Raw genomic sequence first — 111,626 nt, 5'->3', positions numbered from 1 at the left:
CCTCAGCGTGGCAGCCACCGTGGGCAAGGGCATCGTGCAGCCGGGCGTGGTGGACACCCATGTGATCTTTGGCGCGCTCGCGGGCGCGATCACCTGGAACCTGATCACCTGGTACTACGGCATTCCCAGCAGTTCTTCGCATGCGCTGATCGGTGGCATCGTGGGCGCAGTGATCGGCAAGTCCGGCACCGATGCGCTGCTGGCCAGCGGCATCTTGAAGACGGTGCTTTTCATCTTCGTGTCGCCCCTGCTGGGTTTTCTGCTGGGCTCGCTGATGATGCTGCTCGTGGCCTGGCTGTTCCGGCGCACCTCGCCCGCGCGGGTGGATGGCTGGTTTCGCCGCCTGCAGCTGGTGTCCGCCGGGGCGTACAGCCTGGGTCACGGCGGCAACGACGCCCAAAAGACCATCGGCATCATCTGGATGCTGCTGATCGCCACCGGCTATGGCGCCGCCAGTGACGCCTCACCGCCAGGCTGGGTGATCGTGTCCTGCTACCTCGCCATCGGCTTGGGCACGATGTTTGGTGGCTGGCGCATCGTCAAGACCATGGGCCAGAAGATCACCAAGCTCAAGCCCGTGGGTGGTTTCTGCGCTGAAACGGGCGGGGCGCTGACCCTGTTCTTTGCGACGGCCCTGGGGGTACCGGTGTCGACCACCCACACCATCACTGGCGCCATCGTGGGCGTGGGTTCAGCCCAGCGCGCCAGCGCCGTGCGCTGGGGGGTGGCGGGCAACATCGTGTGGGCCTGGATTTTCACCATTCCGGCCAGTGCCTTCGTGGCCATCGTCGCCTACTGGGTCAGCCTGGGCTTGTTCTGATTTTGTTCGTCCTATACATTTGCGGCCACCCATTCCACCCGCCGCAAGGAAGGACGACCCATGGCGACGCCCGTTGACCTGCTTCAGAACGTCTCTCTTTTCAAGGACCTGTCGGCCGCTGAGCTGCAGACGATCAATGGCATCGCGCAGGTCCAGACTTTCGCCGCCGGCGACCAAGTCTTCGGGGAGGGCGATCCGGCGGATGCCCTGTACGTCATCAAATTTGGTTCGGTGCGCATCAGCCACAGCGCGCGTGACAACGAGGTGGACATCGCGCAACTGGGCTCCGGCTCGCACTTCGGTGAAATGTCCTTCGTGGACGGTGAGCCCCGGTCGGCGACGGTCGAGGTGCTCGAAAAAAGCGAGCTGGTGCGCATCGGCTTCACGGAGCTGAAAGCCCTCTTTGGCAAGCAGCCTGGGATCGCCGTCAAGGCCTACCAGTCCCTGGCGCATTTCCTGTGTCGGCGCCTGCGCGTGACGACGACCGATCTTTCCTTCGCGCGTGAGCGCAAGAGCACTCGGCATTCCTGAAAGGGCGGCACAGTCCGCTCGGGCTTCATGGCGTTTGGCCGGGGGGCTGGCTTGGCGCTAGGCCTAGGCCCCCATTCGCAGCCGATTCTTCACTGCCTTATCGCGTTATTGCGAAATCTTCTGCGCCTCTTCGATCTGGTACTCGAAGTAGCGCTGGAAGCTGAAGGCAATCGACGACATCAGCGCCGTCGCACCGATCAACAGCGAGCACACCACCGCGCCGATGGTGAGCCATTGGGTGCGTCCGGCGCTGTCGTCCGGCGCGGCCTGTGGGTTGTGCCGCGCGTTCCATTTCTCAGGCGTGGCCAGGCCATAGACGATGGCCGTCAGCGCGCACGCGGCGATGGTGAAGCCAAACAGGGGGGTGAGCACCCAGCTCCAACCGTCGTCCACGCCAAACTCCAGTGCTCGCCGGATGCCGTACAGACCCAAGGCCGTGGGGATGGGCAAGAACCAGCCCAGCGTGTCCGTCCAGCCGTGCAGGTAAAAGCGGTGCAGGCCAAACGGGCCGCCCAGGAAGGCCAGCCACGCGGCCAACGTCTTGTTTTTTCGCATGGGACCGGATTGTGCCGCAGCCCGCGCACGACCTGACCTGGCGCTGAGGTTCATGCGGCTATAATTGAGGGCTTTCCGATGTGTCGCTGGCCGGGTGGTCAGTCGCGTGTCTCAAACGTCGGGAGAAACCGGGCCTGCTTGTTGTATCTAGCGATCAGGCCAAATTGATTCCCCTTTCGAGGGGCAAGGACAAACCATGGTCGTGATTCGACTCTCCCGCGGCGGCGCCAAGGCGCGCCCCTTCTTCAACATCGTCGTGGCCGACAAGCGCAACCGTCGTGACGGCAACTTCATCGAGCGCATCGGTTTCTACAACCCGATCGCGACCGAAAAGGAAGAAAGCATCCGCGTCGCGCAAGACCGCCTGACCTACTGGCAAGGCGTGGGCGCTCAGGCTTCTCCCACCGTGGAACGCCTGATCAAGCAAGCAGCCAAGAAGGCCGCCTGAGCTTTTTCTGAATCGCCCGCCAGGCGTGGCCCCGCATCACGCTGCCCCGCGCGCGTGCCGGGCGGACCACTCTGGCGGTGAACGCAGCCCATGACCACAGGCCAACCCCTGCTCGCGCTGGAGCCCGCCGAACTGCCGGTGGATGCCATCGAGGTGGGGCGCATCCTGGATGCCTGGGGCATCAAGGGCTGGTTCAAGGTCCTGCCGTACAGCGCCTCGCCCGAGGCGCTTTTTACTTCCAAGCGCTGGTTTCTGATGCCCTCTGAGAAGGGCGCGAAGGCTTTTGACGGGGTGGTCCGTCTGGCGGTCAAGGAAGCCAAGGAGCATTCCGACTCGGTGGTGGCCACTGCCCACGAAGTGACGGATCGCTCGGCCGCCGAAGCGCTGCGCGGCTGTCGCATTTTTGTTGCCCGCTCGAGCTTTCCGACCCCCGACAAGGACGAGTACTACTGGGTGGACCTGCTGGGGCTGGACGTGGTCAATCGCGAAGGCGTGCACCTGGGGCAGGTGCGTGATTTGCAATCCACCGGTCCGCAGACCGTTCTGGTGATCGCCTATGACGGGCCTGATGGCAAGCCCGTCGAGCGCATGATTCCCTTCGTGTCGGCCTATGTGGACGGCGTGGACTTGGCTGCGCGCCGCATCTCGGTCGATTGGCAGCCCGATTACTGAGCGGGCGTGGGCGCGCGGTGAGTTCGCCGCCATAGAGCTGTTGCAAGGGTGTTGCATGCGTTTTGATGTCCTGACCCTGTTCCCCGAGCTGTTTGCCCCGCTGCTGACCAGTGGCATAACGCGCCGTGCCTACAGTGCAAATGGCGAAGGCGGTGCCATCGACGTGCAGTTGCACAATCCCCGCGACCACGCCCAAGGCAATTACCGTCGCGTGGACGACCGGCCCTTCGGTGGCGGCCCCGGCATGGTCATGATGGCCGAACCGCTGGCCCAGAGCCTGGGGGCTGCTCAGTCGGCCCGCGAAGCTGCCGGCTGTTCACGCGGGCCCGTGCTGCTGTTTTCTCCCTTGGGCCGTACCCTGAACCACTCCGAAGTCGAGCGTTGGGCGGCCAGTGAGGGCGCGGTGCTGGTCTGCGGCCGTTATGAAGGTTTGGACCAGCGCTTCATCGACACCCATGTGGACGAGCAGATCAGCCTGGGGGACTTCGTGCTGTCTGGCGGGGAAATCGCCGCCATGGCGCTGCTGGACGCCGTGGCGCGCCTGCAGCCGGGCGTGCTGGGTGACGCCGAAAGCCATGTGCAAGACAGCTTCAACCCGGCCCTGGATGGCCTGCTGGATTGTCCGCACTACACCCGCCCCGAGAAATGGGCTTCGCAGGCCACGGGCCAGGAGCTGGGCGTGCCCGAGGTGCTGCTGTCGGGCAACCACGCCCGGATCGAGCGCTGGCGTCGCGAGCAGCGCTTGGCGCTGACCGCGCGCCTGCGCCCCGACCTGTTGGAGCAGGCTCGCCGGGCGGGGCGGCTGTCAAGACAAGACGAGTCTTTTCTGTCTGGGCTGCTATAATCGCGGGCTGTCCTGATCCTCTGTTCGGCCGCTGTTTTTGCGGATTGCCTGACCCACGTCGGTAACGACACGGCAGCGCACCTGAAAACGGCCTTTAGTGCAGCGCGAACAAGATCGCAAAAGAGGAATCCATGAACCTGATCCAAACCCTCGAGCAAGAGGAAATCGCCCGCCTGACCGAAAAATCGGGCAAGACCATCCCCGCATTCGCGCCCGGCGACACGGTGATCGTCAGCGTGAACGTGGTCGAAGGCAACCGCAAGCGCGCCCAGGCCTACGAAGGCGTGGTGATCGCCAAGCGCAACCGTGGCCTGAACAGCGCCTTCACGGTGCGCAAGATCTCCAGCGGTGAAGGCGTGGAGCGTACGTTCCAGACCTACAGCCCGCTGATCGCCAGCATCGAAGTGAAGCGCCGTGGTGACGTGCGCCGCGCCAAGCTGTACTACCTGCGTGATCGCAGCGGTAAGTCGGCTCGCATCAAGGAAAAGCTGGCTTTCAAGAACACGGAAGCCGCTGCGGAGTAATCCGCTGCAGCCTGGCCCTCAAGGCCAGTTCCGCGAAAAACCGCCCTCGACCATGGTCCGCAGGGCGGTTTTCTTTTGGGGCATCATCATGCCGAGCCGGTTGGCCGCTGTGCTTCCGATCTGTGCTCGCTATCTGTGCTCCCGATCTGCCAGGCAGGCTCCAGGCTGAGGCTCTGAACCGATGAGCGCGTCCGATCCCACTCCGCTGTCCAAGATTCCGAATTTCGACCCGCGCGCCGTGCCCGTGCGTGCGGTGGACAGCCATCTACCGCCCGTACCGGCTGATCGTTTGACGGCGGAGGCTATGCGACAGCGATTCCTCGCACCGCCGGTCTGGCAGCCAGAGGTTCGCGCAGAGCCGCGCTTTGTGCAACGCCAACCCGCGTTTGCCGCCGTGCTCGTGCCCGTGGTCATGCGGCCTGAGCCCACGTTGTTGCTGACCCAGCGCACGACGCAACTGCGTAACCATTCAGGGCAGATCGCTTTTCCTGGTGGGCGGGTAGATGCCCAAGACGCGGGCGTGACCGATGCGGCCTTGCGCGAGGCGGAAGAAGAAGTGGGGTTGGCGCGGGATCAGGTCGAGGTGTTGGGGACCTTGCCAACCTACACCACGGGAACGGCCTTCGTGATCACGCCCGTGGTCGGTCTGGTGCGACCCGACTTCACTCTGATGCCCAATCCTGCCGAGGTGGCGGAGGCCTTTGAGGTGCCGCTGCGGTTTTTGCTGGACCCATCGCATCACCACAGGCATGCCCATGAGTTCGAGGGCGTCACGCGCGAATGGTTCTCGATGCCCTGGCCCGGCACCCATGAAGGCGGGCAGGGCGGCACCGAGCGCTTCATCTGGGGCGCGACGGCGGGCATGCTGCGCAATCTCTATCGGTTCATGGCGGCTTGAAGTCGGTTTTCTGATTTCGATTCAGCTCCGGCCATGCACCACCGGGTATGGCCCCGTTATCATCGTGGGCATGAGCTTTTTCTCTCTCTTGCTGGCCTTGCTGATCGAGCAGGCGCGCCCGCTTGGGCGTGGAAACGTCGTGCATGCCCGTGTGCGTGCCTGGTTGCGTTGGGTGGTGCGTAAGTTCGATATCGGCCGTTCACCCTGGTTGGCCTGGGGTATCGCGGTGCTCTTGCCTGCCGTCGCGGCCACGTGCATTTACCTCTGGCTGAAGTTTTCCCTGGGCTGGTTTGGGATTCTGTTGGCGCTGGCGTGGAACGTCGCGGTGCTGTACCTCACTCTCGGCTTTCGGCAGTTCAGTTTCCATTTCAGCGCCATCCGCGACGCTCTGGAGGCTGGCGATGAGCAAACCGCACGCCGCTTGTTGGCCGAGTGGCAGCAGATCGACGCCAGCGAGTTGCCCCCGCGCGAGATCATCCGGCACGTGCTGGAGTATTCCGTGGTGGCCGCGCATCGCCATGTGTTGGGCGTGCTGTGCTGGTTTTTGGTGGGGTCCCTGCTCGGACTCGGGCCCGCGGGCGCGGTGTTCTACCGGCTGAGCGAACTGATCACGCGGTACTGGCCACATGTCTCGCGCAAGCAGGCGCCTTGGGTCAGCGAGGGAGTGCTGGCTGTCTCTGCCCGTGCCTGGAGCTGGGTGGACTGGCTGCCTGCGCGCGCCACGGCCTTCGGCTTCGCCGTGGCCGGGCGCTTTGAGGACGCGGTGGATGCCTGGCGGCGCCACGAGGAATTCAAGCGCATGCAGCAGAAGGAAGCGCAGGAGTCCGCCCCCGGCACTGGCGTGCAGGTGCGGGTGGAGGCCCTGGCAGGGGCGCGACCGGGTGAGCAATTGGCCGACAACTCCCGCGCGCAGGACAATGACCACCTGATCATCGCCGCCTTGGCTGGCGCGCTCAACGTGCGCCTGGGGCTCTCCGAGGCGTCCCGCGCCCGCCTGGGAGAAGGGGTGGACTGGCAAGAGCCGCAGCTGGCCCATTTGCGCAGCAGCGTCGGCCTGATCTGGCGCGCAGTCGTGTTCTGGATGCTGCTGCTGGCCCTCGTGACGGTGGGCCGCTGGCTGGCCTGAAAGCAAGGGGCGGCGAACGCCGCCACGGTCACATCGCGGGAGATTCGGCCTCGCGCGCCAGGTGGTCAATCTGGCGCAGCAGCTCTGCGCTGGTGGCCGGCTTGAGCAAGGTCGCGTCGAAACGCACATCCGTCGCCCAATCCACGGGCGGCATGGGTGGCGCCGCGGAGTACAGCACCACCGGCATGTCAGGCCGCAGAGCGCGTGCCTGGGCCAGCAATCCCCAGCCATCCATGCGCGGCATCATCTGGTCGGTCAGCAGCAAGTCATAGCGCTCGGTTCGCAGCATCTGTGCCGCGTCCAGGCCATCGGCTGCCGTGTCGACTTCGAAGCCATAGCCGCCCAGCAGGTCGGTCAGCTGATCGCGATTTGCGCTCATATCGTCCGCGACCAGGACGCGGCGTCCCCGACCCTCCACCTCGCCAGCGTGGCTCTCAACAAAGATGTCACGGACTTCGCTTTCATCGGCCAGCTCCAGGGCCAGCACGAAGCTGAAGCGGCTGCCTTGACCGGGCGCGGATTCCAACTCCAGTTCCGCATCCATGCCCTTGAGCAATTGACGCACGATGGCCAGGCCCAATCCAACGCCGTCCACACCCTGCGCATTGGCGCCCCGTCCAAAGGGCTGCATCACCTTGCTGCGCTCGCTCTCCGAAATGCCGGGCCCGGTGTCGCTGACGGCGAAGCGAAGGCGCGCGCGGCCGCTTCCCTGTGTGTGCTCGACCTTGTCCAGGCATTCGATCTGAAGGCGGATGCTCCCCTGGGTCGTGAATTTGGCCGCGTTGCCCATGAGGTTGAGCAGCACTTGGCGCAAATGCCGGAAGTCGGCACGCACGGCCAAAGGCAGATCGGCCGCGATCTCGGCCTCGAAGCGGTTGTGCTGACGTTGCGCCAACAGTCGGCCTTCCTGCTCCATTTCGTTCAGCAATGCGTAGAGATAACCGGGTTGGGCGTGAATCTCCGGACCCTTGAGGTCTTGTCGCGCGAACTCCAGCAGCTCGTCGATCAGTTCCATCTGACGGCGGGCGCTGCGCTCGATGTGACGCGTCGTATCGGCTTCAAGCGCCGCCGCCGATTGCGTCATGTTGATGATGCCCGCCAGCGGCGAGCGCAGATCGTGACTGATGCGGGCCAGCAGGTTGCGTCGTGCGTCCAGGGCTTCACGCAACTCGCCCGTGCGTTGGGCGACCGCGCTTTCCAGCCGATCCAATTCACTCCTGCGCTGACTTTCCAGCGCGGCCTGGGCGCGTTGCTCTCGCCGACGGCTGCCCAGCACTTCCAGCACCATGGTGGCGGCCAGCCAGATCGCGCCGTTGAGGGTCCCGGACAAGTTCTGGGTGTACGCAGACTGCCAGACCAGACTACCCAGCAGTTCCAGTGCGGGAGGGAACTGAGGCGCCCAGGGCACGCTCTTGTCGAGATGAAAAACGTACTGCGAGAGTAACTGCACGGCCATGATGCTCATGCCCAGCCAGGCCATGAACTGATGGCGGTGGCCGTGAACGAGCACAGCAACAAAAGTCACGATCACCCACAGGCCCATGCTGCTCAGTGAAGGTGCCGCGTACCAGCCAAAGACGCGCGTGACGATGTAGAAAATCACCAGCACCCCGATCATGAGGGTCCAGATGCGCGGCAAGCGACTCAGGCCGTACAGCTGGCGCACATAGATCATGAAGCCGGTGATCGCGATCACCCCTGTGATCGCCGCGCAAACCTCGGCGTAAGGCAGCAGAGCTGGGAAATAGAACAAATAGCCGTTGGCGATGCAGACGAACAGCGCGTTGAAGAAGGCGCCCACCGACAGCGCCAGCAGCATGCTAGAGCGCAGGATCCAGCCGACCGTGAGTCCGACCGCCACCACCAGCAGCACGATCCCTTGCGACAAGCCGTCGATGATGTGCGTGTTTTGCTGCGTCTGTAGCCAAGCCGCATCGGAGTAGAGCTGGGGATTCACCAACAGCACGCTGTGGGTGCTGGAGACACGCGCCAAGACACGAACCGTTTCCCCCGCCTGCAGGTCCAGCATGAACACCGGCTGGCGCTGGGCCACGGTCCAGGTCCGCAGCGGATAGGCGCTGCCCGAGTGCTGGCTGTGCCATTGCCTGTCCGCACGCAGCACGTGCACCTGTTGGTCTTCGACGCTGGGTTTGGCCAAGTTCAGCCAGCGGCGGCAGGGTTGCGATTGCGTGTTGCGCAGGCTCAGCGCGAGCCAAACCCCAGACCGCGTGTAGCGCGGCAGGGCCTGAGGATCGAGAGGCGTGAATGCATTGGCCGGAAGCTGGGCGATCTCCTCGACCGTGCGCTGCCCCGTCCGGTCCACGTAGACCTCGACCAAGCCGCCTAGCAACTGCTGCGGCGTCTCGCATGCTTCGATCGGTGTTGCGCGGGCTGCCCAGGAGCCGATCAAGGCGGCTGCCAGTAGCAGGCAGCGTCCCAGCGAACTCGACACTCCGCGGTGCTTCATTCAGGTGAGCCTTTGCCGCGGGCCTGCTGGCGGTAATCGCTGGGAGTCATGGATTGCTGCTCACGAAACGCGGTGGCGAAATTGGCCGCGCTTTGGTAGCCGGTCAGCTCGGCGATGTCCTGGATCTCGAGGTCACTGTTCACCAGCAGGTCTTTCGCCTTCTGCAGTCGCAGTTGGCGCGCGAAGGCAAAAACCGTGCTGCCCGCCCGCTGACGGAACACCTGGGACAGCCGCTTTTCATGGGTGCCGACGGCTGCGGCGATCTCGGTCAGGCCTGGCAACTCCGACAGGTGGGCCTCGATGAATTGCATGGCCGCGCGCAGCAGTGCTTCGTCCGCATCGGTGGGTGGGTGTGCCTCCGCCGCCGCGTCGTTTTCGGATGTTGGGGTGTCGGAGTCCTCTTGCGGCGTCGGCTTGACCTTGGCACGACGCGCCAATTGCATGTGAATGCGAATGCGAGCCAGGACCTCCTGCGGTTCAAATGGCTTGGTGACGTAGTCCACTCCGCCTTGGGTCAGCCCGGCCAAGCGCTGGTCGGCTGCATGCTGCGCGGATAAGAAAATCACTGGGATGTCTTGTGTCTCGGGCGCGGCACGCAGCCGCCGCAACAAGGCCATGCCGTCCATGCCCGGCATGGAGATATCCAGCACGATCAGGTCAGGCTGCAAGGCGAGTGCGCGCAGATGACCTCGGTGTGGTTCCGCTGCCAGGGACACTTGCCAGCCCTGTTGCCGAATCAATGCCACGAGCGAGCGCAAGGCTTCAGGCTCGTCGTCGATCAGCAAGATGTGGGGCTGATCAGAAGGGGGGACGTGGGCGGCACACATGGTTCAAATGAGAGTGATTCGCCTGCAAGACAGAGGCCAAAGACCGTGGCCAACTGCATGCAAATGTAATAAGCGCCGTTTTTCCTTTTTGGCAAAGGCGATGTCCGCTGCGCCAAACGTGCCGCACGCCCAAGTCGGCGATCCTTCGTCCATCGGTTGTCCTTTGGAGAAGAGATCATCATGCTGCAGAACCTGCGAACCCTGGTGTACCAACAACAATTCGAATCCCTCGCGCTGGCCGCCAAGTGCTACTACCTGGAGGGCGGCGACCTCCAAGCCTTGCTGTTGCAAGGTTTGGCCCACGCTCACTTGGGTGAACATCAGCAAGCGCGAGAACTTCTGGTGCAGGTACAGCAACGTCGGCATGAGTTGAGTTTCGAGGCTCAGGCCGATCTGGGCGCAGCGCTGCTGCTCTTGGGAGAAACCGCGCAGGCGGACCTGCTGCTGCGCGCGGCGGTGCGCCAGATGCCGCAGCAGGTGCCCCAACAAGCCCACGCACACGCGCACCTTGCATCCCTCGCGCAGCAAAACGGCCGCACGGATGAGGCCTTGGAAGGCTATCGGCAGGCCTTCGGTCACATGCCTGGGCTGGTGATGGTTTGGTCCAACCTGGTTCGTTTGCTGTTGGACCGCCGTCTGGCCGGAGAGGCCCAGGATGTGTTGGAACATGCCCGCGCCGCTTTTGAGGCGGTGCAGGACCAGCTTGACGAGCCCGTGGCGCTGCAGCAGAAGGCGTGCTTGGATCTGCTGCAGTGGGAAATCTGGTGCTCCACGGAGCAGTTTGCCGCAGCCGAGCGTTGGTTGAACGAACGGATCGCCGACGTGGGCGAGGCGGACGTTTTTCGCCAAGCCCTCATGCGTTCGCGCCAGATCGGCGTCATGCAGCGCATTCCCGCGCGCAGCATGAGCCTGCACTGATGCACCACGGCCGCCCCCTCGATGGCGGCGGTGCTCAGTACCTGGGCGGCATGGAGAGTTCGGCATGCAGTTCACGGTAGATACGATAGCGGCTGGATGTGACGGGCGGTTCAGGTCCCACCTCACGCTGCGTCGGTTGCATGGTGCTCAGGTTTTTGTCTGCGCAAGGCGGCCCCGACTCGATGGCCGCGATAACGGCACATCCCGGTTCGTGCAGGTGCGTGCAGTTGTAGAAGCGGCATGCGCTTGCATGCGCCCGAAGGTCAGGCATCAATCCGGCGAGTTGCGCTGCGTCGATGTGGCGCAGACCGAATTCCTGAAATCCAGGTGAGTCGATCAGGGCGGTGCGCTGCGCCGTGTGCTCTGCGTCCTGGTCCACCCAATACCAGCGTGTATGGGTCGTGGTGTGCTTGCCGCTGTTGAGCGCACTCGAGATATCACCCGTTTGGGCTTGAGCCCCCGGTGCCAAGAGATTGATCAAGGTGCTCTTGCCCGCGCCAGAGGGGCCCAGCACCAAGGTGGCCCGGGCTTGGAGTCGCTGGCGCAGCGTCACAACACTGTCATGATCGACGCCGTTTTTCAGGTTCAGGGGAAGCACGGAGTAGCCCATGCGCCGGTAGGCGGCAAGCCGTTCCCAGGCACGCGCATGGGCATCGGTCAAATCGCTCTTGTTCAAGGCGATCAGGGGCGCAATGCCCGCAGCCTCCGCGGCGATCAGCGCGCGTGCAAGCTGGCTTTCCGAGAACTCTGGTTCGGCCGCGATCAGGATCAGCACCAAATCGATGTTCGCGGCGAAGCTTTTGCTGCGCAATTCATCCTGGCGGTAGAAGAGATTGCGGCGCGGCTCGATGGTTTCGACGCTGCCCTCGTCTCCGGTAGGCGACCATCGCACGCGGTCCCCCACCACGGCATCATTCTTCTTGCCGCGCGGGTGGCAGATCAGTCGCTGGCCGCCAGGCCCTTCTGGACTTTCCACCAGCAGATGGCGTCCATGACTGGCCACGACCAAGCCCAAGGAAAGATGACTGTCCTCCGCGGCGAGGCGTTTCCCCGTGCGCGCACCCCCGCGTGTCACCGTGTCACCACCGTTCAAGCCGCGCCCTGAGGGGCGGCGTTCACACCCAGCCGCGCCAATCGCTGGCTCGCGGGCGGGTGAGAGTAATAAAAGGCCACGTAGATCGGATCGGGCGTCAATGTGGAGGCGTTGTCCTCGTAGAGTTTCAGCAGGGCGCTGGCCAGATCCGCGGGCTGCGCTTGCTGGGCGGCGTAGGCGTCGGCTTCGAATTCGTGCTTGCGCGACCCGCGCGACATCAAGGGCGTGATGAAGAACGTGAAGACGGGCGAAACCAAGAGGAACAGCAACAAAGCCAGGGCGTCGTTCGACGTGCCAAGCGCCGACGAGAAGCCGCGAGCCACTTCGGGCGGCAGCGAGGACAGGGCCGCGCCGAGGGCGGGCGCCAGCAATTCCAAGCTGGGTGTGACACCCAAGCCTGCGTAAAACCACGGCTGCTGTGCCAGCCAACCCAGCAAGGCAAACCCTGCAAGGCTGATGGCGAAAAGCGTGACGATGCGCTTGAGAATGTGCTTGTGCTTGAAGTGCCCTAGCTCATGCGCCAACACGGCGTCCACCTCACCGGGGCTGAGTTTGTTCAGCAGAGTGTCGAAGAACACCACGCGTTTGGCCGTGCCAAAGCCGGTGAAGTAGGCATTGGCATGCGCGCTGCGGCGGCTGCCGTCCATCACATACAGACCTTGGGCCTGGAAGCCGCAGCGTTGCATCAAGGCCGTCACGCGGGCTTTCAACGACTCGTCTTGCAGGGGCTGGAACTTGTTGAACAGCGGCGCGATGAAGGTCGGGTAGATCCACAACAACAGCAGGTTGAAGCCCATCCAGGCACACCAAGCCCAGAGCCACCACAACGCCCCGGTGGCGCCCATGAACCAGAGCACCAAGGCCGCGATGGGCAGGCCCAGGGCCGCGCCCAGCAATGCGCCCTTGACAAGGTCACTGATCCAGAGCTTGAGGTTCATTTTGTTGAAGCCGAAGCGCTGCTCGATCACAAAGGTTTGGTAGAGCGAGAAAGGCAGTTCGATCACGCCACCCACCACGACAAAGGCCGTGATCAGCGCGAGTTGTTGACCCATGCCGGGGCCCATCCAGCTCAGCAGCGCCTGGTTCAGCGCATCCAGTCCTCCCAGCAAGGTCCAAGCCAGGAGAACGACGCTGGAGAAGGCGGTCTCCAGCAGGCCGAAACGCAGCTTGGTCACGCTGTAATCGGCCGCTTTCTGGTGCGCCTCCAGGCTGACGGCGCTCGAAAAAGCGGCAGGCACCGTGGCCCGATGGCGGGCGATGTGGCGAATCTGCCGGGTGGCGAGCCAAAACTTGGTCAACAGGCCCAGCAGGAGCGCAGTCGCGAACAGGACGGTCAGGGCAAAAGACGGGGGCAGGGGAGAAGCTTCCATGGCCGCGAAGTTTAGGGGATCGGGGACAATACAGGCATGAATGAAGTCCTGAATGCCTCGAATCCGTCCGAGACTTTGAAGAAATCGGACCAAAACCTGGTTTGGATCGATTGCGAAATGACGGGGTTGGACCCCGAGAAGGAGCGCCTGATCGAAATCGCCATCATCGTCACCGGGCCGAATTTGGAGCCGCGCATTGAGGGGCCCGTGCTGGTCATCCACCAAAGCGACGAAATCCTGGACAAAATGGACGCCTGGAACAAGGGCACGCATGGCCGCAGCGGACTCATCGAGAAGGTCAAGGCTTCCACGCTGACCGAGGAAGAGGCTGAGGAGCAGTTGCTCGCCTTCATCAAGCAATATGTGCCCAAGAGCGGTACTCCGATGTGCGGCAACACCATCAGCCAAGACCGGCGCTTCCTGGTGAAGTACATGCCCAAGTTGGAAGCCTGGTTCCACTACCGCAACCTGGACGTCAGCACGCTGAAAGAGCTGGCCAAGCGCTGGCGTCCCGAGGTCTATAGCGCCTTCAAAAAGGCGCAAAAGCACACGGCCTTGGCGGATGTGCACGAATCCATCGACGAACTCGTTCATTACCGCGCGCATTTCCTCAAGCTGGCCTGAATCCCCGGCACGCAGGCCCCGGTGCAAGACGTGCGATAATCCCACCCGCGCCTTTGAATCGAAGGCGCTGACGCACATCTCCCCATCACACACCGGACGTGGGTTCTCCTTTGGGAGGGCTCGTTGAGAAATGTCCAGCCATGCCCTTTGGCATGGAATCCCGTTTGATGGTTGATGTCTCTTAACCATTGAACGGGGCGCACCGCAACTCAGGCGGAGCGCCATGCCGCGTTTTTCGCGGCTTTCCGTGTGAGCATGACATGACCGACACTTTGAACGTGACGGGCGGCCTCGTTTCCGAGACCACGCCCGATGAATCCACCCTTTCCGAAACCATCGCGCCCAACGGCTTCGTGGAACTTGGGCTCGCGCCTGAACTGATCCAAGCCGTGGCGGACCTGGGTTATACCCAGCCCACTGCCGTGCAGCAGCGCGTCATTCCCCTCGCCCTGCCCACCGACGATGCGACTCACTTGGGCTACAACGACCTCATGGTCTCCAGCCAGACCGGCAGCGGCAAGACGGCGGCTTTCCTGCTGCCCGTGCTACACACCTTGATCCAGCAGCAGGCCGAGGCTGCCACCAAGGAGCGCGAGGACTACGAGCGCGCTTGCGCCGACGCCGCAGTGAAGGGCGAACCGGCTCCCAAGCGTCACAAGCGCAAGGACCCGACCAACCCGCGCAACTTCAAGGCCGCGGTGCCGGGTGCCCTGGTGCTGTGCCCCACGCGCGAGCTCGCGCAACAGGTCGCTCACGACGCGATCGAACTGGTCAAGCATTGCCGGGGCCTGCGCATTGCCAACGTGGTGGGCGGCATGCCGTACCAGTTGCAGATCGCCAAGCTACAGAACGCTGGACTGGTCGTGGCCACGCCAGGCCGCCTGCTGGACCTGCAGCGGTCCATGCAGATCAAGCTGGACCAGGTGCAGTTCCTGGTCGTCGACGAAGCCGATCGCATGCTGGACCTCGGTTTCTCCGATGACCTGGCCGAAATCAATGCGCTGACGGCCAACCGCCGTCAGACCATGATGTTCTCCGCGACGTTCGCGCCGCGCATCCAGCAGCTCGCGATGCGCGTGATGCACGACAACGGCTCGCAGGTCAAGAAAGTCCAGATCGCCACGCCGCATGAAAAGCACGCCAACATCAAGCAGGTGCTGCACTGGGCTGACAACTTCGCGCACAAGCGTGCCTTGCTGGACCATTGGCTGCGTGACGCGAACATCGATCAGGCCATCGTTTTCGCCAGCACTCAGGTCGAGTGCGATGGGCTCGCCGCTGATTTGCAGCAAGCCGGGTTCGCCGCGGTTGCCTTGCATGGTGCGCTCAGCCAGGGCTTGCGTAACCGACGCCTCATGGCGTTGCGCAGTGGCCAGGTGAAATTCCTGGTCGCCACTGACGTGGCCGCGCGTGGCATTGATGTGCCCACGATCACCCATGTCTTCAACTTCGGCCTGCCCATGAAGGCCGAGGATTACACCCACCGCATTGGCCGCACAGGGCGTGCAGGTCGTGACGGCATCGCCGTGACGATTGCTGAATTCCGTGATCGCCGCAAAATCGGTGACATCGAGTTCTACACCAAGCAGCCTTTCAAGCCGGAGGCCATTCCAGGCCTGGAGCCGCAGCAGCGCATGCCGTCGTTCCGCCCTGAGCGGGGTGACAGCAGGGGTGACCGAGGCGATCGCTCGGGTCGTTCCGACCGGGGCGGCGGTTTTGGCCGAGGCAGCTTCGGCAAGGGCACTGGCGCGGGTCGTCCGGAAGGCGCTCGCGGTGCAGGTGCTGGGGGGCGTCCGGAGTTCGGCAAGGCCCATGGTTTCGGTGATCGCCGTGAACGCGGTGCCAACGACAACGCCCGTGGCGGGCGGACCGAGGGAGCACGTCAAGGCTTTGCCCGCCCCATGGGGGATGCGCCACGCGGCGGCGGTGGTAGCAAGCGCCCCTTCGCGGCGCGCGCGCCGCGCTGAGCGTCGTCAGACTCTGGTCCGGCATTCTGCGCCGGGCAAAAAAAAGGGGCGCTGCATGCGCCCCTTTTTTCTATCTGCCGACAAGCTACGGCGTTGGTCTTACTCGAGCCGCAGGTAGTTGCAGGACAGGGCCCAATCGAACCAGTTGCACATGAACCCTTCCTCCTTGGCCAATACCAGACGGCGACCTGCAGGCGGCATCAGCCAGGCCCGTGCGTTTTCCGGGGGGAGTCCGTAGGTCACGCTGACACCACCGCCAGACGCGTGTCCTTGCGTTTCTCCAATCGTGGTGTATGGCAAGCGGATCTGAGACCCATCGTTGCAGCGCAAGTCCAGCACGCCGCCGGTGGTGTTGGTGTAGTTCATGGTGCCCAAGCAATCCAGCGCGGGCTCCTTGCTATCGCTCAATTCCACCGTGGCACGACGATCGGTGTACAGCACGGCTTTGCCCGTCAACAGACGGTCGCCGATCACGGCGAGCGCCAGGGTGGGGGTGGCGACGGTGCGCATGGCTTTGCCATGCATCCAGGCACAGCCGCTCATCAGGCTGCCCGCCACGATGGCAGTGATCAGTCCCAGATGTTTCGACCAGGAATGGGAAGTGCGGAGTGAGTCGTTCGAAACCATGTTGCAGCTCAGGCTTTCTGGGAGAAACGTTTCAGCAGGCGTTTCACATCTCAGCCAACTTGGCCGCAGCACCACGCTTGCCCAATTTGCGGATCGCGGCGATGTTTTGCAGTTGGCTCGCACGGGGACGGGCTTGACCTTTTTCCCAGTGATAAATGGTTTGTTGCGTCACGCCAACCAACTTGCCCATGTCCGCGGCGGACAGGTCCAGTTTCTTGCGCAGGGTCGCAAAACCTGAGGCGCGGAAACGCAGTCTTGGGTTGCCTTCATCCTCTCCCGCGGCATCACTGCTGACGGCTTTGGAGCGACCTCCGCCTTTGGCCTGCTTGGCCAACTGCCGTTGCTGGTCTTTGAGCTGCCGTTTGAGCGCGGCAAGCTCCGTGCGGTAACGGGATGAGGCTTTCTGAAGAGCCTGCAATTCGACGCGGACTTCCTTGCGCGCCAGACGGACGATTTCGGCTTTGAGCAGGGAGGCGAGCTGTGCCATGGAGGTTGGGGTGGAAGGTGGAGGATGAAAGCGTTCGGAATTTCTGGCAATGGCGCCCGAGTTTGCAAGGCAGGGGAAGCGCTGAAGCTTGGGCACTTGCGTGCAATGTGCACACATTGCGTCGCAGCAAGGCTTAGGATACACCACGAAAAACGAGGGGAGCGCACAAAAGCAAGGCTTTGGGCCTCCTTTACCGCTGCTCTGAGTCTGAAAATCCCGATTTTGTTGCGCTTTTGCGCCGACCTTGGGGGCAACTCGGCACCGACACTCTCATGGCTGCACGGTGAGGGGGCTGCGGGCTTCATACAATCCTGGCTATGGCACGTGGTATCAGGCACCCCGATCACCCGCGCGTGCCCCAAAGAATGCAATTCGTGGCGCGGGGTGTCGTAGAAAGGCGGGTATGGCGATTTATGAACTCGACGGGCATGCCCCGACGCTGGGCACCAATGCATGGGTGGCCGACAGCGCGCAGGTGATCGGGAAGGTGACGATCGAGGCCAACGCCAGCATTTGGTTTGGCACTGTTGTGCGGGGAGACACCGAGCACCTGCACATTGGCAAGGGCAGCAATGTGCAGGATGGGTCGGTGCTCCATGCCGACGCGGGCGTGCCGCTGCACATCGGCGAGGACGTGACCGTGGGCCACAAAGTGATGCTGCATGGCTGCACGGTGGGTGATGGTTCGTTGATTGGTATCGGTGCCATCGTCCTCAACCATGCCCGCATAGGTAAGAACTGCCTGGTCGGCGCGGGGGCGCTGGTCACCGAGGGCAAGCAGTTCCCCGATGGCAGCATGATTTTGGGCAGCCCGGCCAAGGCCGTGAAACAACTCAGCCCGGAGCAAATTGAGGGGCTGAAGCGCATCGCCCAGCATTACGTTGACAACGCTGCCTTGTATCGCCAGGGCTTGAAGAAAATCGCTTGAACCGCATCTGAGCTGATCGCTCCGTAGATTGACCTTTATCCCGAATTCCAGCGTGTCTGAACTCCACAAATTCTTGTTTGAGGGCTTGCCCGTGCGCGGGTCCTTGGTGCGCCTGGGCAGCGATGCCTGGGGCGAGATTCTGCGTCGCCGAGCGCAGAGCCGTTCCGCCGCGGGCGAAGGTGCTTCCGGTGCCTATCCCCTGCCGGTTCAGAACCTCTTAGGTGAAATGGCCGCTGCGGCGGTGCTGATGCAGTCCAGCATCAAATTCGATGGCGCGCTGATTTTGCAAGTCTTTGGTGACGGCCCGGTGAAACTGGCGGTGGTCGAGGTGCAGTCTGATCTGCGCTTGCGTGCCACAGCCACGGTACAGGGCGCCGTGGCGGCCGAAGCGCAGCTTTCTGACATGCTGAATGCGCACGGGCAGGGGCGTTGCGCTGTCACCCTGGACCCCAAGGGCCGCCAGCCGGGCCAGCAGCCCTATCAGGGCGTGGTCCCGCTGACGAATGCGGAGGGTCAGGGCATGCGCAACTTGTCCGAAGCCTTGCAGCACTACATGCTTCAGAGCGAGCAACTTGAGACCACGCTGGTGCTGGCGGCCGACGACCAGATGGCGGCCGGTCTATTGATTCAGCGCTTGCCCGTCCAGGGCGCGGGCAACCTGGAGGGCGAGAAGGGTGTGGAGCAGGCTGCAGAAATGCAGGAGCACTACAACCGCATTGCCACCTTGGCTGCCAGCCTGAAGCGAGACGAGCTGCTGACGCTGGATGTGGACACCATTCTGCGGCGCCTGTTCTGGGAGGAACGCCTGCAACGCTTTGAACCTCAATGGGGCGAGCAGGGCCCACGTTTCTCCTGCACATGCAGCCGAGATCGCGTGGCCGGCATGATCCGAGGGCTGGGACAGGAAGAGGTAAGGGACATCCTTGCCGAGCAGGGCGCGGTGCAGGTGGATTGTGATTTTTGCGGCGCCAGTTACCGTTTTGACGAAATCGACGCCGTCCAGTTGTTCACGCAGGCGGAAGATCAACCACCCTCGAGCTCGACCGTGCAATAGGGCCGGAAGCTCCATTCAAGAGCCCGCTGAACAAGCGGAATTCGCAGTCCGGGTCAGCGCAAGTTTCGCAAGGGCCGCTCCAGCGGCCCTTGCTCTGTTCAGGGATCTCCCGCGGAAAGAGCCGCTGCATTGCGGCGCGCAGGCGCTGCTGCCCTTGCCCATACACCACGCCATACGGTCGGCCCGTCGCATTCAGCCATGCGCGCAGGTGGGTGTCCTCGGCGCGGCGACGGGCCTGACTTGCCGAATTCGGTTCCCTGCACGGGTCCGGCCAATCGAGTCCCATCAAAAGGACACAATCCCAAGTCGAGGCGTCGGCGAGGTCCGGCGCGTCCAGGAAGGCATGTGAAGGGAAATGCCGCGCCAGAGCTTGGGCCAAGTGGCTTTTGCCAGTACCGGTGGCACCCAGCAATGCGACCCTCATGCGCGCGTTGGCACGTTGCGAGCTACTGCTCGATTTGTACGTAGATTTCGTTGGGTTTGACCATGCCCAACTCCCGACGAGCTTTTTCCTCGACCATGTCCAGTCCCTCTTGAAGGTCCTGAACTTCGGCGGCCAAACGTTCGTTCTGCTGCCGTGCCTCCGTGTTGCGCTGGGTTTGTGCTTCCAACTTTTGGGCCAAGGCGGCCACCTGGGGCACGCTGCCCCGACCGAACCAAAGCTGCGCGTGCACGATGAGCAGCAGGGCCACCAACAGCAGTGGTAGCAGACGGGAGGGGCGAGGCGGTCGTGCCATGGGGGATCGTGCCTCGCCGTGGGGTCTGGGTCTCAGCGTGTCCGCATGCCGGCTCTGAAGCAAGCCGGCTTACTTCAGGTTGTAGAAGGCCGCGCGGCCAGGGTACACCGCCACTTCGCCCAGGTCTTCCTCGATGCGCAGCAGTTGGTTGTATTTGGCCATGCGGTCGCTGCGGCTCAGCGAGCCGGTCTTGATCTGGCCCGCGTTGGTGCCGACCGCGATGTCGGCGATCGTGCTGTCCTCCGTTTCACCGCTGCGGTGACTGATGACGGCGGTATAGCCCGCGCGCTTGGCCATCTCGATGGCGGCGAACGTCTCAGACAGCGTGCCAATCTGGTTGATCTTGATCAGGATGGAGTTGGCGATGGACTTGTCGATGCCTTCCTTCAGGATCTTGGTGTTGGTCACGAAGAGGTCATCGCCCACGAGTTGCACCTTCTTGCCCAGGCGTTCGGTCAGCGTCTTCCAGCCGTCCCAATCGCCCTCAGCCATGCCATCCTCGATGCTGATGATGGGGTACTTGTCGCACCAGGTCGCCAGCATGTCCGTCCATTCGGGGGCGGAGAGCTTGAGCCCGCCTTCGCCTTCCAGCACGTACTTGCCTTCCTTGTAGAACTCGCTGGACGCGCAGTCCAGGCCCAGAGCGATCTGCGAGCCGGCTTCGTAGCCCGCCTTGGAAATCGCTTCCAGAATGAGCTGAATGGCCGCTTCATGGTTGGCCACGTTCGGCGCGAAACCGCCTTCGTCACCCACCGACGTCGGCATGCCCTTGGCATCGATGATCTTCTTGAGGGCGTGGAACACCTCGGCGCCCCAGCGCAGCGATTCACGGAAGCTGGTCGCGCCCACGGGCAGGATCATGAATTCCTGGAGGTCCAGGCTGTTGTTGGCATGCGCGCCGCCGTTGATCACGTTCATCATGGGCACGGGCATCTGCACCGCGCTCATGCCGCCAAAGTAGCGGTAGAGCGGCAGGCCAGCCTCCTCGGCTGCCGCGCGGGCCACGGCCATGCTGACGGCCAACATGGCGTTGGCGCCCAAGCGGCTCTTGTTGTCGGTGCCGTCGAGGTCAATCAGCGTTTTATCGAGGAAGGACTGCTCGGCGGCGTCCAGGCCCAGCACCGACTCGCTGATTTCTGTGTTGATGTGCTCAACGGCCTTGAGCACGCCCTTGCCCAAGTAACGGTTCTTGTCGCCATCGCGCAGTTCGATGGCTTCGCGCGAACCGGTGGAGGCTCCCGAGGGCACGGCCGCGCGGCCCATGGTGCCGCTTTCCAGCAGCACGTCGCATTCCACCGTGGGGTTGCCACGGCTGTCCAGGATTTCACGACCGACGATGTCAACGATGGCGCTCATGTTGTCTTCTCTTTGCTCGAAGTTGAAAAACAGTGGAATGACGGAATGGGGCTGTGCTTGAACCGCAAGACGGTTCCGGCGTCAGGCCACGGCCTTCAGCGCCGGGTTCGTGGCGCCGTTCTGGCCGCTGGCTTGGCGCGACAGAGCGGCCTTGACGAAGGAGTTGAACAGCGGGTGCCCATTCCAGGGTGTCGACTTGAATTCAGGGTGGAACTGCACGCCCACGAACCAGGGGTGCGTGGTCTGCGGCAACTCGACGATCTCAGTCAGGTGCTCACGCTGGGTCAGCGCCGAAATCACCAGTCCCTTGTCGCGCAGGGTGTCGAGGTAGTTGACGTTGGCCTCGTAACGATGGCGGTGGCGCTCGGTGACCACGTCACCATAGATGCTGTGCGCCAGCGTGCCCTTGACCACGTCCGAGCTCTGCGCGCCCAGGCGCATGGTGCCTCCGAGGTCGGAGTTGGCATCGCGCTTCTTGATGGTGCCGTCCGCGTCCTTCCACTCGGTGATCAGGGCGATGACAGGGTGCGGACAACCGGGCTCGAATTCCGTGCTGTTGGCGTCCTTGAGGCCCGCCACATGGCGCGCGAATTCGATGGTGGCGACCTGCATGCCGAGGCAGATACCCAGGTAGGGGACCTTGTGTTCGCGGGCGTAACGCGCCGTGCAAATCTTGCCTTCGATGCCGCGCTTGCCGAAACCGCCGGGTACAAGAATGGCATCGTACTTCGCCAACTGGCCTACCGTGTCGTCGGTGATGGTTTCCGAATCGACGTGCTCGATCTGCACCCGCACATGGTTCTTCATGCCGGCGTGGCGCAAGGCCTCGTTGACGGACTTGTAGCTGTCGGACAGGTCCACATATTTGCCGACCATGGCGATGGTGACCACGCCCTGCGGATGCTCAACCTCGCGCACCAGTGCATCCCAGCGCTTCAGGTTGGCGGGCGGCGTGTTGATGCGCAACTTGTCGCAGATCAGTCCGTCCAGACCTTGTTCATGCAAGACGCGCGGCACCTTATAGATGGTGTCCACGTCGGGCATGGAGATCACGCCCCAGTGCGGCACATTGGTGAAGAGGCTGATCTTTTCGCGCTCATCGTCGGGGATGGCGCGGTCAGCGCGACACAGCAGTGCGTCGGGCTGGATGCCGATTTCGCGCAGTTTCTGCACGGTGTGCTGGGTGGGCTTGGTCTTCAATTCACCCGCGGCGGCAATCCAGGGCACGTAGGTCAGGTGTACAAAGGCCGCGTTGTTCGGTCCCAGGCGCAGGCTGAGCTGGCGCACGGCTTCCAGGAAGGGCAGGGACTCGATGTCGCCCACGGTACCGCCCACTTCGACGATGGCAACGTCCACCGCGTCGGGTGTGCCCATGCCCGCGCCACGCTTGACGTACTCCTGAATCTCGTTGGTGACGTGCGGGATGACCTGCACGGTCTTGCCGAGGTAGTCGCCGCGGCGCTCTTTCTCAAGAACGCTCTTGTAGATCTGGCCGGTGGTGAAGTTGTTGCTGCGCTTCATCCGCGTTTCGATGAAGCGCTCGTAGTGGCCGAGGTCCAGGTCGGTTTCGGCGCCATCGTCGGTGACGAACACCTCGCCATGCTGGAAGGGCGACATGGTGCCCGGGTCCACGTTGAGGTAAGGATCGAGCTTGATGAGGGTGACTTTGAGGCCGCGCGATTCAAGGATCGCGGCGAGAGACGCGGAGGCGATGCCCTTGCCCAGGGAAGACACCACGCCGCCGGTGACGAAGACGAATTTGGTCATGTCGAGTCGAACCGTGCAAGGTTCGATGAGCAGGTAAAGCGAGATTATAGGCGTGGTGGATTGACGCTTTTTACAGGCTCGGCTTGTCGGGGTATCGCGCAGGCTTGGCTGGCGAAGGGCGCGACGGCGCTGGGGCCCACGCGCTCATGTGGTGATGGTCGGCTGCGCCGACTTCGCGCTTGGGGCAGGCAGGAGGCCACATCGATAACAACTCGCTTCGCGCTCTCAGCGCTACGCTCAAACACGTTGTCGCTAATCAGATGCACGATGCGTGACGACACTTGTCGTCACGCTGTGGCCTCCTGCCTGCCCCAAGCGCCATCCCCGAAATCGCGCGCGGGCCCCAGCGCCGTCGCGCCCTTCGCCAGCCAAGCCATACGGGGCGAAGCACATAGACCGTAGACGGGAACTGCTACATTCCCTGGCCATGAACGAGCTTGCTGGAAAACACATCGTCCTGGGCCTCTCCGGGGGCGTGGCCTGCTACAAGTCCGCGGAGTTGTGTCGGCTGCTGATCAAGGCGGGCGCGACCGTGCAGGTCATCATGACGGAGGCCGCCGCGCAGTTCATCACACTCGTGACGATGCAGGCCTTGTCCAACCGGCCGGTGTACCTGTCGCAGTGGGACGCGCGCGAGCCGAACAACATGCCGCACATCAACGCGACCCGGCAGGGCGACACGCACGCCGATGCCATCCTCGTCGCGCCGGCCAGCGCCGATTTCATCGCCCAACTGGCGCAAGGCCGCGCCAGCGAATTGCTGGGCCTGATGTGCCTGGCGCGTCCCATCGACAAGGTGCCCTTGTTGTTGGCTCCGGCCATGAACCGCGAGATGTGGGCCCATCCCGCCACCCAGCGTAACCTGGCTCAGGTGGCCCAAGACGGCGCCACGTTGCTGGGCGTGGGCAATGGCCTGCAGGCCTGCGGAGAGACCGGGGACGGCCGCATGCTGGAACCCGCGGACATCCTTGAAGACCTGATCGCTTTCTTCCAGCCCAAGCTGCTGAGCGGTCGGCGCGTGCTGGTCACGGCAGGGCCGACCTACGAGGCCATCGACCCCGTGCGTGGCATCACCAACCGCTCCAGTGGCAAGATGGGATTTGCCATTGCCAGAGCCGCGCGGGAAGCAGGTGCGGATGTGACGTTGGTTGCGGGACCGGTTCACCTGCCCACGCCGCGCGGGGTGCGTCGCGTGGACGTGCGCTCAGCGCAGGAGATGCATCAGGCCGTACAGTCCGAGGTTTCCCATGCTTCTGTTTTTGTAGCAACGGCAGCGGTCGCGGACTGGCGCCCTGCCAAGGCCTCCCCGCAGAAGATCAAGAAAGACGGGAGCGGGAAACCTCCCGCGCTGGAGTTCGTTGAGAACGACGACATTCTGGCCAGTGTGGCGCAGGCCCCGCGGGCCCGGAGTGGGGCGCTGTACTGCGTCGGTTTTGCCGCTGAGAGTGACGATCTGCTGGCCCACGCGCAAGCCAAGCGTGCCCGCAAGGAAGTGCCCCTGCTGGTGGGCAATATCGGACCGGCCACTTTCGGTCAGGACGACAACACCCTGTTGCTGGTCGACGAATCCGGCGCGCGCGAGCTGCCTCGTGCCGACAAGCACACGCTCGCGCGCCAACTCGTTGCTGAAATTGCCCAGCGTCTTAAGAAGTAGTTAATTCTTCCGTTTCTCTCCATGCACATCGACGTCAAGATCATCGACGCGCGCCTGCGCGAACAAATGCCTGCCTATGCCACGCCTGGCAGCGCCGGCCTGGACCTGCGCGCCTGCCTGGACGCACCCTTGACCCTGGCGCCGAATGCATGGCAGCTGGTGCCGACCGGCATGGCGATCCACCTGGCCGACCCTGGGTACGCCGCGCTCATCTTGCCGCGTTCGGGCCTGGGCCATAAGCACGGCATCGTGTTGGGCAACCTCGTGGGCTTGATCGACAGCGACTACCAAGGGCAGTTGATGGTCAGCGCCTGGAACCGCAGCGCCACGGCCTTCACCATCGAGCCCATGGAACGCATCGCCCAACTGGTCATCGTCCCCGTGGTGCAGGCGCACTTCCATCTCGTGGACGAGTTTGCGGCTGAAACCGAACGCGGCACGGGCGGCTACGGATCAACGGGCAAGCGCTGAGCCTTGCGCATCGCTCCCTTGCAGCGAGAAGACCGGCCAGCCTGGGAGCACCTCGCGCGAGGCTACAAGGCGTTTTACAACACGCCCACCACCGATGAGGAGTACGCCCTTGCCTGGACCCGCCTCTTGAACGAGGACGGCATCCACGGCTTGGGCGCGTACCAGGACGGCGAGTTGCGGGGGCTGGCGCATTACCTTTTCCACGCGAACACCTGGGCGACGCGTGTCTGCTATTTGCAGGATCTTTACACCGACCCCTCGGCGCGCGGCCAGGGCGTCGGCCGCGCGCTGATCGAGGCCGTGGCGGCCCAAGCCCGGGAGCGGGGCGCGGCACGCTTTTACTGGCTTACCCAGGCCCACAATGCCACCGCCCGTGCCCTGTACGACCGCCTCGCCCACCACGGAGGTTTTGTCCGCTACGACTATCCCCTTTGATGGGGGCTTGGCCCCGCTGTCACGGTGCGGAGGGGGCTCACACGGGGTGGTACTGGTAAAGCCAGGTCTCTGACAGCGTCTGGCCCGCTTGACGCAGGTAGAGCCGCATGTCCACCGGCTCTTGCCCGCTCACCGTGAGGTCGAACACGGCGCGCCAGTGCCCCGGCACGCCATTGGGCACGGCCTCGCAGAAGACGTTGCCGAAGGTGCCACGCGAGGCGCTCAGCACGGCCTCGGGCCGCACGCCCCAGGGCAACTGGCTCAGCGATCCGCCCAGAAACTCCACCACGAACTTGCGCACGCCCCGAGGGCGCGGCTTGCCCGGTTCACCACCATGGCCCAGGCGCGTGGCAACGCACTGCGCAAGTGCTTTGCGCTGTGTACCCGGTTCGTCGGCGCGCCAGTGCAGGCGGTACTTCAATTGGTAGCTACTGCCCGCCTTGCCTTCGGCTTGGGGCACCCACATGGCGACGATGTTGTCGTGAATTTCATCGTCGGTCGGGATCTCGATCAGCTGCACGCTGCCCGCGCCCCAATCGCCCAAGGGTTCGACCCACAGACTGGGTCGGCGGTCATAGGCCACGCCGTCCAGGTAGTGGTCGAAATCGCGGTCGCGTTGCAGCAGGCCGTAGCCTCGCGGCGTGCGGTCCGCGAAGGCCGAGGCCATGGTGCGCTTCGGGTTGTTCAGCGGCCGCCAGATGCGCTCGCCGTTGCCCGTCCACAGGGCCAGGCCATCCGAGTCGTGCACCTCGGGTCGCCAATCCACGGCGGTCGACTTCTCCGTCTCGGAGAACCAGTACATGGAGGTCAGCGGGGCGATGCCGAGTCTCGCCACGTCGCGGCGCAGGAAGAGCGCGCAGTCGATGTCCATCAGCACCGCGCCGTTCTTGCCCGGGTCGCGCCTCAGGTCGAAGCGGTAGGCGCCGCTGATGCTGGGTCCGTCCAGCAGGGCATACACCGTGACGGTGTTGTCCCCTGGCTTGCCTGAGGGCGGTAAGAACCAGAAATGGGTGAAGGCTGGGAATTCCTCCGGCTTGCCGGCTTGTGCCACATCCAGGGCCACGCCACGCGCGGACAGGCCGTACTGGTAGAGGTCGCCGATGGCGCGGAAGTAGGACGCACCTAGAAAAGCCACCCAGTCATTTTTTTGCCAGGGCAGTTGTTTCTGGGCCCCGGAGCCCCCGAGTCGACTTTCCTGAAAGCGGAAGCCCGCGAAGCCCGCGCCGGTCGGTAATTCACGGGCCGGGCTGTCGGCCGGCATGTCGAAGTAGGCCGGGTTGTAAAGGATTTCGCGTGCCTGGCGTCCTGCAGGGTCCAGCAGGTGCATGCGAACGGGGGTTTGAAAGTAGCGGCCGAGGTGGAAGAAGGTGACGGGGAAAGCGCCAGGTCCCTGCGCGAAAAGCGCGAATTCACTCTTGTAGCGCAGCTTGCCGTGGGCGTCGTAATCAATGCGTTCGAGCACGTTGCGCGGCAAGGGCGGCGGCGGTGCGTAGGCTTGAGCAGACAGGGTCCGTGCGCGTGCCATCAGCTCGTCAAAGGAAAACGCCTGCGCTGGCCCGTATTCCAGCTGGGTCGGCAGGGCGGCCCACGCGGAACGCGGCAGGGCGCTCCAGGCGCTGAGGGCACTGACGGCGCCAGCACCGATCAGCAGTTGGCGTCGACTCAAGGTCTCGGGGGTGTCTTGGCTCATGTCAATTGTCTCGCCAGCACGGTCCATGCTCAATGCAGCGAGTTGCCGCCGTCGCCCTGTTCGTGCAGGGGGGCGATGCGGAAAAAGCCCGTGCCCGCCGTGCCGCGCCCAATCTCTTCCTCGGTGGCTTCGCGCACGCCTTCAACCTTCAATGCGAGGCGCAGTGCGATGCCCGCCAGCGGATGGTTGCCATCGAGCACCACGTGGTCGGGGTAGATCTCGGTCACGGTGTAGAGCGCGTCACGCGGAGCGTCCGGGTTGCAGCCCGGCGGCAGGGCGTGGCCTTCAAGCGTCATGCCTTCTTCCAACTCGGCGGGGAAGAGTTCTCGCTTTTCCAGGAAGAGCAATTGGTCGTTGAAATCGCCGAAGGCTTCCTCGGGCTCCAAATGCACCGCGACGCTGGCGCCGACGCCGTGGCCTTGCAAGGCCAGCTCGATTTTTTCAAACAGGTCTTCGCCCCCGATCAGGAATTCGACGGGGTCGTCGAGCACGTCGAGTTCCTCGCCCAAGGTGTCGGTCAGGGTCCAGGTCAGCGCGACCACGCATTGCGGCGTGATGGCTTCCAGGCGCTTGTCGTTCGGATGGTCTGTGTTCATGGGGGACAATTGTCGCCCAAGCTTTTTTCACCCGCGCACACGAAAGCCTTCTCATGGATGTGAACCTGCCGCTGACTTTGCTGGGCGGCATCAGCCCCGCTGTTTTCATGCGCCGCTACTGGCAGAAAAAGCCTTTGCTTGTGCGCCGGGCGGTGCCGGGCATGCAGGCCCTGCTCACGCGCGCGCAGCTGTTTGCCCTCGCAGGACGCGAGGATGTGGAATCGCGTCTGGTGACCTTGCAAAAGCGTGGGCGTCAGGACAACTGGGGCCTGCGCCGCGGCCCCTTCTCGCGGCGCGACCTGCCCACGCTCAAGCCCGCCAAGGGTGATTTTTGGACGCTGCTGGTGCAGGGCGTGGACTTGCACGACGATACGGCGCACCAATTGATGCAGCAGTTCCGCTTCGTGCCCGATGCGCGGCTGGACGATTTGATGATCAGCTACGCCGTGGAGGGGGGGGGCGTGGGGCCGCATTTCGACAGCTACGACGTGTTCCTGTTGCAGGCCCATGGCAAGCGGCATTGGAAGATCGGCAGCCAGCAGGATTTGAAACTGAAGGCTGGCGTGCCTCTGAAGATCCTTTCCAATTTCCGTCCAGAGCAGGAGTTCGTGCTCGAACCCGGCGACATGCTGTATCTGCCCCCTCAGTACGCGCACGATGGCGTCGCCGTGGAAGGGGAGTGCATGACCTACTCCATCGGGTTTCGTTCTCCGAAGGCGGGTGGGCTCGCGCAAGAGCTGCTGCAACGCCTGGCGGAAGATGCTGCCGAGAGCATGGACCCCGCGTTCGCCGATCTGCTGTACCGCGATCCGAAGCAGCCCGCCGTGGACGCACCTGCCAGCCTGCCCAGCCCGCTGCTGCGGTATGCGCGTCAAGCCGTGGAACAAGCCCTGCGCGATCCCCAGGTCGTGGCGCGCGTGCTGGGCGAGGTCTTGAGCGAACCCAAGCCCCAGGTGTGGTTTGAACCGTCGTCGCAGCATGCCAATGGCGCGCTCGTGCCCATGTCCGCGTCGGGGATCGTGTTGGACAGGCGCACGCGCATGCTCTACGACGAGGCGCACGTCTACGTCAACGGGGAGAGCTACCTTGCTTCCGATGACGACGGCGGTCAAGACAGGGTGCTGCTGCGGCGCTTGGCCGATGAGCGACGCTTGGACGCCAAAGAGGTGCGCGCACTCAGCCGCGCGGCCCGCGAACTCCTCGCGGATTGGCGCGACGCTGGCTGGTTGCACGGCGCCGCCGCCTGAGGGATACGCGATCTAGACGTCGCGCCGCTCTCGGAACTGATGCGCGATCGTGCAATCGCACGCATCGTGCGCGGTTTTTGGGGAAACTGCTGTCATCGTGAGGCCATGGCTGCCAAGCTGCCCTGTGAATTGTTTCAAGGGTTACTACGAATTTATTTTGCATGACGGCACAAAAAATCCAGAACCGCGAATAAAATTGCGCCCCAATCCGGGTCGTGTGAGCGGGCCGGATTACCAGTGTGGTGCATGGATGGGGCGCGTCTAGGCGGCCTGCCATTTCATGTGTGCCGCACCGGGTGAAAGTTTTTTTGTTGCCGCTCTTTTATTCACTTTCTTAATTCAACCATCATGAAAAAGTCTCTTGCTCTGATCGCCGTGATTTCCGCCGTTGCCCTGGCTGCTTGCGGCAAGAAAGAGGAAGCCGCTGCTCCCGCCGCCGCTCCGGCTGCTGCTGAAGCTCCCGCTGCTGCTCCGGCCGCCGCTCCCGCTGACGCTGCCGCCGCTCCGGCTGCTGCTGCTCCCGCTGCTGCCCCGGCTGCCGCTGAGCCCGCCAAGAAGTAATCTTCGGCTCCGAGTAGGCGCTTCTAGCGCCGAAAGTCAAAAAGCCACCGCATTGCTGCGGTGGCTTTTTATTTTTCCGGTGCCCCGTTGCGCGTGGGGAACAAAGTTCGCCCTAGAAGCGGTATGTGAGTGCTGCGATGGCCATGGTGTTGCTCGTGTCGCGAACCAGGGGGCTGTCCGCCGCCTCCCCCTGCCAATCGGTCTGGCCGACCATCAGCAAGCCGGTCACCGTGGGGGAAAACAACTGGATGAAGGTCAAGGACAGACGCACGTCGCGCAAGCCGCCATGCGTCTCATACGCGTCGTAGCCGCTGGTAGCGGACTGCGCCCGCGTGACACCGAAATAGGTTCGCATATAGGCCTGATTGGCCCAATTCGCCGCGAGGCCCAGGTTCATCAAGCTGCGCTGCCCAAGCCGCGTGCCCCAGCCCAAGCCCAGCTCAGCGTGCCCGCCTTGGCGATCCTCGCCCGAGCCGTAGCGCAAGTGGGAGCGCACGCTCAGGTTGCCGCCCAGCCAGATTCCCAGGCGCTGCTGAGCAAAAACCCCCAGCTCTGCTTCGCGGTTGACGTTGCCCATGCCGTCCAGTGCCGGATCATCGCTCTCCTCGCGATCGGGGGAGACGCCGACATGCGCCCCGAGACGCAGTCCGGGCGCGGGTGATCCGGCATAACCGATGCCGTTGAGGCCATCGATGAACCAACCGTTGGCCCAGCGGTAACTGAAATAGGGCAGGGCCCGCAAGCGGTTTTGATCCGCGCCCATGTAGCGCGGGGTGCTGAGCACTGCTGCGCCGATCTGGCCCACGTCCACCCCTGGTGGGCCGTCTCCACCCCCCTCGCCAAACTGTGCCCAGGCGGAGGGTATGGCGGTTACCAGAGCCAACACTGTGAGGCATTGGGCCATCAACCAGCACCGAACACCACACGCCAGAGATCTGGCCACGTTTGACCTGTTCGTCCGTTTCACGTTCAAGCTCATCCCCGGCTCAGCGCAGATCGTCCACGATCACCTGCAGGATGTTGCGCGCTTGCTCGGAGCTCTCGGGCGTACCTTCCGCATTGAGCACGGCCACCGTGCTCTGATTGCCCTCGGACCTCACCGTGATGCGGTAGCGGCGAGGCGTCTTGTCCAGGGGTTTCGCGCCGCCAAAGGTGCGGGCCCACCAGCCCGGTTCTTCCTCGCCAACTTTCGGCGGTTGCACATAACGCACGAAATAGATGCCTTGGCTGCGGTCGCGATCTTCCACGGTGAACCCGGTGCGGTCCAGCGTCAAGCCAACCCGTCGCCAGGCGCGATCGAACGGCTCGCGCACGGTGACCACGGGCTGGCCGTTGCGCTGCTCAAGCTGCGCGGTCTTCGGCGCGGCTTGGGCCGGGTCGGTCAATCCCGCGGTTTGCCGATCCGACTGCGCATCCGTCTGCTCAGTTGGGGCGCCCAGTTTGAGCATGAGGCGACGCAGCATCTCGATTTCCATCTCCGGATCGGAGGCGCGCGGTTGCCAGATGGTCTTGCGTGGTCCATCGGGGTTGTCGCGGTTGTTTTCGCGATACACCTCTTCCAGGCCACGATGGCTGATGTAGATCTCTGTGCTGGTGCCGCCATTGGGGCCCGCGACGCGTTCAACGCGCGTGCGGTACAGGTCCAAGGTGCTGGTAGACATCAAGGCGCCGAAGATTTTGCGCATGAAGTTCTGCGGCAGCTTGGCTCGGTTTTCGGCCCACTCGGTTTCCATCAGGCCCAGCTTGGGTTCATCCAGCGTCAGCTTCAGTCCGGTTTCTTCCCAGAAACTGCGCAACTTCGGCCAAACGTCTTCCGGGGTCATGCCCGTGACCACCAGCCAACGCATTCCGCCTTGGCCCTCCAGGCGCAGGCCCGGAACACTCGGCGTCACGGTTTGCGCACGAGGGGCCTGGGCCGAGTTGGCCATGCCGCCGCCATAGTTGCTGGCGCTGACCGTGCTGCCGGGCAAGGCGTAACGGGTGTCCTGGGGCAATTGCGTCAGATCTGGGGGCACCGCCAAAGGCGTGTTTTGCACGGCCGCGCCATAGTCCACCTTGTCGCCTTCGAGTGCGGAGCAGGCGCACAACAGCAGAGACGACAGCAGCAGGAGGCCCCGCTGCAGCGCGCGGGGACGGTAAGAAGCAACGGAATTCAAAGGATTTTCCTTCTTGGGGGCAGACCGGCGGAGCCGGGCCTGCGTCACGGGACTGTGGCGTCGGGCTCGGTCAGATCATGCCGGCGACGCGCAGGGCGCCTTCCACGGCGGTCTGGCCGCTCGCTGAAAGAGGCGTAAGAGGCAGGCGCAGGGCACCGCCACAGCGGTCCATGCGCGCCAAGGCCCACTTGACGGGAATGGGGTTGGGTTCGACGAAGAGCTGGCGGTGCAGGGGCATGAGGCGGAACTGAATTTCCATCGCGCGTTTCACGTCGCCAGCGATGGCCGCCACGCAGAGCTCATGCATCAGGCGCGGCGCGACGTTGGCCGTCACGCTCACATTGCCGTGGCCGCCGCAGAGCATGAGCGCCACGGCCGTGGGATCGTCGCCCGAGTAAATCGCAAAACTCTTGTTGACCTTGGGGACCTCGCGGATCAGCCACTGCGCACGCTCAATGTTGCCCGTGGCTTCCTTGATGCCGACGATGCCGGGCACTTCGGCCAAGCGCAGCACGGTGTCATGCGCCATGTCGGCCACGGTGCGGCCTGGCACGTTGTAGAGGATCACGGGCAGATCCACCGCCTCGGCGATCTTCTTGAAGTGCTGGTATTGGCCTTCCTGGGTCGGCTTGTTGTAGTAGGGCACGACCTGCAGTTGGCAGTCGGCGCCGACGTTCTTGGCGAACTTGGCCAACTCAACCGCTTCGGCCGTCGAGTTGGCGCCGCAGCCCGCCATGATGGGCACGTGCTTCGCATGCTTGCGCGCCTGTTCGACCGAGACCCGGATGATCTCGCAGTGTTCCTCCACGCTGACCGTGGGTGATTCACCCGTGGTGCCGACCACGCCAATGCAGTCCGTGCCTTCGGCGATGTGCCAGTCGATCAGGGAACGCAGCGTGGGGTAGTCGACGCTGCCGTCGTCGTGCATCGGGGTGACGAGGGCCACGATGCTGCCAGTGATGGGGGTCATGTCGGACTGGAATGAGAGGTTGGTCGTTCTGAGGTGCCAAGCTGGCGGCCTGCCCAGGTGCGGGCAAAGGTCTATTTTACGGTCCCCAGGCCAGGGGCCCAGCTATTCCCGCACGGCCGCGACTCGTTGCACGCAGCGCGGGGGACTGTCCAGGGTCACGTCTTCGTAGGCAATCACGCGCAGCGGCACCGGGCCGTTCGCGCAGGCGGCGAGCAATTCACCCGGACGCAGCAGGAAGTCCGGGTTGGAGGGGCGTCCATATTGCTCATTGCCCAGCGCGAAGGTTTCGTAGATCAGCACACCCCCTGGAGCCACGCTCTGGACGAGGGTAGCCAAAAGCGCGCGCCAGAGGTAATTCGTCACGATCACTCCGGCGAAAGTCTGGCCGGTGAGCGGCCAAGGCGCTTGTTCGATGTCCGCCTCAATCAGCGTGGCCTCGGGCAAGGCCACGCGCGCAGCGGCCAAGGCTGAGCGGTCACGATCCACGCCCATGACCGGGTGCCCGCGCTCGTGGAAAAAGCGCAAGTGCCGCCCCGAGCCGCAGGCCACGTCGAGCACCCTGCCGCCATGCCCGCCACCTTGAGCCTCGGTGCCTGCGTGAGGCACCCAGTGTGCCCAGCGCCGCACCCATTCAGAAGGTTCTTGGGAAGCGGTCGTGGCGCCCGCCGTGATCGATGTGTTGCAAGCCAAGCTTTTCAATGGGGTTTGACCTCGTCCTTGAGCGCGGCCAGCGCGATGTTTTCCACCAGGCCTGGCGCGAGCAACTTGAGCCAGCGCCCCAACTTGCCCTGGGTCGTCATCACCACTTCACGCTGGCGCCGAGTCATGCCGCGCAGAATGAGGCGGGCGCATTCCTCCACCGACATGGCTTTGTCTTCCCGCAGTCCGCTGCTGCCCGCAGCCTCACCCCGGGCGTTGTAACCCCGATGGCGGGTGCGCGTGGCCACCACGCCGGGGTAGGCGATGGTCACGCTCACGCCGGAGGGCTTGAGTTCGGCGCGCAAGGCTTCGCAAAAGCCGCTGAGCGCAAATTTGCTCGCGCTGTAAGCGTTGCGACCGGGCACGCCGACCAAGCCTGCCAGCGAGGACACGGCAACGATGCGGCCTCGCGAGGCCAACAGATGGGGCAGGGCCGCGTGCGTGCACCACACACCGCCCCAAAAGTTGATGCGCATCACGCGCTCGTACCACCCCAGGTCTTCGGCACGCACCTCGGCAAAGAGGGCCTGCGCCGAGACACCAGCGTTGTTGACCAGGGCGTCGATCCGGCCGGTCTGCCGCACGGCTTCGGCAATGAGCGCTCGGCACTGGGCTTCGTCCGACACGTCGGTGGGCACGACCAAGGCCTGGGCGCCGTGCTGACGGCATTGCGCGGCCACGGCTTCCAGCGCGTCACGTTGGCGGGCCGCCAGCACCAGGGTCGCGCCGGCGCCGTGCGCGGCTGCCAGTTGGCGTGACAGTTCGGCGCCAATGCCGTCCGAGGCGCCTGTGATCACAAAGGTCTGCATGGTGGAACGTCTCCGGATTTTTTCTATGCGTATGCGCTGACTGGGATTTTCTCCCGTAGCGCCGAGGCGGAACGATGGCCTGGGCGCGAATGTCAGGCTCGGTGAGAGGTGCTCAGAAACAGGCCCAGACCTGGTCGGCCAGCGTCACCATGAACTCCGGCCGAAGGTAGAGCGCGAACGCCGCTGCCACCGCCGCGAGCGCGGCGGTCCAGATCAGCAGGCGTTGCAGGCGCGTCATGTCAGGCGCCTTGAGCGGCCGGGGCGCGACGCTGGATAGCGGCTTCGCGTACCGGCAGGTTGATCAGCGCGGCGAACACACCCAGCGCGATGCTGATGTACCAGACCACGTCGTAGCTGCCGGTCTTGTCGTAGAGGTAACCGCCCAGCCAGACACCGAGGAAGCTGCCGATCTGGTGGCTGAAGAAAACAAAGCCGCTGAGCATGGACAGGTGAGCCACGCCAAAAATCTGCGCGATGGCGGCATTGGTGGGTGGCACGGTGGAGAGCCACAACACACCCATGACCGCCGCGAACAGGTAGACGCTGGTGGGCGTCAGCGGCGCCAGAAGGAAAGCGATGATGGCAATGGAACGGCCAAAGTAGATGAAGGCCAGGATGTTTTTCTTGGCCAGTTTTTGGCCGAGCTGACCGGCGGTGTAAGTGCCAAAGATGTTGAACAGGCCGACCAGGGCCAGCGCGTAGCTGGCGACCTGCGGTTGCAGGCCATGGTCCTTCAGATAGCTGGGCAGGTGCACGCCGATGAAGACCACCTGGAAGCCGCAGACGAAATACCCCGCCATCAGCATCACGAAGCTCGGGTAGCCAAAGGCTTCACGCAAGGCCTGCGCGATGGTTTGATCGCGCTTCGGGGGGGCGCCCTTGGCGAAACCTGGCTCGCGCAGCAGCAGGCCCAGTGGCACGATGAGCAGCGCCACCATGGCCAGCAGCACCAGCGCCTGCTGCCAGCCGAAGCTGGCGATGAAGATGCCTTCGACCGGCACCATGAAGAACTGCCCGAAGGAGCCCGCCGCCGCGGTGATGCCCATGGCCCAGGAGCGCTTCTCTGCGGGGATGTTGCGACCAATCACACCGTAGATCACGGCGTAGGTGGTGCCGGCCTGGGCCATGCCGATGAGAATGCCAGACGACAGCGCAAACAACAGCGGCGTGCTGGCGTAAGCCATGCCCGCCAGGCCCAGTGCGTAGAGCAAGCCGCCGACGAGGATGACCTTGAGCGCGCCGAAGCGGTCGGCCAGCATGCCCGAGAAGATGCCCGCTACACCCCATGCCAGGTTCTGGATGGCGATGGCGAAGGCAAAAGTTTCACGCGTCCAGCCCTGGGCCTGCGTGACGGGCTGCAGCCAAAGCCCGAAGCCATGTCGGATGCCCATGGACAGGGTGACGATGGCGCCGCCGCAGATCAGGACCTGGGCGAGGGTAAGGGGTTTGGGAGGGGTGCTTGAGGCGGAGTTCATGGCGATGATCTGATCTGTTGTGTGCTTGATGTGCCCGATGCGCTTGTGCCGGGATCGCTGTCTCGCCTGGCACTGTAGCGTTTTTGCCGCCAGTGCGTCGCCACGCAGGCGACCTTGCGCTCGCGGGCCTGAACCCAGAAAGCGCAACGGCGTGGCATACGCCCGAGTTACGGCTGGATACGCATCCAGTTGGCACGCATCCTGCCACTACAATCGCGCGCAAAAAGCGAGCAAGCCCATGGCGACCAAACCTACCCCTGAATATTCCGAAGGTTCCATCCGCGTCCTCAAAGGGCTGGAGCCGGTGCAGCAGCGGCCGGGCATGTACACCCGCACCGACAACCCGCTGCACATCATCCAGGAAGTGCTGGACAACGCGGCCGACGAGGCCCTCGCCGGGCACGGCAAGCGCATCGCCGTCATCCTGCACGCGGACGGCTCGGTCAGCGTGGAGGACGATGGCCGTGGCATCCCGCACGGCCTGCACCCGGAAGAGAAGGTGCCCGTCATCGAGATCGTCTACACCCGCCTGCACGCGGGCGGCAAGTTCGACAAGGGCTCGGGCGGGGCCTACAGCTTCTCGGGCGGCCTGCACGGCGTGGGGGTGTCCGTGACCAATGCCCTGGCGAAGAAACTCGTCGTCACCAGCTTCCGCGAGGGCAAGGCCGCGAGCATCGGTTTCGCGGGCGGCGACGTGGTGGAAAAACTGTCGACGCGCGCGCTGCAGGCTGGCGAGCGCAAACAGGGTACGACGGTGCGCGTCTGGCCCGACGCCAAGTACTTTGAGTCCGCCGCCTTGCCCCTGGGCGAACTCACTCATTTGCTGCGCAGCAAGGCCGTGCTGATGCCGGGTGTCACCGTCACCTTGACCACCGAAAAAGGCAAGGACGGCAAGGGCACCGACACCCAGACCTGGCTCTACAAGGGCGGCCTGCGCGACTACCTGATGCAGACGCTGACGGCCGACCCGGTGATCCCGCTCTTCGAGGGCGAGGGTTACGCCGAGGACAACGACAGCTTCGCCGAGGGCGAGGGCGCGGCCTGGGCCGTGGCCTTCACCGAGGACGGCGCGCCGGTGCGCGAGAGCTACGTCAACCTGATCCCGACCAGCGCGGGCGGCACGCACGACAGCGGTCTGCGCGACGGCCTGTTCAACGCGGTCAAAAGCTTCATCGACCTGCATTCCCTGCTGCCCAAGGGCGTGAAACTGTTGCCCGAGGATGTCTTCGCACGCGCCAGTTATGTGCTGTCCGCCAAGGTGCTGGACCCGCAGTTCCAGGGCCAGATCAAGGAACGCCTGAATTCACGCGATGCCGTGCGGCTGGTCAGTAGCTTCGTGCGCCCCGCACTTGAACTGTGGCTCAACCAGCACGTCGAGTACGGCAAGAAATTGGCCGAACTGGCCATCCGCGCCGCGCAGACGCGCCAGCGCGCGGGCCAGAAGGTCGAGAAGAAAAAAGGCAGCGGCGTGGCCGTGCTGCCAGGCAAGCTGACCGACTGTGAAAGCAAGGACATCGCGCACAACGAGCTGTTCCTGGTCGAGGGCGACAGCGCGGGCGGCAGCGCCAAGATGGGCCGCGACAAGGAAAGCCAGGCCATCCTGCCCCTGCGTGGCAAGGTGCTCAACACCTGGGAAGTCGAGCGCGATCGCCTGTTCGCCAACACCGAAATCCACGACATCTCGGTCGCCATCGGCGTGGACCCGCATGGCCCGAACGACGAGCCCGACCTGAGCGGCCTGCGCTACGGCAAGATTTGCATCCTCTCCGACGCCGACGTGGACGGCTCGCACATCCAGGTGCTGCTGCTCACGCTCTTCTTCCGCCACTTCCCCAAGCTGATCGAGACCGGCCATGTCTACGTGGCGCGCCCGCCGCTGTTCCGTGTGGACATGCCCGCGCGCGGCAAGAAGCCCGCCGCCAAGGCCTACGCGCTGGACGAAGGCGAGCTGACCGCCATCCTGGACAAGGCCGCCAAGGAAGGCGTGGCCAAGGAGCGTTGCCAAATCAGCCGCTTCAAGGGCTTGGGTGAAATGAACGCCGAGCAGCTCTGGGAAACCACGCTCAATCCCGACACCCGCCGTCTGCTGCAGGTGCAGCTCGGTGGCTACGACACGCGCCAGACCGAAGGCGAGATCACCAAGCTCATGGGCAAGGGCGAGGCCGCTGCGCGCCGTGAGTTGATGGAATTGCACGGGGATGCGGTGGAGATTGATGTGTGAGATGAGCGCTTCATGGCGAACAACTGGAATATTCCAGATTGGCTGGAAAAGGAAGTAAGAGACAGAGACAAAGCATGTGTGTATTGCGGTGTCGAATTCACGCTTGCTCATCAGTCTAAAAAATCTGCGGCCAGTTGGGAGCACATCATCAATGATGAAAAAATTATCACCAGAGACAACATTGCGCTTTGTTGCGGTGGGTGCAATGCAAGCAAAGGTCAAAAGCGACTTTCTGAGTGGCTGAAATCCAAATACTGCATAGAACGTGGCATCACTACAAGTTCGGTTGCTCCAGTCATCAAGCAGGCTATTGAAAAAGGGCAGTAAGAGGAAGCATGAGCACTGAAACCATCGATCTGAACCCGGGCGAAACCGGCGACAGCATTTGGTTCGATAGCTGCGTCCAGTGCCCCCACCTCTAGCAGACCTGTCCGCCGTCAAGGGCACTGAGGGAATTCATCAAAACCGCAAAGATAAAATCAAGCGCACCATGGACAAGCAACACGTCTTGGCTCTTCTCACCGGCAGCAAGCCGCAACTGCAACAGCAGTTCGGCGTGAACCGCCTCGCCCTGTTCGGTTCCACGGCCCGGGGCACGGCGCGTGCGGACAGCGATGTGGATGTGCTGGTGGCTTTCGATGGCCCCGCCACGGCCAAACATTACTTCGGTGTGCAGTTCTATCTGGAAGATCTATTGGGTCGACCGGTCGACCTGGTGACGGACAAAGCGCTGCGACCGGAACTACGCCCACATATTGAACGGGACATGATTCATGTCTGAAGCCGCCGGCCTGGGTGCTGGCGCTCCGAGGGAATGGCGCTTTTACATCGGGGACATGATCTCCTTCGCCGAGCGGGTGCTGGCCTACACGGACGGGCTGGATCAGGAAGGTTTTGTTTCCAGCGGGCTCAACTACGACGCCACCTTGCGCAATCTGGAATTGATCGGCGAGGCCGCCACGCACATTCCAGAAGAAGTGCGCTCCGCTCACGGTGAAATCCCCTGGCGCATGATCGTCGCCACCCGCAACCGACTGATCCACGGTTATCTGGGCATAGATAACGACACGCTGTGGAGCATCATCCAAGATGAAGTTCCGGAACTGCTGTCTCTGCTGATTGCAATGAACGCCAAGCTTCGCATCTGAACCATGAGCACTGAAACCATCGATCTGAATCAAGGCGAAACCGGCGACAGCCTCTGGCTCGCCAACTACGCCCAGCGGGCCTACCTGGAATACGCGCTGTCCGTCGTCAAGGGCCGGGCCCTGCCCGACGTGAGCGACGGACAGAAGCCCGTGCAGCGCCGCATCCTCTACGCCATGGAGCGCATGGGCCTGGGCTACAGCGGCAACACGGCCGCGAAGCCCGTCAAGAGCGCGCGCGTGGTGGGCGATGTGCTGGGCCGTTTCCACCCGCACGGCGACCAGGCCGCCTACGACGCACTGGTGCGCATGGCGCAGGACTTCGCGCAGCGCTATCCGCTGATCGACGGCCAGGGCAACTTCGGCAGCCGCGACGGCGACGGCGCGGCGGCCATGCGCTACACCGAGGCGCGCCTGGCCAAGATTTCCTCCCTGCTGCTCGATGAGATCGACGAGGGCACGGTGGACTTCATGCCCAACTACGACGGTTCCACCGAGGAGCCCAAGCAGTTGCCCGCGCGCCTGCCTTTCACGCTGCTCAATGGCGCCAGCGGCATCGCCGTGGGCCTGGCGACCGAAATTCCCAGCCACAACCTGGGCGAGGTGGCCGCCGCCTGCGTGGCCCTGATCAAGACGCCTAAACTCAAGGACGAGGAACTCTTCGAACTACTGCCGGGGCCAGACTATCCGGGCGGCGGGCAGATCATCAGCGCCGAGGCCGACATCGCCGAGGCCTACCGCACCGGGCGCGGTTCGCTCAAGGTGCGCGCACGCTGGAAGATCGAGGAACTCGCGCGCGGCCAGTGGCAACTGGTTGTGACCGAGCTGCCGCCGGGCGTGAGCACGCAGAAGGTGTTGGAGGAAATCGAGGAACTGTCCAACCCCAAGGTCAAGGCCGGCAAGAAAACTGTCACGCAGGAGCAGACGCAACTGAAGGCCACGCTGCTGTCCGTGCTGGACGGTGTGCGCGACGAATCGAGCAAGGACGCGCCCGTGCGTCTGGTCTGCGAGCCCAAGACCAGCAAGATCGACCAGCAGGAACTCATCACCACGCTGTTGGCGCACACCAGCCTGGAAACCTCCGCGCCCATCAACCTGACCATGGTGGGCCTGGACGGCAAGCCGGTGCAGAAGTCCATGCGCCAAATGCTGGAGGAGTGGATCACCTTCCGCCAGCAGACCATCGCGCGGCGTTCGCAGCACCGCCTGGGCAAGGTGCAGGACCGCATCCATATCCTCGAAGGGCGGCAGACCGTGCTGCTCAACGTGGACGAGGTCATCAAGATCATCCGCAACTCGGACGAGCCCAAGCCCGCGCTGATCAAGCGCTTCCGCCTGAGCGACCGGCAGGCCGAGGACATCCTCGAAATCCGCCTGCGCCAATTGGCCAGGCTGGAAGCCATCAAGATCGAGCAGGAACTGGCGGAGCTGCGCGGCAAGGAAAAGGAACTCCAGGACATCCTGGGCAGCCCGGCCGCGCTGCGCAAGCTGATGGTCAAGGAGATCGAGGCCGATGCCAAGGCCTTCGGCGACGCGCGCCGCACCCTGATCCAAGCTGAGAAGAAGGCCGTGGCGGAGGTGAAGGTCCTCGACGAACCGGTCACCGTGGTGGTGTCGCAGAAGGGCTGGGTGCGCGCCCGCCAGGGCCATGGGCATGATCCAGCCAGCTTCGCCTTCAAGGCGGGGGACGGCCTCTATGGCACCTTCGAATGCCGCACGGTGGACATGATGCTGGCCTTCGGCAGCAACGGCCGCGTGTATTCCGTGCCGGTCTCCGCCCTGCCGGGTGCGCGTGGCGATGGCCAGCCGCTGACGACCATGGTTGAAATGGAAGCGGGCACGCAATTGGTTCACTACTACGCCGGCCCGGCCTCGGCTTGGCTGCTGCTCTCCACCTCGGGAGGGTATGGTTTCCTGGCCCAGGTGGAGCACATGGTGTCGCGTCAGAAGGGCGGCAAGGCCTTCATCAACTGCGGCAGCGACGGCACGCCCGATACCGTTTGCCGTCCCTCGATGGCGCATGCGCCCAACCCCGCCACGGGCATGGTCGCCAGCGCGACCGAGGGGGGGCTGTACAGCCCGGCGAGCCATGTGGTCTGCGTGTCCACCGGTGGACGCATCTTGAGCTTCCAAATTGGTGAACTCAAGCCGATGCCCAGTGGCGGGCGTGGACTGATGCTGATCGACCTGGACCCCAAAGACCAGTTGGCGGGCGCGGCGGCCTACACCCGAAGCGTGCGCATCGAGGGACTGGGACGTGGCGGCAAGGAGCGCGAAGAGACGCTGGAGATTCGCAGCCTCAACAACACCAAGGCGGCTCGCGGCCGCAAGGGCAAAGAGGCCGACCTGGGCTTCAAGCCCACGGCCGTCACGCGGATTGAATGAGGCGCCGCAACGGCGTTTCCAGCTGCACAGGATGGGGGATGGCCCGTGCTGCCTGAAGTTCTGATTGCGGGCGGTGGCATTGGCGGACTCGCCGCCGCGCTGGCCTGCCATCGGGCCGGCTGCGTTGTGCGTCTTTACGAGCGCACGCCAGTGTTCAGCGAAGTCGGCGCCGGTATCCAACTTGGCCCGAACGTGGTGCGCGTGCTGCATGCATGGGGTCTGCAAGCAGACTTGGCCGCGGTGGTGGCGCAGCCGGACCGCGTGGTGGCGCGACGTGCGGCGGACGGCGCCGTGTTGGCCAGCCTGCCGCTGGCTGACTTCCCGCAGCGGTATGGCGCGCCGTACTTCACCATCCATCGCGCCGATCTTCACGAACTCTTGCTCGATGTCCTGCGGCGCGAACAGGTGGACGGCCTCTGGTTGCACACCGGCCGCGCGCTGGACGCTTATGAGGCCTCGGTAGAGGCCGTGCGTGTGCGCTTCGAGGACGGGTTGGAGGTGGAGGGCGATCTGCTCATCGGTGCCGACGGCCTCTGGAGCCGCGTGCGTGCTCAGCTTTTGGGCGATGGCGCGCCGCGCGTCACCGGCCACCTGGCCTACCGGGCCCTGGTCCGGCAGTCCGATTTGCCCGCCGCCCTGCGCAGCGCCTGCGTCACGGTGTGGCTGGGGCCAGGCCTGCATGTGGTCCAGTACCCCGTGCGCGGCGGCGATGATCTCAATGTCGTCGCCATCGTCGAGGGCCCCGCGCCAGCAAACCCCGCGCAGTGGGACCATGCGGCGAACGCCGCGGACCTCCAAGCGTCTATGGCCGGGGCATGCGCGCCCTTGCGCGAGCTGGTGGCGGCGGTGCCGTCTTGGCGCTTGTGGGCCTTGAACGACCGCCCACCCGTGCAGGCGGCGGCGCAGATGGCGCAAGGCCGTGTCGCCCTGCTGGGGGATGCGGCCCACCCCATGCGCCCTTATCTGGCGCAGGGCGCGGGCATGGCCATTGAAGACGCCGACGAGCTGGGGCGCCTACTGGGTCAAGCGGGCGAACTCGGGACCCTGGTTGACATCCCTGTGCTGTTGCAGCGCTACGCGCTCAACCGCTGGCAACGCAACGCCCGCGTGCAGGCCGGTGCTGCGCGCAATGGTCGCATCTACCACCTCAGTGGCCCCGCAGCCTGGGCGCGTGATGCGGGTCTGCGATTGCTGGGCGCTCGGCTGATGGATCAGGCCTGGCTGTATGGCCGGGCCTGAGTGGCGCTGGCGGCAACTCGCTTACTTGACCGGTTCCGTCACGAAGCCGATTTTCTTCAGCCCCGCTTGCTGAGCGATGGCCATGGCCTTGGCCACGTGCTCGTAGCGCACCGCCTTGTCGCCGCTGATGTGCAGCTCGGGCACGGGGTCGCGCTGGGCCTCGGCCTGCAGCACGCCCGGCAGTTCAGCCGCCGTGATGGGGCTGCCATTCAGGTTGTATTCACCGGCCGCATCCACGGCCAGGCGCAGGGTCTCGGGCTTGATCTCCTCGCGCTGGCTGCTGGCCTGGGGCAGGCTGACCTGGATGGAATGGTTCATCACCGGCACGGTGATGATGAAGACGATGAGCAGCACCAACATGACGTCCACCAGGGGCGTCATGTTGATCTCGCCCATCACCTCGTCGCTGTCGTTGGAGCTGGAAAGGGACATGGTGGAGACGGTTCAGATGCGGGGTGCAGCGGCCAAGGTCAGGCCTTCTTCATGGAAACGACTTTTTGCTTGGCGTGGCTGTGCACGCGCGCGCCGGTCACGAAGTAGGCATGCAAGTCATGCGCGAAGCTGTTGAGCTGACCCAGCACGGCCTTGTTGCCGCGCACCAGGGCGTTGTTGCCCAGCACGGCCGGGATGGCCACGGCCAGACCAAAGGCCGTCATGATGAGGGCTTCGCCGATGGGGCCAGCCACCTGGTCGATGCTGGCCTGGCCCGAGGCGCCGATGGACAACAGCGCGTGGTAGATGCCCCAGACCGTGCCGAACAGGCCAATGAAGGGCGAGGTGGAGCCCACGGTGGCCAGCACGGCCAGGCCGCCCTGCAGCTTGGCTGTCGCATGGTCGATGCTGTTGCGCAGGCTGCGCGTGACCCAGTCGCTCACGTCCAGGCTGTCGTGCAAGGTCGCTTTGGCGTTGCGATGGTGCAGCGCGGCCTCGCGGCCCTCCTCGGCGAGGGCGCGGAAGAAGTTGTCCTGCGGCCGCTTGTCCTTGGGCAGGTTCAGGCGGTTCAGGCCCTCGGCCAGATCGGCGCTGCGCCAAAAGTCTTCGGTCAACGCAGCTTGCTTGCGGCAGCGCATCAGGTCCATGGCCTTGAGCACGATCACCACCCACGATGCGATGGACATGCCCAGCAGCAACAAGGCAACGCTGCGGGTGATCCAGTCGCCCTGGGACCAGACGTGTGACAGGCCGAATTGCGAATCCATAGACGAAAACTCCAGATGAAATGGGGAACGGGTCGAGCTTTATTGCTCGAGCACAAAATTGATGGGCACGTTGAACCACATGGCTTCCGCTTGACCGTCACGCTGACCCGGCAAGAAGCGCCAGCCACGCACGGCCGCCACGGCGGTGCGGTCCAGCCGGGGGTAACCACTGGACTTGCCGAGTTCCGCCCGCAGCACTTCCCCCTTGGTGCCGACCAGCACGCGCACCAGGACCTGGCCTTGCTCGTTCATGCGCCGGCTGATGTCAGGGTAGGCGGGGTGCTTGTTGTACAGATAGCTCGCGTCCACTGAGGGTTGTTGCGTGCGCTGGGGGGGAGGCGGAGCAGCCGACTGCTGCGCGACCACGGGGGTCTCGATGGGCGTCGCGTCGGTTTGCGGGGTGGTGGGTTGGGGTGTTTCTTGTACCAACTGGGACGGTGTGTCCTGCTGCAAGGGCGTGGGCTGCACCTGCTGGGGCGGCGGGGTGTTGGGACGGGGTTGCGGCTTGGGCGCAGATTGCGGCTGTGCTGCCACCGTGGGGGCGGGGGGCGCGACGATCTCGCTGATCAATTCGCCGTTCACCACGGTTTCGGTTGAGCCCGGCTTGGAGCCGCCTTGATGCACCAGCCAGATCGCACCTGCGTGCGCCAGCGCGACGGCCACGCCCACATGGAATCGACGATCCCTGAGGGTTTGCAGCAGTGTGTAGCGCATCGCGGGCCAACGCCCTATCCAGCGTGCGGTCAGACCCCGGACCCAGTTCATGGCCCGACCCGGCGCGCGTAGGGTCGCGCGGCCGGGATCTCGCTCACGCTCACGCGCGCCAACGCGCACGGCGCGTTGCACGGAAGCACCATCAGCGGGCATGGGAGGAACTCGAAGACCAGGGTTCACGGGCGGCTAGGAAAACGGGTGTTGACAGAGGCGGCGGGGGCGGATCCGACCATCAGAATCCAAAATCAGCAAGCAGGGAAAGAGCTTAAAGGGGTGGCGACAACCTCGACAGAAATTTTCGAAACGCGGTCGCCGACGCACATTATATGAATAGGAATTATTCTTAACAAGTTAATTCAAACCCAAGGCCTGGGCGATGTCTCTCCAGGCCACGTACTTGAAATTCTGCGCGCCGTCCGGCAAGCGTTTGTATCCGTCTTGCACGACGAAAATCCCCTGGTCATGCGCGCCCCCGAAGTTCACGGGGCTGACCTCGATGCCGTCGGTCTCGGAAGCACCATCAATGCCAGCTTGCGCGTTGATGCCGATGCGAAAGGCGCCGCGCACCCGGTAAGGGGCCTGGGCGTCGAGCACTACGTAGCTGTTGTTTCCCTGGCTGGAGGCGATGAGGTAGGCCGCTTGGCCGCTGCCGGCGCGGTAGATTGCCAAACCCTCCACATCGGCCACCAAGGTTGCGCCGGTGGCGAGGACGAGTTCGGCGGGCGTCTTCGCCTGTGCGTCGGTGGGCAGCGTCCAGATGCCTCGTTTCTCCTCACCGTAGAACAGGCGACCCGTGGCGTCATCGGCCACGCAACCCTCGGGCTGGCTGCGAGTCCTGAAGCTGCGAAGCAAATGGCCTTGGTAGTGGCCGCTGTCGTCGCGCGTGATGCGGATTTGCTCGAAACGCCCGCTCTTGTCGTTGGCAAAGGCGTGCAGGCCCCCTTCGGGCGTGCGGTGCAGGCACATGCCGTAAATGTCCTGAAGGCTGGTGTTGATGCGCGCGGCCTCGCGCGCCTGACCTTGAGCGTCGATTTCGAACACGACCAAGGCGTTGTCGTCGCGCTGCGTGGCCACGGCAAGGTCCAGAGCTGAGGCTTGCACCGACGGCGCCGTGCCCATCCCGATGCGCAGATTCTGTCGGATGTCCACGTTGTTCAGTCGACCCGACTCGATCAATTGCGTTTGCCGACCTTGCAGGTCGTAACTCAGCAGGCCTTGTTTCTTGTTGGTGCCAAACACGCGCGAGCGCGCCGCGTCCCCGGGGTGAACCCAGATGGCCGGATCGTCGGCGGCGTCTCCGCTGCGTGCCATCGGCTCGGTCTGCCCTTGAGGCAGGACGTAGGGCAGGCCCGTGACTTTCAGGGTGGCGTTCCCGGCAGCGGACGTCTTGGCCTGAATCAGACGGCGTTGTGGGATGCCCTCGCCATCGGCGGCGTAGGCCCAGACCCCGACGCCCGCTTCCTCGATGACGAGCTGGCCGAGCGTGTCGTCGCCGCGGCAGCGTTCAGCGTTGGGTGGCAGCGCCAGGCGGCGCAGTAGACGCGGTGTTCCGGCCGCGCTAGAGGTGGGAAGCAGCCACTGCTCGGCCAGGCCGTCCTTGGCGATCAGGAACAGATGATCCAGTTGTTGGGCATCGCGGTACAGGCACATCGCTTCCAACGCGAAGTCCACTGGCGCGAAGCGGTGCCTGATGTCCAGACGTCCGGTCCGCGCGTCCACGTTCAGCAACAGGGGTTGCTGAAGGTTGTTGTCAAAGACCACGGCGAGCGCGCCTTGGTCGGCGCTGCGCGCCGCTCGCACATCGAGGTGTTCGGCGCGCAGCGCCAGCTTGGCGCGCTCCTGGCCAGAAGCATCCAGCAAGCGCACCGTCCGAGTCTCGATCAGCAGCCAGCCACCACCGGCGCTTGCGGGCAAGGCGCTGGATTCCTCAGCGGCGGACAGGGCTCGCGTGACTTCCTGTGGAGGGGAGTGGGAGGGCGTTGCGGCACCGGCGTGCAGGCAGACCAGCGTCGTGGCCAGCGCCCCCCCAATGCGGGCGCGCAGGGTGGATGGAAGTGAAGTTTTTTTCTCGCGGTGACGGTGAGGTGCCATGAATCGCCAGTCCGGTGCAGAGTGATTTGAAGTTATTCAAGCCGAGAGTGGGCATCGCAAGCGTCAGCACGGTCGCGCGCCAGCTGTAGGCGGCGACCTTGCGTCACAGGACGTGCGGGCCATCCTTGGCGGCAAGGTCAGAATGCGTAGCGTGCCACGAACTGAATGCGCGGTCCGGCCTTTTCCTTCTCGACTTCGTATTCGTCGTAGTCGCGAGACTCCTGCTCCTCCTGCGTGTTGAACTTGTGGAAGACTTCCTTCTTCTCCGCGTCCAGCAGGTTGTTGCCCGACAGTCGCAGCGACAGGCTCTTGCCCACGCGTTTTTCGACAAACACTTCCAGATCGCCGCCGTAGGTCGTTGTGACCTCCTCGCCCAACACCCTGCTCTTGGCTTGGCCCTGCTTGCGGTAGCTTGCACCGAAGCTGCTTGCGAGGCTGGGCAGGTTTTGGATGAAGCCCACGTTGTAGAGGCTGTCGGCTTGGTTGTTGAAGCGGCGTGTGCCCATGAAGTCCTTCACTTCACTGTCGAGCCACGAGTAGTTGAAGAAGATACCTGTGTCGGGCAGGCCGATCACCGTCAGCGGTGTCGAGAGGTCGAACTCGATGCCGTAGACCTTGCCATCCCCCACATTTTTGGCCTTGTAGACGTAGCTCTTGGATTCGCCCGCGGCGAGCGCAGCGGATTCATCGCCTGCGTAGTCGTCATCCACCAGTTCTTCCCACGCTTCGCTGGACTCTCCCGTGTTGACCAGCTCAATCAAATCCTGCACCGAGCGATAGAAGAAATTGACGCCCACGATGCCTCGCTTGCCCAGTCGGCGCTCGAAACCCAGGTCCACCCCATGGGCGGTTTCGGGGTTGAGTTTGGGATTGCCGACGAAGTCGTTGTCACCGTATTCGCCATCCAGCAGGTCGGGCAGCAGGAAGTTGAAGTTCGGGCGGCGCACGGTCTTGCCCACCGAGAAGCTGACGCGGTTGAGTTCGTCCAAGTCGTACTTTAGGTTTAGCGAGGGCAAGGCGGTTTGGTAGTCGTTGTTGAACTTGCCCTCTTCTTCGGACTTGATCGTGGTGGTGGTCGTTTCGTAGCGCAGGCCTGCTTCCCAGGCCAGCGCCCCCGTCTTGCCGCTGAACATCAGGTAAGGATCGGCGCGGTTCTCGGTGATGGTGCTCTCGATCACCCCCGCTTTTTCGTAGTCCACAGGCCCAGGCGTGGTGTGGCCCACGTCAACCTCGTCCTCCCACTCGTATTGGCTGTATTTCGTGAGACGGTCTTTGGCCTGGTAGTCCAGTCCGAATTCCATTTCGGCGGAGCCGATGGGACGCTTGTGCGCGAGCTTGAGGCTGTTCTCTGTGTCGTGAGAGTTGAACCCTGTTTTCTCACCTTCACTCTCTTCCCATTCCCAGACGTTGCCATTGCGCGTGTAGACGTGCTCTTCCTCTCGCTCGGTGTTCTTGTCCTGGAAGCGTGCATGCTGCAGACCGATTTCTGTCTGGCCCCCAGCCATGTCGAACTTGTATTCGGCACCAATGCCCCAGTTGCGCTGGTCCACATCGGTGCGGCCGGGGACGCGGTTGTTCTCGTCCAGAGCGCCGTTGTCGTACACGACTTCGTTGGACTTCTCTTTCTGCGTGCGGTCGGTCTGCACGTAGAAACTTTCGAGCTTCAAGCGACCCGGCCCCACCTCGGCGGCGTAGGAGGCGTTGGCTGAGTAATCTTTGCCGTCGCGCGTGTCGGTCTGGTTTTCGTAGCTGTCGAAGTCGCCACCGGGCTCCTTCCAGCGGTCGCTGCGTTTTTTCTTGGGGTTGTAGCGATCCTGCACGTTCAGGCTGACCAGGATGCGGCCACCCAGCCACTCGCCGGAGCTGACCAGACCCAAGGTGGGCTGAGTCGTGCCATCGTCGTAGTGAATGCCACCCAGGCGGATGTAGCTGCCGTCGAATTCATAGGCGTCACGCAGCACGATGTTGATGGAGCCTGCCATGGCGTCGCCGCTTCGGTTGGCGCTGGGGCTGCGGATCACTTCCACGCGGTCGATCATTTCGGCTGGAATGCGGTCCAGCCAGAAGGAGCGGTCATCGGCGCCGCCAGGCACTTTCTTGCCGTTGAGCAGAACCTGCGTGTAGGCCGGAGCCAGCCCGCGCAATTGCACGGCGTCGTACTCCAGCACGTCGCTGACGAAGGTCGCGCTGGAGACGCGCTTGACCATGTCGCCTGCCGTGGATGGCTCGAAGCGCTGGAAGTACTCCTGGTCGTACGTCAGTGTGGGCGCGGTGTCCTCGGTGCGGTCGCGGTAGGCGATGTCGCCGCGCACCACCACCGATTCAAGGGTCTTCATGGAGCTGGGCTCGAGGGTCTGCTGGGCATGGACCGGCAGCGTTCCCAGGGCGATCAGAACGGCGGTGGCGACAAGCTTGGGACGGCCGGGTAAGGAGGAGCGGGTTGTCAGGGGGCGGCGAGGCATGAGCATGGTTTTCTGGAAAACAACAAACAGGTTGAGATGGAGCAAAGAAGCGGTGAAGCGGGCCGGAGGCTAGGCAGGGCGCATGGCAGTCCCGTGACAGACCCGTCCAGATTCACGGCGGTGGGCACGGGTTCACGGGGTTTTCCGGCCTGGGTGAGCTGATTGGCCTGCGTTGGCGGTGGCACGCATACGGCTAGGGCGGTGCCCATTTGCAAGACACCGGGCGCTCCAAGCCCAGGGCGAGGCTGCCTCGCGCCACGCCGGATTGAGCTGATTGAACCCCCACCCCCAGAATTCCGAGCGCGAGTCTCGAATGGCGTCTGGGTGGCTCCCTGTGGCGGTCGCGTGCTGCTCCTCACTCGGGCATCCGCTTCCAGCACAAGCAAGCCTGCGTCCGCCATGGGTTTTCGGGCGACGACTGCGGTGTCACGTCCTTGCCATCACGCTGTCATGTGCCAGACGCAAGATGCGTTGGTTTCCCATCTTCAGTTTCTTGCACTCGGAGTATTCGTTCGTGCCCTCGCGATCCCTGCCCGCTGTCTGGGCTTTGCTGGCCGTGATCCTGTGCTGCGCCGCCCTGTATGGCGGCTGGGGCGAGTGGCGGCCCGTCGAGACCTGGAAATGGATGGACATCGCCGCGGAGGGCGGTACCGCGCTCATGTCGGCGTTGTGGGCCCTGCTGATCCTGAGTAGCCGACCTGGCGGACGCGTGACCGCGCAACTGGCCGGGGGCCTGGTACTCATCATGCTGGGGGCCTGGGCCGATTGCTTGGACGAGTTTGTCCGCTTGCCAACGACCCAGTATTTGGACAACGCCATCGAAGCTTTGCTGCCCATCGGCATGCTGGTGTTGACACTGGGCTTGTACGGCTGGCGGCAGGAACAGTTCACGCTCAACGAGCACATGCAAAAGCGCGAGCGTCTGTTCCGTGACCATCGGGCGTTCGATCGTCTGACGCAGCTGGCGGGAGCTGAGTACCTGCGCCGTCAGATCGGCCTAGAGCGGGCGCGCCATCCTGGGCAGGCCACCAGCGTGGTGCTGTTGGATCTGGATGATTTCCACCGCGTCAATCACGTTCATGGCGCACGCGAGGGGGATCGCCTGCTGCAGGCCGTCGGCCATTTGTTGCTGCTGAATCTGCGGCCTCAGGACTTGTTGTGCCGTTACGCGGGTGACCGGTTTGCCATCTTGTTGCCGATGACGGACGAAACCGAGGCGCGCCAACGCGCCGCGCACCTGCGGCAGTGCGTGGGCCTGCTGGCCCACCACACGAAAGGCGGCGGGCGCGTCGAGGTGTCGGCACGGGTGGCCTCAGCGCTCGCGACGGGTGACCCCGGGCAATTGCTGGCGCGCCTCGATGCCGCCTTGGAACGACCTGACCTTGCGGCGGCGGAACGGTCGCGCGCAGGCCTGGCAGCGCTCACGGTCCCTGGGCGGGTGGGCTGACGGCCTGGTGTTCAAGGGTACCCTCATGCAAGGCGATGCCGCACCGCGATTCATCTATCAGCGGCACACCCGATACATGCCGGCGCGGCATCATGCGGCGGCGCTGCTGGCATACGCGCAAGCGCGTGATCTGCCTGATGAAGCGCTGCTGCGGGGGACAGGCCTGGTTGCGGGGGAACTGCTGCAGCTCGATACCTTGTTGAGCCCCGACGACATCGTGCGTCTGTTGGTCAATCTTGGGGATGCTTTGGCCGAGCCCGACACGGCCTTCGTGCTGGGCAGTGAGTTGTTGCCAGGGCAACATGGCGAGCTGAGTCACGCCTTGCTGCGGGCCGTTCATTTGCGCCAGGCCTTGGAGATCCTGATCGCGCACCAAGGTTTGCTCAGTCCTTTGCTGGTGCCCCATCTCCTTTTGCAGGATGGCAAGGGCACGGTGGCGGACGCGCAGGGTGGCGTGGCCGTGTTGCACTGGACTGATGCGGGGCTGCCTGCGGCCTTGAGACCCTTTGTCGTGGACCTGATGATGGCGGCTGTCAACGGCATGAGCCGCTGGCTCAGCGGAGAGCGCCTGCCGTGGCGCTTCCGCTTCAATCGCACGCAGCCCGCGCACTTGGAACAGTACAGGGTGCATCTGGGGCCGGACGTGCGTTTCAACGACTATCTGGATGCGATGTACCTGCCGCTGGAATGGCTAGAGCGACCCTGGCCGCGTGGCAGTTCTGTGGCGGTGTCCGCGGCCCTGGCCGGGGTCACGCGGGCGCAGCGCCCCCGTGGCTTGCTGTCCGCTCTGTATGACTGGCTGCATGAACGCGCCCGACTGGCCCCGACCTTGGAGCAGGCGAGCCAGGCCTTCGGGGTGAGCCCGGCCACATTCAAACGCCAACTGGCCGCGCATGGCACGCACTTCCAAGCCGAGCTGGACCAGGCGCGGGCGCACGCCATCTGGCCCTTGATCCACCAAGGCTGTGACAATGAGCAGATCGCGGCCTGGCTTGGTTTTCACGACGCCAACAACTTCCGCCGCTCTTTCAAGCGTTGGACGGGATTGCCGCCCTCGGGCTGGCGAGAGCGTTGGGGCGTTTGAGTGTGGCCCCGCAGCGCGAGGCACGCGGCCGGGTGCCCCGCGCTGAGAGAAGCTCTGCCCGGTGGTCAATAGGCCAGGCGTTCCGGCTTGACCTCTTGCAGGATCGTGGTGGCGATTTCCTCGATGCTCTTGGTCGTGGTGGAGAGCCAGCGTATGCCCGTGCGCCGCATCATGGCCTCGGCGGCCGCGACTTCGTAGCGGCAGTTCTCGAGACTGGCGTACTTGGAGTTGGGACGCCGTTCATTGCGGATTTGGGCCAGGCGTGTGGGGTCAATGGTCAGGCCGAAGAGCTTTTTCTTGAGCGGGGACAGCGCCGGGGGCAGTTGCTGGCGGTCGAAGTCTTCGGGGATCAGCGGGTAGTTGCCAACCTTCAGGCCGTACTGCATCGCGAGGTAGAGCGAAGTCGGTGTCTTGCCGCTGCGTGACACGCCCACGAGGATCACATCCGCGCTGGACAGATTGGTGTTGGACTGCCCATCGTCATGTTCCAGGCTGTAGTTGATGGCTTCGATGCGGTCGTTGTAGGCCTGGCTTTTGCTGATGTCGGAGAAGCGCCCGATGCGGTGGTTGGATGTCAGGCCCAGCTCCTGCTCCAGCGGGTGGACGAAGGCGCCGAACATGTCGAGCATCATGCTTTGCGGCGCATCCGAGCAGGCACCCGCGATGATGGCGCGCACTTCCTCGTTGACCAGGGTGGTGAAGACGATGGGCCGCTTGCCCTCGACCTCAGCGGTGTGTCGGATTTGTCGCACGGCCTGGTGGGCCTTCTCAGCGTTGTCCACGAAAGGCAGGCGAACGTGACGGAATTGGGCCTCGAACTGGGCGAGAACGGCGTTGCCAAAGGTTTCGGCGGTGATGCCGGTGCCATCGGAGATGAAGAAGACGGTGCGATTGGGCATGGTCGAGGGTGACGGGGGGGAGGAAGGGGGCAGGGCGAATCGGGGTGTCTGGCCGACTCCCTTAGAATGCCGGGCGGTCTTGAACGGCCCCCGAATTCTTCCACATGTCCCTCGCTGCAAGTTCCTGCCCGACTCGAAGAAATACAAAGGCCATTGGAACGCTGACGGTAAGCGGACATGCCCCGGTTTTTAAACTCTGGAGTATTCCACCATGTCTGAACGTTTCAGCCCGACCGCCCTGGTCGTACCGTTCGAAAACCTGAGGATGAGCGACGTCGAGGTCGTGGGCGGCAAGAACGCCTCGCTCGGCGAAATGATTTCCCAACTGCCGCAGGGCGTGCGCGTGCCCACCGGCTTCGCGACCACCGCCCACGCCTTCCGCCAGTTCCTGGCTCATGCGGGCCTTGCCGACAAGATCAGCGCCAAGCTGAAGGCGCTGGACGTGGAAGACGTGCGCGCACTTGCCGCCACGGGGGCTGAGATCCGCGCCCTGGTCGAGGCGCAGCCCTTCCCGGCCGACCTCGAAAAAGCCATCCGCGACGAGTTCGCCAAGCTCTCCGCTGGCAACCCCAAGGCCTCGTTCGCCGTGCGTTCTTCCGCCACGGCCGAGGACCTGCCCGATGCGTCCTTCGCCGGCCAGCAGGAGACCTTCCTGAACGTCACGGGCATTGACGAGGTGCTGCACAAGATGAAGGAGGTGTTCGCCTCCCTCTACAACGACCGCGCCATCAGCTACCGCGTGCACAAGGGCTTCGCCCACGATGTGGTTGCGTTGTCGGCCGGCGTGCAGCGCATGGTGCGCTCCGACCAAGGCGCGGCCGGCGTGATGTTCACCATCGACACCGAATCCGGTTTCAAGGATGTGGTGTTCATTACCTCCAGCTACGGCCTGGGCGAGACGGTGGTGCAGGGCGCCGTGAACCCCGACGAGTACTACGTCTTCAAACCCACGCTCAAGGCAGGGAAGAAGTCCGTGGTGCGCCGCAACCTCGGCTCCAAGCTGATCCAAATGGTGTTCTCGACCCCCGAGGAAAAGAAGGCCACGGGTAAGTTGGTCCAGACCATCGACGTGCCGACCGAGCAGCGCAACCGCTACTCGCTCACCGATGCCGAGGTGGAACAGCTGGCCAAGTACGCCCTGATCATCGAAGAACATTACGGCCGCCCGATGGACATCGAGTGGGGCAAGGACGGCACGGACGGCCAGCTCTACATCCTGCAGGCCCGTCCCGAGACGGTGAAGAGCCAGTCCGAGGGCAAGGTCGAGCAGCGCTACAAGCTCAAGGGTGACCAGGCCAAGAAGAGCACCGTGCTGGCCGAAGGCCGCGCCATTGGCCAGAAGATCGGCACGGGCCCGGTGCGCATCGTCCAGTCGTCCGCCGAAATGGACAAGGTGCAGCCGGGTGACGTGCTGGTCACCGACATGACGGACCCGAACTGGGAGCCGGTGATGAAGCGCGCCAGCGCCATCGTCACCAACCGCGGTGGGCGCACCTGCCACGCGGCCATCATCGCGCGCGAGCTGGGCATCCCGGCGGTCGTGGGCACGGGTGACGCGACCGAGAAGGTGAGCGACGGCACGCTGGTGACCGTGGCCTGCTCTGAAGGCGATACCGGCTACATCTACGACGGTCTGCTGGACACCGAGATCACCGAGGTCAAGCGCGGCGAAATGCCCGGCATCCCGGTGAAGATGACGATGATTGTCGGCACGCCCTCGCTGGCCTTCGAGTTCTCGCAGATACCGAACGCGGGGGTGGGCCTGGCGCGCTTGGAGTTCATCATCAACACCAACATCGGCGTGCACCCGCAAGCCATCCTCGACTATCCCAACGTCGACGCCGACCTCAAGAAGGCCGTGGAATCCGTGGCCCGTGGCCACGCCTCGCCGCGTGCCTTCTACGTGGACAAGTTGGCGGAGGGCGTGGCGACGATCGCTGCGGCCTTCTACCCCAAGCAGGTCATCGTGCGCCTGTCTGATTTCAAGAGCAATGAGTACCGCAAGCTCATCGGCGGCAGCCGCTATGAGCCCGAGGAAGAGAATCCGATGCTGGGCTTCCGTGGCGCCTCCCGCTACATCAGCGAGGACTTCGCCGAAGCCTTCGCCATGGAGTGCGCGGCCATGAAGCGTGTGCGCGATGAAATGGGCCTCACCAACGTCGAGCTGATGGTGCCCTTCGTGCGCACCATCGGTCAGGCCAAGAAGGTGATCGACCTGATGGCCAAGAACGGCCTCAAGCGCGGCGAGAACGGCCTCAAGGTCGTCATGATGTGCGAGGTTCCATCCAACGCCATCCTGGCCGACGAGTTCCTCGAGCATTTCGATGGCTTCTCCATCGGCTCCAACGACATGACCCAGCTCACCCTGGGCCTGGACCGCGATTCCGGCATGGAGCTCTTGGCCGTCGATTTCGACGAACGCGATGCCGCCGTGAAGTTCATGGTGGAGCGTGCCATCGTGGCCTGCCGCAAGCAGAACAAGTACGTCGGCATCTGCGGCCAGGGGCCCAGCGACCATCCCGACTTCGCGAAGTGGCTGATGGAGAAGGGCATCACCTCCATCTCGCTCAACCCCGACTCGGTGGTCGAGACCTGGCAGAAATTGGCCAGCTGAATCAGCGATTCCATCCCGATCAAAGCCACGCGCCCGCGTGGCTTTTTTTTGTCCATGTCGATCCCAGACAGGCTCCGTCTCCTTCAGGACAAACCCTTGTGTAGGAAAACCCCGGCTGGCGCAGAGCACCGATTCCAGCGACCATAGACAGCGTCTTGTAAGAAATATCCCCACAGATCAACGTAAATAAAGGGGTGTTTGGCGAGTTTGTTCATTCATTCGTCTCCTTGAGACGAGCCTGACACCATGTTGACTGCCTCCCTGTACATCAAGCTGATTGCTGAAATTGCGCTCATGGCCTTGCTCGGGCAGTGGGTGCTGGGCCTTCTGGCCGGTGCGCGTAAGCATCAGAATTTTTTCTACCAGGCGCTCTCCGCCATCGGACGACCTTTCGTGTGGTTGGCGCGTCAGCTGTCGCCCCGCGTTGTGCTGGACCAGCATGTTCCCTTGGTGGCGTTTCTGTTGCTGGCGTTTGTCTGGTTGGCGGTCACGCTCTACCGCATTCAGACTTGCATACAGATTGGCGTGGAGCTGTGCCGATGAGCTTGCGTCTGCCTTACCCGCTCTTGAAATGGCAGGCCATCGCCCTGCTGATGCTCAACCGCAGAGACGCCGCCTTGCGTTGTTTCGGGGCCATGCTGGCGTCGCGACCCGGCGACCGCTACGCCCTTGCGAGCCAAGCCCATGTGCTGGCTCAACAAGGACGCATGAAGGAGGCGCTTGCCGCGCAGGAGCATTTGGTCAGCAAGGTACACACTCCGCTGGCCGCCGATTGGTTCAACCTCGGCTATTTGCTGGAGGAGGTCGGCCAGCCTGAGCGCGCCGAACAGGCCCTGCGCCGCGCGCTTGAGATCGACCCCAAGATGGACCGCGCCTGGTATGGCCTGGCTTTGGTGCTGATCCAAGCCCGTCGATATGACGAAGCGGTCGCTGCCCTCAGGAAGAACACGGAGCTGCAACCCATGAGCCCCTTTGGCTGGTACCAACTGGCTCGGGTTCATGTGGATCGGCATGAGCCCGAGGAGGCGGTGAAGATCATTCGCCACCTCCATGGATTCGAACCCAAGGTCGCTGCCCAACTTGAACGCGAAACCGGATTGCGCGCGTCGCCGTCCACCTGATTCGACGTTCGTGTTCGGCAGTGCCCTGCCCGGGAGTGCTGTCCGCTTGTCGCGGGGAGCGTCGCAGTAGAGAGAGTCGCAACCAAGTTTGCAGGCCACGAGGAGACAGGGGTGGCGGTTGCAGCGCAGTTAGCAACTAGCCCGCGAGGGCGTCTTGGAGGTACATCAGCATGCAGTTGACCGAAGCGCATCGCCAGTACTGGCGTAAGAACCTCAACATCACAGCGATCCTGCTGGCGATATGGTTCGTCGTGACCTTTGTGGTCGGGTACTTTGCCCGGGACCTGAGCTTCACGTTTTTTGGCTGGCCTTTCAGTTGGTGGGTAGGGGCTCAAGGCGCCCTGGTGATCTATTGCCTGATCATCGCCTTCTATGCCAGCTACATGGGCAAGCTCGACGAAGAACACGGCGTTGCCGAGGAGAAATAACATGGCTGGAATCTTTGGTGCATCCTCGGAAGGCAAGGCCACGACGGCCGAGATCAATGCCTTTCAAAAGCAGCTGAACAAGGTCTATGGCTGGTATGTGGGCGGGTTCATCGTCTTTATCCTGGCGTTGGCGATCTTGGAACAGATGGGCCTGCCGCGCGAGTGGATCGGCTTCATCTTCCTGTTGGCCACGGTCGCCCTTTACGCCGGCATCGGCATCATGAGCCGAACGACCGACGCGGCCGAGTACTACGTGGCGGGTCGCCGCGTGCCGGCCATCTACAACGGCATGGCGACGGGCGCCGACTGGATGAGCGCGGCCTCCTTCATCGGCATGGCGGGTACGCTCTACCTGACCGGCTACGGGGGGCTGGCCTTCATCATGGGCTGGACCGGAGGCTACTGCCTGGTCGCGCTGTTCCTGGCGCCGTATCTGCGCAAGTTCGGGCAGTTCACGATTCCTGACTTCCTGGGCGCGCGCTACGAAGGGAATCTGCCGCGCTTCATCGGCATTCTGGCCGCCATTCTCTGCTCGTTCACTTATGTGGTGGCACAGATCTACGGCGTGGGCCTGATCACGGCGCGGCTGTCGGGCCTGGCGTTCGAGATCGGGATTTTCGTGGGCCTGGGCGGCATCTTGGTCTGCTCCTTCCTGGGCGGCATGCGTGCGGTGACCTGGACGCAGGTGGCGCAGTACATCATCCTGATCATCGCCTACCTGGTGCCTGTGATTTGGCTTTCAGTGAAGCAGACTGGCGTGCCCATTCCGCAGGTCGTTTACGGCTACCAGCTGCAGAAAGTCACCGAGGCGGAGACCAAGCTGATCAATGATCCGAAGGAGCAGGAGGTCATCGCCATCTTCAAGGCCAACGCCGACGCGCTGGATGCCAAGCTCAAGGACGTTCCTGCGGCCCTGGCTGCGGACCGTGCTGCCGCTGAAAAGAAGGTTGCCGACCTGAAAGCCGCGAATGCACCGGCCGCAGAGATCGCCGCGGCGGAGAAGGCTCTGGCCGCCGTGCCACCCACCGAGGCGGAAGCCATCAAGGCATGGACGGCGGCGCGCAACGCCAACCTCGCGCGGGCCAAACCCCTGGCAGGCATGCCCCGGCACGCGCAGATTTACAGTGGCAACCCGGACGGTACGCCGGCTGAGAAGGAGACGTTCGACAACTCCCGGCGCAACTTCCTCGCGCTGATCTTCTGTCTGATGGTGGGGACGGCCGCACTGCCGCACATCCTGATGCGCTACTACACCGTGCCCTCGGTGCGGGACGCGCGCAAGTCGGTGGGCTGGTCTTTGTTCTTCATCTTCCTGCTGTACTTCACAGCGCCCGCCTTGGCCGTGCTGGTCAAGTTCGAGGTCTTCAATGTGCTTGTTGGGACCCCGTTCAACCAGTTGCCTGAATGGATCTCGGCCTGGACAGCGGTGGACCCATCGCTGCTCTCGGTGGCAGACGTGAACAAAGATGGCATCTTCCAGTTGGGCGAAATGCGCATCGGCGGGGACATCATCGTGCTGGCGACGCCTGCCATCGGTGGCCTGCCTTACGTGATCTCCGGCATGGTGGCCGCGGGCGGCCTGGCGGCTGCTCTGTCCACGGCGGACGGCCTGTTGCTGACCATCGCCAACGCCTTGTCGCATGACCTGTACTACAAGATGATCGACCCCAACGCCTCGACGACGCGCCGGGTCACGATCTCCAAGGTGCTGCTGCTGGTCGTGGCCCTGGCCGCGGCCTACGTGGCTGCCCAGAAGCCGGCGGACATTCTGTTCCTGGTGTCAGCGGCCTTCTCCTTCGCGGCGGCGGCCTTCTTCCCAGCGCTGGTGCTCGGAATCTTCTGGAAGCGCGCCAATAAATGGGGTGCTTCCTTGGGCATGATCGCGGGTCTGGGCATCACCTTCTACTACATGGTGACCACCCAACCTTGGCTGCGCGGTGTGTTCGGCGTGACCAGCCCGGTGGAGCTGTGGTGGGGCATTCAGCCCATCTCGGCCGGTCTCTTTGGCGTTCCGGTGGGCATCGCGGTCATCATCATCGTGAGTCTGCTGACCGGTGCGCCCAAGCAGGAAACTCAGGAGTTGGTTGAGCACGTACGCTACCCCGAGCTGAGGCGCGTGTAAGTTGCAGTGAGTTGGCAACGCGGGATGACGCGCCGGGCCTCCGGCGCGCACCCGAGGCCCGGTCCCGCAAGGGCCGGGCTTTTTTTATGCATAGGAGACTGACGATGAGCCCAAGTTCAGGTTCCGCGCTCTTCATCGGGCTGCCGGATCAGGCCGGTGGCGGACATGCCCAGACTCCCTCGGGCAGTTTGTTCGCCAACTTGCGCCAGGAACTCGCGCGCTTCACGCCGTTTTCCGAAATGGCACCTGCGGATTTGGATTTTTTCCTCGCGCATGCGAGGCAGGCGTACTACGCGCCAGGCGAAGTGATGCTCGGACCGGACAGCGGCGTCGTGAGTGATTTGTTTTACATACGTCAGGGGGCGGTCACGGGCAAGCGCGGGTTGGCTGAACTCGAGGGTGGGGCTTTTCAATACGAAGCTGGTGATCTGTTCCCGGTCAGTGCTGTGCTTGCTGCACGCGCCGTGACCGCCACGTACACCGCGATGAGTGATGTGTTCGTGCTGTCCTTGCCAGTGGCGCGGATGCGCGCGCTGGCACAAGCCAGTCCCGCGTTTGCCGACTTCCTGAACCGTCGCGTGTTGCGCTTTCTGGACCTCTCCCGCCAAGCGCTGCAGGTGGCCTACGCTTCCCAGGCCCTGGCCGAGCAGACACTGGAGACGCCCTTGAGCGAGTTGATGCACAGCCCGCCCTTGAGTTGCCTGACGACCACGAGCTTGCGTGAGGCGCTGCAGCAAATGCATCACCACGGTGTGGGGTCCATGCTGGTGCGTGACGAGAAGAATGAGCCGCTGGGCATCCTCTCGCGTGTCGATGTGCTGGGACGCGTGACCCTGCCGGGAATCCCGTTGGAGACACCGATCGGTGCCGTCATGGTGAGCCCCGTGCATGTTCTCACTCACCAACACACGGCGGGGGACGCGGCCTTGCTCATGAGTCGGCAAGGTATCCGCCATGTGCCAGTCACGCGCGACGGTGCGCTCGCTGGCATCGTGTCGGAGCGAGATCTTTTCGCCTTGCAGCGGCTCAGCCTGCAGCAAGTGAGCGCATCGATTCGCAATGCTCGCGATCTGGACACGCTAAAGCTGGTGGCTCAGGACATCCGGCGTTTTGCCCGCAACCTGGTGAGCCAGGGTGTGCAGGCGCGCCAGCTCACGGCGTTGATCAGCCACCTCAACGATGTGCTCACCCAGCGCCTGTTGGAACTTCAAGCCGCCGTACATGGCGTGGCGCTGGATCGCCTGTGCTGGTTGGCGCTGGGGTCGGAGGGGCGCGACGAGCAGACCATCGCTACCGATCAGGACAACGCCCTGATCCTGCCGGACGGCATGAGCGTCGCGGAGCGTGACGCCGTCCTCGCGTTCGCGCGCGAGTGCAATCAGGCGCTTGATGCCTGCGGGTACCCTTTGTGCAAGGGGGGCATCATGGCTGGCAATCCGGAATGCTGCCTGAGCCTGCAGGAGTGGCGTGCGCGTTTCGCGCGCTGGATCGCGCATGGCGCGCCCGAGGACCTGCTCAACGCAAGCATTTATTTCGATTTTCGTCCGTTGGCGGGTGATGCGGAGCAGGCTCGCGCCTTGCGGACTGAGGTGGGCAAGGCGGCGCAAGGGACGCCGCGTTTCCTGAAGCAATTGGCGCTGAACGCACTGGCGCGGCAGCCGCCTCTGAACTGGGTGGGAGGCATCGCCGTGGACGAAGGTGGTTTCATTGACCTCAAGCTACAGGGTTCAGCGATTTTTGTGGATGCGGCCCGCCTTTACGCATTGGCCATGGGCCTGGATGACACAAGCACGCGTGAGCGTCTCCTGGGGAGCGGCCCCTTGCTGGGCGTTGCGGCGACTGAGTACGAAGCCTGGGTGCGCGCCTTTGAGTTCCTGCAAATGCTGCGCCTGCAGATTCAGCTCCAAGGCGGCGCGCACATGGCTCATCCCAATCGAATCGCGTTGGACAGCCTCAATGACATCGACCGCCGCATCCTCAAGGAAGCCTTTCGGGTGGCGCGCAGTCTGCAGCAGCGCATGGCGCTGGACTATGGAAGGTGAGCGCCGATGGCCGACTTGCGCGCATGGGTGGAGCATTGGTTGGGGCTTGGAGCTCGCGCTCGAGCAGGGGCTGGCGCGCATACGATTGACGAGGGGCGGTGGGTCATGCTGGACGTGGAGACCAGTGGACTCGATCCGCGGCATGATCGACTGCTCGCGGTCGCGGCGATTGCCCTGCGTGCGGACTGGGCGACGCGGCGCCTCATGATTGATCTGGGGGACAGTTTCGAGGTGGTGCTGCGGCAGGATCGATTGACCGAGGCCAAGGACAACATCCTGCTGCACGGCATCGGCGTCCAGCGTCAGCGTGAGGGCGTGGCGCCCGAGCAGGCGCTGCAGGCACTGGCCAGATTCATCGGACGATCGCCCTTGCTGGCGTTTCATGCCGCATTCGACCGGGCCCTCATCACCCGGTATGTGAAGCGGCATTTGGGTCAGGTTTATCCTAGGGGCTTGCCCAATCCCTGGCTGGACATTGAGCCCCTGTGCGCCGTGACCCATGAGCAGGTCCGGGCGCGCTCATTGGACGAATGGCTGGCGCATTTCAACATCACCTGCTCTGTGCGCCACCAAGCCGCTGCCGACACCTTGGCCGAGTGCGAGTTGCTGCTGCGCGTCTGGCCTCGGGTGGCGGCGCAATGCCGCTGTTGGTCCGACCTGGCCCGCCTGGCCAGGCAGCAGCGCTGGATCGCCAGGCCCTGAGCCATCACGCTTGGGCTATAATCGCTGGCTTTCCCCTTGCCGCACTCCGTCTTGACGCCGGGGGCGGCTGCAACCCAGCGCCTGAGCGCGCCGAGTGCTTGTATTCAGGGCCAGGTCTTCAGGGCAGGGTGTCTGCGTCGGGTGCTCGCGCGTGATGGCGCATCCACAAGGAGTCTACATGCGTCACTATGAAATCATCCTCATGATCCACCCGGATCAGAGCGAGCAGGTCCCCGCCATGCTTGAGCGTTACAAGGGCATGGTCACCACCGGCGGCGGCAAGGTCCACCGCGTGGAAGATTGGGGTCGTCGCCAGATGACTTACCTGATCAACAAGCTGGCCAAGGCCCATTACCTGTGCCTGAACATCGAGGCCGATCGCGCCGTGATGGAAGAGCTGGAGCACGCCTTCAAGTTCAGCGATGCCGTGCTGCGCCACCTGACCGTGGTCAAGAAGAAGGCCGAAACCGGGCCGTCCGCCATGATGAAGGCGGTCGAGCGCGAGGAAGCCCGCAAGGTTCAGCAAGCTGCTGAAGTGCAGGCCTGATTCCCGTACCCGGGCACGATTTTTCTGGAGTGAACCCCGACACCGCCAATCACTTGTCCCTGGTCGCCGTGATCGCTGAGCTTGCCGCTTTGCGCTACACCCCGGCCGGCATGCCCGCCCTGGACCTGCTGCTCGAACATCAGAGTCGCGTGCAGGAAGCAGGGCAAGACAGGCAAGTGGTCGCCTGCGTCAAGGCTGTGGCCTTCGGCGTGATGGCAGAGCGGCTGGCCCAACAGGCCATCGGTAGCCAGTGGAAGTTTCAAGGCTTCCTGGCCTCGCCGAGGCAGGGCAAGAGTCTGGTGTTTCACGTTCAGGAGTTTGGTGCCTGAGCATGCCGAGAGCATCCGTCCCATCTAGACCCATCAACCGATACAACAGGAAGTGCCACCATGGCCACGTTCAAGAAATTCAACAAGGACAAGCGTCCGAAGCGCAACACCCAGTCGCTGCTGTTCAAGCGCAAGCGTTTCTGCCGCTTCACTGTCGCCGGCGTCGAGGAAATCGACTACAAGGACATTGACACGCTGCGTGACTTCATCGCTGAGAACGGCAAGATCATCCCGGCACGCCTGACCGGCACCCGCGCGATCTACCAGCGTCAGCTGAACACCGCCATCAAGCGCGCGCGCTTCCTGGCTCTGCTGCCCTACACCGACCAGCACAAGATCTGAGGAGTAAGAACATGCAAATCATTCTGCTCGACAAGGTCGTCAACCTCGGCAATCTCGGTGAGATCGTCAAGGTGAAGGACGGCTATGCTCGCAATTTCCTGATCCCCGCTGGACGCGCCCGTCGCGCCACCGAGGCTGCCAAGCGCGATTTCGAAGCCCGCCGCGCCGAGCTTGAGAAAGCTGCCGCCGCCAAGCTCGCCGAGTCGCAGGCTCTGGGCGAGAAGTTGGCTGGTACCACCGTCAAGCTGACGCAAAAGGCGGGCGTGGATGGTCGCCTGTTCGGCTCCGTTACCAACTACGACATTGCCGAGGAACTGGGCAAGCAGGGTTACGCGGTCAGCAAGGCCCAAGTGCGCATGCCTGCCGGCCCGATCAAGACCGTCGGCGACAGCACCGTGAGCGTCGCGCTGCATACGGACGTGGTGGTGGAAATCACCGTCTCCGTTTACGGCGAGACGGCCTGATCTGAGCGCCTGCCCTGTGGCAGGCCAATCGCCTGACCGTTCGACCCGTGAGGGTCGGGCGGTTTTTTCTTTTCCGCTCCGTGGTTTTCCCGGGATGGGCACCTCTTATCCACAGGGGTGTCAACAGGGCTATGCACGGCGGGTTTTGACCTCTCCGCAGGCACTGCGTAGCATGTGCAGGCTCTGGAATCTTCGCCTATGTCCGCCTTCCTGACCGCTGTGAACGACGATCTGCCCTCGCAAGACAGGCAGGTTGCGGTGCTGCGTGTCCCGCCGCACAGCATTGAGGCTGAGTCCAGCGTGTTGGGTGGCTTGTTGCTGGACAACGCAGCCTGGGACCGAGTGGGCGACCTGTTGAACGAGGGGGACTTCTACCGTTACGAGCATCGATTGATCTACGCGGCCATGGCGGGCTTGATCAATGCCAGTCGTCCGGCTGACGTGATCACGGTGTTCGATCACCTTCAAAGCCAGGGCAAGGCGGAAGAGACGGGCGGGCTGGCCTATCTGAATGCGCTGGCTCAGTATGTGCCCAGCGCTGGCAACATCCGTCGTTATGCGGAGATCGTGCGCGAGCGTGCCATCCTGCGCAAGCTGGTGGCAGCGAGTGATGAGATCGCCACCACGGCCTTCAATCCCCAAGGCCGACCCGTGGCGGAGATTCTGGACGAGTCAGAGCAGAAGATTCTGAACATTGGCGAGGAAGGCTCGCGCATGAAGCGCGGCTTCATTGGCATGGACAGCCTCGTCGTGGACCTGCTGGACCGTGTGCAGGAGATGGCGGATAACCCCACGGACATCACCGGCGTGCCTTCCGGCTTCTATGACTTGGATCGCATGACCAGCGGCTTGCAGGCCGGTGACCTGATCGTGCTGGCCGCGCGTCCCAGCATGGGCAAGACCAGTCTCGCCATCAACATGGCCGAGCACATAGCCCTTCACGAAGGCCTGCCGGTGGCGGTGTTCTCGATGGAAATGGGCGCGGCACAGTTGGCGGTGCGCGTTGTCGGCTCGATCGGCCGCATCGACCAAGGGCATTTGCGCACGGGCAAACTCACCGACGAAGAGTGGCCACGCTTGACCGAGGCGATCGAGAAGCTGCGCAATATTTCGCTTCATATCGACGAGACGGCGGGCCTGACCATCAGCGAACTGCGTGCCAGCGCGCGCCGCCTGGCGCGCCAGTGCGGCAAGTTGGGTCTGATCGTGGTCGACTACCTGCAGATCATGAGCGGCTCGGGTGGGAGCGAGGACAATCGCGCCACCGAACTGGGCGAGATGTCGCGCGGCCTCAAGATGTTGGCCAAGGAACTTCAGTGTCCCGTGATTGCCTTGTCTCAGCTTTCCCGCGCCGTCGAAAGCCGTACCGACAAGCGCCCGATGATGAGCGACCTGCGTGAATCTGGCGCCATCGAGCAGGATGCGGACGTCATCATGTTCATCTACCGTGATGACTATTACAACAAGGACAGCAAGGAGCCTGGCGTGGCGGAGGTGATCATCGCCAAGCAACGTAATGGCCCCACTGGCACGGTGAAGCTGGCCTTCCTGAAGAACCTGACGCGCTTCGAAAGCCTGGCCAGCAGCTACGGCAACGGCGATTTCTGAACCTTAGACGGCATCACGTGCGATGCTGCCGGTTTCGTTTCTAACCTTCAGAGTACTTCGCTTGCAAAATCAGCCAATCTCGAGCGTTCACCGCGCGCTAGAGTGATGTGCCCGCTGTGAGGCCAGTCCTTGAACTTGTCGACCACGAAGGTCAGACCCGAGGAGCCCTCGGTCAAATAGGGCGTATCAATCTGGGCCAAGTTGCCCATGCAGATGATCTTGGTGCCCGGGCCCGCACGAGTGATCAGCGTCTTCATCTGCTTCGGGGTCAGATTCTGGGCCTCGTCGATGACGAGGTATTTGTTCATGAAGGTGCGCCCACGCATGAAGTTCATGCTCTTGATCTTGATGCGGCTGCGGATCAGGTCTGCCGTGGCGGCGCGCCCCCATTCCCCCGCGCCCGTGTCGGTCTTGGACAGCACTTCGAGGTTGTCGTCGAGCGCGCCCATCCACGGGCCCATTTTCTCTTCTTCGGTACCGGGTAGGAAACCGATGTCCTCGCCCACGCTGACGGTGGCACGGGTGACGATGATCTCGCTGTAGCGTCGGTCGTCGAGCACCTGGGTCAGACCGGCGGCCAGCGCCATCAAGGTTTTGCCGGTGCCGGCTGTGCCCGTGAGGGTGACGAAATCCACCTCTGGGTCCATCAGCAGGTTCATCGCGAAGTTTTGCTCACGATTGCGAGTGGTGATGCCCCAGACCGCGTTTTTCAGATGGGTGTAGTCCTTCAGCGTCTTGAGCACGGCGCTCTTGCCGCGGATTTCGGTCACGCGGGCGTACAGGCTGGGCTCACCCGGTGCCTCGAAATAAACGAATTGGTTGATCAGCAGGCTAGGCACCAAGGGGCCCGTGATGCGGTAATAGGTATGTTGACCCTGTTGCCAGCTCTCCACACTCTGGCCTTCAGTGGTCCAGAAATCAGGGGGAAGGGCCAGCATGCCCGAATAAAGCAGGTCACCGTCATCGAGCGTCTTGTCGTTCTGGTAGTCGTCGGTGGCCAAACTCAAGGCGCGAGCCTTGACCCGCATGTTGATGTCTTTGGACACCAGCACGACTTCGCGTGGCGCATGAAGTTGACGTAGCGCTTCCACCACGCCAAGAATCTGATTGTCTGCCTTGCCCTGTGGCAGGCTGGTGGGCAATTCGTAGTTGAGCGGCTGGGTCTGGAAAAACAGCTTGCCGCCGGCTTCCTGATGACCCGTACTGTCGAGCTTGAGGCCGGACGCGATGTCTGCGCCCTGGGCTCCAGCCAGCGCATCCAGCGTGCGACTCGTCTGGCGCGCGTTGCGCGCCACTTCCGTCATGCCTTTTTTGTGGCCATCCAACTCCTCCAGCACGATCATGGGCAGGAAGATGTCGTGTTCCTCGAAGCGAAACAGGCACATCGGGTCGTGCAGCAGGACGTTCGTGTCGAGCACAAAAAGTTTGCCCGGACCGGTTGCGGCTTTGCCATTTTTGCGGACGCGTGGTTTGCCGTCGTTGCGAACCACGGAGAGCATTGGCTGCGCGGGGGCGGCAGGTGTCGTCGCGGTGGGCGATCGAAGTGTGGGGGAGGCGTTCAAAGGGGGCTTGACGTTGCCGCCGCCATCTTCGATCAGGTCCCGGGCCAGTTTGCCGTCATGCACGGCCTGATCCAGCGTCGCAGTTGTTTTTCGGTTGCCGCGAGGTTTGCCGCGCGCGGGGGCGTCAAAAGCTTCGGGGGAGAGCAGGGTGGCGCGTTTGGTCGGAGCGGGAGGAAGGGGCATGGATCAGCAACAAAAAAGCCGCCCGGCTTGAAAGCCTGGGCGGCTTGGTGGAGAGGACGAGTCAGATGCGATCTGCGTCAGCATGAGCCCATGCTATTCAGGATTGGCGCGGCTGTAAACCCTGGAGCGTTGCAACGAAGCATCAATCCGTGCGCCCAACGCAGATCAGGCCGTCGCCTCGGGACTGGCTTTTTCGGTGGAGGGCTTCTTTTTCAGAGCCTTCGCGACCTTCAGCACCTCGTCCACATGGCCAGGCACCTTCAGGCCGCGCCATTCCTGCTTGAGGAGACCGTCGGGGCCGATCAGGAAGGTACTGCGCTCGATGCCCTTGACCTTCTTGCCGTACATGATCTTGTTCTTGACCACGCCGAACATATGGCACATTTTTTCTTCGGTGTCGGCGATCAGTTCGAAAGGCAGTTCCAACTTGGTTTTGAAGTCGTCATGGGACTTCATGTTGTCGCGAGAAACCCCGAACACGACGGCCCCAGCCTTCACGAAGTCCTTGTATTTGTCACGGAACTGCATGGCTTCGGTCGTGCAGCCAGGGGTGTTGTCCTTGGGGTAGAAATACAGCACCAGCGTCTGACCGATATGCGAAGTGTTGGTGACCTTGGTGCCACCGGTGGCGTTGGCTTCGAATTCCGGAAGGGGTTTGTTGACAACAATCGCCATGGGTCTCTTACTCTTGTCGTGTGTGACAGCAAATGTCGTTGGCGGAGGCCGGAATGGGCCATCAAGCGAAGGCTCGCCGCGTGCGACGAGTGCGGCATGAATGGCATCGAATAGCCCGGCTCGAAGGCGATATTTTACTCCTAAACCCCGATCAGGGGACGGTCCTCTGGGTATTGCTGTCTCAATGTTCGACGCACTCGTGCGAATGTGCGCAGGTCGCCATGAAGCGGCGGGGAGCGCGGGCGCCTCAGGTCGACCGGCTCATTGCCCTGCTTCGGCTGCTGCCTGAGCAGTCACCAAGGCAGGTTCCAGCACCAGGGCGGCAAGCACATGGCGCCCCTCACCTGCCAGGATGTTGTAGGTGCGGCAAGCCGCTGGCGTGTCCATGGTTTCCACGCCGATGCCTAGGTCGGCCAAGCTGCGCAGCCACTGCGGGCGCGGGAAGCGCAGGCGCACGCCACTGCCGAACAAGACCAACTCGGGTCGGGTGGCTTCAGCCTGCGCCAGCCAGGTGAAATGCCCGACCTGCAGATCCTCGAAACGATCGATGGCGGTGGGCGCATCCCAATGCCTGCACAAGCCACGGGAACCGAGTACCAAGCTGCCGCTGTAGCGCATCGTCTGTCCGCCGGACTCCACGGCGATCCAGCCCGGGCCGTGGCCGCGGATGGTTTGCGTGGTGGATGAGTCGGCGTGGAGTTTCATGGGCGCTGCGGCTTTCGATGCCGAAAGCCTGAGGGAACTGTGGTCAAATTATAGGTTTCGTCTCGCCATTTCCCTCTTACAAGGTCATTCCTTCAGCCATGAGTCAACGTCTCCACCGGAAGTCGGCCAAGTTGGCCAATGTGCTTTACGACGTGCGCGGCCCCATCGTGGACGCGGCCAAGCAGATGGAGGACGAGGGCCAGAAGATCATCAAGCTGAACATCGGCAACCTCGCGCCGTTTGGCTTCGACGCGCCGGAGGAAATCCAGCAGGACATGATTCGCAACCTGCCCAATTCGGCGGGATATTCGGACAGCAAAGGCATCTTCGCCGCGCGCAAGGCGGTCATGCACTACACGCAGCAGCAGGGCATCGCTGGCGTCACGCTGGACGATATCTACCTGGGTAACGGTGCGAGCGACCTGATCACGATGGCGACCAATGCGCTGCTGGACGACGGCGACGAACTGCTGGTGCCGGCGCCAGACTACCCTTTGTGGACGGCCGTGGCCAGCCTGTCGGGTGGCAAGCCCGTGCATTACCTCTGCGATGAGGCCAACGGCTGGATGCCCAACCTGGACGACATCCGTCGCAAGATCACGCCCCGCACCAAGGGCTTGGTGGTGATCAACCCGAACAACCCAACGGGCGCGCTCTATAGCCTGGAGTTGCTGCAGGGCTTGGTGCAAATCGCGCGAGAGCACGGCCTGGTGCTGATGGCCGACGAGGTGTATGACAAGGTGCTGTATGACGGTGTGCAACACACGGCGCTGGCCAGCCTGTCCACGGATGTGCTGACTCTGACTTTCAACTCGCTGTCCAAGGCCTACCGCGCCTGCGGTTACCGCGCAGGCTGGATGGTGGTCTCGGGCGACAAGGCGGCGGCCAAGGACTACATCGAAGGCCTGAACATGTTGGCCAACATCAAGTTGGGATCCAACGTCCCCGGCCAGTACGCCATCCAAACCGCGCTGGGCGGTTACCAAAGCATCCAGGATCTGGTGAAGGAGGGCGGGCGCCTGCGTCGTCAACGTGATCTGGCCTACGAGCTGATCACAGCGATTCCCGGTGTCAGCTGCGTCAAGCCCAAAGCCGCGCTGTACATGTTCCCCCGGCTTGATCCGGTGCTGTACCCGATCGAGGACGACCGGCAGTTCTTCATGGAAGTGCTCCGCGCCACGCGCGTGATGCTGGTCCAGGGGTCGGGCTTCAACTATCCAGACAACCAGCACTTCCGCATCGTCTTCCTGCCCCACGAGGACGATCTGCGCGAAGCCATCGGGCGCCTGGCGAAGTTCCTCGAGGACTGGCGCCGCCGCCACGGCACGGCTTGAGTCGCGCCGGGCACCGCTCTTCTGTTTTTCGATTTCACGGGTTCACATGAAAGCTATCCAAGTAGGTCTGCTGGGCATCGGCACGGTGGGCGCCGGCGTGTTTCAGGTATTGCAGCGCAACCAGGAGGAAATCCGTCGCCGCGCGGGCGTAGGCATTGAGGTGCGCGCCGTCGTAGCGCGCAATCTGGCCCGTGCCCAAGCCATTGTGGCCGCGACCCCGGCCGGTGCGGGCGTGAAGGTCACGGCCGATGCGCGCGAGATCATTCGCGACCCCGAGATCGACATCGTGGTCGAACTCATCGGCGGCTACGACCAGGCCCGTACCCTGGTGCTGGAAGCCATCGCCGCTGGCAAGCACGTGGTCACGGCCAACAAGGCTCTGCTGGCCGTGCACGGCGCGGAAATCTTCGCCGCGGCCCGCGCCAAGGGCGTGATCGTGGCGTTCGAGGCCGCGGTCGCCGGGGGTATTCCCATCATCAAGGCCTTGCGCGAGGGCCTGACGGCCAACCGCATCCAGTGGATCGCCGGCGTCATCAACGGCACGACCAATTTCATCCTATCCGAGATGCGCGACAAGGGGCTGGATTTCGACGTGGTGCTAAAGGAGGCGCAGCGCCTGGGTTACGCCGAGGCGGACCCGACCTTCGACATCGAGGGCATCGACGCCGCGCACAAGGCCACCATCATGGCGGCCATCGCCTATGGCATCCCCGTGCAATTCGACAAGGCCTACACCGAAGGCATCACCCAGCTCGCTGCGCAGGACATCCGCTACGCCGAGCAACTCGGCTACCGCATCAAGTTGCTGGGCATCAGCAAGCGAACCGCTCATCCGGATGCGTCCGGCAAACCGTCGGGTGGCATCGAGCTGCGCGTGCACCCGACCCTGATTCCTGCCAAGCGCCTGATCGCCAATGTCGAGGGCGCGATGAATGCCGTGGTGGTCAACGGCGACGCGGTGGGTACCACGCTGTACTACGGCAAAGGGGCAGGCGCCGAGCCCACGGCCAGCGCCGTGGTGGCCGACCTGGTCGACATTGTGCGCCTGCACGCCGCCGACCCACAGCACCATGTGCCCTATCTCGCTTTCCAGCCCGACTCCCTGAGCAACCTGCCCGTGCTGCCCATGAGCGAGGTCGTGACGAGCTACTACCTGCGCCTGCGTGTGGCGGACCAGGCGGGCGTGCTGGCCCAGGTCACCCGCATCCTGGCCGACGCGGACATCAGCATCGATGCCTTGCTTCAGCGCGAGGCCGACGAGGTGGGAGGAGAGGGGGCACAGGGAGTACCCCAGACCGATCTGATCATGCTCACGCACGAAGCGCGGGAAGGCACGATGAATGGGGTTCTGGCCAAGTTGCAGGCCCTGCCGACTGTGCTGGCGCCCATCGTGCGCATCCGCAAGGAGGAGCTGGCCTGATGAAATACCTGAGCACGCGCGGCGAAGCCGCGAACAAGCGCTTTTGCGACATCCTGCTCGAAGGCCTGGCGCCCGATGGTGGTCTCTACTTACCCGAGACCTACCCGCGCGTGGACGCGCCCACGCTGGCGCGCTGGCGCGACATCTACCATCGCAGCCCGCAGGGTTACGCCGACCTGGCGTTTGAGATTCTGTCGCTCTACATCGACGACATTCCGGCCGAGGACCTGCGCGCCATTTGCCGCAAGACCTACACCGCTGAAGTTTTTGGCACCGGCGAGATCGTGCCGCTGCGCCACGTCGAGGACGGTCTTTGGCTTGAGGCCCTGTCGAATGGTCCCACGCTGGCCTTCAAGGACATGGCGATGCAACTCCTGGGCAACCTGTTCGAGTACGAACTGGCGCGCAGGAACGGCGGGCGTGGCGAGCAACTGAACATTCTCGGTGCGACCAGCGGAGACACCGGCAGCGCGGCCGAGTACGCCATGCGCGGCAAGAAGGGCGTGAACGTGTTCATGACCAGCCCGCACGGGCGCATGAGCCCCTTCCAGCAGGCTCAGATGTTCAGCCTGCAAGACCCGAACATCCACAACCTGGCCATTCAGGGCGTGTTCGACGATTGCCAGGACATCGTCAAGGCGGTCAGCAACGACCTCGACTTCAAGCGCAAATACAAGATCGGCACGGTCAATTCGATCAACTGGGCGAGATTGTTGGCCCAGGTGGTGTATTACTTCGCGGGCTACTTCCAGGCCACTGAATTGACGACCCCCACGCTCCCCGCGGCGCGAGGTTCGCTGCCCCCCGAAGGGGCTGATTCGCCTTGGGGCGGCCCGGCGGCGAATCCGAATCTGCCGCAGGTGAGCTTCACGGTGCCGAGCGGCAATTTTGGCAATGTCTGTGCGGGCCATGTGGCGCGCATGATGGGACTGCCGATCGCCAAGCTGGTCGTGGCCACCAACGAAAACGATGTGCTTGACGAATTCTTCCGCACCGGTGTCTACCGCGTGCGCGGCAGCGCCGACACGCATGAAACGTCCAGCCCGTCGATGGACATCTCCAAGGCGTCCAACTTCGAGCGTTTCATCTTCGACCTGCTGGGACGCGATGGCGCGAAGACCCGTGCCTTGTTCGGCGAGCAATTGAACCAGTCGGGTGCCTTTGACCTCAGCGCGGATCCCGCTTTTCCTGCGGCGAAAACAAATTACGGCTTCGTCAGTGGCAAGAGCACCCACGCCGACCGCTTGCGCACCATCCGCGACAGCTGGGAACAGCACGGCTTGATGATTGATCCGCACACGGCCGATGGCGTCAAGGTGGCCCGGCAATACCGCGAGGTGGGCCAGCCCATGATCGTGCTGGAGACGGCCTTGCCCATCAAGTTCGCCGACACCCTCGTTGAGGCCCTCGGGCGCGAGCCGGAGCGGCCCGCCAAGTACGCGGGCATCGAGCAACTGCCCAAGCGCGTCACGGTCCTGGGCAAGGATGTGCGGGCCGTCAAGGACTACATCGTCCGGCATGTGGGCTGAAGGCTGAGCCGGGCGTGCACGCAGCGGCTGTTGCAACTGGGCGTTGACCATGCTGCAAGCGGGAGGCTACGTCGCATGAAGGTGGTCGCTTTCGCGGGCTACTCTGGCGCGGGCAAGACCACGCTGGTGGAGCAGTTGATTCCCGCGTTCAAGGCGCTGGGCCTTCGTGTCTCGGTGCTCAAGCATGCTCACCATCGATTCGATGTCGATCATCCTGGCAAGGACAGTTGGCGGCACCGTCAGGCCGGCGCCTTTGAGGTGTTGGTGGCCTCGGACCGGCGCCTTGCCCTGATGCGTGAATACGAGCGCGAACAGGAACCCCAGGTGCACCATCTGCTGGCGGAACTGAGCCCGGTGGTGGACTGGGTGTTGGTGGAGGGCTTTCGTCACAGCGATCTGCCCAAGGTCGAGGTGTGGCGCTCAGACACGGCACATCCCGTGTGCTATCCCGACGATCCCTATGTCGTGGCCATCGCGACCGACGATGCCAGTTGCCTGCCGCAGCCCACCGGTCTGACGCTGTTGGAGCTGAATGCGCCCGAAGCCGTGCGGGATTGGTTGCTCGCTCACGGGGGACGGTTCGAGTACCAGTCCGAAACCTATCTGGGCTGAAAGACAATCACGGCATGAACACCGCTCGCCCGCCCCTCAAGACCCTGGACTCGGCCTTGGCCGAATTGCTGGCGCAAGCCCTGCCTCTGTCAGAGGTGGATGACCTGGACACCTTCGAAGCCGATGGTCGTGTGCTCGCGCGGGACCTCGTGTCCGAGTTGAACGTGCCACCGCGCGACAACAGCGCCATGGACGGCTACGCCCTGCGCTGTGCCGATGTGGCGGTCGCTGGCACCACCTTGCGTGTCGCACAGCGCATCGCCGCGGGCGCCGTGGCCGATCAAGCGCTGGCGTCTGGCGAAGCAGCGCGCATCTTCACCGGGGCGCAACTGCCGCCGGGCGCGGATGCCGTCGTGATGCAGGAAGATTGCCAGTCCCTGGACGACGGCAGTGTGCGGATCAACACCGTGCCCGTGCCGGGCCAGAACGTGCGCCGCGCGGGCGAGGACGTGCGCCTGGGTGCCACCGTGCTGCCGAGGGGCACACGCCTGAACCCCGCCGCGCTGGGCCTGGCGGCGAGCATCGGCCTGAGCCGCTTGCCCGTGGCACGGCGCCCCCGCGTGGCGCTTTTTTCCACCGGCGACGAACTCGTCATGCCGGGCACCGTGATGCCCGCGCAGCTGCCGCCCGGGGCGATCTACAACTCCAACCGCTTTTTCCTGCGCGCGCTGCTGCAGCGCCTGGGCTGCATGGTGACGGACTGCGGCATCGTGCCCGACCAGCGCGACGCCACCCTCAACGCCCTGCGGCAAGCCGCCGAAGGCCATGACCTCATTCTCAGCAGTGGCGGCGTGTCCGTGGGCGAGGAAGACCATGTGAAACCAGCCGTGCAGTCCCTCGGCTCCTTGGATCTTTGGCAAGTCGCGATCAAGCCCGGCAAGCCTTTCGCCTATGGCAAGGTGCGTGCTGGGCAGGGGCAGGCCCACTTCATCGGCCTGCCGGGCAACCCGGTGTCGAGCTATGTGACCTTTCTGTTGTTGGTGCGGCCTTTCCTGTTGCGTTTGCAGGGGGTGCCCGAGCCGGCCGTGGCACCGACCATGGTCACCTTGCCCGCCCATTTCGAGTGGGCGCGTGCCGACAAGCGGCGTGAGTTCCTGCGCGCGCGCCGCAACGAGTCCGGAGGCGTGGACCTCCACCCTCAGCAGGGCTCGGGTGTGCTGACCTCGGTGGCCTGGGCGGATGGACTGGTGGACAACCCGCCCGAGCGGCGCATTGCCCACGGTGATCCGGTGCGCTTCATCGCCTTCTCTGAATTCATGGTCTGAAGGTGTCACTACAGCGCAGCGAGGACCTCATGAAAATCAAGATCAAGTATTTCGCCTCCATCCGTGAAGCTCTTGGCACGGACCAGGAGGATGTGGACACCCATGCGACGACCGTGGGGGGGCTGCGCGACGAGCTGATCGCGCGGGGCGGAGCCCATGCCCCGGCCCTGGCACGAACCCGAGACGGCAAGAGCCGCGCCGTGCGCGCGGCGCTGGACCAGCGCATGTGTGCGGAAGACGCCGCGCTGCGCGAGGGCTGCGAGGTCGCGTTCTTCCCGCCGGTGACCGGGGGTTGAATCGAGGGCCTCGCGTCAGGCGAGGCCACTCGTGGACGCTTATCGCCCGAAACGCCTGCGAGCAATTCCATCCACCCTCCGGCCGTCAACCACGTTCAGGGCTCATGCGTGGTCGGTCCACGCCCGCAGTCGTTCCCTCAGCCCGGGCGTGACTGGCGTCATGGGCGCGCGCAGCTCTTCCCGCATGCGGCCTTGTCCAGCGAGCAAAGCCTTCAGGGGGCCGGGGTTAGGTTCCGCGAACAGGGCCTGGATCAGTGGCACCAGTTCCTGCCATGCGGCGCGCGCCTCGTCCAGGCGCCCTGCGGCGATCTGGGCGATCAGTGCCACGAAGCGCGCCGTCCGCACGTGGGCGCTGGCCGTGATGCCGCCCACGCCCCCCTGCGCCAGGGTGGCGTAGAGCTGCAAGTCCTCGCCCGCCAGCACGTCCAGACGCCCATCGGCGATCAGGGCCAGGGTCTTGCCCGCGTCACCGCCACAGTCCTTGACCGCCTGGATGTTGGGGTGCGCGGCCAGCTTCAGCAGGGTGTCCGTGCCGATGTGCGCGCCCGTGCGGTAGGGAATGTCGTAGACGATCAGCGGGGCCGCGCTGCTGTCGGCCAGTGCGTGGAACCAGTCCAACAGCCCAGCCTGCGCGGGCCGTACATAAAGCGGCGCGGAAGTGAGCAGGCCCGCCAGGGGGCGCGAGGCCAACTGGCGCATCCAGTCGCGCAGCGTGGGCAGGTGGTAGCCGCTGACGCCCATGACCACGGGCAGGCCCTGGGCAGCCTCGACCACGGTGTCGAGCACGGCCAACTGTTCGCCGGTGTCGAGCGCGGCGGCTTCGCCCGTGGAACCACAGGCCACGAAGCCACGCACCCCTTGGTGGCGCAGCTGATTGACCAATTGACCCAAGGCGGGCAGGTCGGGTGCGCCATCCCGGAATGGCGTTACGAGAGGTATCCACAGGCCCGCATAACGACGTGGCTTGGATGCATGGTCTGCATTCGCGCCACCGTCGTGGGGCTGTATTCCGTGGCCATGATGGGCATCGGTGAAGGGAGAGGATAAGGAAGTGATCACGCGTGTTCCTTGCAAGCGACCGGTCGGATGACCGTCGTCGAAGTCGCGCGAAATGCCTGGGAGTGCAGGAGGGCGGTTCCGTCGCGCATCCGACGACGGAACCACAGCTCCGGTCAGATGAGCTGAGGTTTGGCTTTTTTGTCCAGGCCTGCCGCACGCAAGCTTCGGCCACCGAGGGTGGCTGGTTCGAGCAAGAGGCAAGTCATGGACATGCGAGGCAGTATAGCGGTGCCACAATCCGGACCATGACTGCAGCGCGCGTTTTCATCCAGACCGAGGACTTCAACCTGGCGAACGAGATCGCCGCCCTGCGCGAGGGTGATGCGCGCGTGGGCGCGGTGTGCAGTTTCGTCGGCACCGTGCGCGACAGGAACAGTGGCTCCATGCACGGCGGCACGGGGGACATCAGTGCGATGGAACTGGAGCATTACCCCGGCATGACCGAGCAAGCCATAGAAGGCATGATCGACGAGGCTCTGCGGCGCTTTGACATCTACGCTGCCCGCGTGATCCATCGCGTGGGCTTGCTGCGACCCATGGATCAGATCGTTTTGGTGGCCGTCACCTCGGCGCACCGCGGGCAGAGCTTTCAGGCCTGTGAGTTCCTGATGGACTACCTCAAGACCCAGGCCCCGTTCTGGAAGAAGGAGACCACGCCGCTGGGCGCCCGTTGGGTGGATGCGCGCGTCAGCGATGACGAAGCGTTGGCGCGCTGGGGCATTTCAGCGCGCAATGCCTGAGCCGAAGTTCACGGTGCCGTACGTGGAGCAGTCGTCTGGGTGCAGCGCTTGCCTCAAGCGGGCGGCTTGTGAAACCAAGTGCTTCAGTTAACTCCGCGCTCGGGCACCAGCCGCAGCAGACGTCCTTGGGGATGGTCGGTCAGCACATAAATGAAACCGTCTGGCCCCTGCCGCACATCGCGCACGCGCTGGCCAATGGCGTTCGGCTCGACCATCCGGCTTTCGCGGACCACTCGACCCTGGGGATACCGGGCTGACGGGGGCTCCAGTTCCAAGCGGGCCACGTAACCGAACTTGAGCGAACCGACCAGCAGATTGCCAATCCAGTCGGGGCCGTAGCGCGTGCTCGTGACGAAAGCCATGCCCGAAGGTGCGATCGATGGTGTCCAGAAGTGCAGCGGCTGTTCGGTGCCGGGCTGAGCGTTTTGGCCTGTCCCGACGGCGCTCATGTCGTAGTTGCGGCCATGGCTGACCCGAGGCCAGCCGTAGTTGGCACCGGGCTGTGGCAGGTTGATCTCGTCGCCGCCCATCGGGCCGTGCTCCAATTCCCACAGCACGCCGCTCGGCGCCAACACCAACCCCTGGGGGTTGCGGTGACCATAACTCCAGATCTCCGGTCTGGCCCCGGGGCGGTTCAAAAAGGGGTTGTCCGATGGCACGCTCCCGTCCTTGCGGATGCGCAGTACCTTGCCGAGGTGGTTGTCCAGGCTCTGTGCCTGGTCGCGGTAGTGGAATCGTTCGCCCAGGGCCAGGAAAAGGCTGCCATCCGGCGCGCTGCCCGCCGTGCCTCCGTTGCGCCGGCCCTCGGCGATTCGGCAGCCGTAGTGGTTGCCGCTGTCCACCTTGGGCACCTGGCGCAGCAACACCCGCAGATCAAGCAATCGGGACCCGTCGGAAGACAGCCGCGCACTGGCGAGCGCGGTGCCGGACAAGGACGGCTCTCGTGTATCTGGCTCTGCGTAGCAAATATAAAGAACGCGATTGCGGGCAAAGTCGCTGTCCAACTGCAAATCCAGCAGGCCTCCTTGTCCCACGGCACGTACAGCGGGCAGCCCCTGCACCGCAGGGCGCACACGCCCATGGGGCTCGATGAGGCGCAGACTTCCGTCGCGCTCCGTCACGAGGTAGCGGGCGCCGGAGGTGTCGCCGTCCGGGAGAAAGGCCAGTGCCCAGGGATGGTCCAGGCCCACGGCGACTTCCTGCACCAGGATCGGCGTAGCGGACGCCTGTGTCGCCGCCGCTGCGGGGAGGCAGAAGCCCCAGGCCGTCAACAGGGACGCTAGGGCTGGCCAGGGGAGGGCGCAGAAGAATGCAGTCATGTGAGCAAGTATGCGGCGCGCGGTGACGGTACAAGGCGATCACCCTTGAAAATGCCGGGGTTCACCCTCATGCTGGGAAGCAGACTTCCTCACGGTTCCAACCATGCAATTCACCACCAAATTCCAGGAAGCCCTGGGCGAGGCGCAAAGCCTCGCGTTGGGCAAGGACCACGCTTACATCGAGCCGCTGCATGTGCTCGCCGCCATGCTGCGCCAGCAGGATGGCCCCAAGGCCCTGCTGCAGCGCGCCGGCGTCAACACGGCAGGCCTGCTGGCCGCCGCCGAGGCTGGCGTCGACAAGCTGCCCGAGGTGCAGGGGCAGCAGCAGGTGCAGGTCGGGCGTGATCTGCACAGCCTGCTGCAGGCGGCCGAGAAAGAGGCCCTCAAACGCGGTGACCAGTACCTGGCCAGCGAGCTCTTTCTGCTGGCCGTGGCCGATGTGAAGCCCGGCGACAAAGGGGACATCGGTGGCATGGCCAAGGCCAACGGCCTGACGCGCAAGGCCCTGGAGTCGGCGATCGAAGCCGTGCGGGGTGGCGAGAAAGTGGATAACCCCGACGCCGAAGGCCAGCGCGAGGCCCTCAAGAAATACACGCTCGACCTGACAGCACGCGCTCGTCAAGGCAAGCTGGACCCTGTCATCGGCCGCGACGATGAGATCCGCCGCGCCATCCAGGTGCTGCAGCGTCGCAGCAAGAACAACCCCGTTCTGATTGGTGAGCCTGGCGTGGGCAAGACGGCCATCGTCGAGGGCCTGGCCCAGCGCATCATCAACGGCGAAGTGCCGGAGAGCCTGCGCGACAAGCGCGTGCTGGTGCTGGACATGGCTGGCCTGCTGGCCGGTGCCAAGTTCCGTGGCGAATTCGAGGAGCGGCTCAAGGCTGTGCTCAAGGAAGTGGCGCAGGACGAAGGCCGCATCATCCTCTTCATCGACGAAATCCATACCATGGTCGGCGCGGGCAAGGCCGAGGGTGCGATCGACGCGGGCAACATGCTCAAGCCCGCGTTGGCACGCGGTGAGTTGCACTGCATTGGCGCCACCACTTTGGACGAATACCGCAAGTACATCGAGAAAGATGCGGCGCTGGAGCGCCGTTTCCAGAAGGTGCTGGTCGAGGAGCCGACGGTGGAGCAGACCATCGCCATCCTGCGTGGTTTGCAGGAGAAGTACGAAGTCCACCACGGCGTGGACATCACCGACCCGGCCATCGTGGCGGCCGCGGAATTGAGCCACCGTTACATCACCGACCGTTTCCTGCCCGACAAGGCGATTGACCTCATCGACGAGGCCGCCGCCAAGATCAAGATCGAGATCGACTCCAAGCCCGAGGTCATGGACAAGCTGGATCGCCGCATGATCCAGCTCAAGATTGAGCGCGAGGCCATGAAGAAAGAGACCGACGAGGCCTCGCAGAAGCGCCTGGCCTTGATCGAGGAGGAAATCACCAAATTGCAGAAGGAAGCCGCCGACCTGGAGGAGATCTGGAAGTTGGAAAAAGCCCAGGCCCAGGGCGGTCAGCATCTGCGCGAGGAAATCGAGAAGCTCAAGGGTCAGATCGAGGAACTGACACGCAAGGGCGATTTCAACCGGGTGGCCGAGCTGCAGTACGGCAAGCTGCCGGAGCTGGAGAAACGTCTCAACGAAGTGCAGGCCAGCGAGGCCGCGAAGGCAAGCGGCGATTCCAAGGCGCCGCGGCTGCTGCGCACCCTGGTGGGTGCAGAGGAAATCGCCGAGGTCGTCAGCCGTGCCACTGGCATTCCCGTCGCCAAGATGATGCAGGGTGAGAAGGACAAGCTGCTGCGCATGGAGGACAAGCTGCACGAGCGCGTGGTGGGCCAGGACGAGGCCATCTCGGCGGTGGCCAACGCCATCCGCCGTTCGCGCTCGGGCCTGTCCGATCCGAACCGACCCACAGGCTCTTTCCTCTTCCTTGGCCCGACCGGCGTGGGCAAGACCGAGCTCTGCAAGGCGCTGGCGGGATTCCTGTTTGACAGCGTGGACCACTTGGTGCGCATCGACATGAGCGAGTTCATGGAGAAGCACTCCGTGGCTCGCCTGATCGGCGCACCGCCCGGGTATGTCGGTTACGAGGAGGGCGGCTATCTGACCGAGGCGGTGCGCCGCAAGCCCTACAGCGTCGTGTTGCTCGACGAGGTGGAGAAGGCCCACCCGGACGTCTTCAATGTGCTGCTGCAGGTGCTGGACGATGGCCGCTTGACGGATGGCCAAGGGCGGACCGTGGACTTCAAGAACACGGTGATCGTAATGACCAGCAACATCGGTTCACAGCTGATCCAGAACATGGCTGGGCGGCCCTACGAGGACGTGAAGGACGCGGTCTGGGGCGAATTGAAGAACCACTTCCGCCCAGAGTTCCTGAACCGCGTGGACGAGACCGTGGTGTTCCATGGCCTGGATGCGGCCAACATCGCCAGCATCGCGAAGATTCAGTTGCAGGGTCTGCAGGACCGCCTCGTCAAGATGGAGCTGTCGCTGCAGGTCTCCGACAAGGCGCTGGCCGAACTCGCGAAAGTGGGGTTCGATCCGGTCTTCGGCGCTCGCCCCTTGAAGCGAGCGATTCAGCAGCGTATCGAAAACCCTCTGTCCAAGTTGTTGCTGGAAGGGAAGTTCGGTCCCAAGGATGCCATCACGGTGGATGTGGATCCGATCCTGGCTCCAGGCCAGTTTGCGTTCGAGAAGGCGGAGCGATCGGGCCTGTCAGGCTGATCAAGTGGATCAATCGCGGGTCGATCTGTCCGTGCTTTAGGACTTCACGGTCTGTTCGACCGCCGCCTTGGCTTCGGCCAGATTCGCGAAAAAGCGGACAGACTGGGGTGTGGCTTTGGGCAGGTGCGCTGGGGCCGGCCATACACGCCCGTCGAGCCAACTGGCGGACCAACCGCCTATGTCCTTGCCCTTCAGTGTGCAAACGGGGGTGTCGTTGACATGGGCGGTCCAGGTCAAGGGAGATTCTTTCCAGATGATTTCAGCCATGGAGCCCTCGCGGTGTCAGCGTTGTGGGAAACAGTGTAACGGGTGTGTAACACGCGGGCATTCTAGGAGCAGGTTCTGGAATGCTCAATAGCGTTCCAGACAGCGAATCCGTGTAAAACATCGGCTGGATAACCGGCTCAATAAGAGCAACCAGGAGACTTCCCCGCCATGTCCACGCTGATCTATACCCACGCTGCCTGTCTGGAGCACCGACCCGGCCCCCACCACCCAGAATCGCCGGAACGCCTTGAAGCGGTGCTGGCGGCACTGAAGACGCCCGAGTTCTCGGGGGCTGTCTGGCGTGATGCCCCCTTGGGCACCTATGACCAAGTCTTGCGCGTGCATACCCCTGAGTACGTGCAGGAAGTGCAGGATCTGTCACCTGTGCAGGGCTATCAGTTGCTGGATGGTGGAGATACCATCATGTCCCCCGGAACGCTAGAAGCCGTGATGCGCTGCGTTGGCGCGGCCTGTGCTGGCGTGGATGACGTGGTCAGCGGGAAGGCCAGCAACGTCTTTTGCGCGACTCGTCCTTGTGGACACCACGCCGAGGCGGCACATGCCATGGGCTTTTGCGTGTTCAACCAGGCGGCGATCGCGGCGTTGCATGCCAGGGAGGCCCACGGTGTCCGTCGCGTGGCGGTCGTGGACTTTGATGTGCACCATGGCAATGGCACTCAGAACACCTTCTACGACGATCCTGAGTTGTTCTATGGTTCCTGCCATCAATCGAATTTCTATCCTGGCACGGGCTTGAGGCAGGAGACCGGCGTGGCGGGCAACATCGTCAACGTGCCCTTTCCACGGGGCACTGGTTCTGCGGCTTTCCGTTCTGCCATGACGGACCATATGCTGCCCGCCTTGCGCGATTTCGCTCCCGAGTTGCTGATCATTTCTGCAGGCTTCGACGCGCACGAGTTGGACCCATTGGGGGGGCTGCAGTTCACGGATGAGGATTACCTCTGGATCACGCGCGAACTCATGCAGGTGGCGGACGAGACTGCCCAGGGTCGTGTGGTCTCGGTGCTGGAAGGTGGGTATAGCCTGGAAGGGCTGGCCAGCGGGACGGCTGCGCATGTTCGCGCCTTGATGGCACGCTGAGTCCGAGCGTAAGAATCAGAAAGCTGAGAAGAGTGCTCTGATAAAAAAAGCCACTGCTCAACGCAGCGGCTTTTCATGGGCCTGATGTCACGCTCGAAACAGGCCCGAGCTGTCGTGACAACTCAGCTCAGGTGCTTGCCAATCAGCGAAGCCAATTCAAACATGGTGATCTGTGCCTTGCCGAACACCGTTTTGAGCTTGTCATCGGCGTTGATGTTGCGCTTGTTCACCTTGTCTTGCAAGCCATTCTTCTTGATGTAGGCCCACAGCTTGCTGACGACTTCGGTGCGCGGCAGCGGCGTGCTGCCCACGACGGCGGCCAGAGCGGGGCTGGGCGTGAGGGCCTTCATGAAAGCCGCGTTCGGCGTGCGCTTTTTGGCAGGCGCTTTTTTCGCTGCCACCTTCTTGGCGGGAGCGGCCTTCTTCGCGGGGGCCTTCTTGGCCGGCGCAGCCTTCTTCGCCGGCGCCGCTTTCTTTGCGGGAGCGGCCTTCTTCGCAGGGGCCTTCTTGGCCGGAGCTGCCTTCTTAGCCGGAACTTTCTTTGCAGCGGCTTTTTTTGCCGGAGCCTTCTTTGCAGTTGCCATGATTGAGATTCCTCTTCTAGAAGTTAGGTGAGTGCCAGAGCTCAAAATTGTCTTTGGCGTTGGCACCGTGGATGCTATCGGAGAAAAAACCTGTCTCCAAGCGAAAGCTGCGTTTTTTCCCTCGGAAATGTTGTTTTTCCATGGCGGATTTACCTCTGGAAAATGGCCCGCGGCGCGTAAGCCATGCAACGCCCATGTGATCAGCGAGCCCGTGCGTTCTCTCGCTTTCCGATGGCTCCAAGCATGAAGCAAGCATGTCGCGTGGTTGTTGTCACGCCTGCATACGAGCAAGGGTGTGCGGTCTGCACATCTCAATGCCAAACACCTCTTCTGGTGATGCGCGTTTTCGGTCGAAGTCGTCGCACATTCACTCGCTCAGCCTAGGCCTGGGCTCAAAGCGCGGGGTGACTACGCGGACGTGGCCTGCCGCAGTGGTTGCGCGGGTGGTGCGATGCATGATTTCACGCATACTGATTTCTTTTCTCAATGCGAAATCACCTTGGAGCTTGACTGAGGATTCCATTTGAATATGAGATATTCCTTTTCATATTAAGGAATGATTTCGGTAAGCTATTGATATAAAAAGAATATTTACTTTTCTGCTCTTGTGGTGGTGGCTATCGATTTTGAGAGCTTCGTTTTACGATGGGGTCAGTGCCTACGCTGCAGTGCACAAAAATCAGAAAAAGCGCTGTCGGCTGAGCGAACGGTTCTCAAGTAAATAGAAAGGTAGTGTTCGACATGAAAAAGCAATTCAAGGTGCTGATACTGGGGGCGTCTTATGGCTCCTTGCTTGGCAGCAAACTCTTGATGGCGGGGCACAGCGTGACCCTGGTTTGCCGCCAAGAGACTGCCGATCTGATCAACCGGGAAGGCACGCGCGTTCGCATGCCCGTCAAAGGGCGCGACGGTTTGGTGGAGATTGACTCCCGCGAATTACCTGCTGCGGCAGGCCAACTTGAAGCGATGTCGCCGCAAGCCGTGCAAGTCACGCGATACGATCTTGTGTGCCTTGCCATGCAAGAGCCGCAGTACAGCGCGCCCGGCGTGCGAGAACTGATGCAGTCGGTGGCCCGAGCCAAGTTGCCATGCCTGTCGATCATGAACATGCCGCCGCTGCCCTACCTGGCGCGGATTCCTGGGTTGGATGCCAAGGCGCTGCGCGCCTGTTATCACGACCCCGCCGTGTGGGAGCAATTTGAGCCTGGCCTCATGACCCTGTGCAGCCCAGACCCCCAGGCTTTCCGCCCGCCGGAAGAGCGTCCCAACGTGCTCCAAGTGGGCCTACCGACCAACTTCAAGGTGGCTCGGTTCGAGAATCCCGCGCACACCGCGATGCTGACGCAGATGGAACAAGACATCGCGGATGCTCGTCTTGAAGTGGGTGGCGAGCGACTGGACTTGCCGGTCAAACTCAAGGTGCATGACTCCATCTTCGTCCCGCTTGCGAAGTGGGCCATGCTGCTCACCGGCAACTACCGATGCATCGGCGCGCAAGGGATGCGTTCGATCAAGGAAGCCGTGCATGGAGATATCACGCAGTCTCGCGACGTGTACGAATGGGTGTGCCAGCTGTGTCGTCAACTCGGCGCGCTGCCAGACGATTTGGTGCCCTTCGATAAATATGCTGCCGCAGGCACCGGTTTGCTCAAACCCTCTTCAGCCGCGCGTGCCCTGGCAGCGGGCGCGACAGACATTGAGCGTATAGATCTATTGGTGAAGCTGGTGGCTGAGCAGCAGAATCTGCAATCGGACTCTGTGTGTGAAACGGTTCGCCTGGTCAATGGGTGGCTGGAGCGCAATCGAAAGGCGAGGGCAGCACAAGCGACCGAGGCCCAAGCCGCGTGACACTGGGGCCGACGCTACGCGTCGGTCGCCGCGTTTGCTCGCTCGATGTCGAAGAGGCCCGGATCTCAGGCTATAATGCGGCCTCTTCGGTGTGTGGCGCAGCCTGGTAGCGCACTTGCATGGGGTGCAAGGGGTCGAAGGTTCGAATCCTTTCACACCGACCAAAATTCACCTGAACGCCACTGATGCCTTGCCTCAGTGGCGTTTTCGTTGGTTCCTCTCGCGTGCGAGCGTGTTGCGCGGTCAATTTGCAGCCCCGTTTTTTCTTGTCCAGGGGCAAGCATGTTTCAGCATGTAATGCCTCGGACTGGTGACCGGTCGAACGCTACGATGGGACATTTTCCGAAGTGTGGTTCTGTCCGCGTCGAGATTTTCCCACTCCAATTCGTTCATGGATCTGAAGCAACTTGTTCACGACCCCGGGGCATTTCCTAGCATCCCGCGGGTGATCGCGCTGGTGATGAACGAGCTCGGGCGTCCGGACCCTGACTTGCGCAGGATCAGTGCTCGCTTGAAGGAGGATCCGGTGATGACCGCCCGACTGTTGGCCATCGCCAACTCGTCTCGGTTCAACCTGAGCCGTGGCGTGAGCAGTTTGGGTGAAGCCTTGCCCCTGTTTGGGCTGAGCGAATTGCGAGAGATGGTCCACGCCGCAGCCGTGGCCAGCGCCTTGCGGCAGGTCGGGGGCGTCAATATGACTCAGTTCTGGCGCTACAGCCTCAACACCGCCAAGCTTGCACGCAAGTTGGCCATGGTGACTCCCTATGCGGCCACGGCTTTCACCGCTGGCTTGGTGCATGCGGCGGGCGAACTGATCATGCATCGTGCCCTGCCGCGGCAAATGGCTGAACTCGACGCCTTGGTGCCGGTCTTCGATTTGCGCCGCGCCGCGGAGGAGAAAAAACTCCTCGGCTACTCTTATGCGGAAGTCGGCGGAGCGTTTGCTCGCTCCTGGAAGTTGCCGAGTCCACTGGTCGATGTGCTGGAGCATCACGTCGAACCGCCGATTGGATTGACCGGCCCTGGGCAGAAGGGCGAGGCTCCCACATCGCAATCGGTCGCCCTTACTGCCATGGTGCACCTAGCCGCATGGCGTGCCCGCGGACAAGAAGCCAACCTGAACTTCAGCGAACTGCTCGCCAGTTTTCCGCAAGGGGTGGCGTCCGCTTTGCATCTTGACAGCCAGCAGGTGTTGGATGCCAAGGCCATCGATTGGACGTCCCAGCAGGAAGTGTTGAGTTATTTGTAATGCATCCATGGCGCGCGCAGTGGTGCACGCTTCGCGTGCTTTAGCGCCGGTATGATCGCGCCTTCGTGACTGCCCGTAGCTCAGTTGGATAGAGCAACAGCCTTCTAAGCTGTGGGTCGGGGGTTCGATTCCCTCCGGGCAGGCCACTCTATGGACGTTTAGCCCACGTTGTCTGTCAACGGTGGAAGTCCGTGCCGGGAGCGGGCGCGGTTGCAGGCTTCGCTGCCTTCCTCGAACTCGCGGCACGGGGACGGGCGCCATTCGTAGATGCCACAGGCGACCTGCGTGCCCAGCTTGCCCGTCAAGGCGGCGCAGCGGATCGGCACGTGGTCGGTGCCTCGCATCCGCGCGGTGTTGCCGTTAACTTCAACGGCCAGTCCGTCAGGCACGGTACCACCGGCACTCTCCAGCTCATAGGCAGAGAAGTCGACTCGAAAATAGCAGCAGCAGGCGCCACAGCTTGTGCAGGCAGTCATGGTGATCGTCGGTTGTGGCGACTTTTTTCAGGTCAAGCGGCCCAGTAGCAGGTACTCCATGAGTGCTTTTTGCACATGCATTCGGTTTTCGGCTTCATCCCAGACCACCGACTGCGGTCCGTCGATGACGTCGGCCGTGACTTCCTCACCCCGATGAGCGGGGAGGCAATGCATGAACAGGGCGTCGGGTTTGGCTGCCTTCATCATGCGGCTGTCCACGCACCAGTCAGCGAAGGCCTTGCGGCGCGCTTCATTCTCGGCTTCGTAGCCCATGCTGGTCCAAACATCGGTGGTCACCAGGTCGGCCCCCACGCACGCTTGCAATGGGTCCTTGAAGACCTTGTAGCAGTCGCTGCGGACATGAGCGATCGCTGGATCGATCTCGTAGCCGCTGGGTGTGCTCACGTGCACCGTGAAACCCAGCAGGTCGGCCGCCTGTAGCCAGGTGTTGGCCATGTTGTTGCCATCACCCACCCAAGCCACGACCTTGCCTTTAAGGTTGCCAGGCTCCAGCCTGCCGTCCGCGGTGACGCCGCGATACTCAAGGTAGGTGAAGAGGTCCGCGAGGATCTGGCAAGGGTGGTATTCGTTCGTCAGACCATTGATCACGGGCACGCGCGAATGCGCCGCAAAGCGTTCGATCTTGTCCTGGCCGAAAGTGCGGATCATGACGATGTCCACCATACGGCTGATGACCCGTGCGCTGTCCTCGATCGGTTCAGCGCGCCCGAGCTGGCTATCCCCCGTCGTCAGATGAACCACACTGCCGCCCAGTTGGTACATGCCCGCCTCGAAACTCACGCGGGTGCGCGTGGAGGCTTTCTCGAAGATCATCGCCAGTGTGCGGTCCGGATCGGCGAAGGGGTGGTACTTCTCAAAAGCCTTGAATTTGGCTTTGATGAAGCGCGAGCGCTCGAAGAGGTAGCCGTATTCCTCCGCGCTCAAGTCGCTGAACTGCAGGTAGTGCTTGAGTTTCTGAGACATGGCGGCGTTCATTCTTGTTCTGCGAGGAAGGTGCGCACCAAAGGCAGCAGGCGCGCCAACAGCTCGTCAATCTCTGCCTTGTTGATGATGAGCGGTGGCAACAGGCGGACGACGCTATCGGCTGTCACGCTGATCAGCAGGCCTGCCTCGGCCGCACGGGCGATCAAAGCACCGCAGGGCTTCGCGAGCTCCATTCCGATCATCAGGCCCTGGCCCCGCACTTCCTTGACACCGGGGTGCGTACCCAACTCGGTGCGCAGGCGACCCATCAGGTACTCGCCCATGTTTGCAGCGTTCTCCAACAAGTCGTCTTCTTCCATGATGCGCAGGGTCTCGACGCCTGCGCGCATCGCCAGCGGATTTCCGCCAAAGGTACTGCCGTGGTTACCAGGCTGCAGTACCTCCGCAGCCTTCGGGCCCGTGACGATCGCGCCGATGGGCACCCCTGAGGCCAAACCCTTGGCGAGTGCCATCACGTCTGGCACGATGCCGGCCCATTGGTGGGCGAACCATTTGCCTGTGCGGCCCATACCGCTTTGCACTTCATCAATGCATAGCAGCCAGTCCCGTTCCGTGCAAAGCGCGCGCACGGCGCGAAGATACTCGTTGCGCATGGCGTTGATCCCGCCTTCGCCCTGGATGGTCTCGAAGAACACAGCCACCACGTCGGGATTGCCTTCGGTGGCGCGCTTCAAGGCTTCGATGTCGTTGAGCGGTACGCGGATGAAACCCGGCACCATGGGCTCAAAGCCTTTTTGCAGTTTGGTGTTGCCGGTTGCACTCAGGGTGGCGATCGAACGGCCGTGGAAGGCGCGTTCATAGACGACGATCTGCGGGTTGTGGATGCCTTTGTCGTGCCCGAACTTTCGGGCCAACTTGATCACCGCCTCGTTTGCTTCCAGACCGCTGTTGCAGAAAAAGGCCTTGCTCATGCCTGACAGCTCGGCCAGTCGCGTGGCGAGTTGTTCCTGGCCCGGCACGTGGTAATAGTTCGATGTGTGGATGAGCTTGGCGATCTGTTCCTGGAGGGCAGGCACGAGTCGCGGGTGGTTGTGACCCAAGGTGTTGACTGCGATGCCCGCCAGGGCGTCCAGATACTCCTTGCCGTTAACGTCCCAGACGCGGCAGCCTTGACCGTGCGACAGTGCGATCGGTACACGACCGTAGGTGTTCATCACGTGGGGCGAGCTGGGCGCGACGGGCAGGGCGGCAGGGTGGTTCATGGGGCGCGATTCGTTGAGGAAAACAAAGCGGCCCAAGCGCTTGCGGCGGCTTGGGCCGACTGGAAAACCGTGCCCGCATTTTAGGCCCTGGGTGGTGTCATGATGGGGTGCCGCATTGCCTCAAGTCTTATATAAGATAGAATACTTGCGTCATGGTTTCCACCACCGTCAAAGAAGTCCAAATCCTCGGGCTCACCCGCTCAGGCAAGACTTTTCGTCCCAGCGACTGGGCCGAGCGCTTGGCAGGGGTGATGAGCCAGTTCTGCCCAGGTGTTGCGACGCGTGGCGGTCATTGGGCCTACTCACCTTGGTGTGTGCCCAGCACGACCGCGGATGGGGTGAAATGCGTGATCGTGAACCGCGAATTGCGCGATGTTGAACCCAAGGCCTGGGACTTCTGCATCAATTTTGCGAAAGACAATGACCTGCAGATGATCGAGCTCGATGCGCAGGGACGTCCTGTCGAGGGCTGATCCAGGCTGAAGGCCGAAGCCTTCCCGCTTGATCGAAAGCAAGTCGATTCCGGATGGATCGCCAAACAAAAACGCCGCTGGTTTCCCAGCGGCGTTTTGCTCTGTTGACAGCGCACCCGTTTCAAACGGCGAAGCGATGCGGATACCGCTCCGGGCTTGCCTGATGACTATGGATCAGGCGGCGGCCAAGGCTTTGACCTTGGCGGACAGGCGGCTCTTGTCGCGAGAGGCCTTGTTCTTGTGGAAGATGCCCTTGTCGGCCACGGAGTCCACCACGGCCTGCATCTTGGCAAACAGTTCGGTGGCCTTGGCCTTGTCACCGGTCAGAACGGCTTTTTCAACGTTCTTCACGGCGGTACGGTATTTGGAGCGCAGGGAAGTGTTGGCTGCGTTGAGCTTGACGTCCTGACGTGCGCGTTTGCGGCCCGACGCCAGGCGCGGGTTCTTCTTCTTTGGCTTTCCAGAGGCCATGAGTGGTTTCCTTTGTGTCTGTGGATGTTGTCAGCAGAGCCCACGATTATAGCGCGGCCGGCCCGCGCTTGCCCGAGCACCCGTTCCGCCCTGGCTGTGGGCGAGCGGGGACCGGGCAAGGGCCTTGCGCGACCTGGGTGGCGCAGGCGGCGGAGGGAACGTGGCGCCGCCGCTGCCTGGGTTTCAGTTCCGCAGATCCAGCGTGAACGGGAACTCGCGGCTGCCTGGCAGCGCCTGGGTGGCCGACAGGGGCGACAGCGGTTCGTGCGTGTGGCGCGTAAGGGAAAAACGTGCCAGGCGGCGGCTTTCGGCCTCGTAGGCGTTGATCGGGAAGGTGATGTAGTTGCGCCCGCCCGGATGCGCCACATGGTATTGGCAGCCGCCCAGGCTGCGCTGCATCCAGGTGTCCACCAGATCGAACACCAGTGGCGCATGCACGCCGATCGTGGGGTGCAGGCTAGACGGCGGGTTCCAGGCCTTGTAGCGCACGCCAGCGACATACTCGCCCACGGTGCCCGTGGGCTGCAGAGGTAGGGGACGTCCATTGACCGTCACCGTGTGGCGGCTGGGGTTGAGACCGGTCACCCGGACTTCGATGCGCTCCATCGAGGAGTCCACATAACGCACCGTACCGCCAACCGCACCCTCCTCACCCATCACGTGCCAGGGTTCGAGGGCATTGCGCAGCGTGAGGGTCATGCCCAGCATCTGCAGCTCGCCTGCCAGCGGGAAGCGGAATTCGAAGTGCGGGGCGAACCATGCGTCTTCGAAGGCAAAACCGGCCTGTCGCATTTCCTGCAAGACATCTGCAAAGTCCATCTTGACGAATGTGGGGAGCAGGAATCGGTCATGTAACTCCGTGCCCCACCGCGTGGCCGGTGCCTGGTAAGGCTGGTTCCAGAAGCGCGCGACCAAGGCGCGCAACAGCAACTGCTGCGCGATGCTCATGCGCGCGTGAGGCGGCATCTCGAACGCGCGTAATTCCAGCAGGCCCAGGCGGCCGGTGGGACCATCTGGCGAGTACATCTTGTCGATGCAGAATTCGCTGCGGTGGGTGTTGCCTGTCACGTCGATCAGGATGTTGCGCAACGTGCGGTCCAGCAACCAAGGCGGCATGTCCTGTCCGTACTTTTGGCGGTTGACTTGGATCTCCCTCAGCGCAATCTCCAGCTCGTACAGCTGGTCGTTGCGAGCCTCATCCACCCGTGGGGCCTGGCTGGTCGGGCCGATGAAGAGGCCGCTGAACAGGTAACTCAGCGAGGGGTGGTTGTGCCAGTACAGCAGCAGGCTGGCGAGAAGCTCTGGTCGTCGCAAGAACGGACTGTCCGCGGGCGTGGCGCCGCCGAGCACGAAGTGGTTCCCCCCGCCCGTGCCGGTGTGGCGACCGTCGGTCATGAATTTTTCGGCGCACAGATGCGTTTCGAAGGCCGCCTGGTAGAGGAACTCGGTGCGTTGAACCAGTTCCTTCCAGTTGTGCGAGGGGTGGATGTTGACCTCGATCACACCGGGGTCAGGCGTGACCTGCAGCATCTTGAGTCGAGCATCCCTCGGGGGGGGATAGCCTTCCAGCACGATCTTGAAGCCTAGCTCGGCGGCGGTCGCCTCAACCGCGGACAGCAGATCCAGATAATCCTCTAGCCGCGCCAGGGGCGGCATGAAGACGTAGAGGAGGCCACTACTCTTGCCACCGTGCTCTCGTTCGGCCTTCGGTCCGTTGGCACGCATGGGATCGCGCGCCTCCACGCACAGCGCGGTCCGCGTGATCCAGTGCGCGGATTCGAAACGCTGGGGTTGACGTGTAGACATTGCTGCGGATTGAGGCCCGGTGCCGGCGCTCATACCGTTCGGGCCCGTGGGCGGGGTTTCGCCGCCCGAGCCGCCCGCTACTGAGCCACTCAGCTTGCGCGCTGTGTACTGCGCGCGAATTTCCGCGGCTCGCTGCAGAGGCGGGCGCGGGTCGTAGGGGTCTTGTTGGATGACCCACGGATAGTCGCCCTCTCCCACCCAGGGCAGAGAGTCCAGCGGTAGGCGATACCCCATGGCCGAGTCTCCCGGCACAAGGTACATGCGCTCATCTCTAAAGAACCAAGGGCCGGTGCTCCAACGTGAACCGCCCAGCGTCGGGCCCGCGCCGGCCTGCAAGGGGAGTGCGTAACCCACCACAGCGTCCAATTTCTGGCTGAAGACCCGCCGCAGCCGTTGGCGTTCCAGTTCGTCGTCCAGCCGGGCGTGAAAGGGATCCACATTGACCGGAAGGCGCCGCTCGCGCCACAGGTAGTACCACGTGTCTTCGTAGCCGGGCTGAATATAACGAGTGTTCAGCCCCAGCTTGCTGGCCAGGGTGTGGGTGAAGAGTTGGGCGTCTTCACTGCTGTATTGACCCGGAGATCGTTCGTCGGCGAACAAGCCTGGGTCGTGCCAGATGGGCTCGCCATCTGCCCGCCAGCAAATGGAGAGCGCCCAGCGCGGCAACTGCTCACCCGGGTACCACTTGCCTTGTCCGAAATGAAGAAAACCGCCTTGCCCGTATTCGGTGCGCAATTTGTGCACCAACTCGGTGGCGTAGCCACGTTTGGTTGGACCGAGTGCATCGGTGTTCCATTCGGGTGCATCCCGATCACTGGTGGCGACGAAAGTGGGTTCGCCGCCCATCGTCAGGCGCACATCGCCGGCCTGTAGCTGGCTCTCCACCTGTTCTCCCAGGGCCATGATGGCGGCCCACTGTGCGTCGGTGTAGGGCTTGGTGACGCGAGGAGACTCATGGATGCGCGTGACCTGCATGTGGTGCGAAAACTCGACGTCTGCCTCGTCCCCCTCGCTGGCGGGGGCCGCCACCGAAAACATGCCTTCGATGGGCGCGGCGCCCGACGGTTGCGGGGTGCAGGCCAGGGGAATGTGACCCTCGCCCGCCATCAGACCACTGGTGGGGTCCAGACCGATCCAGCCCGCGCCCGGCAGATACACCTCGCACCAGGCATGCAGGTCTGTGAAGTCCACCGTGGTGCCGCTGGGACCGTCGATGGCTTTCACGTCGGGCGTCAGTTGGATCAGGTAACCCGAGACAAAACGTGCCGCCAAGCCGCAATGCCTGAGCAGGTTGACCAGCAGCCAGCCGGAATCGCGGCAGGAGCCGCTGGCCTTGCGCAAGGTCTCTTCGGGTGTCTGCACGCCAGGCTCCAGCCGGATGAGGTACTGGATGTCGGTTTGCAGTTTCTGGTTGAGCGCGACCAGGAAATCCACCGTGCGACGTTTTCGCAAATCAATGCCATCCAGATACTGCTTCAGCAGCGGCGTGAGTGGCGCCGCCACCAAGTAGGGCGCCAGCTCCTCACGCAAGGCTGGGTTGTAGCTGAAAGGAAAATGTTCTGCCTCGGGCTCCAAGAAGAAGTCGAAGGGGTTGTAGACCGCCATCTCGACCACCAGATCGATCGCGACTTGAAACTCTCGTGTCTTCTCCGGAAAAACCAGCCGAGCCTGGTAGTTCGCGAAGGGGTCCTGCTGCCAGTTGATGAAGTGTTGGGCTGGTTCAACCCGCAGCGAATACGAGATGATCTTGCTGCGGCAATGGGGTGCGGGCCTTAGCCGCACAGTCTGCGGACCCAGTTGTACCGGACGGTCGTACTTGTAGTGGGTGACGTGCTGGAGTGCGGCGTGGATGGACATGGCGCGATGAGTGCGGGGAGGGTGGAGGCTCGTTGCTGAGCCGTGCGTGGCGGCAGATGACGGAGAGTGAAGTATTCAATCCCGGTGCGGTTTGATGAGCTTATAGCAAGAGCTGAGCCAAAGGCCCAGGCATGCGAACGCGCCTCATCCGAGGCCCCTATTCGGGGGGTAGGCCCGGAATTTGCTGGTACCCTTGTGCTCAGCTCATGCAAAAGCCGTTGCAGGCAGCGGAGTGCGGACCGTTGGCGCGGCGTGGCTGCGGCAACGTCTGAAACCCATGACTGCAAGCTGTGGCGTGGGCATGACCGGAAGATCGGAAAGACCAGAACAAGGCTAGGCCGCATGTTGAAGTTTGACGAGATGTACCTGGAGTCCGGCACGTTGGCTGCTGGCTTGATGAAGCAGGGTGGCGCCTCGGGCGCGCAGTTCATGACTCAAGGCGCTGCCAGCGATATTCGTGCGCACTATCAGGCGTATGCGCAGTGGCTCTCAGCCCAGAGCCCTGATGCGATGAAAGCCCGGCGCGAAGAAGCCGAAATGATCTTTCGGCGCGTCGGCATCACTTTCGCGGTCTACGGCGACAAGGACGAGGACGGATCGGGGACAGAACGGCTGATCCCCTTTGACTTGATTCCTCGCATCATTCCCGCTGCCGAGTGGAGCGGCATGGAGCGTGGCCTGGCGCAGCGTGTGACGGCCCTCAATCGCTTCATCCATGACGTCTACCATGACCAGGAAATCCTGCGCGCCGGCGTGATTCCGGCTGAGCAGATCCTGCACAACGCGCAGTACCGTCCCCAGATGATGGGGGTGCATGTGCCCAACGACATCTACTCTCACATCAGCGGCGTCGACATCGTGCGTGCGCCTGATGCCGATGGCGTGGGCCAGTACTACGTGCTGGAAGACAATCTGCGCGTACCCAGTGGCGTCAGCTACATGATCGAAGACCGCAAGATGATGATGCGGCTCTTCCCCGAGCTGTTCAACGCGCACCGCGTCGCGCCAGTCGAACACTACCCAGACCTGCTGCTGGAAACCCTGCGCGCGTCCGCCCCCGACACCACGGGCGAGCCCACCGTGGTCGTGCTCACGCCCGGCATGTACAACAGCGCCTACTTTGAGCATGCCTTTTTGGCGCAGCAAATGGGCGTAGAACTGGTGCAGGGGCAGGATCTGTTCGTGCGCGATGGTTTTGTCTACATGCGAACCACGCGTGGCCCCAAGCGCGTGGACGTGATCTACCGTCGGCTTGACGACGACTTCCTGGACCCGCATGTGTTCCGCGCGGATTCGACCTTGGGGTGCGCCGGGTTGATGGAGGCTTACTGTGCGGGCCACGTGACCCTGTGCAATGCCGTGGGCACGGGTGTGGCGGACGACAAGTCCATCTACCCGTATGTGCCCGCGATGATCGAGTTTTACCTCGGCGAGAAACCCATCCTCAACAACGTGCCCACCTACATGTGCCGCAAGCCCGAGGATTTGAAATACGTGTTGGCCAACCTCAAGGATTTGGTGGTCAAGGAGGTGCATGGCGCGGGCGGCTACGGCATGTTGGTCGGGCCAGCCTCGACTCGGCAGCAGATCGAGGACTTCGCGCGCGTGCTCAAGGAGAAACCGGGCAACTACATCGCGCAGCCCACGCTGTCTTTGTCGACTTGCCCGACATTCGTCGAGAGCGGTATCGCCCCACGGCACATTGACTTGCGGCCCTTCGTGCTGACGGGCAAGACCGTGCAGATGGTGGCGGGTGGCTTGACCCGCGTCGCGCTCAAGGAAGGGTCCCTGGTGGTCAATTCTTCGCAGGGCGGGGGCACCAAGGATTCCTGGGTGCTGGAAGTCTGACGTCGGCTTGAGGAGAAGTTTGAATGCTATCGCGTACCGCCGACCATCTGTTTTGGATGAACCGCTACACGGAACGGGCCGAGAACACCGCCCGCATGCTCAGCGTCAACCACGAAACCGCCATGCTGCCGCAGTCCGCGGCTGTCGCCTTGCTGGGCTGGCAGAGCCTGTTGTCCATCAGCGAACTCTTGCCTGCCTACACCGCGCGCCATGGCGAGGTGACGCCTCGGGACGTGATGGCCTTCATGGTCAGCGACGAAAACAATCCGTCATCCATCGTTTCCTGCTTGCGCGCCGCGCGTGAAAACGCGCGGGCCGTGCGCGGCAGCTTGACCACCGAGGTCTGGGAGACGCAGAACCAGACCTGGCTGGAGTTCAAGCGCATGCTGCGCCTGGGCGACCTGGAACGCGACCCGGCCCGCCTGCTCGAATGGGTCAAGCATCGATCCCACCTGTCGCGCGGCGTGACCCTGGGCACCATGCTGGTGGACGAGGCCCTGCATTTCATGCGCCTGGGCACTTTCCTGGAAAGGGCCGACAACACGGCGCGACTGGTGGACGTGAAGTTCCATGCGGTGCAGAGCGAGTTCTTTGGCAATGCCGACGAAAAAGATCGCGCCTACGACTTCTACCACTGGAGTGCCATCCTGCGCAGCGTTTCGGCCTTCGAGATCTACCGCAAGGTCTACCGTGACGTGATTCGTCCGGAGCGCGTGGCCGAGTTGCTGATCCTGCGCGCTGACATGCCGCGTTCCCTGCATGCCAGCATGGCCGAGGTGGTGAAGAACCTCAGCCTCGTGGCAGGTGAGAGCGCGACGGAAGGCATCGCCGAGACGCGCCACCTGGCAGGCAAGCTGCTGGCTGAATTGCAGTACGAGCGCATCGACGACATCCTGGCCACGGGCTTGCACGCCTTCTTGACCAAGTTTCTGGAACGGGTCAACGACATCGGCGCGCGCATCAGCCGCGATTTCCTGGTGCCCGAGCTCGCCTAACGATTGGCGCTTTAGGGCAATGGACTCCGTGCGTGGTGTCCTTTGCCGTTGTCAGTCTCCGAGGTGACGGTTTGACCCTGGGGATAATCTGGAGGTGGGGGCGGGCTTTGGCGCTTTCCCGGATGCGCGCCATTCATGGGGACAGCTAGTCTGGTTGCTTGGCAGTTTGCCGCACCAGGAGTTCTTTGGCATGTCCGCGCAGAATACTTCCTCGCCGTTATCGGTCTCGCATAGGCATCCTCATTACGCTCATTGGCCCAAGCGCCTGCCGCACGCGATCACACCCCCGCAAACTTCGCTCTGGACGAATCTGGCCGTCAGCGCGCAACGTTACGCCGACAAGCCGGCAATGGCATTTCTTGGGCAGGTGATGTCGTATTCGGAACTGGCTCGCCAGGCCGAACGCATGGCGGCCTTCCTGTATAGCCTTGGGGTGGAGCATGGCGACCGCGTGATCCTGGACATGCAGAACTCACCGCAATTGGTCGTCGCGCATTTCGCCATCCTGCGTGCGAATGCTGTCGTGGTGCCGGTCAATCCCATGAATCGGGCCGAGGAGTTGAAGCACTACATCACCGATCCGGACGTCAAGGTCGCCATCACCACGGGGGATCTCGCGTCGGAATTGGCACGCGCCAGCAATGCGCTGCCAGCACCTCAGCGTTTGCTGCACTTGATCGTGACGCAATTCACCGACGCCTTCGATCCTGGCGCAGCAAACGACGACGCCCCACCCGAAGCCTGGTCGTCATGGCTGCAGACGCGCCATCCCTTGCCCACGCTTGAGGGCGGGCAAGCTCACGACTGGAGCCACGTCATGCAGAACGCTTTGGTTCCGCCCTCCATCAGTGCCGGGCCGAATGATCTGGCAGCCCTGCCTTACACCAGCGGAACCACCGGCCTGCCCAAGGGCTGCATGCACACTCACGCCAGCCTGATGCACAACGCGGTCGCGGGAAGCCTATGGAGCGGAGCCTCGATGGAATCGGTGGTGCTGGCCGTGGTGCCGATGTTCCACATCACCGGCATGGTCAGCATGATGCATGCAGCCATCTACAGCGGCGCCACCCTGGTCATCATGCCGCGCTGGGACCGGGAACTGGCCGGGCGGCTTATCTCCAAATGGCGCGTCACGAGCTGGACCAACATTCCGACCATGGTGATCGACCTCATGGCCAGCCCGAATTTCGCGCGTTTTGATCTCTCCAGCCTGGTCTACATCGGCGGGGGTGGTGCGGCCATGCCGCAGGCTGTGGCGCAACGCCTGTTCGAGCAGTTCGGCCTGCGCTATGCCGAAGGCTACGGCCTCACCGAAACGGCCGCGCCCTCGCACAGCAACCCACCGGACCAGCCGAAGCAGCAGTGCCTGGGCATTCCCTTCATGGGTTGCGACGCGCGGGTGGTGGACCCCGGCACCCTCCAGGAACTGCCACCGGGCGAGCAGGGCGAAATTGTCGTGCACGGCCCCATGGTGTTCCAGGGGTATTGGAAACGTCCCGATGCCACCCGAGACGCCTTCTTTGAGTTGGACGGCAAGCGATTCTTTCGCACTGGCGACCTGGGGCGCGTGGATGATGAAGGCTACTTCTTCATCACCGACCGCCTCAAACGCATGATCAATGCCAGTGGTTTCAAGGTCTGGCCCGCCGAGGTGGAGGCCTTGATGTTCAGGCACCCGGCCATCCAGGAGGCCTGCGTGATTGCTGCCAAGGACAGCTATCGAGGAGAGACGGTCAAGGCCGTGGTCGTGTTGCGCGCCGGGCAGGCCGGTGTGGTGAGCGAAGAGGACATCATGGCCTGGTGCCGCGAGAACATGGCGGTCTACAAGGTCCCGCGCATCGTGCAGTTCGTCGAGGCTCTTCCCAAGAGTGGCAGCGGCAAGGTCATGTGGCGAGCTTTGCAGGAAGCGGAGGCCGCCATCGCGTGAGTCAGTGCTGTCCGGTGATTTGTTCGAGACCATTTCGATGAGCAAGACCGCACCCCTAGGCTCGAGACCGTCGATCTGGCCGAATGTGCCGAGGTCGTTAAGATGGCGAGTCCTTGACTTCGTCTTGGCTGGGCAACGCGGCAGCGCGGTGCTGCAGCCCCCTGACCATGACTTACTGCACGGCGGTCCGCATTGATGCGGGCCTGGTTTTTCTGTCCGACTCACGCACCAACGCTGGGGTGGACCAGATCAGCACTTTCCGCAAGATGCACGTCTACGAAGTTCCCGGAGAGCGGGTGATGGTCTTGCTGTCTTCGGGCAATCTTTCGCTGAGTCAGGCCGTGGCCAGCAGTTTGCGCGTGCAGATGAAGCCATCGGCGCAAACGCCGGGAGACGAGGGCAACGCGGACCTGGCCGCGCAGCAGGCCATGCTGGACGAAGGTCGCAATCTGGCGAGCGCGACCAATATGTTCTCGGCCGCGCGCATCGTGGGCGAAACGGTCCGCAGGGTGCACGTCCGTGAAGCCTCGGCGCTCAAGGACTTTGGCATCGACTTCAACATCAACCTGATTTTTGGGGGGCAGATCCGTGGCGAGCCGCCACGGCTGTTCAACATCTACGCGGCGGGCAATTTCATCGAGGCCACGCCCGAGACGCCGTACTTCCAGATCGGGGAGTCCAAGTACGGCAAACCCATCATGGACCGCGTGGTCGAGGGCGATCTGTCCTTGGACGAGGCGGCGAAGTGCTGCCTGATTTCGATGGATTCGACCATGAAGTCCAATCTCTCGGTGGGATTGCCGCTGGACCTGCTGTGCTACGAGACCGATAGCCTGCGCGTCACGCGCCATGCCCTGATCGATGGCAAAGACCCTTACTTCACTTCGCTGCGCGAGCGTTGGGGCGCGCAGTTGCGCAAAGTCTTTAGCGAGTTGCCCGATCCTGCCTATTGGGCCTGAGTCACCGAGCGCCCGCCACACGACCTCAGGTCATCAAGCTGCTCGCGTAGCTGTCCTCGTCCATCAAGGTGGCAAGTTCCGCGGGGTTCGACAGCCGAAGCTTGTAGAACCAACCTGTGTCGAGGGGCGAGCGATTGGCTAAAGCAGGGTCTTCGCGCAGGGCTTCGTTTACCTCGGTGACCGTGCCGCTGGCGGGGCTGTACACATCAGCCGCCGCTTTGACGGACTCCACCACGCCGGCCACGTCTCCCGCTGCCAGCGCTCGGCCGACTGCGGGCAGCTCAACGAACACGATGTCACCCAGGGTGTCTTGCGCATGCAAGGTGATTCCTACCACGCCGATGTCGCCCTCGACGCGCACCCACACATGTTCTTCGCTGAATCGGATCATGACGGCCTCTTGGTGTTTGAACGAGCCGCATCTTAATGCCCGTGATCGTTGCGCCCATGAAAAAACCGGCCGAGGCCGGTTTTTTTGTCACAGGGCGCGCTGCGCGCCGTGCTGATCAGTAGCGGTTGTTGCGGGCACCACCGCCGTAGCCACCGCCGCCACCTTCGCGACGACCACCGCCGCCAAAGCCGCCACCGCCACCCGTGCGGGGTTCCATCGGGCGAGCGATGTTGACCACCAGGTCACGGCCGCCGACGTTCTGGCCATGCAAGCCGCGGATCGCGGCTTCGGCCTGGTCGGCGCTGCCCATCTCCACGAAGCCGAAGCCCTTGGAGCGGCCGCTGTCACGGTCCATCATGACCTTGGCCGATTGCACGTCGCCAAAGGCACCGAATTGTTGTTGAAGATCATCGTCGCGCACGGTGTAAGGGAGGTTGCCGACGTACAGTTTGCTGCTCATGCAGGTTCTTTCAGAAAAGCGTCTTGGATTCGAAATGATCCGTGACGCGGTGGAAACGACGGTTTCGTGGAGAAAGCCATCGAGGGATGGAGTTCAGCGGAAGGTACGCCGGGCAGGTGCCGGCGCGCCGGAGCGGGACTCCAGATGACGGAAGGTGATGCGTCCCTTGCCCAAGTCGTAGGGCGAGAGTTCCAGCGACACCTTATCGCCGGCGAGGATGCGGATGTGGTTCTTGCGCATCTTGCCGCCGGTGTAGGCGATCAGGCTATGGCCATTCTCCAGGGTGACGCGGAAGCGCGAATCAGGCAGTACTTCCTCGACCTTGCCTTGCATTTCGATCAGTTCTTCTTTGGCCATGGAGATCCTTTGCTTGAGTGGGGGGTGCTGGGTTCAGTCGTTGCAATGCCGTTGCCTCAGCCAGCGTTGACCTTCGGCCGCCGCGTAGCGCAACGCGCTCTCGCGCGTGCCGAATTCCGGGACAAAGCCCAGCACACGGTCGTGCGTGGCTTGGCCGTGGCCGCTGCGGATCGAGACACGGGCCGTGTAGAGGCCGGACTCGGTTTGACGGGTCGAGGGGGAGACAAGGTATTTGCCGACCGGGAAAGCATGTTCCAAATGGATATTCATTGTGTGCGCACGGTTCTGTGGCCGAGCTTCTTGAAAAACAGAAATAAATTGGGTGTGGCGCTAGGCGCCGCGTATCGGCGAAGTCCGCCGTGTTCCAGTCCGGGGTTGAAGGTGCGGGCTGGGGGATGAGGCTCGCCGCTGAAGAAGAAGTGTGACCGCCGGGCGAACCGCGCAGGGCCGGGGGACAGAGCCAGACGAGCGAGGCGGCGAGGCTGGAGGCTGTGAAGGCGGTGTGAGAAACCGCAGGCCGTGTCAGACTGCAGTTGATGCGCAGGTAAGCGTGGCGCGTCAACGTGAAGGATTATACGCACAACCCAACGGCGTCGTGCATGAGGGTTAACCAGCCCGCAAGCGCGCGGGCTGGTTTCGCCTGTTTGTCAGGCGGCCTCGGACCGCGTTCCCATAGGCTCGTCCACCTTCAAGGTGCCGCGCCGTATCTGGTCGCGCTCCAAGCTCAGGAACAAGGCGCGGAAGTTGCCTTCGCCAAAGCCTTCGTCCGCCTTGCGCTGGATGAATTCAAAGAACACGGGTCCGAGCAGAGGCTGGCTGAAGATTTGCAACAACAGGCGCGGTTTCCCATCCTGCGTGTTGCCGTCGAGCAAGATGCCGCGAGCTTGCAGTTCACTCACGGGTTCGCCATGGCCTGGCAGGCGCTCCGCGAGCATGTCGTAATAGATGTCGTTGGGCGCCGTGGCCAATGGCACGCCCGCCAGTTGCAAGGCGTCGACGGTGGCGATCAGGTCGTCCGTGAGCAGGGCGATGTGCTGAATGCCTTCGCCATTGAACTGCATCAGAAATTCTTCGATTTGGCCATTGCCGCCTTTGCCTGCTTCTTCGTTGAGCGGGATGCGGATGAGGCCATCGGGCGCGGTCATCGCCTTGCTGGTCAAACCTGTGTACTCACCCTTGATGTCGAAGTAACGAATCTCCCGAAAGTTGAAGAACTTCTCATAAAACTCACTCCAAAAGCTCATGCGCCCGCGATAAACGTTGTGAGTCAGGTGGTCAACGATCTTCAAGCCGTGGCCAACTGGATGACGGTCCACGCCGGGCAAGAACTCGAAATCGATGTCATAGATGCTCTTGCCATCCTCGTACCGGTCGATCAGGTAGAGCGGTGCGCCCCCAATACCTTTGATGGCCGGCAGGCGCAGTTCCATGGGGCCCGTCGGGACTTCGACCGGCTGAGCACCAAGCTCCAGGGCACGGTGGTAGGCCTTGTGAGAATCTTTGACGCGAAAGGCCATGGCGCAGGCGCTGGGGCCGTGTTCCGCCGCGAAATATCCGGCCAGACTTTTGGGCTCGCGGTTGACGATGAAGTTGATGTCGCCCTGACGGTAGAGCAGCACGTTCTTGCTGCGGTGCTTGGCCACGAGGGTGAAGCCCATCTTCTCGAACAAGGGTTCGAGCGTGTTTGGGGTGGGTGAAGCGAACTCGACGAACTCGAAGCCGCACAGGCCCATGGGGTTGTCAAACAGATCGGCCATGAGAAATCTCCAGTGAAATGACGGGCGCGCGCCCGAGCGGGGCGCGTGGATGGCGCCGTCAACCTTGGAGAGCCGACGGCGGGGACAGCGGCGCGGCCGGAGGAGCGCAGGGCCGTCCACGCGTGCTGCGCGCGAGGTGCTGGCCCACGATCAAAAATGCGGTCAGGGACTGGATCGACATGGAAATTCTGCTCAGCGACGAGCGTACACCAAGTCGATGGCCTTGCCCAAGCCCAAGCCCAAGCCCAGGCCCAAGCCCAAGCCCAATTGCCCTGGCCTGCGAGCCAGGCCGCCCTTTACCTTGAGATCATCCCCTTGGGACCGACTCTGCAAAAAAATCTCGGATGCCCGATGATTCCGTTTTTTTGAACGGAAAAACATCCATGTCCTCTCTGTCCATGTACTCGGCCAGCGTGCCCGTGTTCGTCCGCATGCTGGGCAATCTGCATGCCGTCCTGTCCAAGGCCCAGGCACATGCCCACGCCAAGGGCATCGATGAACTGGTGCTGACCAGCGCGCGCCTCTACCCCGACATGCTTCCGCTGAGCAACCAGATCATGATCGCCACCGACACGGCCAAGGGCTGCGCCGCTCGCTTGGCTGGCGTCACGCCACCGGTCTACGAGGACAACGAGAAGACCTTCGCCGAACTGAACGAGCGCATCGCCAAGACCCTGGTCTACCTGCAATCGTTCAAGCCGGAGCAGATCGACGGCAGCGAAGCGCGCGAAGTCGTGCTCAAGCGGCGCACGGGTGAGGAGCGCCTGCAGGGCCAACCCTATCTGTTGAACACGGCGCTGCCCAACTTCTTCTTCCACGTCACCACGGCGTACGCCATCCTGCGCCACAACGGGGTCGAGATCGGCAAGAAGGACTATCTGGGCACCACCTGAAGTCCGTCCGAGATGGCGTCTGTGGGGCGAAGGGGCGGCGGTTGCAGCCGCCGAGTCCCGCCTCCCTCGCCGGGGTCAGTGTCGACGCTTCAAGCCACCCGCAGCACGCCTTTGCCAATTGCCTGACCGCTTTCGATCCAGGCATGTGCTTCACGCAGCGTTGCCACGGACAGTTCCCCGAAGTCACGCGTGACCGTGCTGCGCAGACGGCCCTCATCCACGGCATCTGCGAGCTGGGTCAGAAGGTGCCCTTGCTGGGCCATGTCGTCCGTCTCGAACATGGGACGCGTGAACATGAACTCCCAGTGCAGCGAGGCGCTTTTCATCTTCAAGGGGCGAGCGTCCAGTGTCGTCGGGTCGTCGATGAGCGCGATGCGACCTTGCGGACGCAGGGCGCGGACCAGCGCCGGGTAGTGAGTTTCGGTGTGCGTGAGACTGGCCACCAAGTGCACGCCGCCCGACAGTCCGGCCGCGGTCAATGCCTCATCAAGTGGCTGGCGGTGGTCGATCACGTGGTGGGCGCCCAGTGTCCGTGCCCAGGCTTGCGTGTCCGGACGCGAGGCCGTGGCCACCACTTCCAGTTGCGTGAATTGGCGCGCCAATTGCACCAGGATGGAACCCACGCCGCCGGCGGCGCCGACCACCAGCAGACGCTGGCCAGCGCCTCCGCCTTGCGGCACGCCAAGACGGTCGAAGAGCAGTTCCCAGGCCGTGATGCCGGTCAGCGGTAGGGCAGCAGCAGCAGCGTAGTCCAGACTGCGCGGCATGTGGCTCGCGATGCGGGCGTCCACGGTCTGCAGCGGCGCGTTGCTGCCGGTGCGCTGCAGCGCACCGGCGTACCACACGCGATCACCCGCAGCGTAGCCTTGCACCTGTGAGCCCACCGCCAGCACCTCGCCCGCGGCGTCCCAGCCCAGCACGCGCGGCTGGCCGGGCGGCGGCGCCATGCCGGCGCGCACTTTCACGTCCACCGGATTGACAGACACCGCGCGCACGCGGACCAGCAGGTCGTGCGGGCCGGGCTCCGGGTCCGGCAGAGTGAGCTCGATCAGGGCGTGCGCGTCGTCGAGCGGCAAGGGGTGCAGATGGCCGATGGCTTTCATGAAGACTCCTGGAAAAGTTGCGATGGCTGTCAGTGTCTAGCGGACCCACCCGCGCAACCACCCATGCGATACTGCGGCAATGACAAAAGGAATTTGTCAATGAAAGCATCGACTGCTGTGACTGCAGCCCTGTCCGAGCGGCTGGACCTGGGGGCCCTGCGACTCGCACTGCGCGTGGCCGAACTCGGTGGCGTGGCTGCGGCCGCGCGAGAGCAAGGTTTGCTCAACGCCACCGCCACGGCGGCGATCCGTCGCTTGGAACAGCAACTCGGCGCGCGACTCTTCATGCGGTCCAGTCGAGCCCTGCGCCCCACCCCAGAAGGTGAGGCCTTTTTGCAGCGCTCCCTGCTGGCCTTGAGTGCCGTCGACGACGCGGCGGCAGAGTTGCGAGCGCCACTCACGCAAGTGCGTGGGCTGCTGCGCCTGGGGGTCCCGACCGATCTGGGCACGCAGGTTCTGAGGCCCCTGCTGGACGAATTCATGGGGCTGCATCCCCAACTCCAGCTGGATCTGGCGATTGCTGACAGAGTGGCTGACTTGGCCCGTGAGCCCGTGGACGCCGCCATCCGTTACGGTGAGGCTGCTCCCGGTCAGATCGTGCGGCCCCTGGTGCCCGACAACCACGCCATCTTGGTGGCCGCGCCAGCCTACCTGCGCCGAGCGGGGACGCCCAAGCGGCTGGATGACCTGGCCACGCACGAGATGATCGGCCTGCGCATCGCCAGCCGCCCCGCGCACCGCTGGGCACTGCTGGATGCGGGCAAGCCGGTCACCTACAGCGCGCGCGTGCGGCGTAGCGCAGACAGCGGCTTGGTCACGCGGCAGTGGGCTGTGGCGGGGTATGGCATCGCGCTCAAGTCACGCTTGGACGTGGCGGCTGACCTTGCGGCGGGGCATCTGGTGCAGGTGTTGCCCCGGGTGCGCTCCCGCCCCTATCCCTTGCTGCTAGCGCTCGCGCGTGGCACGCACCTGAGCGCGCGCATGCGGGCGCTGGGGGATTTCTTGCAGCGGCGGCTTCAGACGGCTTGACAACCGTCGGCGCGAAGCGTCCCGGGCGTCGGGGGCGCCTACGGGCGCAAGGGTGAGTGAGTCACGTCAGACGCCAAACTCGGCGCACACCATGCTCACATCCCGCTGTAGTTCGGCCCGCCGCCGCCTTCGGGCGTGACCCAGACAATGTTCTGCGTCGGGTCCTTGATGTCGCAGGTCTTGCAGTGCACGCAGTTCTGCGCGTTGATGACGAGCTGCGCGCCAACCTTGCCATCCGCGCCTTCCTTCTCGACGAACTCGTACACACCCGCCGGGCAGTAGCGGCTCTCGGGTCCGGCGTACTTGGCGAGGTTCACGGTCACGGGCACGATGGCATCCTTGAGCGTCAGGTGCGCGGGCTGGTCCTCGGCGTGGTTGGTGTTGCTGATGAAGACGCTGCTCAGGCGGTCAAAGGTCAGCTTGCCATCCGGTTTGGGGTAGGTGATCCTCTCGCACTGGTCTGCGGGCTTGAGGCGGGTGTGATCTGCCTCTTTGCGGTGAATCGTCCAAGGCGGGCTCTTGATTCCCAGCTTGGGCAGCAACCAGTGCTCGATGCCCGTCATCAGCACGCCCACGACGCTGCCCTTCTTGAACCATTGCTTGAAGTTGCGTGCGCGGTGCAGTTCCTGGTGCAGCCAGCTCTTCTCGAACGCGGCCGGATAGGCCGTCAGTTCGTCGTGTTGGCGGCCCGCCGTGACCGCTTCAAAGAGCGCCTCGGCGGCCAGCATGCCGCTCTTGATGGCGGCGTGGCTGCCTTTGATGCGGCTGGCATTCAGGTAACCCGCGTCGCAGCCCACGAGCACGCCGCCGGGGAAGATGGTCTTGGGCAAGCTGAGCAGGCCGCCGGCCGTGATGGCACGCGCGCCGTAGCCAATGCGCTTGCCGCCCTGGATGTGCTCGCAGATCGCGGGATGGGTCTTCCAGCGCTGCATCTCCTCGAAGGGGCTGAGCCAGGGGTTCTGGTAGTCCAGACCCGTGACAAAACCCAGCGTGACCTTGTTGCCTTCCAGGTGGTAGAGGAAACCACCACCGTAGGTGCTGTTGTCCATGGGCCAGCCGGCGGTGTGGACCACGCGGCCTGGTTTTGCCTTGTCGGCGGGGATTTCCCACAGCTCCTTGATGCCGATGGCGTAGCTCTGCGGGTCCTTGCCCTCGTCCAGCTTGTATTTCGCGATGACCTGCTTGCCCAGATGGCCGCGCGCGCCCTCGGCAAACACGGTGTACTTGGCATGCAGTTCCATGCCGAGCTGAAAGCTGTCGGTGGGTTCGCCGTTCTTTCCGACACCCAAATTGCCGGTGGCCACCCCTTTGACCGAACCATCTTCGTTGTAGAGCACTTCGGCGGCGGCGAAACCGGGGAAGATTTCCACACCCAAGGCCTCGGCCTGTTCGCCCAGCCACTTGGTGACGACACCCAGCGCAACGACGTAATTGCCTTGGTTGTGGAAGTTGTCCGGCACCAGGAAGTCCGGCGTGCGCTTCGCGCCCTTCTCGGACAGGAAGAGCACGTCATCGCCAGTGACGGGCTGGTTCAGCGGGGCGCCGCGCTCCTTCCAGTCAGGAAAGAGTTCCTCCATGGCACGAGGGTCCATGACCGCACCGGAGAGGATGTGGGCACCGGGCTCCCCCCCCTTTTCCAGCACGACGACCGAAATATCCTGGCCTTTTTCGGCCGCCAACTGCTTCAGGCGGATGGCGGTGGACAGGCCGCCGGGCCCGCCGCCCACGACGACCACGTCGTATTCCATGGCTTCGCGCGGGCCGTACTGGGTGAGGATGTCTTGTTGGGTCATGGGCGGTTCTCGTCCTGTGGGTCGTCTCGGAGGTGCTTGTGCTCAAGCGCGCGGCCCGATTCTAAGGCGCTTCGGGCGCTGGCCACGGAAAATAGCACGATCGTTCGATTTGCCTTTTTGGCCGCGCAACCCTTCCGCGCTGCCCGATTCCCGGCGTCAGTTTGTGTAGCGGATTGCCGATATAGGGAGATGTCCCGGGTGGGGTATGCGAGCGTCGACGATGTTCAGGGAGCATGGCCCACCGCTTGTGAGCGGTCGCTGCAAGTTGCACCTAGTGCCCGTTCGCACTCGGGAAATGAGTGTGAACAGGCCCAAACCCCTTCCGCAGGGACCGAGGTTTTCTTTTTGTTGGGTTGGAGGTCTTTCCATGAATCTGAGTTTCAAGCAAAAGATTGGCGTCATCGTGGGTGCAGCCCTGCTCGCCGTGGCTGTGCTCATCGTCACGTCCACCTTGGCGGCGGGTCGGCGCGTGATGGAAGCCCGCACGGAGCAGCTGGCGACCGCCGTTCAGTCCATGCACAGCATCGTCAACGCCTACAAGAGCAAGGCCGAGAAGGGGGAAATGACTCTGGCGGACGCGCAGAAGGCCGCGGCGGAGGCGGTTCGGGTGTCGCGCTACGGTGCTGGCAACGTCGAGTACTTCTACATCTACACCATGGACGGCACCGGGGTCGTGCACCCGATCCGCAAGGAGTTCGAGGGCCAGAACATGATGGGCAAGATCAAAGACGGCCAGGGCAAGGACGTGATTGCCACCCTGACTGGAGCATTGCGGGCCAGCAAGGACAACACCGCCATGGAAATGGGCGAGTTCGCCCGGCCCGGTGCGACCGTGCCTTCGCCGAAGCTGCAGTACGTGGTGCGTGTGCCGGGCTGGGAATGGATGCTGGGTTCGGGCCTGTACACCGACGACATCGATGCCTTGAAGTCCCGCCTGTACCTGACCGGTGGCCTCCAACTGCTGGTGGTGCTGTTGATCGTGGGTGGCATCGGCTGGTCGGTGGGGCGCTCGGTGATTCATCAGGTGGGGGGCGAGCCCAGCGAGGCCTACGAGGTGATGGCGCGCATCGCCCAGGGTGACCTCGGCGTGCAGATCCCGCCCGCCGCGCCGGGCAGTGTGATGGGGGGCCTGGCGCAGATGGTCGGGTCCTTGCGCCATCTGGTCAGCGAAGTGCGCTCGGCGACCGACAGCATCACCACCGCGTCCAGCGAGATTGCCCAGGGCAACGCTGACCTCTCCCATCGCACGGAGCAAACGGCTGGCAGCCTGCAGGCCACCGCCTCCGCCATGGAGGAATTGACCAGCACGGTGCAGCAGACCTCCAACAGCGCCAGCATGGCGAACCAGCTGGCCTCCACTGCGGCCGAGGTCGCCGGGCGAGGCGGCGTGGTGGTGTCCGAAGTGGTCAGCACCATGGGCGAGATCAATGACAGCAGCAAGCGCATCGCCGACATCATCAACGTGATCGACGGCATCGCCTTCCAGACCAATATCCTGGCCTTGAACGCGGCGGTCGAAGCCGCGCGGGCGGGCGAGCAGGGGCGGGGCTTCGCGGTGGTGGCCAGCGAGGTGCGGGCTCTGGCGGGGCGCAGCGCCGAGGCGGCCAAGGAGATCAAGGCCCTGATCGGCGCCTCGGTCCAGAAGGTGGAGAGCGGCAGCCGCCTGGTGGCCAACGCGGGTCAGACGATGGACGAAATCGTCACCTCGGTCAAACGTGTCACGGACATCATCGCCGAGATCCACGCCGCCACCCACGAGCAGAGCCAGGGTATCGCGGGCGTGAACCAATCCGTCGCGCAGCTCGACCAGATGACCCAGCAGAACTCCGCCTTGGTCGAGGAAAGTGCCGCCGCGGCAGGCAGCATGCGCGAGCAGGCGCAGAGCCTGGCCCGCATGATGGCGGTGTTCCGCCTGGGCAGCGGTGAGGGTGAGGACGGGCCGGCGCACCTGCCTCCCTCGGCCCGGGGTGGCGCCTCAGCGGCAGCCCCACGCTCCCGGCCAATGTCGTCTTTGGGGACGTCCGCAGTCTCCGCATCAGCAGCGCCTTCAGCTGGGGCTCTTTCTGATGCATCCCCTGCCGCTGCCCCTACCAGCAAGCCTGCGGCGGCACCTCGCGCGGCATCCCGGCTCGCGCCTTCCACCGCGCCACGCAACCCGCCTTCTGAGCCAGGCGCGCAAGGGTCAGCAGGGGCCGGACCCGAAAAAACCGCCGCGACTGCCACCAAACCCAAGCCAGCGCCATTGTCTTCCGCGGGCAAGGACGCGGAAGGTGATTGGGAGACTTTCTGACATCGCGCCGAGTTCAGCCCAAGGTCAGTTTCAGCACCAGGTCTGCGGTGGTGCCGGCCTGGTACTTGCGCATCAGCCGAGCGCGGTAAATCTCCACCGTGCGGTGGCTGATGGCCAGGGCCTTCCCTATTTCCTTGGAGGTCAGCCCCTCCAGCAAACGCGCCGCGACCTCGCGCTCGCGCGCCGTCAGCCCGGCCTTGACCGGGCGGTGCGCGCTCAGGTCCTCGAAGGTCCAGATGCCTGGGCCCAGGGGTTGGGTCGGATCGAGCGCGCGGCCCGTGACGTGGCACCAGAACAGCTCGCCGGGATGGCGCCCGTCCACGCGCCGCATGATGCGGTCGTCCGCGTAGGTGCTCTGCGCGTCCATGCGCGCGTTGATGCGCACGCCGATGCGCTCGAATTCGTCTGCGCTGGGGTAAAGCAGGGCGAAGGACTGGCCGATCAGCCGCTCGCGATCCGTACCGAAGATCTCGCAGACACGCCGGTTGCAGTCCAGGATGACACGCTGGCGCGACAACACCATGCCAATGGGGGCGTAGTCGAAGGCCAGGCGGTAATCGATGGCGATTGGCGACGGCTCGGCGCGGTTGTGCGCGGGCAGGCTCGCCGGGCCGCCGGGTGTGCGCACCGGGGCTGAGCCCAGCGGGCGCGGGGGTTTTGTCTCCTTGTCCATGCGGGCTGGATTTTAGGCAGTACTACGTATCGGTCTAGGTAGATGGCGCGATTACAGTCTCGGGCTTGCATCCGGCATTCGATCAGACACAGCAAGGAGAACCCCGTGAACAAGATTTACCCCAGCGCCAAGGCGGCCATCGAGGGCGTGCTGCGAGACGGCCAGCTCATCGCGGTCGGCGGCTTCGGTCTGTGTGGCATTCCCGAAGCACTCATTGACGCGGTGCGCGAAGCGGGCATCAAGAATCTGACCGCCATTTCCAACAACGCCGGGGTGGACGATTTCGGCCTGGGCAAGCTGCTGCAGACGCGGCAGATCAAGAAGATGATTTCCAGCTACGTGGGCGAGAACAAGGAGTTCGAGCGCCAGTACCTGGCCGGTGAGTTGGAGCTGGAATTCACGCCGCAGGGCACCTTGGCCGAGAAGCTGCGCGCGGGTGGCGCGGGCATCCCGGCCTTTTTCACCAAGACCGGCGTGGGCACGGTGGTGGCCGAGGGCAAGGAATTGCGCGAGTTCGATGGCGAGACCTATGTGATGGAACGCGCCCTGGTGCCGGATGTGGCCCTGGTCAAGGCCGACGTTGCGGATAAGTCGGGCAATCTGCGTTTCAACCTGACCGCGCGCAACTTCAATCCCGCAGCCGCCATGGCGGGCAAAGTGTGCATCGTCGAGGTGGAAAAGATCGTCGAGACCGGTGAATTGCATCCGGACGACGTGCACCTGCCGGGCATCTACGTGCACCGCATCGTGCTCAACGCGGCACCCGAGAAGCGCATCGAGAAACGCACGGTAAGAGCCGCCGCCTGACCTGCGGTCAGGCGAACGCCACGAGACGAACCCACACAGACGACGACAGGCAAGGAGAACAAGATGCCCTGGACCCAAGACCAGATGGCCGCGCGCGCGGCCCAGGAGCTGCAGGACGGCTTTTACGTGAACCTCGGCATTGGCATGCCGACCCTGGTGGCCAATTTCGTGCCCGAGGGCATGGAGGTGTGGTTGCAAAGTGAGAATGGGATGCTGGGCATCGGCCCGTTCCCAACGGAAGACGAGGTGGACCCGGACCTGATCAACGCGGGCAAGCAGACCGTCACCACCATCAAGGGCACCAGCATCTTTGGCAGCCACGAGAGCTTCGCCATGATCCGGGGCGGCAAGATCAACCTCAGCATCTTGGGCGCCATGCAGGTCAGCGCCCGGGGTGACCTGGCCAATTGGATGATCCCGGGCAAGATGGTCAAGGGGATGGGGGGCGCCATGGACTTGGTCGCTGGCGTGCCGCGCTGCATCGTGCTGATGGAGCACGTGGCCAAGAAGAAAGACGGCAGCGAGGACTTCAAGATCATCCCCGAGTGCACCCTGCCACTGACTGGCAAAGGCGTGATCGACCGCATCATCACCGACCTGGGTGTGATGGACGTGACCCCGAAGGGTTTGAAGCTGGTCGAACTGGCCCCCGGTGTGACGCGTGAATTCATTCAAAGCAAGACAGGCGTTCCCCTGATCTGACCTGCCCCTGCTTTCGCGTTCACACGCCGTCGCCAGACCCGCTGGCCGCGTGTAAGGAAGAAATAGGCCCTGGTGTCCCCGCACCAGGGCCTTTATTTTTGATGTGGATGACCGTTAATACGGTGTATAGACAAGTGGGTGCAAATTTTGCAACTGCATGTTCTCGTGTTGTTGTCGCCGCGCCCATTCCACCGGCTGCCGCCTCAACGTCCTTGCCCTTGGTTCGCTTTTCTTCTTGCCATGTTGCCCAGCCCGAAGAGATTCCTCATGCTGTCGCGGTCCTCACGTTCCAAGAAACAGGGGCGGAACCTGCAATCCGCGGGCGTCGCGCAGTCCGACAGCAAGGGCAAGACGCTGGCGCTGGAACGGGTACGGATGGCCATGTCCGGCGCCATGCAGGCCAGCCTGACCAGGCCCGCGGTGCCGGCCAGCTCTGCCGGCGATGCGTGGGACAGGGCCATCACCGCGCCCGTCGGGTCGCCCCGCGCGGAGCCTGTGGCGCACGGCGCTCAGGTGGACGAGCAGGTGGATTTGCTGGAGCGTCAGCTGCGCACCGCGCCCGACTTGGACACCCTCTGGTACCTGCGCCCCGGTCTGATGAATGTGATCGCCGTACGGCAGGGCGAGGTGGCTGCACGCGACTGCCTGGTCGCACTCACCGCGCTGTTCAAGCACACGCCCAGCTCGGGCCGCTCCGCGCACCCGGGTGCTTTCTGATTCCGTCCATCCTGGGTTGGCGACACCGATGCCGCCCGCATAGGATCGACGTTTCCCAACCGGCGTGCCGCCTAGAATGGCCGCATGCTTGATCCTGATCTGCTCGGGTCATTGGGGCCCCTGCCTGGGCCCTTGCTCGGGCGCTTGAATTTCACCCGACCGGGCCTGCCCACCCAGTCGCCCTTGCCCCCGGGCCGCCACAGCCTGCATTTTCCAGAGGGACGCGAGGCCGTGCTAGTGGTGCCCGAGGGCCTGGACACGGATGGCCCGGTGCCTCTGCTGGTCCTGTGCCATGGCGCGGGCGGCGAGGCCGACAAGGTGCTGCCCTTTTTCGTGCGCTGGGCCAGAGCGCGCCGTTTCCTTCTGTTGGCTCCGCAGTCCATGTTCCCGACCTGGGACATCGTGATCGGTGGCCACGGGCCCGACTTGGAGCGCTTGGACACTGCACTGCAGCAGGTGGCGGCTTGCTTCACTCTTGACCCGGCGCGTTTTGCACTGGCTGGTTTCTCTGACGGTGGCAGTTATGCACTCTCGGTGGGCCTGAGCAACGG

Annotated in this window: 107 protein-coding genes and 2 tRNA genes (2 of these 109 running past the window's edge); 63 read left to right on the top strand and 46 right to left on the bottom strand. The window is 63.4% G+C overall.

The genetic code is table 11. The annotated features are described in order from the left end of the window. Positions 1–820, top strand: partial view of an inorganic phosphate transporter gene (locus ACLBKS_RS05990; protein WP_410191872.1) — the 3' portion only. It extends 203 nt beyond the left edge of the window; the window shows 820 of its 1,023 coding nt (coding positions 204–1,023); its start codon lies off the left edge, out of view; it ends in the stop codon at positions 818–820. Positions 821–880: 60 nt separating this feature from the next. Then, the gene (locus tag ACLBKS_RS05985) at positions 881–1,351 is read left to right on the top strand and encodes a Crp/Fnr family transcriptional regulator (protein WP_410191871.1); all 471 of its coding nucleotides are present in this window, start codon (positions 881–883) and stop codon (positions 1,349–1,351) included. Positions 1,352–1,456: 105 nt separating this feature from the next. Here ACLBKS_RS05985 and ACLBKS_RS05980 read toward each other — a convergent pair whose 3' ends face one another. After that, positions 1,457–1,906: a TM2 domain-containing protein gene (locus tag ACLBKS_RS05980; RefSeq protein ID WP_410191870.1), complete on the bottom strand. Its 450-nt coding sequence runs from the start codon at positions 1,904–1,906 to the stop codon at positions 1,457–1,459. A 196-nt stretch (positions 1,907–2,102) separates the two neighbouring features. Here ACLBKS_RS05980 and rpsP point away from each other — a divergent pair, with 196 nt between their 5' ends. From rpsP to ampE, 6 genes are all read left to right on the top strand, one after another. Next, entirely contained in the window at positions 2,103–2,354 is a 252-nt protein-coding gene (gene rpsP, locus ACLBKS_RS05975) for a 30S ribosomal protein S16 (RefSeq protein WP_410191869.1), read from the top strand. A 90-nt stretch (positions 2,355–2,444) separates the two neighbouring features. Then, positions 2,445–3,026: a ribosome maturation factor RimM gene (rimM, locus tag ACLBKS_RS05970; protein ID WP_410191868.1), complete on the top strand. Its 582-nt coding sequence runs from the start codon at positions 2,445–2,447 to the stop codon at positions 3,024–3,026. 55 nt (positions 3,027–3,081) lie between these two features. Beyond that, positions 3,082–3,870 carry a tRNA (guanosine(37)-N1)-methyltransferase TrmD gene (gene trmD / locus ACLBKS_RS05965; RefSeq protein ID WP_410191867.1) on the top strand — a complete coding sequence of 263 codons (789 nt, stop codon included), beginning with the start codon at positions 3,082–3,084 and terminating at the stop codon, positions 3,868–3,870. Between the two features lie 131 nt (positions 3,871–4,001). Then, entirely contained in the window at positions 4,002–4,394 is a 393-nt protein-coding gene (rplS, locus tag ACLBKS_RS05960) for a 50S ribosomal protein L19 (protein WP_410191866.1), read from the top strand. A 181-nt stretch (positions 4,395–4,575) separates the two neighbouring features. Further along, positions 4,576–5,292, top strand: a complete 717-nt coding sequence (locus ACLBKS_RS05955) for a CoA pyrophosphatase (RefSeq protein WP_410191865.1) — start codon at positions 4,576–4,578, stop codon at positions 5,290–5,292. 70 nt (positions 5,293–5,362) lie between these two features. Then, positions 5,363–6,418, top strand: coding sequence for a regulatory signaling modulator protein AmpE (gene ampE, locus ACLBKS_RS05950; RefSeq protein WP_410191864.1), 1,056 nt, complete (start codon positions 5,363–5,365; stop codon positions 6,416–6,418). Between the two features lie 28 nt (positions 6,419–6,446). Here ampE and ACLBKS_RS05945 read toward each other — a convergent pair whose 3' ends face one another. Both ACLBKS_RS05945 and ACLBKS_RS05940 read right to left on the bottom strand, forming a co-directional pair. Further along, complete coding sequence (locus tag ACLBKS_RS05945; protein WP_410191863.1) at positions 6,447–8,885, bottom strand: ATP-binding protein; 2,439 nt, start codon at positions 8,883–8,885, stop codon at positions 6,447–6,449. Continuing rightward, complete coding sequence (locus ACLBKS_RS05940) at positions 8,882–9,712, bottom strand: response regulator (RefSeq protein WP_410191862.1); 831 nt, start codon at positions 9,710–9,712, stop codon at positions 8,882–8,884. The genes ACLBKS_RS05945 and ACLBKS_RS05940 overlap by 4 nt, the downstream gene beginning before the upstream one ends. Positions 9,713–9,892: 180 nt before the next feature. Between ACLBKS_RS05940 and ACLBKS_RS05935 the strand changes: the two genes are divergently transcribed. Continuing rightward, positions 9,893–10,630 carry a hypothetical protein gene (locus tag ACLBKS_RS05935; protein ID WP_410191861.1) on the top strand — a complete coding sequence of 246 codons (738 nt, stop codon included), beginning with the start codon at positions 9,893–9,895 and terminating at the stop codon, positions 10,628–10,630. 34 nt (positions 10,631–10,664) lie between these two features. Here the strand turns inward: ACLBKS_RS05935 and rsgA are convergent, their stop codons facing one another. Then, positions 10,665–11,705, bottom strand: a complete 1,041-nt coding sequence (gene rsgA / locus ACLBKS_RS05930) for a ribosome small subunit-dependent GTPase A (RefSeq protein WP_410191860.1) — start codon at positions 11,703–11,705, stop codon at positions 10,665–10,667. Positions 11,706–11,719: 14 nt separating this feature from the next. Beyond that, entirely contained in the window at positions 11,720–13,093 is a 1,374-nt protein-coding gene (locus ACLBKS_RS05925; RefSeq protein WP_410191859.1) for a M48 family metallopeptidase, read from the bottom strand. A 36-nt stretch (positions 13,094–13,129) separates the two neighbouring features. Here ACLBKS_RS05925 and orn point away from each other — a divergent pair, with 36 nt between their 5' ends. Next, positions 13,130–13,717 carry an oligoribonuclease gene (gene orn, locus ACLBKS_RS05920; protein WP_410191858.1) on the top strand — a complete coding sequence of 196 codons (588 nt, stop codon included), beginning with the start codon at positions 13,130–13,132 and terminating at the stop codon, positions 13,715–13,717. 260 nt (positions 13,718–13,977) lie between these two features. Next, a complete protein-coding gene (locus tag ACLBKS_RS05915) occupies positions 13,978–15,684 on the top strand; it encodes a DEAD/DEAH box helicase (RefSeq protein ID WP_410191857.1) in 1,707 nt (568 codons plus the stop codon). A gap of 99 nt (positions 15,685–15,783) precedes the next feature. Here the strand turns inward: ACLBKS_RS05915 and ACLBKS_RS05910 are convergent, their stop codons facing one another. After that, positions 15,784–16,311: a hypothetical protein gene (locus tag ACLBKS_RS05910; protein WP_410191856.1), complete on the bottom strand. Its 528-nt coding sequence runs from the start codon at positions 16,309–16,311 to the stop codon at positions 15,784–15,786. A gap of 43 nt (positions 16,312–16,354) precedes the next feature. Further along, a complete protein-coding gene (locus ACLBKS_RS05905; protein ID WP_410191855.1) occupies positions 16,355–16,798 on the bottom strand; it encodes a helix-turn-helix transcriptional regulator in 444 nt (147 codons plus the stop codon). Positions 16,799–17,201: 403 nt separating this feature from the next. Here ACLBKS_RS05905 and ACLBKS_RS05900 point away from each other — a divergent pair, with 403 nt between their 5' ends. Both ACLBKS_RS05900 and ACLBKS_RS05895 read left to right on the top strand, forming a co-directional pair. After that, on the top strand, positions 17,202–17,726 hold the full coding sequence (locus ACLBKS_RS05900) for a gamma carbonic anhydrase family protein (RefSeq protein WP_410191854.1): 525 nt from the start codon (positions 17,202–17,204) through the stop codon (positions 17,724–17,726). Between the two features lie 52 nt (positions 17,727–17,778). Further along, positions 17,779–18,780 (top strand): Hsp33 family molecular chaperone HslO, encoded by a 1,002-nt coding sequence (locus ACLBKS_RS05895; protein WP_410191853.1) that lies wholly within the window; start codon positions 17,779–17,781, stop codon positions 18,778–18,780. A gap of 446 nt (positions 18,781–19,226) precedes the next feature. On the opposite strand, the gene ACLBKS_RS05890 is transcribed toward ACLBKS_RS05895, so the two are convergent. The 3 genes from ACLBKS_RS05890 to ACLBKS_RS05880 all read right to left on the bottom strand — a co-directional run bounded on the left by ACLBKS_RS05890 (position 19,227) and on the right by ACLBKS_RS05880 (position 22,640). Further along, the gene (locus ACLBKS_RS05890) at positions 19,227–19,517 is read right to left on the bottom strand and encodes a septum formation initiator family protein (RefSeq protein ID WP_410191852.1); all 291 of its coding nucleotides are present in this window, start codon (positions 19,515–19,517) and stop codon (positions 19,227–19,229) included. 69 nt (positions 19,518–19,586) lie between these two features. After that, on the bottom strand, positions 19,587–20,873 hold the full coding sequence (gene eno / locus ACLBKS_RS05885; protein WP_410191851.1) for a phosphopyruvate hydratase: 1,287 nt from the start codon (positions 20,871–20,873) through the stop codon (positions 19,587–19,589). Between the two features lie 81 nt (positions 20,874–20,954). After that, complete coding sequence (locus ACLBKS_RS05880; RefSeq protein WP_410191850.1) at positions 20,955–22,640, bottom strand: CTP synthase; 1,686 nt, start codon at positions 22,638–22,640, stop codon at positions 20,955–20,957. Positions 22,641–23,067: 427 nt separating this feature from the next. Here ACLBKS_RS05880 and coaBC point away from each other — a divergent pair, with 427 nt between their 5' ends. The 3 genes from coaBC to ACLBKS_RS05865 are packed head-to-tail and all read left to right on the top strand — an operon-like array spanning position 23,068 to position 25,200. Then, positions 23,068–24,294, top strand: a complete 1,227-nt coding sequence (gene coaBC, locus ACLBKS_RS05875; RefSeq protein ID WP_410191849.1) for a bifunctional phosphopantothenoylcysteine decarboxylase/phosphopantothenate--cysteine ligase CoaBC — start codon at positions 23,068–23,070, stop codon at positions 24,292–24,294. A gap of 21 nt (positions 24,295–24,315) precedes the next feature. Next, complete coding sequence (gene dut, locus ACLBKS_RS05870) at positions 24,316–24,765, top strand: dUTP diphosphatase (protein WP_410191848.1); 450 nt, start codon at positions 24,316–24,318, stop codon at positions 24,763–24,765. Positions 24,766–24,768: 3 nt separating this feature from the next. After that, entirely contained in the window at positions 24,769–25,200 is a 432-nt protein-coding gene (locus ACLBKS_RS05865) for an N-acetyltransferase family protein (protein WP_410191847.1), read from the top strand. A gap of 37 nt (positions 25,201–25,237) precedes the next feature. Here ACLBKS_RS05865 and ACLBKS_RS05860 read toward each other — a convergent pair whose 3' ends face one another. Continuing rightward, positions 25,238–26,890 carry a glucan biosynthesis protein gene (locus tag ACLBKS_RS05860; protein ID WP_410191846.1) on the bottom strand — a complete coding sequence of 551 codons (1,653 nt, stop codon included), beginning with the start codon at positions 26,888–26,890 and terminating at the stop codon, positions 25,238–25,240. Between the two features lie 29 nt (positions 26,891–26,919). Continuing rightward, positions 26,920–27,486, bottom strand: coding sequence for a peptidylprolyl isomerase (locus ACLBKS_RS05855; RefSeq protein ID WP_410191845.1), 567 nt, complete (start codon positions 27,484–27,486; stop codon positions 26,920–26,922). A 53-nt stretch (positions 27,487–27,539) separates the two neighbouring features. On the opposite strand from ACLBKS_RS05855, the gene ACLBKS_RS05850 reads away from it, so the two are divergent. Together ACLBKS_RS05850 and ACLBKS_RS05845 are read left to right on the top strand one after the other, a co-directional pair. Beyond that, positions 27,540–28,733, top strand: a complete 1,194-nt coding sequence (locus ACLBKS_RS05850; RefSeq protein WP_410191844.1) for a JmjC domain-containing protein — start codon at positions 27,540–27,542, stop codon at positions 28,731–28,733. A 348-nt stretch (positions 28,734–29,081) separates the two neighbouring features. Continuing rightward, a complete protein-coding gene (locus ACLBKS_RS05845; RefSeq protein WP_131281081.1) occupies positions 29,082–29,294 on the top strand; it encodes a hypothetical protein in 213 nt (70 codons plus the stop codon). 112 nt (positions 29,295–29,406) lie between these two features. Here the strand turns inward: ACLBKS_RS05845 and ACLBKS_RS05840 are convergent, their stop codons facing one another. From ACLBKS_RS05840 to ACLBKS_RS05810, 7 genes are all read right to left on the bottom strand, one after another. Then, positions 29,407–30,180 (bottom strand): MipA/OmpV family protein, encoded by a 774-nt coding sequence (locus ACLBKS_RS05840; RefSeq protein ID WP_410191843.1) that lies wholly within the window; start codon positions 30,178–30,180, stop codon positions 29,407–29,409. A gap of 100 nt (positions 30,181–30,280) precedes the next feature. Beyond that, positions 30,281–31,450, bottom strand: coding sequence for an outer membrane protein assembly factor BamC (gene bamC, locus ACLBKS_RS05835; RefSeq protein WP_410191842.1), 1,170 nt, complete (start codon positions 31,448–31,450; stop codon positions 30,281–30,283). 70 nt (positions 31,451–31,520) lie between these two features. Beyond that, complete coding sequence (gene dapA, locus ACLBKS_RS05830) at positions 31,521–32,420, bottom strand: 4-hydroxy-tetrahydrodipicolinate synthase (protein WP_410191841.1); 900 nt, start codon at positions 32,418–32,420, stop codon at positions 31,521–31,523. Between the two features lie 102 nt (positions 32,421–32,522). Beyond that, on the bottom strand, positions 32,523–33,110 hold the full coding sequence (locus ACLBKS_RS05825; RefSeq protein WP_410191840.1) for a class I SAM-dependent methyltransferase: 588 nt from the start codon (positions 33,108–33,110) through the stop codon (positions 32,523–32,525). Positions 33,111–33,115: 5 nt separating this feature from the next. Further along, positions 33,116–33,928 (bottom strand): SDR family oxidoreductase, encoded by an 813-nt coding sequence (locus ACLBKS_RS05820; RefSeq protein WP_410191839.1) that lies wholly within the window; start codon positions 33,926–33,928, stop codon positions 33,116–33,118. Positions 33,929–34,040: 112 nt separating this feature from the next. Beyond that, positions 34,041–34,166 (bottom strand): hypothetical protein, encoded by a 126-nt coding sequence (locus ACLBKS_RS05815; protein ID WP_410191838.1) that lies wholly within the window; start codon positions 34,164–34,166, stop codon positions 34,041–34,043. 1 nt (position 34,167) lies between these two features. Next, on the bottom strand, positions 34,168–35,403 hold the full coding sequence (locus tag ACLBKS_RS05810; RefSeq protein ID WP_410191837.1) for an MFS transporter: 1,236 nt from the start codon (positions 35,401–35,403) through the stop codon (positions 34,168–34,170). 238 nt (positions 35,404–35,641) lie between these two features. Here ACLBKS_RS05810 and ACLBKS_RS05805 point away from each other — a divergent pair, with 238 nt between their 5' ends. The 6 genes from ACLBKS_RS05805 (at position 35,642) to ACLBKS_RS05780 (ending at position 42,393) form a co-directional block, all read left to right on the top strand. Next, positions 35,642–37,624, top strand: a complete 1,983-nt coding sequence (locus ACLBKS_RS05805) for a DNA topoisomerase IV subunit B (protein WP_410191836.1) — start codon at positions 35,642–35,644, stop codon at positions 37,622–37,624. 12 nt (positions 37,625–37,636) lie between these two features. Further along, positions 37,637–37,951: a hypothetical protein gene (locus ACLBKS_RS05800; protein ID WP_410191835.1), complete on the top strand. Its 315-nt coding sequence runs from the start codon at positions 37,637–37,639 to the stop codon at positions 37,949–37,951. 163 nt (positions 37,952–38,114) lie between these two features. Beyond that, on the top strand, positions 38,115–38,405 hold the full coding sequence (locus tag ACLBKS_RS05795; RefSeq protein ID WP_410191834.1) for a nucleotidyltransferase family protein: 291 nt from the start codon (positions 38,115–38,117) through the stop codon (positions 38,403–38,405). After that, on the top strand, positions 38,398–38,772 hold the full coding sequence (locus tag ACLBKS_RS05790) for a DUF86 domain-containing protein (protein ID WP_410191833.1): 375 nt from the start codon (positions 38,398–38,400) through the stop codon (positions 38,770–38,772). The genes ACLBKS_RS05795 and ACLBKS_RS05790 overlap by 8 nt, the downstream gene beginning before the upstream one ends. A 3-nt stretch (positions 38,773–38,775) precedes the next feature. Beyond that, positions 38,776–41,154: a DNA topoisomerase IV subunit A gene (parC, locus tag ACLBKS_RS05785; RefSeq protein WP_410191832.1), complete on the top strand. Its 2,379-nt coding sequence runs from the start codon at positions 38,776–38,778 to the stop codon at positions 41,152–41,154. Positions 41,155–41,199: 45 nt separating this feature from the next. Then, positions 41,200–42,393 carry an FAD-dependent monooxygenase gene (locus ACLBKS_RS05780; protein WP_410191831.1) on the top strand — a complete coding sequence of 398 codons (1,194 nt, stop codon included), beginning with the start codon at positions 41,200–41,202 and terminating at the stop codon, positions 42,391–42,393. A 21-nt stretch (positions 42,394–42,414) separates the two neighbouring features. Here the strand turns inward: ACLBKS_RS05780 and ACLBKS_RS05775 are convergent, their stop codons facing one another. From ACLBKS_RS05775 to ACLBKS_RS05755, 5 genes are all read right to left on the bottom strand, one after another. Then, on the bottom strand, positions 42,415–42,825 hold the full coding sequence (locus tag ACLBKS_RS05775; protein WP_410191830.1) for an ExbD/TolR family protein: 411 nt from the start codon (positions 42,823–42,825) through the stop codon (positions 42,415–42,417). Between the two features lie 38 nt (positions 42,826–42,863). Next, positions 42,864–43,592 (bottom strand): MotA/TolQ/ExbB proton channel family protein, encoded by a 729-nt coding sequence (locus tag ACLBKS_RS05770; RefSeq protein ID WP_410191829.1) that lies wholly within the window; start codon positions 43,590–43,592, stop codon positions 42,864–42,866. A 39-nt stretch (positions 43,593–43,631) separates the two neighbouring features. Beyond that, positions 43,632–44,459 (bottom strand): energy transducer TonB, encoded by an 828-nt coding sequence (locus ACLBKS_RS05765; protein ID WP_410191828.1) that lies wholly within the window; start codon positions 44,457–44,459, stop codon positions 43,632–43,634. A gap of 198 nt (positions 44,460–44,657) precedes the next feature. Continuing rightward, positions 44,658–46,397 (bottom strand): phytase, encoded by a 1,740-nt coding sequence (locus ACLBKS_RS05760; protein WP_410191827.1) that lies wholly within the window; start codon positions 46,395–46,397, stop codon positions 44,658–44,660. 137 nt (positions 46,398–46,534) lie between these two features. Continuing rightward, on the bottom strand, positions 46,535–48,859 hold the full coding sequence (locus ACLBKS_RS05755; protein ID WP_410191826.1) for a TonB-dependent receptor plug domain-containing protein: 2,325 nt from the start codon (positions 48,857–48,859) through the stop codon (positions 46,535–46,537). A gap of 514 nt (positions 48,860–49,373) precedes the next feature. Here ACLBKS_RS05755 and ACLBKS_RS05750 point away from each other — a divergent pair. Beyond that, positions 49,374–50,306 carry a diguanylate cyclase domain-containing protein gene (locus ACLBKS_RS05750; RefSeq protein ID WP_410191825.1) on the top strand — a complete coding sequence of 311 codons (933 nt, stop codon included), beginning with the start codon at positions 49,374–49,376 and terminating at the stop codon, positions 50,304–50,306. A gap of 25 nt (positions 50,307–50,331) precedes the next feature. Beyond that, positions 50,332–51,390, top strand: a complete 1,059-nt coding sequence (locus ACLBKS_RS05745) for an AraC family transcriptional regulator ligand-binding domain-containing protein (protein ID WP_410191824.1) — start codon at positions 50,332–50,334, stop codon at positions 51,388–51,390. Positions 51,391–51,455: 65 nt separating this feature from the next. Here ACLBKS_RS05745 and ACLBKS_RS05740 read toward each other — a convergent pair whose 3' ends face one another. Next, entirely contained in the window at positions 51,456–52,289 is an 834-nt protein-coding gene (locus ACLBKS_RS05740) for a pyruvate, water dikinase regulatory protein (protein ID WP_410191823.1), read from the bottom strand. Between the two features lie 211 nt (positions 52,290–52,500). Between ACLBKS_RS05740 and ppsA the strand changes: the two genes are divergently transcribed. From ppsA to dnaB, 12 genes are all read left to right on the top strand, one after another. Beyond that, a complete protein-coding gene (ppsA, locus tag ACLBKS_RS05735; RefSeq protein ID WP_410191822.1) occupies positions 52,501–54,903 on the top strand; it encodes a phosphoenolpyruvate synthase in 2,403 nt (800 codons plus the stop codon). Between the two features lie 246 nt (positions 54,904–55,149). Further along, a complete protein-coding gene (locus tag ACLBKS_RS05730; RefSeq protein ID WP_006296802.1) occupies positions 55,150–55,446 on the top strand; it encodes a hypothetical protein in 297 nt (98 codons plus the stop codon). After that, on the top strand, positions 55,443–56,024 hold the full coding sequence (locus tag ACLBKS_RS05725) for a tetratricopeptide repeat protein (RefSeq protein WP_410191821.1): 582 nt from the start codon (positions 55,443–55,445) through the stop codon (positions 56,022–56,024). Before ACLBKS_RS05730 ends, ACLBKS_RS05725 begins: the two co-directional genes overlap by 4 nt. 170 nt (positions 56,025–56,194) lie before the next feature. Beyond that, positions 56,195–56,452 (top strand): DUF4212 domain-containing protein, encoded by a 258-nt coding sequence (locus ACLBKS_RS05720; protein ID WP_410191820.1) that lies wholly within the window; start codon positions 56,195–56,197, stop codon positions 56,450–56,452. Position 56,453: 1 nt separating this feature from the next. Continuing rightward, positions 56,454–58,574: a sodium:solute symporter family protein gene (locus ACLBKS_RS05715; RefSeq protein WP_410191819.1), complete on the top strand. Its 2,121-nt coding sequence runs from the start codon at positions 56,454–56,456 to the stop codon at positions 58,572–58,574. 104 nt (positions 58,575–58,678) lie between these two features. Continuing rightward, positions 58,679–60,616 (top strand): DUF294 nucleotidyltransferase-like domain-containing protein, encoded by a 1,938-nt coding sequence (locus ACLBKS_RS05710; RefSeq protein ID WP_410191818.1) that lies wholly within the window; start codon positions 58,679–58,681, stop codon positions 60,614–60,616. Between the two features lie 105 nt (positions 60,617–60,721). Continuing rightward, the gene (locus ACLBKS_RS05705) at positions 60,722–61,318 is read left to right on the top strand and encodes a 3'-5' exonuclease (RefSeq protein ID WP_410191817.1); all 597 of its coding nucleotides are present in this window, start codon (positions 60,722–60,724) and stop codon (positions 61,316–61,318) included. Positions 61,319–61,496: 178 nt separating this feature from the next. Beyond that, on the top strand, positions 61,497–61,865 hold the full coding sequence (gene rpsF, locus ACLBKS_RS05700; RefSeq protein ID WP_410191816.1) for a 30S ribosomal protein S6: 369 nt from the start codon (positions 61,497–61,499) through the stop codon (positions 61,863–61,865). 29 nt (positions 61,866–61,894) lie between these two features. Further along, positions 61,895–62,194, top strand: a complete 300-nt coding sequence (gene priB, locus ACLBKS_RS05695) for a primosomal replication protein N (RefSeq protein ID WP_410191815.1) — start codon at positions 61,895–61,897, stop codon at positions 62,192–62,194. 60 nt (positions 62,195–62,254) lie between these two features. After that, positions 62,255–62,536: a 30S ribosomal protein S18 gene (rpsR, locus tag ACLBKS_RS05690; protein ID WP_006296796.1), complete on the top strand. Its 282-nt coding sequence runs from the start codon at positions 62,255–62,257 to the stop codon at positions 62,534–62,536. An 11-nt stretch (positions 62,537–62,547) separates the two neighbouring features. Further along, entirely contained in the window at positions 62,548–63,000 is a 453-nt protein-coding gene (gene rplI, locus ACLBKS_RS05685) for a 50S ribosomal protein L9 (RefSeq protein WP_410191814.1), read from the top strand. 198 nt (positions 63,001–63,198) lie between these two features. Next, complete coding sequence (gene dnaB, locus ACLBKS_RS05680) at positions 63,199–64,608, top strand: replicative DNA helicase (protein ID WP_410191813.1); 1,410 nt, start codon at positions 63,199–63,201, stop codon at positions 64,606–64,608. 47 nt (positions 64,609–64,655) lie between these two features. On the opposite strand, the gene ACLBKS_RS05675 is transcribed toward dnaB, so the two are convergent. From ACLBKS_RS05675 to ACLBKS_RS05665, 3 genes are all read right to left on the bottom strand, one after another. Further along, positions 64,656–66,353 carry a PhoH family protein gene (locus tag ACLBKS_RS05675; protein ID WP_410191812.1) on the bottom strand — a complete coding sequence of 566 codons (1,698 nt, stop codon included), beginning with the start codon at positions 66,351–66,353 and terminating at the stop codon, positions 64,656–64,658. Positions 66,354–66,518: 165 nt separating this feature from the next. Then, a complete protein-coding gene (locus ACLBKS_RS05670) occupies positions 66,519–67,028 on the bottom strand; it encodes a peroxiredoxin (protein WP_410191811.1) in 510 nt (169 codons plus the stop codon). Between the two features lie 261 nt (positions 67,029–67,289). Beyond that, positions 67,290–67,733 (bottom strand): Mth938-like domain-containing protein, encoded by a 444-nt coding sequence (locus tag ACLBKS_RS05665; RefSeq protein ID WP_410191810.1) that lies wholly within the window; start codon positions 67,731–67,733, stop codon positions 67,290–67,292. A 98-nt stretch (positions 67,734–67,831) separates the two neighbouring features. Between ACLBKS_RS05665 and ACLBKS_RS05660 the strand changes: the two genes are divergently transcribed. The 6 genes from ACLBKS_RS05660 (at position 67,832) to moaD (ending at position 74,189) form a co-directional block, all read left to right on the top strand. Next, the gene (locus ACLBKS_RS05660; protein WP_035608344.1) at positions 67,832–69,067 is read left to right on the top strand and encodes a pyridoxal phosphate-dependent aminotransferase; all 1,236 of its coding nucleotides are present in this window, start codon (positions 67,832–67,834) and stop codon (positions 69,065–69,067) included. Between the two features lie 46 nt (positions 69,068–69,113). Beyond that, on the top strand, positions 69,114–70,487 hold the full coding sequence (locus ACLBKS_RS05655) for a homoserine dehydrogenase (protein ID WP_410191809.1): 1,374 nt from the start codon (positions 69,114–69,116) through the stop codon (positions 70,485–70,487). After that, positions 70,487–72,016, top strand: coding sequence for a threonine synthase (locus tag ACLBKS_RS05650; protein WP_410191808.1), 1,530 nt, complete (start codon positions 70,487–70,489; stop codon positions 72,014–72,016). Before ACLBKS_RS05655 ends, ACLBKS_RS05650 begins: the two co-directional genes overlap by 1 nt. Before the next feature lie 75 nt (positions 72,017–72,091). Next, on the top strand, positions 72,092–72,628 hold the full coding sequence (gene mobB / locus ACLBKS_RS05645; protein ID WP_410191807.1) for a molybdopterin-guanine dinucleotide biosynthesis protein B: 537 nt from the start codon (positions 72,092–72,094) through the stop codon (positions 72,626–72,628). 14 nt (positions 72,629–72,642) lie between these two features. Further along, positions 72,643–73,893: a gephyrin-like molybdotransferase Glp gene (gene glp, locus ACLBKS_RS05640; protein ID WP_410191806.1), complete on the top strand. Its 1,251-nt coding sequence runs from the start codon at positions 72,643–72,645 to the stop codon at positions 73,891–73,893. A gap of 29 nt (positions 73,894–73,922) precedes the next feature. Next, the gene (moaD, locus tag ACLBKS_RS05635) at positions 73,923–74,189 is read left to right on the top strand and encodes a molybdopterin converting factor subunit 1 (RefSeq protein WP_410191805.1); all 267 of its coding nucleotides are present in this window, start codon (positions 73,923–73,925) and stop codon (positions 74,187–74,189) included. A gap of 102 nt (positions 74,190–74,291) precedes the next feature. Here the strand turns inward: moaD and dapA (ACLBKS_RS05630) are convergent, their stop codons facing one another. Next, complete coding sequence (gene dapA, locus ACLBKS_RS05630; RefSeq protein ID WP_410191935.1) at positions 74,292–75,197, bottom strand: 4-hydroxy-tetrahydrodipicolinate synthase; 906 nt, start codon at positions 75,195–75,197, stop codon at positions 74,292–74,294. 296 nt (positions 75,198–75,493) lie between these two features. Between dapA (ACLBKS_RS05630) and ACLBKS_RS05625 the strand changes: the two genes are divergently transcribed. Then, positions 75,494–75,988 carry a molybdenum cofactor biosynthesis protein MoaE gene (locus ACLBKS_RS05625; protein ID WP_410191804.1) on the top strand — a complete coding sequence of 165 codons (495 nt, stop codon included), beginning with the start codon at positions 75,494–75,496 and terminating at the stop codon, positions 75,986–75,988. Between the two features lie 83 nt (positions 75,989–76,071). Here ACLBKS_RS05625 and ACLBKS_RS05620 read toward each other — a convergent pair whose 3' ends face one another. Continuing rightward, positions 76,072–77,307, bottom strand: a complete 1,236-nt coding sequence (locus ACLBKS_RS05620) for a PQQ-dependent sugar dehydrogenase (RefSeq protein WP_410191803.1) — start codon at positions 77,305–77,307, stop codon at positions 76,072–76,074. A 103-nt stretch (positions 77,308–77,410) separates the two neighbouring features. Between ACLBKS_RS05620 and clpB the strand changes: the two genes are divergently transcribed. Then, positions 77,411–80,035, top strand: a complete 2,625-nt coding sequence (gene clpB, locus ACLBKS_RS05615) for an ATP-dependent chaperone ClpB (protein WP_410191802.1) — start codon at positions 77,411–77,413, stop codon at positions 80,033–80,035. Between the two features lie 36 nt (positions 80,036–80,071). Here clpB and ACLBKS_RS05610 read toward each other — a convergent pair whose 3' ends face one another. Continuing rightward, a complete protein-coding gene (locus ACLBKS_RS05610) occupies positions 80,072–80,302 on the bottom strand; it encodes a hypothetical protein (protein ID WP_410191801.1) in 231 nt (76 codons plus the stop codon). Positions 80,303–80,470: 168 nt separating this feature from the next. On the opposite strand from ACLBKS_RS05610, the gene ACLBKS_RS05605 reads away from it, so the two are divergent. After that, positions 80,471–81,403 carry a histone deacetylase family protein gene (locus ACLBKS_RS05605; RefSeq protein ID WP_410191800.1) on the top strand — a complete coding sequence of 311 codons (933 nt, stop codon included), beginning with the start codon at positions 80,471–80,473 and terminating at the stop codon, positions 81,401–81,403. Positions 81,404–81,525: 122 nt separating this feature from the next. Here the strand turns inward: ACLBKS_RS05605 and ACLBKS_RS05600 are convergent, their stop codons facing one another. Further along, positions 81,526–81,987 (bottom strand): SWIB/MDM2 domain-containing protein, encoded by a 462-nt coding sequence (locus tag ACLBKS_RS05600; RefSeq protein ID WP_410191934.1) that lies wholly within the window; start codon positions 81,985–81,987, stop codon positions 81,526–81,528. Positions 81,988–82,728: 741 nt separating this feature from the next. Between ACLBKS_RS05600 and ACLBKS_RS05595 the strand changes: the two genes are divergently transcribed. The 4 genes from ACLBKS_RS05595 (at position 82,729) to ACLBKS_RS05580 (ending at position 85,230) form a co-directional block, all read left to right on the top strand. After that, positions 82,729–83,835, top strand: a complete 1,107-nt coding sequence (locus ACLBKS_RS05595; protein ID WP_410191799.1) for a ketopantoate reductase family protein — start codon at positions 82,729–82,731, stop codon at positions 83,833–83,835. An 87-nt stretch (positions 83,836–83,922) separates the two neighbouring features. Continuing rightward, positions 83,923–83,999, top strand: a tRNA-Pro gene (locus tag ACLBKS_RS05590). Positions 84,000–84,226: 227 nt separating this feature from the next. Beyond that, positions 84,227–85,084, top strand: coding sequence for an HDOD domain-containing protein (locus ACLBKS_RS05585; RefSeq protein ID WP_410191798.1), 858 nt, complete (start codon positions 84,227–84,229; stop codon positions 85,082–85,084). Between the two features lie 69 nt (positions 85,085–85,153). Next, positions 85,154–85,230: transfer RNA gene (locus ACLBKS_RS05580), tRNA-Arg, on the top strand. A gap of 12 nt (positions 85,231–85,242) precedes the next feature. Here ACLBKS_RS05580 and ACLBKS_RS05575 read toward each other — a convergent pair. Genes ACLBKS_RS05575 through ACLBKS_RS05565 form a run of 3 tightly spaced genes read right to left on the bottom strand, consistent with a single transcriptional unit; the run spans position 85,243 to position 87,767 of the window. Next, positions 85,243–85,560 (bottom strand): YkgJ family cysteine cluster protein, encoded by a 318-nt coding sequence (locus tag ACLBKS_RS05575; protein ID WP_410191797.1) that lies wholly within the window; start codon positions 85,558–85,560, stop codon positions 85,243–85,245. A gap of 27 nt (positions 85,561–85,587) precedes the next feature. After that, positions 85,588–86,544 carry an ornithine carbamoyltransferase gene (gene argF / locus ACLBKS_RS05570; protein ID WP_410191796.1) on the bottom strand — a complete coding sequence of 319 codons (957 nt, stop codon included), beginning with the start codon at positions 86,542–86,544 and terminating at the stop codon, positions 85,588–85,590. A gap of 8 nt (positions 86,545–86,552) precedes the next feature. Then, on the bottom strand, positions 86,553–87,767 hold the full coding sequence (locus ACLBKS_RS05565) for an aspartate aminotransferase family protein (protein ID WP_410191795.1): 1,215 nt from the start codon (positions 87,765–87,767) through the stop codon (positions 86,553–86,555). Positions 87,768–87,919: 152 nt separating this feature from the next. Here ACLBKS_RS05565 and ACLBKS_RS05560 point away from each other — a divergent pair, with 152 nt between their 5' ends. Beyond that, complete coding sequence (locus ACLBKS_RS05560) at positions 87,920–88,240, top strand: DUF3579 domain-containing protein (protein WP_410191794.1); 321 nt, start codon at positions 87,920–87,922, stop codon at positions 88,238–88,240. 174 nt (positions 88,241–88,414) lie between these two features. Here ACLBKS_RS05560 and rpsT read toward each other — a convergent pair whose 3' ends face one another. Further along, complete coding sequence (gene rpsT / locus ACLBKS_RS05555) at positions 88,415–88,711, bottom strand: 30S ribosomal protein S20 (RefSeq protein ID WP_410191793.1); 297 nt, start codon at positions 88,709–88,711, stop codon at positions 88,415–88,417. 183 nt (positions 88,712–88,894) lie between these two features. Further along, on the bottom strand, positions 88,895–92,374 hold the full coding sequence (locus tag ACLBKS_RS05550) for a DUF2126 domain-containing protein (RefSeq protein WP_410191792.1): 3,480 nt from the start codon (positions 92,372–92,374) through the stop codon (positions 88,895–88,897). A gap of 342 nt (positions 92,375–92,716) precedes the next feature. Here ACLBKS_RS05550 and ACLBKS_RS05545 point away from each other — a divergent pair, with 342 nt between their 5' ends. The 4 genes from ACLBKS_RS05545 (at position 92,717) to ACLBKS_RS05530 (ending at position 98,103) form a co-directional block, all read left to right on the top strand. Next, positions 92,717–94,222, top strand: coding sequence for a circularly permuted type 2 ATP-grasp protein (locus tag ACLBKS_RS05545; protein WP_410191791.1), 1,506 nt, complete (start codon positions 92,717–92,719; stop codon positions 94,220–94,222). A gap of 23 nt (positions 94,223–94,245) precedes the next feature. Next, the gene (locus ACLBKS_RS05540) at positions 94,246–95,217 is read left to right on the top strand and encodes an alpha-E domain-containing protein (protein ID WP_410191790.1); all 972 of its coding nucleotides are present in this window, start codon (positions 94,246–94,248) and stop codon (positions 95,215–95,217) included. A gap of 190 nt (positions 95,218–95,407) precedes the next feature. Further along, positions 95,408–97,144, top strand: a complete 1,737-nt coding sequence (locus ACLBKS_RS05535; RefSeq protein WP_410191789.1) for a long-chain fatty acid--CoA ligase — start codon at positions 95,408–95,410, stop codon at positions 97,142–97,144. A 167-nt stretch (positions 97,145–97,311) separates the two neighbouring features. Further along, positions 97,312–98,103: a peptidase gene (locus ACLBKS_RS05530; RefSeq protein WP_410191788.1), complete on the top strand. Its 792-nt coding sequence runs from the start codon at positions 97,312–97,314 to the stop codon at positions 98,101–98,103. A 25-nt stretch (positions 98,104–98,128) separates the two neighbouring features. Here the strand turns inward: ACLBKS_RS05530 and gcvH are convergent, their stop codons facing one another. The 6 genes from gcvH to ACLBKS_RS05500 form a co-directional block, all read right to left on the bottom strand. After that, positions 98,129–98,494 (bottom strand): glycine cleavage system protein GcvH, encoded by a 366-nt coding sequence (gene gcvH / locus ACLBKS_RS05525; RefSeq protein ID WP_410191787.1) that lies wholly within the window; start codon positions 98,492–98,494, stop codon positions 98,129–98,131. A gap of 115 nt (positions 98,495–98,609) precedes the next feature. After that, positions 98,610–98,954, bottom strand: coding sequence for an RNA recognition motif domain-containing protein (locus tag ACLBKS_RS05520; RefSeq protein WP_410191786.1), 345 nt, complete (start codon positions 98,952–98,954; stop codon positions 98,610–98,612). A 93-nt stretch (positions 98,955–99,047) separates the two neighbouring features. Beyond that, positions 99,048–99,311, bottom strand: a complete 264-nt coding sequence (gene infA / locus ACLBKS_RS05515; RefSeq protein ID WP_410191785.1) for a translation initiation factor IF-1 — start codon at positions 99,309–99,311, stop codon at positions 99,048–99,050. 33 nt (positions 99,312–99,344) lie between these two features. After that, positions 99,345–99,581 (bottom strand): hypothetical protein, encoded by a 237-nt coding sequence (locus ACLBKS_RS05510; RefSeq protein ID WP_410191784.1) that lies wholly within the window; start codon positions 99,579–99,581, stop codon positions 99,345–99,347. Between the two features lie 377 nt (positions 99,582–99,958). Further along, complete coding sequence (gene hppD / locus ACLBKS_RS05505; protein ID WP_410191783.1) at positions 99,959–101,068, bottom strand: 4-hydroxyphenylpyruvate dioxygenase; 1,110 nt, start codon at positions 101,066–101,068, stop codon at positions 99,959–99,961. 192 nt (positions 101,069–101,260) lie between these two features. Beyond that, the gene (locus tag ACLBKS_RS05500) at positions 101,261–101,401 is read right to left on the bottom strand and encodes a hypothetical protein (protein ID WP_410191782.1); all 141 of its coding nucleotides are present in this window, start codon (positions 101,399–101,401) and stop codon (positions 101,261–101,263) included. A gap of 50 nt (positions 101,402–101,451) precedes the next feature. Here ACLBKS_RS05500 and ACLBKS_RS05495 point away from each other — a divergent pair, with 50 nt between their 5' ends. Beyond that, a complete protein-coding gene (locus ACLBKS_RS05495; RefSeq protein WP_410191781.1) occupies positions 101,452–101,961 on the top strand; it encodes a DUF1993 family protein in 510 nt (169 codons plus the stop codon). A gap of 89 nt (positions 101,962–102,050) precedes the next feature. On the opposite strand, the gene ACLBKS_RS05490 is transcribed toward ACLBKS_RS05495, so the two are convergent. Beyond that, positions 102,051–103,064: a zinc-binding alcohol dehydrogenase family protein gene (locus ACLBKS_RS05490; protein ID WP_410191780.1), complete on the bottom strand. Its 1,014-nt coding sequence runs from the start codon at positions 103,062–103,064 to the stop codon at positions 102,051–102,053. 99 nt (positions 103,065–103,163) lie between these two features. Here ACLBKS_RS05490 and ACLBKS_RS05485 point away from each other — a divergent pair, with 99 nt between their 5' ends. Beyond that, a complete protein-coding gene (locus ACLBKS_RS05485; protein WP_410191779.1) occupies positions 103,164–104,093 on the top strand; it encodes a LysR family transcriptional regulator in 930 nt (309 codons plus the stop codon). Positions 104,094–104,188: 95 nt separating this feature from the next. Here the strand turns inward: ACLBKS_RS05485 and ACLBKS_RS05480 are convergent, their stop codons facing one another. Continuing rightward, positions 104,189–105,886, bottom strand: a complete 1,698-nt coding sequence (locus ACLBKS_RS05480) for an electron transfer flavoprotein-ubiquinone oxidoreductase (RefSeq protein WP_410191778.1) — start codon at positions 105,884–105,886, stop codon at positions 104,189–104,191. A gap of 367 nt (positions 105,887–106,253) precedes the next feature. Between ACLBKS_RS05480 and ACLBKS_RS05475 the strand changes: the two genes are divergently transcribed. Beyond that, positions 106,254–108,176, top strand: a complete 1,923-nt coding sequence (locus ACLBKS_RS05475; protein ID WP_410191777.1) for a methyl-accepting chemotaxis protein — start codon at positions 106,254–106,256, stop codon at positions 108,174–108,176. A 13-nt stretch (positions 108,177–108,189) separates the two neighbouring features. Here ACLBKS_RS05475 and ACLBKS_RS05470 read toward each other — a convergent pair whose 3' ends face one another. Then, positions 108,190–108,744 (bottom strand): LuxR C-terminal-related transcriptional regulator, encoded by a 555-nt coding sequence (locus ACLBKS_RS05470; RefSeq protein ID WP_410191933.1) that lies wholly within the window; start codon positions 108,742–108,744, stop codon positions 108,190–108,192. Between the two features lie 210 nt (positions 108,745–108,954). Here ACLBKS_RS05470 and ACLBKS_RS05465 point away from each other — a divergent pair, with 210 nt between their 5' ends. The 4 genes from ACLBKS_RS05465 to ACLBKS_RS05450 all read left to right on the top strand — a co-directional run. Beyond that, on the top strand, positions 108,955–109,656 hold the full coding sequence (locus ACLBKS_RS05465; RefSeq protein ID WP_410191776.1) for a CoA transferase subunit A: 702 nt from the start codon (positions 108,955–108,957) through the stop codon (positions 109,654–109,656). Positions 109,657–109,719: 63 nt separating this feature from the next. Then, the gene (locus tag ACLBKS_RS05460; RefSeq protein WP_410191775.1) at positions 109,720–110,358 is read left to right on the top strand and encodes a CoA transferase subunit B; all 639 of its coding nucleotides are present in this window, start codon (positions 109,720–109,722) and stop codon (positions 110,356–110,358) included. 267 nt (positions 110,359–110,625) lie between these two features. After that, positions 110,626–111,075, top strand: coding sequence for a hypothetical protein (locus ACLBKS_RS05455; protein WP_410191774.1), 450 nt, complete (start codon positions 110,626–110,628; stop codon positions 111,073–111,075). Positions 111,076–111,159: 84 nt separating this feature from the next. Next, positions 111,160–111,626, top strand: partial view of an alpha/beta hydrolase gene (locus ACLBKS_RS05450; protein ID WP_410191773.1) — the 5' portion only. 310 nt of this gene lie beyond the right edge of the window; only the first 467 of its 777 coding nucleotides appear in the window; the start codon lies at positions 111,160–111,162; its stop codon lies beyond the right edge, outside the window.

The sequence above is a fragment of the Hylemonella sp. W303a genome (assembly GCF_046452315.1).
Lineage (GTDB): Bacteria > Pseudomonadota > Gammaproteobacteria > Burkholderiales > Burkholderiaceae_C > Hylemonella.
Note: the sequence above shows the minus strand (reverse complement) of the source record. Positions and strands in the feature narration are given on the sequence as shown.

What these genes read in the sequence shown, in the direction of transcription:
- ACLBKS_RS05985 (WP_410191871.1), top strand. Translation starts at nt 881, where the DNA reads ATGGCGACGCCCGTTGACCTGCTTCAGAACGTCTCTCTTTTCAAGGAC.
- ACLBKS_RS05980 (WP_410191870.1), bottom strand. Translation starts at nt 1,906, where the DNA reads ATGCGAAAAAACAAGACGTTGGCCGCGTGGCTGGCCTTCCTGGGCGGC.
- rpsP (WP_410191869.1), top strand. Translation starts at nt 2,103, where the DNA reads ATGGTCGTGATTCGACTCTCCCGCGGCGGCGCCAAGGCGCGCCCCTTC.
- rimM (WP_410191868.1), top strand. Translation starts at nt 2,445, where the DNA reads ATGACCACAGGCCAACCCCTGCTCGCGCTGGAGCCCGCCGAACTGCCG.
- trmD (WP_410191867.1), top strand. Translation starts at nt 3,082, where the DNA reads ATGCGTTTTGATGTCCTGACCCTGTTCCCCGAGCTGTTTGCCCCGCTG.
- rplS (WP_410191866.1), top strand. Translation starts at nt 4,002, where the DNA reads ATGAACCTGATCCAAACCCTCGAGCAAGAGGAAATCGCCCGCCTGACC.
- ACLBKS_RS05955 (WP_410191865.1), top strand. Translation starts at nt 4,576, where the DNA reads ATGAGCGCGTCCGATCCCACTCCGCTGTCCAAGATTCCGAATTTCGAC.
- ampE (WP_410191864.1), top strand. Translation starts at nt 5,363, where the DNA reads ATGAGCTTTTTCTCTCTCTTGCTGGCCTTGCTGATCGAGCAGGCGCGC.
- ACLBKS_RS05945 (WP_410191863.1), bottom strand. Translation starts at nt 8,885, where the DNA reads ATGAAGCACCGCGGAGTGTCGAGTTCGCTGGGACGCTGCCTGCTACTG.
- ACLBKS_RS05940 (WP_410191862.1), bottom strand. Translation starts at nt 9,712, where the DNA reads ATGTGTGCCGCCCACGTCCCCCCTTCTGATCAGCCCCACATCTTGCTG.
- ACLBKS_RS05935 (WP_410191861.1), top strand. Translation starts at nt 9,893, where the DNA reads ATGCTGCAGAACCTGCGAACCCTGGTGTACCAACAACAATTCGAATCC.
- ACLBKS_RS05925 (WP_410191859.1), bottom strand. Translation starts at nt 13,093, where the DNA reads ATGGAAGCTTCTCCCCTGCCCCCGTCTTTTGCCCTGACCGTCCTGTTC.
- orn (WP_410191858.1), top strand. Translation starts at nt 13,130, where the DNA reads ATGAATGAAGTCCTGAATGCCTCGAATCCGTCCGAGACTTTGAAGAAA.
- ACLBKS_RS05915 (WP_410191857.1), top strand. Translation starts at nt 13,978, where the DNA reads ATGACCGACACTTTGAACGTGACGGGCGGCCTCGTTTCCGAGACCACG.
- ACLBKS_RS05910 (WP_410191856.1), bottom strand. Translation starts at nt 16,311, where the DNA reads ATGGTTTCGAACGACTCACTCCGCACTTCCCATTCCTGGTCGAAACAT.
- ACLBKS_RS05905 (WP_410191855.1), bottom strand. Translation starts at nt 16,798, where the DNA reads ATGGCACAGCTCGCCTCCCTGCTCAAAGCCGAAATCGTCCGTCTGGCG.
- ACLBKS_RS05900 (WP_410191854.1), top strand. Translation starts at nt 17,202, where the DNA reads ATGGCGATTTATGAACTCGACGGGCATGCCCCGACGCTGGGCACCAAT.
- ACLBKS_RS05890 (WP_410191852.1), bottom strand. Translation starts at nt 19,517, where the DNA reads ATGGCACGACCGCCTCGCCCCTCCCGTCTGCTACCACTGCTGTTGGTG.
- eno (WP_410191851.1), bottom strand. Translation starts at nt 20,873, where the DNA reads ATGAGCGCCATCGTTGACATCGTCGGTCGTGAAATCCTGGACAGCCGT.
- ACLBKS_RS05880 (WP_410191850.1), bottom strand. Translation starts at nt 22,640, where the DNA reads ATGACCAAATTCGTCTTCGTCACCGGCGGCGTGGTGTCTTCCCTGGGC.
- coaBC (WP_410191849.1), top strand. Translation starts at nt 23,068, where the DNA reads ATGAACGAGCTTGCTGGAAAACACATCGTCCTGGGCCTCTCCGGGGGC.
- dut (WP_410191848.1), top strand. Translation starts at nt 24,316, where the DNA reads ATGCACATCGACGTCAAGATCATCGACGCGCGCCTGCGCGAACAAATG.
- ACLBKS_RS05860 (WP_410191846.1), bottom strand. Translation starts at nt 26,890, where the DNA reads ATGAGCCAAGACACCCCCGAGACCTTGAGTCGACGCCAACTGCTGATC.
- ACLBKS_RS05855 (WP_410191845.1), bottom strand. Translation starts at nt 27,486, where the DNA reads ATGAACACAGACCATCCGAACGACAAGCGCCTGGAAGCCATCACGCCG.
- ACLBKS_RS05850 (WP_410191844.1), top strand. Translation starts at nt 27,540, where the DNA reads ATGGATGTGAACCTGCCGCTGACTTTGCTGGGCGGCATCAGCCCCGCT.
- ACLBKS_RS05845 (WP_131281081.1), top strand. Translation starts at nt 29,082, where the DNA reads ATGAAAAAGTCTCTTGCTCTGATCGCCGTGATTTCCGCCGTTGCCCTG.
- dapA (WP_410191841.1), bottom strand. Translation starts at nt 32,420, where the DNA reads ATGACCCCCATCACTGGCAGCATCGTGGCCCTCGTCACCCCGATGCAC.
- ACLBKS_RS05820 (WP_410191839.1), bottom strand. Translation starts at nt 33,928, where the DNA reads ATGCAGACCTTTGTGATCACAGGCGCCTCGGACGGCATTGGCGCCGAA.
- ACLBKS_RS05815 (WP_410191838.1), bottom strand. Translation starts at nt 34,166, where the DNA reads ATGACGCGCCTGCAACGCCTGCTGATCTGGACCGCCGCGCTCGCGGCG.
- ACLBKS_RS05810 (WP_410191837.1), bottom strand. Translation starts at nt 35,403, where the DNA reads ATGAACTCCGCCTCAAGCACCCCTCCCAAACCCCTTACCCTCGCCCAG.
- ACLBKS_RS05805 (WP_410191836.1), top strand. Translation starts at nt 35,642, where the DNA reads ATGGCGACCAAACCTACCCCTGAATATTCCGAAGGTTCCATCCGCGTC.
- ACLBKS_RS05800 (WP_410191835.1), top strand. Translation starts at nt 37,637, where the DNA reads ATGGCGAACAACTGGAATATTCCAGATTGGCTGGAAAAGGAAGTAAGA.
- ACLBKS_RS05795 (WP_410191834.1), top strand. Translation starts at nt 38,115, where the DNA reads ATGGACAAGCAACACGTCTTGGCTCTTCTCACCGGCAGCAAGCCGCAA.
- ACLBKS_RS05790 (WP_410191833.1), top strand. Translation starts at nt 38,398, where the DNA reads ATGTCTGAAGCCGCCGGCCTGGGTGCTGGCGCTCCGAGGGAATGGCGC.
- parC (WP_410191832.1), top strand. Translation starts at nt 38,776, where the DNA reads ATGAGCACTGAAACCATCGATCTGAATCAAGGCGAAACCGGCGACAGC.
- ACLBKS_RS05775 (WP_410191830.1), bottom strand. Translation starts at nt 42,825, where the DNA reads ATGTCCCTTTCCAGCTCCAACGACAGCGACGAGGTGATGGGCGAGATC.
- ACLBKS_RS05770 (WP_410191829.1), bottom strand. Translation starts at nt 43,592, where the DNA reads ATGGATTCGCAATTCGGCCTGTCACACGTCTGGTCCCAGGGCGACTGG.
- ACLBKS_RS05765 (WP_410191828.1), bottom strand. Translation starts at nt 44,459, where the DNA reads ATGCCCGCTGATGGTGCTTCCGTGCAACGCGCCGTGCGCGTTGGCGCG.
- ACLBKS_RS05760 (WP_410191827.1), bottom strand. Translation starts at nt 46,397, where the DNA reads ATGGCACCTCACCGTCACCGCGAGAAAAAAACTTCACTTCCATCCACC.
- ACLBKS_RS05755 (WP_410191826.1), bottom strand. Translation starts at nt 48,859, where the DNA reads ATGCCTCGCCGCCCCCTGACAACCCGCTCCTCCTTACCCGGCCGTCCC.
- ACLBKS_RS05745 (WP_410191824.1), top strand. Translation starts at nt 50,332, where the DNA reads ATGCAAGGCGATGCCGCACCGCGATTCATCTATCAGCGGCACACCCGA.
- ACLBKS_RS05740 (WP_410191823.1), bottom strand. Translation starts at nt 52,289, where the DNA reads ATGCCCAATCGCACCGTCTTCTTCATCTCCGATGGCACCGGCATCACC.
- ppsA (WP_410191822.1), top strand. Translation starts at nt 52,501, where the DNA reads ATGTCTGAACGTTTCAGCCCGACCGCCCTGGTCGTACCGTTCGAAAAC.
- ACLBKS_RS05730 (WP_006296802.1), top strand. Translation starts at nt 55,150, where the DNA reads ATGTTGACTGCCTCCCTGTACATCAAGCTGATTGCTGAAATTGCGCTC.
- ACLBKS_RS05725 (WP_410191821.1), top strand. Translation starts at nt 55,443, where the DNA reads ATGAGCTTGCGTCTGCCTTACCCGCTCTTGAAATGGCAGGCCATCGCC.
- ACLBKS_RS05720 (WP_410191820.1), top strand. Translation starts at nt 56,195, where the DNA reads ATGCAGTTGACCGAAGCGCATCGCCAGTACTGGCGTAAGAACCTCAAC.
- ACLBKS_RS05715 (WP_410191819.1), top strand. Translation starts at nt 56,454, where the DNA reads ATGGCTGGAATCTTTGGTGCATCCTCGGAAGGCAAGGCCACGACGGCC.
- ACLBKS_RS05710 (WP_410191818.1), top strand. Translation starts at nt 58,679, where the DNA reads ATGAGCCCAAGTTCAGGTTCCGCGCTCTTCATCGGGCTGCCGGATCAG.
- ACLBKS_RS05705 (WP_410191817.1), top strand. Translation starts at nt 60,722, where the DNA reads ATGCTGGACGTGGAGACCAGTGGACTCGATCCGCGGCATGATCGACTG.
- rpsF (WP_410191816.1), top strand. Translation starts at nt 61,497, where the DNA reads ATGCGTCACTATGAAATCATCCTCATGATCCACCCGGATCAGAGCGAG.
- rpsR (WP_006296796.1), top strand. Translation starts at nt 62,255, where the DNA reads ATGGCCACGTTCAAGAAATTCAACAAGGACAAGCGTCCGAAGCGCAAC.
- rplI (WP_410191814.1), top strand. Translation starts at nt 62,548, where the DNA reads ATGCAAATCATTCTGCTCGACAAGGTCGTCAACCTCGGCAATCTCGGT.
- dnaB (WP_410191813.1), top strand. Translation starts at nt 63,199, where the DNA reads ATGTCCGCCTTCCTGACCGCTGTGAACGACGATCTGCCCTCGCAAGAC.
- ACLBKS_RS05675 (WP_410191812.1), bottom strand. Translation starts at nt 66,353, where the DNA reads ATGCCCCTTCCTCCCGCTCCGACCAAACGCGCCACCCTGCTCTCCCCC.
- ACLBKS_RS05670 (WP_410191811.1), bottom strand. Translation starts at nt 67,028, where the DNA reads ATGGCGATTGTTGTCAACAAACCCCTTCCGGAATTCGAAGCCAACGCC.
- ACLBKS_RS05665 (WP_410191810.1), bottom strand. Translation starts at nt 67,733, where the DNA reads ATGAAACTCCACGCCGACTCATCCACCACGCAAACCATCCGCGGCCAC.
- ACLBKS_RS05660 (WP_035608344.1), top strand. Translation starts at nt 67,832, where the DNA reads ATGAGTCAACGTCTCCACCGGAAGTCGGCCAAGTTGGCCAATGTGCTT.
- ACLBKS_RS05655 (WP_410191809.1), top strand. Translation starts at nt 69,114, where the DNA reads ATGAAAGCTATCCAAGTAGGTCTGCTGGGCATCGGCACGGTGGGCGCC.
- ACLBKS_RS05650 (WP_410191808.1), top strand. Translation starts at nt 70,487, where the DNA reads ATGAAATACCTGAGCACGCGCGGCGAAGCCGCGAACAAGCGCTTTTGC.
- mobB (WP_410191807.1), top strand. Translation starts at nt 72,092, where the DNA reads ATGAAGGTGGTCGCTTTCGCGGGCTACTCTGGCGCGGGCAAGACCACG.
- glp (WP_410191806.1), top strand. Translation starts at nt 72,643, where the DNA reads ATGAACACCGCTCGCCCGCCCCTCAAGACCCTGGACTCGGCCTTGGCC.
- moaD (WP_410191805.1), top strand. Translation starts at nt 73,923, where the DNA reads ATGAAAATCAAGATCAAGTATTTCGCCTCCATCCGTGAAGCTCTTGGC.
- ACLBKS_RS05625 (WP_410191804.1), top strand. Translation starts at nt 75,494, where the DNA reads ATGACTGCAGCGCGCGTTTTCATCCAGACCGAGGACTTCAACCTGGCG.
- ACLBKS_RS05620 (WP_410191803.1), bottom strand. Translation starts at nt 77,307, where the DNA reads ATGACTGCATTCTTCTGCGCCCTCCCCTGGCCAGCCCTAGCGTCCCTG.
- clpB (WP_410191802.1), top strand. Translation starts at nt 77,411, where the DNA reads ATGCAATTCACCACCAAATTCCAGGAAGCCCTGGGCGAGGCGCAAAGC.
- ACLBKS_RS05610 (WP_410191801.1), bottom strand. Translation starts at nt 80,302, where the DNA reads ATGGCTGAAATCATCTGGAAAGAATCTCCCTTGACCTGGACCGCCCAT.
- ACLBKS_RS05605 (WP_410191800.1), top strand. Translation starts at nt 80,471, where the DNA reads ATGTCCACGCTGATCTATACCCACGCTGCCTGTCTGGAGCACCGACCC.
- ACLBKS_RS05600 (WP_410191934.1), bottom strand. Translation starts at nt 81,987, where the DNA reads ATGGCAACTGCAAAGAAGGCTCCGGCAAAAAAAGCCGCTGCAAAGAAA.
- ACLBKS_RS05595 (WP_410191799.1), top strand. Translation starts at nt 82,729, where the DNA reads ATGAAAAAGCAATTCAAGGTGCTGATACTGGGGGCGTCTTATGGCTCC.
- ACLBKS_RS05585 (WP_410191798.1), top strand. Translation starts at nt 84,227, where the DNA reads ATGGATCTGAAGCAACTTGTTCACGACCCCGGGGCATTTCCTAGCATC.
- ACLBKS_RS05575 (WP_410191797.1), bottom strand. Translation starts at nt 85,560, where the DNA reads ATGACTGCCTGCACAAGCTGTGGCGCCTGCTGCTGCTATTTTCGAGTC.
- argF (WP_410191796.1), bottom strand. Translation starts at nt 86,544, where the DNA reads ATGTCTCAGAAACTCAAGCACTACCTGCAGTTCAGCGACTTGAGCGCG.
- ACLBKS_RS05565 (WP_410191795.1), bottom strand. Translation starts at nt 87,767, where the DNA reads ATGAACCACCCTGCCGCCCTGCCCGTCGCGCCCAGCTCGCCCCACGTG.
- ACLBKS_RS05560 (WP_410191794.1), top strand. Translation starts at nt 87,920, where the DNA reads ATGGTTTCCACCACCGTCAAAGAAGTCCAAATCCTCGGGCTCACCCGC.
- rpsT (WP_410191793.1), bottom strand. Translation starts at nt 88,711, where the DNA reads ATGGCCTCTGGAAAGCCAAAGAAGAAGAACCCGCGCCTGGCGTCGGGC.
- ACLBKS_RS05550 (WP_410191792.1), bottom strand. Translation starts at nt 92,374, where the DNA reads ATGTCCATCCACGCCGCACTCCAGCACGTCACCCACTACAAGTACGAC.
- ACLBKS_RS05545 (WP_410191791.1), top strand. Translation starts at nt 92,717, where the DNA reads ATGTTGAAGTTTGACGAGATGTACCTGGAGTCCGGCACGTTGGCTGCT.
- ACLBKS_RS05540 (WP_410191790.1), top strand. Translation starts at nt 94,246, where the DNA reads ATGCTATCGCGTACCGCCGACCATCTGTTTTGGATGAACCGCTACACG.
- ACLBKS_RS05535 (WP_410191789.1), top strand. Translation starts at nt 95,408, where the DNA reads ATGTCCGCGCAGAATACTTCCTCGCCGTTATCGGTCTCGCATAGGCAT.
- ACLBKS_RS05530 (WP_410191788.1), top strand. Translation starts at nt 97,312, where the DNA reads ATGACTTACTGCACGGCGGTCCGCATTGATGCGGGCCTGGTTTTTCTG.
- gcvH (WP_410191787.1), bottom strand. Translation starts at nt 98,494, where the DNA reads ATGATCCGATTCAGCGAAGAACATGTGTGGGTGCGCGTCGAGGGCGAC.
- ACLBKS_RS05520 (WP_410191786.1), bottom strand. Translation starts at nt 98,954, where the DNA reads ATGAGCAGCAAACTGTACGTCGGCAACCTCCCTTACACCGTGCGCGAC.
- infA (WP_410191785.1), bottom strand. Translation starts at nt 99,311, where the DNA reads ATGGCCAAAGAAGAACTGATCGAAATGCAAGGCAAGGTCGAGGAAGTA.
- ACLBKS_RS05510 (WP_410191784.1), bottom strand. Translation starts at nt 99,581, where the DNA reads ATGAATATCCATTTGGAACATGCTTTCCCGGTCGGCAAATACCTTGTC.
- hppD (WP_410191783.1), bottom strand. Translation starts at nt 101,068, where the DNA reads ATGGCCGATCTGTTTGACAACCCCATGGGCCTGTGCGGCTTCGAGTTC.
- ACLBKS_RS05495 (WP_410191781.1), top strand. Translation starts at nt 101,452, where the DNA reads ATGTCCTCTCTGTCCATGTACTCGGCCAGCGTGCCCGTGTTCGTCCGC.
- ACLBKS_RS05490 (WP_410191780.1), bottom strand. Translation starts at nt 103,064, where the DNA reads ATGAAAGCCATCGGCCATCTGCACCCCTTGCCGCTCGACGACGCGCAC.
- ACLBKS_RS05485 (WP_410191779.1), top strand. Translation starts at nt 103,164, where the DNA reads ATGAAAGCATCGACTGCTGTGACTGCAGCCCTGTCCGAGCGGCTGGAC.
- ACLBKS_RS05480 (WP_410191778.1), bottom strand. Translation starts at nt 105,886, where the DNA reads ATGACCCAACAAGACATCCTCACCCAGTACGGCCCGCGCGAAGCCATG.
- ACLBKS_RS05475 (WP_410191777.1), top strand. Translation starts at nt 106,254, where the DNA reads ATGAATCTGAGTTTCAAGCAAAAGATTGGCGTCATCGTGGGTGCAGCC.
- ACLBKS_RS05460 (WP_410191775.1), top strand. Translation starts at nt 109,720, where the DNA reads ATGCCCTGGACCCAAGACCAGATGGCCGCGCGCGCGGCCCAGGAGCTG.
- ACLBKS_RS05455 (WP_410191774.1), top strand. Translation starts at nt 110,626, where the DNA reads ATGCTGTCGCGGTCCTCACGTTCCAAGAAACAGGGGCGGAACCTGCAA.